74 protein-coding genes and 1 riboswitch are annotated in these 88119 nt (G+C 72.0%); of the genes, 29 read left to right on the top strand and 45 right to left on the bottom strand.

The genetic code is table 11. The features are described 5' to 3' along the window. Window positions 1-63: 63 nt before the first annotated feature. The 9 genes from VT50_RS25665 to cobC all read left to right on the top strand — a co-directional run bounded on the left by VT50_RS25665 (window position 64) and on the right by cobC (window position 10218). Window positions 64-315 (top strand): hypothetical protein, encoded by a 252-nt coding sequence (locus tag VT50_RS25665; protein WP_046090847.1) that lies wholly within the window; start codon window positions 64-66, stop codon window positions 313-315. A gap of 142 nt (window positions 316-457) precedes the next feature. Continuing rightward, window positions 458-675, top strand: a riboswitch (cobalamin riboswitch). A 146-nt stretch (window positions 676-821) separates the two neighbouring features. After that, the gene (locus tag VT50_RS25660) at window positions 822-1805 is read left to right on the top strand and encodes a cobalamin biosynthesis protein (RefSeq protein ID WP_046085723.1); all 984 of its coding nucleotides are present in this window, start codon (window positions 822-824) and stop codon (window positions 1803-1805) included. After that, a complete protein-coding gene (locus VT50_RS25655) occupies window positions 1802-3406 on the top strand; it encodes a cobyric acid synthase (RefSeq protein ID WP_046085722.1) in 1605 nt (534 codons plus the stop codon). Before VT50_RS25660 ends, VT50_RS25655 begins: the two co-directional genes overlap by 4 nt. A gap of 58 nt (window positions 3407-3464) precedes the next feature. Further along, window positions 3465-5594 carry a putative cobaltochelatase gene (locus VT50_RS25650; RefSeq protein ID WP_046085721.1) on the top strand — a complete coding sequence of 710 codons (2130 nt, stop codon included), beginning with the start codon at window positions 3465-3467 and terminating at the stop codon, window positions 5592-5594. Continuing rightward, entirely contained in the window at window positions 5594-6190 is a 597-nt protein-coding gene (gene cobO / locus VT50_RS25645) for a cob(I)yrinic acid a,c-diamide adenosyltransferase (RefSeq protein ID WP_046085720.1), read from the top strand. The genes VT50_RS25650 and cobO overlap by 1 nt, the downstream gene beginning before the upstream one ends. Then, window positions 6184-7635 carry a cobyrinic acid a,c-diamide synthase CobB gene (locus VT50_RS25640; protein ID WP_046085719.1) on the top strand — a complete coding sequence of 484 codons (1452 nt, stop codon included), beginning with the start codon at window positions 6184-6186 and terminating at the stop codon, window positions 7633-7635. Before cobO ends, VT50_RS25640 begins: the two co-directional genes overlap by 7 nt. Window positions 7636-7654: 19 nt before the next feature. Beyond that, window positions 7655-8155, top strand: coding sequence for a cobalamin biosynthesis protein (locus tag VT50_RS25635; RefSeq protein ID WP_046085718.1), 501 nt, complete (start codon window positions 7655-7657; stop codon window positions 8153-8155). Window positions 8156-8204: 49 nt separating this feature from the next. Beyond that, on the top strand, window positions 8205-9059 hold the full coding sequence (locus tag VT50_RS25630) for a sirohydrochlorin chelatase (RefSeq protein WP_046085717.1): 855 nt from the start codon (window positions 8205-8207) through the stop codon (window positions 9057-9059). A gap of 52 nt (window positions 9060-9111) precedes the next feature. Further along, on the top strand, window positions 9112-10218 hold the full coding sequence (gene cobC / locus VT50_RS25625) for an Rv2231c family histidinol phosphate aminotransferase CobC (protein WP_046085716.1): 1107 nt from the start codon (window positions 9112-9114) through the stop codon (window positions 10216-10218). A gap of 828 nt (window positions 10219-11046) precedes the next feature. On the opposite strand, the gene VT50_RS25620 is transcribed toward cobC, so the two are convergent. Together VT50_RS25620 and VT50_RS25615 are read right to left on the bottom strand one after the other, a co-directional pair. After that, window positions 11047-11946, bottom strand: coding sequence for an SCO1860 family LAETG-anchored protein (locus VT50_RS25620; protein WP_046085740.1), 900 nt, complete (start codon window positions 11944-11946; stop codon window positions 11047-11049). A 274-nt stretch (window positions 11947-12220) separates the two neighbouring features. Then, window positions 12221-13330 (bottom strand): amidohydrolase family protein, encoded by a 1110-nt coding sequence (locus VT50_RS25615; protein ID WP_206269482.1) that lies wholly within the window; start codon window positions 13328-13330, stop codon window positions 12221-12223. Between the two features lie 442 nt (window positions 13331-13772). Here VT50_RS25615 and ectA point away from each other — a divergent pair, with 442 nt between their 5' ends. The 4 genes from ectA to thpD all read left to right on the top strand — a co-directional run bounded on the left by ectA (window position 13773) and on the right by thpD (window position 17051). Beyond that, complete coding sequence (gene ectA / locus VT50_RS25610; RefSeq protein WP_046085714.1) at window positions 13773-14342, top strand: diaminobutyrate acetyltransferase; 570 nt, start codon at window positions 13773-13775, stop codon at window positions 14340-14342. 109 nt (window positions 14343-14451) lie between these two features. Further along, window positions 14452-15714, top strand: a complete 1263-nt coding sequence (gene ectB / locus VT50_RS25605; RefSeq protein WP_046085713.1) for a diaminobutyrate--2-oxoglutarate transaminase — start codon at window positions 14452-14454, stop codon at window positions 15712-15714. A gap of 40 nt (window positions 15715-15754) precedes the next feature. Continuing rightward, window positions 15755-16159, top strand: a complete 405-nt coding sequence (locus VT50_RS25600) for an ectoine synthase (protein ID WP_020872270.1) — start codon at window positions 15755-15757, stop codon at window positions 16157-16159. A 4-nt stretch (window positions 16160-16163) separates the two neighbouring features. Continuing rightward, the gene (thpD, locus tag VT50_RS25595) at window positions 16164-17051 is read left to right on the top strand and encodes an ectoine hydroxylase (protein WP_046085712.1); all 888 of its coding nucleotides are present in this window, start codon (window positions 16164-16166) and stop codon (window positions 17049-17051) included. Between the two features lie 108 nt (window positions 17052-17159). Here the strand turns inward: thpD and VT50_RS25590 are convergent, their stop codons facing one another. Continuing rightward, window positions 17160-18206, bottom strand: coding sequence for an aminotransferase class V-fold PLP-dependent enzyme (locus VT50_RS25590; RefSeq protein WP_046085711.1), 1047 nt, complete (start codon window positions 18204-18206; stop codon window positions 17160-17162). A 202-nt stretch (window positions 18207-18408) separates the two neighbouring features. Beyond that, complete coding sequence (locus VT50_RS25585; protein WP_046085710.1) at window positions 18409-19992, bottom strand: aldehyde dehydrogenase (NADP(+)); 1584 nt, start codon at window positions 19990-19992, stop codon at window positions 18409-18411. 87 nt (window positions 19993-20079) lie between these two features. On the opposite strand from VT50_RS25585, the gene VT50_RS25580 reads away from it, so the two are divergent. Together VT50_RS25580 and VT50_RS25575 are read left to right on the top strand one after the other, a co-directional pair. Continuing rightward, the gene (locus tag VT50_RS25580; RefSeq protein WP_046085709.1) at window positions 20080-20850 is read left to right on the top strand and encodes an IclR family transcriptional regulator; all 771 of its coding nucleotides are present in this window, start codon (window positions 20080-20082) and stop codon (window positions 20848-20850) included. A gap of 106 nt (window positions 20851-20956) precedes the next feature. Then, complete coding sequence (locus tag VT50_RS25575) at window positions 20957-21937, top strand: aldo/keto reductase (protein WP_046085708.1); 981 nt, start codon at window positions 20957-20959, stop codon at window positions 21935-21937. A gap of 43 nt (window positions 21938-21980) precedes the next feature. On the opposite strand, the gene VT50_RS25570 is transcribed toward VT50_RS25575, so the two are convergent. Together VT50_RS25570 and VT50_RS25565 are read right to left on the bottom strand one after the other, a co-directional pair. Beyond that, on the bottom strand, window positions 21981-23426 hold the full coding sequence (locus VT50_RS25570) for an NCS2 family permease (RefSeq protein WP_046085707.1): 1446 nt from the start codon (window positions 23424-23426) through the stop codon (window positions 21981-21983). A gap of 94 nt (window positions 23427-23520) precedes the next feature. Next, window positions 23521-24741, bottom strand: coding sequence for a right-handed parallel beta-helix repeat-containing protein (locus VT50_RS25565; RefSeq protein WP_046085706.1), 1221 nt, complete (start codon window positions 24739-24741; stop codon window positions 23521-23523). A 304-nt stretch (window positions 24742-25045) separates the two neighbouring features. Here VT50_RS25565 and VT50_RS25560 point away from each other — a divergent pair, with 304 nt between their 5' ends. Then, window positions 25046-25447, top strand: coding sequence for an N-formylglutamate amidohydrolase (locus VT50_RS25560; protein ID WP_046085705.1), 402 nt, complete (start codon window positions 25046-25048; stop codon window positions 25445-25447). Between the two features lie 34 nt (window positions 25448-25481). On the opposite strand, the gene VT50_RS25555 is transcribed toward VT50_RS25560, so the two are convergent. The 4 genes from VT50_RS25555 to VT50_RS25540 form a co-directional block, all read right to left on the bottom strand. Next, complete coding sequence (locus VT50_RS25555; protein ID WP_046085704.1) at window positions 25482-26294, bottom strand: polysaccharide deacetylase family protein; 813 nt, start codon at window positions 26292-26294, stop codon at window positions 25482-25484. 119 nt (window positions 26295-26413) lie between these two features. Next, complete coding sequence (locus VT50_RS25550; RefSeq protein ID WP_046085739.1) at window positions 26414-27586, bottom strand: MFS transporter; 1173 nt, start codon at window positions 27584-27586, stop codon at window positions 26414-26416. Between the two features lie 152 nt (window positions 27587-27738). Continuing rightward, window positions 27739-28938, bottom strand: coding sequence for a hypothetical protein (locus VT50_RS25545; RefSeq protein WP_046085703.1), 1200 nt, complete (start codon window positions 28936-28938; stop codon window positions 27739-27741). After that, window positions 28935-29948: a 5-dehydro-4-deoxyglucarate dehydratase gene (locus tag VT50_RS25540; RefSeq protein WP_046085702.1), complete on the bottom strand. Its 1014-nt coding sequence runs from the start codon at window positions 29946-29948 to the stop codon at window positions 28935-28937. Before VT50_RS25540 ends, VT50_RS25545 begins: the two co-directional genes overlap by 4 nt. Window positions 29949-30269: 321 nt before the next feature. Here VT50_RS25540 and VT50_RS25535 point away from each other — a divergent pair, with 321 nt between their 5' ends. After that, window positions 30270-31079, top strand: a complete 810-nt coding sequence (locus VT50_RS25535; protein WP_046085701.1) for an NAD-dependent epimerase/dehydratase family protein — start codon at window positions 30270-30272, stop codon at window positions 31077-31079. 466 nt (window positions 31080-31545) lie between these two features. Here VT50_RS25535 and VT50_RS25530 read toward each other — a convergent pair whose 3' ends face one another. The 5 genes from VT50_RS25530 to VT50_RS25510 form a co-directional block, all read right to left on the bottom strand. Further along, complete coding sequence (locus VT50_RS25530) at window positions 31546-32127, bottom strand: cysteine hydrolase family protein (protein WP_276207324.1); 582 nt, start codon at window positions 32125-32127, stop codon at window positions 31546-31548. Window positions 32128-32180: 53 nt separating this feature from the next. Then, window positions 32181-33614 carry an MFS transporter gene (locus VT50_RS25525; RefSeq protein WP_046085700.1) on the bottom strand — a complete coding sequence of 478 codons (1434 nt, stop codon included), beginning with the start codon at window positions 33612-33614 and terminating at the stop codon, window positions 32181-32183. Then, window positions 33611-34060 (bottom strand): MarR family winged helix-turn-helix transcriptional regulator, encoded by a 450-nt coding sequence (locus VT50_RS25520; RefSeq protein WP_046085699.1) that lies wholly within the window; start codon window positions 34058-34060, stop codon window positions 33611-33613. The genes VT50_RS25525 and VT50_RS25520 overlap by 4 nt, the downstream gene beginning before the upstream one ends. A 65-nt stretch (window positions 34061-34125) precedes the next feature. After that, a complete protein-coding gene (locus VT50_RS25515) occupies window positions 34126-35091 on the bottom strand; it encodes an SDR family NAD(P)-dependent oxidoreductase (RefSeq protein WP_046085698.1) in 966 nt (321 codons plus the stop codon). 84 nt (window positions 35092-35175) lie between these two features. Next, window positions 35176-35742, bottom strand: a complete 567-nt coding sequence (locus VT50_RS25510; protein ID WP_046085697.1) for a TetR/AcrR family transcriptional regulator — start codon at window positions 35740-35742, stop codon at window positions 35176-35178. A 115-nt stretch (window positions 35743-35857) separates the two neighbouring features. Between VT50_RS25510 and VT50_RS25505 the strand changes: the two genes are divergently transcribed. Together VT50_RS25505 and VT50_RS25500 are read left to right on the top strand one after the other, a co-directional pair. Further along, the gene (locus VT50_RS25505) at window positions 35858-36877 is read left to right on the top strand and encodes a DMT family transporter (protein WP_078840665.1); all 1020 of its coding nucleotides are present in this window, start codon (window positions 35858-35860) and stop codon (window positions 36875-36877) included. A 34-nt stretch (window positions 36878-36911) separates the two neighbouring features. Further along, complete coding sequence (locus VT50_RS25500) at window positions 36912-38126, top strand: TerD family protein (protein ID WP_046085696.1); 1215 nt, start codon at window positions 36912-36914, stop codon at window positions 38124-38126. A gap of 43 nt (window positions 38127-38169) precedes the next feature. On the opposite strand, the gene VT50_RS25495 is transcribed toward VT50_RS25500, so the two are convergent. The 3 genes from VT50_RS25495 to VT50_RS25485 form a co-directional block, all read right to left on the bottom strand. Next, complete coding sequence (locus tag VT50_RS25495) at window positions 38170-39207, bottom strand: LLM class flavin-dependent oxidoreductase (protein WP_046085736.1); 1038 nt, start codon at window positions 39205-39207, stop codon at window positions 38170-38172. Between the two features lie 84 nt (window positions 39208-39291). Further along, on the bottom strand, window positions 39292-40752 hold the full coding sequence (locus VT50_RS25490) for an alkaline phosphatase PhoX (protein ID WP_046085695.1): 1461 nt from the start codon (window positions 40750-40752) through the stop codon (window positions 39292-39294). A gap of 592 nt (window positions 40753-41344) precedes the next feature. Beyond that, window positions 41345-42895, bottom strand: coding sequence for a hypothetical protein (locus VT50_RS25485; RefSeq protein ID WP_046085694.1), 1551 nt, complete (start codon window positions 42893-42895; stop codon window positions 41345-41347). A gap of 410 nt (window positions 42896-43305) precedes the next feature. Here VT50_RS25485 and VT50_RS25480 point away from each other — a divergent pair, with 410 nt between their 5' ends. Together VT50_RS25480 and VT50_RS25475 are read left to right on the top strand one after the other, a co-directional pair. Beyond that, window positions 43306-45135: an endonuclease/exonuclease/phosphatase family protein gene (locus VT50_RS25480; protein WP_046085693.1), complete on the top strand. Its 1830-nt coding sequence runs from the start codon at window positions 43306-43308 to the stop codon at window positions 45133-45135. Between the two features lie 70 nt (window positions 45136-45205). Continuing rightward, window positions 45206-50065, top strand: a complete 4860-nt coding sequence (locus VT50_RS25475; RefSeq protein WP_046085692.1) for a DUF4132 domain-containing protein — start codon at window positions 45206-45208, stop codon at window positions 50063-50065. A gap of 53 nt (window positions 50066-50118) precedes the next feature. Here VT50_RS25475 and dapD read toward each other — a convergent pair whose 3' ends face one another. From dapD to VT50_RS25420, 11 genes are all read right to left on the bottom strand, one after another. Then, the gene (gene dapD / locus VT50_RS25470; protein WP_046085691.1) at window positions 50119-51108 is read right to left on the bottom strand and encodes a 2,3,4,5-tetrahydropyridine-2,6-dicarboxylate N-succinyltransferase; all 990 of its coding nucleotides are present in this window, start codon (window positions 51106-51108) and stop codon (window positions 50119-50121) included. A gap of 79 nt (window positions 51109-51187) precedes the next feature. Next, complete coding sequence (locus tag VT50_RS25465; protein ID WP_046085690.1) at window positions 51188-51757, bottom strand: TetR/AcrR family transcriptional regulator; 570 nt, start codon at window positions 51755-51757, stop codon at window positions 51188-51190. Continuing rightward, window positions 51757-52077 carry a DMT family transporter gene (locus tag VT50_RS25460; RefSeq protein WP_046085689.1) on the bottom strand — a complete coding sequence of 107 codons (321 nt, stop codon included), beginning with the start codon at window positions 52075-52077 and terminating at the stop codon, window positions 51757-51759. Before VT50_RS25460 ends, VT50_RS25465 begins: the two co-directional genes overlap by 1 nt. 123 nt (window positions 52078-52200) lie before the next feature. Further along, window positions 52201-52539 (bottom strand): metal-sulfur cluster assembly factor, encoded by a 339-nt coding sequence (locus VT50_RS25455; RefSeq protein WP_046085688.1) that lies wholly within the window; start codon window positions 52537-52539, stop codon window positions 52201-52203. After that, window positions 52536-53000: a Fe-S cluster assembly sulfur transfer protein SufU gene (gene sufU / locus VT50_RS25450; RefSeq protein ID WP_046085687.1), complete on the bottom strand. Its 465-nt coding sequence runs from the start codon at window positions 52998-53000 to the stop codon at window positions 52536-52538. The genes VT50_RS25455 and sufU overlap by 4 nt, the downstream gene beginning before the upstream one ends. Window positions 53001-53011: 11 nt before the next feature. Further along, window positions 53012-54268 (bottom strand): cysteine desulfurase, encoded by a 1257-nt coding sequence (locus tag VT50_RS25445; RefSeq protein WP_046085686.1) that lies wholly within the window; start codon window positions 54266-54268, stop codon window positions 53012-53014. Continuing rightward, window positions 54265-55029: a Fe-S cluster assembly ATPase SufC gene (gene sufC, locus VT50_RS25440; protein ID WP_037949644.1), complete on the bottom strand. Its 765-nt coding sequence runs from the start codon at window positions 55027-55029 to the stop codon at window positions 54265-54267. The genes VT50_RS25445 and sufC overlap by 4 nt, the downstream gene beginning before the upstream one ends. A gap of 7 nt (window positions 55030-55036) precedes the next feature. Next, the gene (locus VT50_RS25435) at window positions 55037-55360 is read right to left on the bottom strand and encodes a bifunctional 3-phenylpropionate/cinnamic acid dioxygenase ferredoxin subunit (RefSeq protein WP_046085685.1); all 324 of its coding nucleotides are present in this window, start codon (window positions 55358-55360) and stop codon (window positions 55037-55039) included. Further along, complete coding sequence (sufD, locus tag VT50_RS25430; protein WP_046085684.1) at window positions 55357-56526, bottom strand: Fe-S cluster assembly protein SufD; 1170 nt, start codon at window positions 56524-56526, stop codon at window positions 55357-55359. The genes VT50_RS25435 and sufD overlap by 4 nt, the downstream gene beginning before the upstream one ends. 92 nt (window positions 56527-56618) lie before the next feature. Next, window positions 56619-58040, bottom strand: a complete 1422-nt coding sequence (gene sufB, locus VT50_RS25425; protein WP_046085683.1) for a Fe-S cluster assembly protein SufB — start codon at window positions 58038-58040, stop codon at window positions 56619-56621. Beyond that, window positions 58037-58837, bottom strand: a complete 801-nt coding sequence (locus tag VT50_RS25420; RefSeq protein WP_046085682.1) for a helix-turn-helix transcriptional regulator — start codon at window positions 58835-58837, stop codon at window positions 58037-58039. Before VT50_RS25420 ends, sufB begins: the two co-directional genes overlap by 4 nt. 240 nt (window positions 58838-59077) lie before the next feature. Between VT50_RS25420 and VT50_RS25415 the strand changes: the two genes are divergently transcribed. The 3 genes from VT50_RS25415 (at window position 59078) to VT50_RS25405 (ending at window position 61900) form a co-directional block, all read left to right on the top strand. Continuing rightward, a complete protein-coding gene (locus VT50_RS25415) occupies window positions 59078-60004 on the top strand; it encodes an ABC transporter ATP-binding protein (RefSeq protein ID WP_046085681.1) in 927 nt (308 codons plus the stop codon). Then, complete coding sequence (locus VT50_RS25410; protein WP_046085680.1) at window positions 60001-60774, top strand: ABC transporter permease; 774 nt, start codon at window positions 60001-60003, stop codon at window positions 60772-60774. The genes VT50_RS25415 and VT50_RS25410 overlap by 4 nt, the downstream gene beginning before the upstream one ends. A 127-nt stretch (window positions 60775-60901) precedes the next feature. Next, window positions 60902-61900 (top strand): COX15/CtaA family protein, encoded by a 999-nt coding sequence (locus VT50_RS25405; protein ID WP_046085679.1) that lies wholly within the window; start codon window positions 60902-60904, stop codon window positions 61898-61900. On the opposite strand, the gene VT50_RS25400 is transcribed toward VT50_RS25405, so the two are convergent. From VT50_RS25400 to VT50_RS25390, 3 genes are all read right to left on the bottom strand, one after another. Beyond that, window positions 61864-63006 carry an amidohydrolase gene (locus VT50_RS25400; RefSeq protein ID WP_240529307.1) on the bottom strand — a complete coding sequence of 381 codons (1143 nt, stop codon included), beginning with the start codon at window positions 63004-63006 and terminating at the stop codon, window positions 61864-61866. The two genes, VT50_RS25405 and VT50_RS25400, sit on opposite strands and share 37 nt — an antisense overlap. A 189-nt stretch (window positions 63007-63195) precedes the next feature. After that, complete coding sequence (locus tag VT50_RS25395) at window positions 63196-63639, bottom strand: hypothetical protein (RefSeq protein WP_046085678.1); 444 nt, start codon at window positions 63637-63639, stop codon at window positions 63196-63198. A gap of 24 nt (window positions 63640-63663) precedes the next feature. After that, on the bottom strand, window positions 63664-64614 hold the full coding sequence (locus VT50_RS25390) for a heme o synthase (protein WP_075200320.1): 951 nt from the start codon (window positions 64612-64614) through the stop codon (window positions 63664-63666). Window positions 64615-64997: 383 nt separating this feature from the next. On the opposite strand from VT50_RS25390, the gene tkt reads away from it, so the two are divergent. Genes tkt through pgl form a run of 5 tightly spaced genes read left to right on the top strand, consistent with a single transcriptional unit; the run spans window position 64998 to window position 71694 of the window. After that, window positions 64998-67076, top strand: coding sequence for a transketolase (gene tkt / locus VT50_RS25385; protein ID WP_046085677.1), 2079 nt, complete (start codon window positions 64998-65000; stop codon window positions 67074-67076). Between the two features lie 44 nt (window positions 67077-67120). Continuing rightward, window positions 67121-68239 carry a transaldolase gene (tal, locus tag VT50_RS25380; RefSeq protein WP_046085676.1) on the top strand — a complete coding sequence of 373 codons (1119 nt, stop codon included), beginning with the start codon at window positions 67121-67123 and terminating at the stop codon, window positions 68237-68239. A gap of 4 nt (window positions 68240-68243) precedes the next feature. Beyond that, entirely contained in the window at window positions 68244-69767 is a 1524-nt protein-coding gene (gene zwf / locus VT50_RS25375) for a glucose-6-phosphate dehydrogenase (RefSeq protein ID WP_046085675.1), read from the top strand. Then, window positions 69764-70915, top strand: a complete 1152-nt coding sequence (opcA, locus tag VT50_RS25370; RefSeq protein WP_078840664.1) for a glucose-6-phosphate dehydrogenase assembly protein OpcA — start codon at window positions 69764-69766, stop codon at window positions 70913-70915. Before zwf ends, opcA begins: the two co-directional genes overlap by 4 nt. Further along, window positions 70912-71694 (top strand): 6-phosphogluconolactonase, encoded by a 783-nt coding sequence (pgl, locus tag VT50_RS25365; protein ID WP_046085674.1) that lies wholly within the window; start codon window positions 70912-70914, stop codon window positions 71692-71694. The genes opcA and pgl overlap by 4 nt, the downstream gene beginning before the upstream one ends. Before the next feature lie 71 nt (window positions 71695-71765). Here the strand turns inward: pgl and pgi are convergent, their stop codons facing one another. The 13 genes from pgi to VT50_RS25300 all read right to left on the bottom strand — a co-directional run bounded on the left by pgi (window position 71766) and on the right by VT50_RS25300 (window position 87925). Then, the gene (gene pgi, locus VT50_RS25360) at window positions 71766-73418 is read right to left on the bottom strand and encodes a glucose-6-phosphate isomerase (RefSeq protein ID WP_046085732.1); all 1653 of its coding nucleotides are present in this window, start codon (window positions 73416-73418) and stop codon (window positions 71766-71768) included. 51 nt (window positions 73419-73469) lie between these two features. Beyond that, window positions 73470-74708 (bottom strand): MFS transporter, encoded by a 1239-nt coding sequence (locus tag VT50_RS25355; protein ID WP_046085673.1) that lies wholly within the window; start codon window positions 74706-74708, stop codon window positions 73470-73472. Window positions 74709-74865: 157 nt separating this feature from the next. Beyond that, window positions 74866-75201 (bottom strand): RNA polymerase-binding protein RbpA, encoded by a 336-nt coding sequence (locus VT50_RS25350; protein ID WP_009718803.1) that lies wholly within the window; start codon window positions 75199-75201, stop codon window positions 74866-74868. A 219-nt stretch (window positions 75202-75420) separates the two neighbouring features. Further along, a complete protein-coding gene (gene secG / locus VT50_RS25345; RefSeq protein WP_046085731.1) occupies window positions 75421-75648 on the bottom strand; it encodes a preprotein translocase subunit SecG in 228 nt (75 codons plus the stop codon). A 113-nt stretch (window positions 75649-75761) separates the two neighbouring features. Continuing rightward, complete coding sequence (gene tpiA / locus VT50_RS25340; protein WP_046085672.1) at window positions 75762-76538, bottom strand: triose-phosphate isomerase; 777 nt, start codon at window positions 76536-76538, stop codon at window positions 75762-75764. Between the two features lie 5 nt (window positions 76539-76543). After that, entirely contained in the window at window positions 76544-77746 is a 1203-nt protein-coding gene (locus tag VT50_RS25335; RefSeq protein WP_046085671.1) for a phosphoglycerate kinase, read from the bottom strand. Between the two features lie 83 nt (window positions 77747-77829). Continuing rightward, window positions 77830-78834, bottom strand: a complete 1005-nt coding sequence (gene gap, locus VT50_RS25330; protein ID WP_046085670.1) for a type I glyceraldehyde-3-phosphate dehydrogenase — start codon at window positions 78832-78834, stop codon at window positions 77830-77832. A gap of 176 nt (window positions 78835-79010) precedes the next feature. Further along, window positions 79011-82013 carry a M14 family metallopeptidase gene (locus VT50_RS25325; protein WP_046085669.1) on the bottom strand — a complete coding sequence of 1001 codons (3003 nt, stop codon included), beginning with the start codon at window positions 82011-82013 and terminating at the stop codon, window positions 79011-79013. Between the two features lie 187 nt (window positions 82014-82200). Continuing rightward, window positions 82201-83190 carry a DNA-binding protein WhiA gene (whiA, locus tag VT50_RS25320; RefSeq protein ID WP_046085668.1) on the bottom strand — a complete coding sequence of 330 codons (990 nt, stop codon included), beginning with the start codon at window positions 83188-83190 and terminating at the stop codon, window positions 82201-82203. Further along, a complete protein-coding gene (locus tag VT50_RS25315; RefSeq protein WP_046085667.1) occupies window positions 83181-84200 on the bottom strand; it encodes a gluconeogenesis factor YvcK family protein in 1020 nt (339 codons plus the stop codon). Before VT50_RS25315 ends, whiA begins: the two co-directional genes overlap by 10 nt. Beyond that, window positions 84197-85132: an RNase adapter RapZ gene (rapZ, locus tag VT50_RS25310; RefSeq protein WP_053048520.1), complete on the bottom strand. Its 936-nt coding sequence runs from the start codon at window positions 85130-85132 to the stop codon at window positions 84197-84199. The genes VT50_RS25315 and rapZ overlap by 4 nt, the downstream gene beginning before the upstream one ends. Continuing rightward, window positions 85129-87342: an excinuclease ABC subunit UvrC gene (uvrC, locus tag VT50_RS25305; protein WP_046085666.1), complete on the bottom strand. Its 2214-nt coding sequence runs from the start codon at window positions 87340-87342 to the stop codon at window positions 85129-85131. The genes rapZ and uvrC overlap by 4 nt, the downstream gene beginning before the upstream one ends. Window positions 87343-87487: 145 nt before the next feature. Beyond that, window positions 87488-87925, bottom strand: coding sequence for a Rieske (2Fe-2S) protein (locus VT50_RS25300; RefSeq protein ID WP_046085665.1), 438 nt, complete (start codon window positions 87923-87925; stop codon window positions 87488-87490). Window positions 87926-88119 lie beyond the last annotated feature (194 nt).

The raw sequence follows: 88119 nt of genomic DNA, 5'->3' as shown, positions 1-88119 counted from the left end.
GCCCCCAGCAGACCCCCACCCCCGCCGCCGCGAGCAGCACCACCCGCTAAGGAGCCAGGAAACATGAGCATCGACTGGGCGGCACTCGGCCAGGTCTTCGGCATCAGCCTCGCGGTGACGGTCGCCATGGTGGGCGTCTTCACCCTGGGCATCGTCGGCACCTCCCGTAAGGGGGCGCCGGAACAGGGCGGCACGGCCGCCGTCGTGCCCGGGGGCGCGGTGGGCGCCTCCCCGCTCGCGCGCACCGGCGCGTACGCCTGCTTCGCGGTGTGCGCCGCGGTGGTGGCGTACGGCATCTATCTGATCGTCGCCTGAGGGCCCCGCTTCACCGAACGCCCCACAAGCCGCCGGATGATGGCGCTGACCAGCGCCGACCATCCGGCGGCCGTCCTGTGGGTGACGGTTGGCTGTGGGGCTCGGCACACTCGGGCGTCCCGGGTCATATGCGAGTTGACGGCCATTCGCGGCCCATGGTGGACTTCCCGAGCCAAACGGCGGCAGGAGAGGAAGCCGGTGAGAATCCGGCGCGGTCCCGCCACTGTCACCGGGGAGCAGCCTCCCATCGCCTGTATGGGGTCACGGCCCGTCCGTACGGTTCGTCGCGTACGCGGGGCTGGAAGACCGGGAGGGCCGCGGATCCGGGAGCCAGGAGACTCTCACCGCCGGTCACGTCGAACCAGGGCGAGGACCCTGAGTGAGGACATACCGCCATGCCCGGCACCGCCACGCCGCCAGCCCTCCCTGTCCGCCTCGGCTCCTCCGGCCCCTGCGGCCCGTCCGGTCCCGTATCGCCGCGCCGAGGCGTGACGGCGGCCTGACGGATGCGTGCCGACCACGCCTCGTTCGCGTGCGGTGCGGCCCTCGGCTTCCTCGGCGACCTCGCCACGGGTGATCCGCGCCGCGGCCATCCGGTGGCCGCGTTCGGGCGCGCCGCCGCGGCCGTCGAGCGCCGCGTGTGGCGCGACCACCGGGGTTACGGGGCCCTGCACACCGCGTTGTGCGCGGGCGGCGTGGCCGCCGGTGCCGCGCTGCTGACCCGCGCCGTACGGGGCCTTGACGGCCGCCGTGGCGCGGAGGCCGCGCTGACCGCCGCCGCCACCTGGGCGGTGCTGGGCGGCACGAGCCTGGGCCGTGAGGCACGGGCCGTCAGCGGGGCACTGGCCGCAGGGGACCTCGAGGTCGCCCGGGAGCGGCTGCCGCATCTGTGCGGCCGCGATCCGCAGGCGCTGGACGGGCCGCGGATCGCCCGCGCGGTGGTCGAGTCGGTCGCCGAGAACACCTCCGACGCCGTCGTGGGCGCGCTGGTGTGGGGCGCCGTGGGCGGTGTGCCGGGGCTCATGGGGTTCCGCGCCGTCAACACCCTGGACGCCATGGTGGGCCACACGTCGCCGTGCTACCGGCGGTTCGGCTGGGCGGCGGCCCGGCTGGACGATGTGGCCGGCTGGCCCGGTGCGCGCCTTACGGCGGTCCTGGCGACGCTGGCGGGTCCGGATCCGCGCGGTGCGTGGCGTGCCTGGCGGCGGGACGGCCGGCGTCATCCGAGCCCCAACGCGGGCCCCGTGGAGGCGTCCTTCGCGGGCGCGCTCGGCGTCCGGCTGGGCGGCACCCTCGCGTACGGCGGCCGGGTCGAGCACCGGCCGGTGCTCAACTCCGGCGGGCGGCCGGTGGAGTCGGCAGACATCGAGCGGGCGGTACGGCTGTCGCGGCGCGTCGGCGTCCTGGCGCTCGGGGTGTCCATAGCGGCCCGCCCTGCGCTGAGCGCGTTGACGGGGCGGCCCCGGGCCCTGGGGAGGGGCGGCGGATGAGCGGGATACGCGGTAAGGGCGGCACGGACGGTTCGGGGGCGCGCGGTGGAGGGCTGCTCGTCGCGGGCACGACCTCCGACGCGGGCAAGAGCGTGGTGACGGCCGGGATCTGCCGCTGGCTCGCCCGTAAGGGCGTCAGCGTGGTGCCCTTCAAGGCGCAGAACATGTCGCTCAACTCCTTCGTCACCCGGGAGGGTGCGGAGATCGGGCGGGCCCAGGCCATGCAGGCCGCCGCCGCACGCGTCGAGCCCAGCGCGCTGATGAACCCGGTCCTGCTGAAGCCGGGCGGCGACCGCAGCAGCCAAGTGGTGCTGCTGGGCAAGCCGGTGGGCGAGCTGAGCGCGCGCGGGTACTTCGGCGGGCCCGGAGTCCCCTCGCCCGGCGAAAGGCCCGCTGCGGGGCGGGAGGGGCTGCTGGGGACCGTCACGGAGTGCCTGGAGGAGCTGCGGCGCAACCACGACGCGGTGATCTGCGAGGGCGCGGGCAGCCCGGCCGAGATCAATCTGCGCCGCACCGACATCGTCAACATGGGGCTGGCGCGGGCCGCCGGGCTTCCGGTCGTGGTGGTCGGGGACATCGACCGCGGCGGCGTCTTCGCGTCCTTCTTCGGCACGACCGCGCTGCTGTCGGCGGCGGACCAACGCCATGTGGCCGCCTACGTGGTGAACAAGTTCCGCGGCGATGTCAGCCTTCTGGAGCCCGGTCTCGAGATGCTGCGCGACCTCACCGGGCGCCCGACCGTGGGGGTGCTCCCGTTCGCCCACGGCCTGGGCATCGACGAGGAGGACGGGCTGCGGGTGTCGCTGCGCGGCACGGTGCGGGAGAGCGTCGTGGCGCCTCCTTACGGCGCGGATGTCCTGCGGATCGCGGTGGCCGCCGTGCCGCTGATGTCCAACTTCACGGACGTGGACGCGCTGGCGGCGGAGCCGGGCGTGATCGTGCGGTTCGTGGACCGGCCCGAGGAGCTGGCCGACGCCGATCTGGTGGTGCTGCCGGGCACCCGGGGCACCGTAAGGGCGCTGCAGTGGCTGCGTGAGCGCGGGCTGGCCGACGCCATCGCCCGGAGGGCCGCCGAGGGCCGTCCGGTGCTGGGCCTCTGCGGCGGCTTCCAGGCGCTAGGGGAGCGCATCGAGGACGAGGTCGAGTCGAGGGCCGGGACGGTCACCGGGCTCGGGCTGCTGCCGGTGCGGGTGCGGTTCGCGGCCGAGAAGACCCTGGCCCGGCCGGTGGGCGAGGCGCTCGGCGAGCCGGTGGCGGGCTACGAGATCCACCACGGGGTCGCCGAGCTGCTGGACGGGGCCGAGGAGCCCTTCCTGGACGGCTGCCGGGTGGGCTCGGTGTGGGGCACCCACTGGCACGGCTCGCTGGAGAGCGACGGCTTCCGGCGGGCGTTTCTGCGGCGGGTGGCCGCCACGGCGGGCCGGGCGTTCGTACCGGCGCCCGACACCCGCTTCGGCGAGCTGCGCGAGGAACAGCTCGACCGCCTCGGTGACCTGATCGAGGAGCACGCCGACACGGACGCGCTGCTGCGGCTCATCGAGGAGGGCGTCCCGGACGGGCTGCCGTTCGTCCCTCCGGGGGTGCCAGGGGGGACGACTTGAGAAGCCCCCGCCCCCACACCGGACCGCCGTACCCACGCACCCCAGGAGGTATCGCCGCGTGACCACCACCTATCCCTTCAGCGCGATCGTCGGCATGGACGGCCTGCGGCTCGCCCTGCTCCTCAACGCCGTCTCGCCCGCCGTGGGCGGCGTCCTGGTGCGCGGCGAGAAGGGCACGGCCAAGAGCACCGCCGTAAGGGCGATCGCCTCGCTGCTGCCCGAGGTGGACGTGGTGGCCGGGTGCCGGTTCTCCTGCGATCCGGCCGCGCCCGACCCGTCCTGCCCGGACGGGCCCCATGAGGCGGGCACGGGCGAGGCGCGCCCCGCGCGGATGGTCGAACTGCCCGTGGGCGCCTCCGAGGACCGGCTGGTGGGCGCGCTCGACATCGAGCGTGCGCTGTCGGACGGGGTGAAGGCGTTCGAACCCGGGCTGCTCGCGGACGCCCACCGCGGGGTGCTCTACGTCGACGAGGTCAATCTGCTGCACGACCATCTGATCGACCTGCTGCTCGACGCGGCCGCCATGGGCGCCTCCTACGTGGAGCGCGAGGGGGTGTCCGTACGGCATGCGGCGCGCTTCCTCCTGGTGGGCACGATGAACCCCGAAGAGGGCGAGCTGCGGCCGCAGTTGCTGGACCGCTTCGGCCTCACGGTGGAGGTCGCGGCGTCCCGGGACACCGGGGAGCGCGTCGAGGTGGTGCGGCGTCGGCTGGCGTACGACGAGGACCCCGAGGGGTTCGCGGCGCGCTGGGCGGCGGACGAGGAGGCCCTGCGGGAGCGCATCGCGGCGGCCCGCGCCCTGCTGCCGCGGGTGGGTCTCGGCGACCGTGCGCTGCGGCAGATCGCGGCGGTGTGCGCCGGGTTCGAGGTGGACGGGATGCGCGCGGACATCGTGACGGCCCGTACGGCGACCGCCCTGGCCGCCTGGGCGGGGCGCACCGATGTACGGACCGAGGACGTACGGGGGGCGGCGCTGCTGTCGCTCCCCCACCGGCGGCGGCGGGCGCCGTTCGACGCGCCGGGGCTCGACGAGGACAAACTCGACGAGATCCTGCGGCGGTTCGAGGAGGACGACCCGGAGCCGGATCCGGACCCCGGCCCCGGCGACGGGCCGGGGCACGAGGACGGGCCGGGCGGCTCCGGGCCGGATGACCCAGGCGGCCCCGAGGGCGGACCCCAGGAGGGCGCGGGCGACGGGGCGCGGGAGCAGGCGCCGCCCGCCGAACCCGAGCCATCCGTACCCGACCAGCGCACGGGTGAGCACGAGACGGCCGACCGCGAGGGCGGGCCGGACGAAGCGGACGGCGGTGCGGGCGGGGCCGGTGGTGAGCGGGCGGCCGTGGGCGCCGCAGAACCGTTCCGGACCCGGCGGCTCGACGTCCCCGGGCTGGGCGAGGGCGCGGCGGGCCGCCGCTCGCGCGCCCGCAGCGCGCACGGCCGCACCACCGGGGCGCGCCGCCCGCGGGGGGCGCTCTCCGCGCTGCATCTGTCGGCGACCGTCCGGGCGGCGGCCCCGCATCAGCTGGCGCGCGGCCGGCGCGGGCCCGGGCTGCTGGTGCGCCGGGACGATCTGCGCGAGGCGGTGCGCGAGGGCCGGGAGGGCAATCTCGTGCTGTTCGTGGTGGACGCGTCGGGCTCGATGGCCGCGCGCAAGCGGATGAGCGCGATCAAGGGCGCGGTGCTGTCGCTGCTGCTCGACGCCTACCAGCGGCGGGACAAGGTCGGGCTGATCACCTTCCGGGGCGCGGACGCCGAGCTGGCGCTGCCGCCCACCTCGTCGGTGGACACGGCCGCCGCACGGCTGGAGCGGCTGTCGACGGGCGGCCGTACGCCACTTGCGGCCGGGCTGTTGAAGGCCCGGGAGGTGCTGCGGGTGGAGCGGCTGCGGGACCCCGCACGCCGTCCGCTGCTGGTCGTGGTGACCGACGGGCGGGCCACCGGGGCGCGGCGGTCCGGCGGTCCCACGCCGGTGGAGCGGGCCGGGCTCGCGGCACGGACGCTCGCGGGCGACGGGGTCGCCTCGGTGGTCGTGGACTGCGAGTCGGGGCCGGTGCGGCTGGGGCTCGCGGGCGCGCTCGCGCGCGAACTGCGGGGCACGCCGGTGACACTCGACGAGTTGCGCGCGGACAGCGTGGCCGCGCTGGTGCGCGATGTACGAACCGTTTCGAACCCTCGGAGGGCCGCCTGATGCCGCAAGGACAACCGGCCGTGGTGCCGGACGACGGACTGACCACCCGACAGCGCCGCAACCGGCCGCTGGTACTCGTCCACACAGGTCAGGGCAAGGGCAAGTCGACCGCGGCGTTCGGGCTGGCGCTGCGGGCGTGGAACCAAAACTGGCCGGTCGGTGTATTCCAATTTGTAAAGTCCGCGAAATGGCGGGTCGGTGAGGAGCGTGCGCTGCGCGTCCTCGGCGACTCGGGAGAAGGGGGGACCGTCGCATGGCACAAGATGGGCGAGGGCTGGTCGTGGGTCCAGCGCGACATGGCTTCCAGCGAGGAGGCCGCACGCGAGGGCTGGGAGCAGGTCAAGCGCGATCTCGCGGCGGAGACATACCGGCTCTATGTGCTGGACGAATTCGCGTATCCGATGCACTGGGGCTGGGTGGACCCCGACGAGGTGGTGGCGGTGCTGCGGGACCGGCCCGGGGCGCAGCACGTGGTCATCACGGGGCGTAACGCACCGGCGCAGCTGGTGGACTTCGCCGATCTGGTCACCGACATGTCCAAGGTCAAGCATCCGATGGACGCCGGTCAGAAGGGCCAGCGGGGCATCGAGTGGTGAGTGTCCCGCGCCTGGTGATCGCGGCGCCCGCATCCGGCAGCGGGAAGACGACGGTCACGGCGGGGCTGATGGCCGCCTTCGCGGAGCGCGGTCTGGATGTGTCCCCGCACAAGGTCGGCCCGGACTACATCGACCCTGGCTATCACGCGCTGGCCATCTCCTCGGCCGCCTCTTCGGGCGTCTCAGGGGCCGGCCGGTCGCGGGTGGGGAGCGCACGCCCGGGCCGGAATCTGGACGCCTATCTCTGCGGTCCGGACCGGATCGCGCCGCTGTTCCTGCATGGGGCGGCGGGCTGCGATCTGGCCCTGGTCGAGGGGGTGATGGGCCTGTTCGACGGGGCGACCGGGCAGGGCGAGCTGGCCTCGACGGCGCATGTGGCCAAGCTGCTGCGGGCGCCGGTGGTGCTGGTGGTGGACGCCTCGTCGCAGTCGCGGTCGGTGGCCGCGCTGGTGCACGGCTTCGCCTCCTGGGACCCCGAGGTGCGGGTCGCGGGGGTGATCCTCAACAAGGTCGCCTCGGACCGTCACGAGGCGATGCTGCGCGAGGCGTTGGAGGGGTGCGGGGTGCCGGTGTTCGGCGCGCTGCGCCGGACGCGGGCGGTGCGGGCCCCGAGCCGTCATCTGGGTCTGGTGCCGGTGGCCGAGCGCCATGCGGAGGCGGTCGATTCGGCCACCGCGCTGGCGGCGCGGGTGCGGGAGGGCTGCGACCTCGACGGGCTGCTGGCGCTGGCGCGCGGCGCACCGCCGCTGTTCGGACGGGCCTGGGATCCGGAGGAGGAGATACACCGGGCGATGGAGGCAGCCTCCGGTGCCGGGGCCCGGGGCGGCCGGGCGGCGCGGCCGGTGGTCGCCGTGGCGGGCGGCGCCGCGTTCACCTTCTCGTACGCGGAGCACACCGAGTTGCTGACGGCGGCCGGAGCGCGGGTCGTCCCCTTCGACCCGCTGCGGGACGAGCACCTCCCCGAGGGCACCGGCGGTCTGGTGATCGGCGGTGGCTTCCCGGAGGTCTACGCCCCCGAGCTCTCCGCGAACGAGCGGCTGCGCACCGCCGTCGCCGGGCTCGCCGCGTCCGGCGCGCCCATCGCCGCCGAATGTGCCGGGCTGCTGTATCTGGCGCATTCGCTGGACGGGGAGCCGATGTGCGGGGTGCTGGCCGCGAAGGCGCGGATGTCGGAACGTCTGACGCTGGGCTACCGTGAGGCCGTGGCCGTCTCCGACACCTCACTCGCCGCCACGGGGACACGGGTGCGCGGCCATGAGTTCCACCGCACGACCGTCGTACCCGGAGCGGGGCCGGAGCCCGCCTGGGGGCTCGTCCACCCGGAGCGTCGTACCGAAGGGTTCGCACAGGGAGATGTGCACGCCTCCTATCTGCATGTGCACTGGGCCTCGGCCCCAGGGGCGGCGGCCCGGTTCGTCGACAGATGTGCGCTCCCTGCCGGTTGAACCGAGGCGGTGAGCTGGCGTGGAGGTCATCGGCCGGGGCGCGGGGTCTCCCCCGCCCGCGGCACCGCTTGTCATCGGGGTCGGGGCGGGCCGGGGGGTTTCCGCCGGCGAGGTGCTTGGGCTGGTCGAGGCCACCCTGACGGAGGCGGGGCTCTCCCCGCGCGGTGTGGCCGAGTTGGCCACGGTGGAGGCCAGGGCCGGGGAGGCCGGACTCCTGACCGCGGCGGAACGGCTGGGCGTGCCGCTGTGCGGATACGCCGCGGAGGCGCTGGCCGCGGTGGAGGTGCCGAACCCGTCCGCGGCACCGCTCACCGCCGTGGGCACGGCCGGGGTCGCCGAGGCGGCCGCGCTGCTCGCCGCCGGCCCGGGGGGCCAACTGCTGGTCCCCAAGCGGAAGTCCACGCCGCCCGGCCGCCCCGGGAAGGCCACCTGCGCCGTCGCCCGCCGCCCGGCGGCGGTCAAATCCGGGCAGGGCGGGCAGCGAAGACCTGCCGTGGACCGCCCCGACGCAGGTCAGTAACGTCTCGGGGCGGAACAGCCCGCCCCTCGCCCACCGTGACACTCGCACCATGCACCAAGGAGACCTCGTGACGACCCCGCCCGCCCTGCTCATCGCAGGCATCGGCACGCGAGACGAACGGCATGCCGCCGCCTTCCAGGCATTCGTCAGGGAGTTGGCCGCACGCCACCCGGACCTGCCCGTGGCGGGTGGCCTCACCGGAGCGGGCAGCCACCCGCTGTCCGACGCGATCGCCCGGCTCGTCGGAGAGGGGGTGACCCGCTTCGCGGTCGTCCCGATGTCCCTGGTCCCGGCGGCTCCCCCGAGAGACGGCATCGCCGCCGCGCTGGCCCAGGAGGCCGAGCGGCACGCCGACGCCTCGTTCGCGTCCGCCCGGCCGCTCGGTCCGCACCGCACACTGCTGAGCCTGCTGGAGCGGCGGCTCGACGAGGCGCTGGGCAATCGGCCCCGGCTGCCCTCGGACCGCGCGGAGACGACCGTGCTGCTGGTGGGCGACGGTTCGCCGCTCCCCGAGGCCAACGCCGAGGTGCACCGCGCGGCCCGGCTGCTGTGGGAGGGCCGTGGCTTCGCGGGCGTCGAGGTCGCCTTCGCCTCGCTCGCCGCCCCGGATGTGGCCTCCGGCCTGGACCGCTGCGCCAAGCTGGGGGCGCGGCGGGTCGTGGTGCTGCCGTACTTCCTGTTCGAGGGTGACGCCCTGGAGCGGGTGCGGCAGCAGGCGGAGGGCTGGGGGCTCGCCCACCCCGAGGTCGAGGTGGTCCCGGCCGATGTCATCGGCCCGGCGCGGGAGTTGGCCGACCTGGTCATGGATCGCTATGAGGAGGTGGCCGACACCAGCGAGCACGCCGGGTTCAGCGATGAGGCCCACGCGTTCGCGCATCCGGACGCCCATGTCGATGTCCGCTGAGCCGTCCGCGACGTCCACTGAACCATCCGCGACGTCCGCTGAACCGTTGGTGATGTCCGCTGGCGCATCGGCGGATCCGCTCGCGGACGGGTCCGCCGGGTTCGATCTGCGGCATCACGGGGACGCGGAGGTGCGGGGTGCCGATGCCGCACTGACGGACCTCGCGGTCAATGTCCGGGCCGGTACGCCGCCGGACTGGCTCAAGGCCCATATCGCCGCGTCCCTCGACGGACTGGCCGCCTATCCGGACGGGCGGGCGGCACGGGAGGCGGTCGCCGGGCGCCATGGGCTTCCGGTCGGACGGGTGCTGCTGACGGCGGGCGCCGCGGAGGCGTTCGTCCTGCTCGCCCGCGCCCTGCCGGCCCGACGGCCGGTGGTGGTGCATCCGCAGTTCACCGAGCCGGAGGCAGCGCTGCGGGACGCGGGGCACACGGTGGGGCGTGTGGTCCTCGAGGAGCGGGACGGCTTCCGGCTGACCCCGGCGGCCGTGCCGGAGGACGCCGATCTTGTGGTGATCGGCAACCCCACCAACCCCACATCCGTACTGCACCCGGCCGCCGTCGTGGCCGGGCTGGCCCGGCCGGGGCGGACGCTGATGGTGGACGAGGCGTTCATGGACGCCGTCCCGGGTGAGTCGGAGTCGCTGGCGGCCCGCACCGATGTGCCGGGGCTGGTGGTGCTGCGCAGCCTCACCAAGACCTGGGGCCTGGCCGGGCTGCGGATCGGCTACGTACTGGCGGATCCTGACACCGTCACAGCGCTGGAGCGGGTCCAGCCGCTGTGGCCGGTGTCCAGCCCGGCCCTGGCCGCGGCCGAGGCGTGCTGCACCCCGTCCGCCCTCGCCGAGGCGGCCCGGGCCGCGCACCGTACGGCCGCCGACCGGGCCCATCTCGCCGACCGGCTGGCCGAGTTGGCTGAGCTGGCGGAGTCGGCCGAGGTGCGGGTGTGTGGCCCGGCGGCCGGGCCGTTTCTGCTGATCCGGGTGGCGGGCGCGGCGGCGATCCGCACCCGGCTGCGGGAGCTTGGCTTCGCCGTCCGCCGCGGTGACACGTTCCCAGGCCTCGGCCCGGAATGGCTCCGGCTCGCCGTGCGCGACCGGGCCACGACGGATCGGTTCGTCATCGCCATGACGAAGGCGATTGCGGACACGGCCGCCTAGCCGACGCGGCGCGCACGGCACGGCGCGGGCAGCGCGGCACGGCGCGGGCAGGGCGGCACGGCGCGGGCAGGGCGGGCAACTATCGCTCGCCCGAGCCCCCTTGACCGGGCCTTGCGCCCGCGTGCCTGGTGCGACCGCCCGGGCCCTGCGCCCTGCCCGGGCCCCGGCGCCGACATCCGGCCCGGCGTACACGTCCCGGCCCGGCATCCACGTCCGGGGCGGAAGTCCGTCCCCCGGTTCGGCGCCCCCGGGCCCCGGCGCCAACGCCCAGGGCCACGGCCGGAGCATGGAATCCGCCCCCGGCCCCGGCACCCGCACCCGCACCCGCACCCGCACCCGCACCCGCACCCAACGTCCACGCCCGTGTGCGCATCCGCAGCGAGCCCACGCCACGTGGCGCAGCCACCCCCAGCACCGGCACCCCCACCAGGTGGCGCAGGCGCCCCAGCACCCACACCCGGTGTGTAGCCACCCCAGCAATCACACCCGCACCAGGCGGCGGCGCAGCCACCTCAACCCCACACCCCCACCACGTGACACAGCCACCCCAACACCAGCACCCGCACCACGAAGCGCAGCCACCCGGACCCCAGCGGCCGTGCGCGAGGCGCAGCCACCCCAACCCCAACACGCGCACCACGTGACACAGCCACCCCAACACCAGCACCCGCACCACGAAGCGCAGCCACCGGCCCCGACACCCCCACCACGTAGCGCAGCCCCCCAACCCCAGCACCCCCACCACGAAGCGCAGCCACCCCGGCCCCGGCGGCCGTGCCGCGTGGCACGGTCGCCGGGGCCAGTGGGGCAGGCGTCAGGCGTCAGGCGTCAGCTGGCGTCGGTGTCGGTGGCGGCGGCCCGGCGGCGGCGGGCCAGGACCACGGCGCCGCCGCCCACGGCGAGCAGCAGGGCGCCACCGGCCACCAGGTACGGCGTGGCCGAGCTGCCGCCGGTCTCGGCCAAGTGCTCCGGCTTGGGCTGGGGCTTGGTCTGGGAGCCCACGCTCGGGCTGGGTTCGACCGCCGCCGCCACGGGTGACTCACAGGTCGCCCGGGCGAGGGTGACCTGCCCCTCGACCTCGGAGACGTTCAGCTTGAGCGGGTTCACCGAGACCCTCAGGTTGAGAGCCGTGGCCGCCGCCGTGCGCGAGGTGGTGGCCGTCCGCGACAGGTCGAGCCGGACCTGGCCGAGCGACGGCACATCGACCGTGGTGGTGCCGCTCGTGCGCAGGGTGACCTTCTGGCCGAGCACGCTGACGCTGCCGAGCAGGTTGGAGTGGGCGGTCGGCCGCTTCCCGACGGCACACACCGCCTTCGAGGTCACCTGCTCGACCGTGATCAGCGGCACCGCGGCCAGGCCCGGCACATGGACCTGGGCGTTGACGAGGTTGGAGTACCCCTCGGCGCGCTGCTTGTCCGCGGCGGCCCGGGCAGTGGCCACATCGGCCCGCAGGACACTGAACGGCCGGCCCCCGTCCACGCCGTCCACGGTCGCGCTGAGCGCCGTCTTGCTGGCCGTCGCGGGCGCGCGCACATCGTTCAGCACGACCGAGAGCGGAGCCGTGACGGTCTTGTTGAGCAGGGAGACATCGAGATCGGTGCGGAGCACGACCGCACCCGCCTTGCCGGTGGTACCACCGGTGTCGGCCTGCGCGGTCGCCGCGGGCAGCAGGCCCAGGACGGAGACCGCGGCAGCGGCAGTGGCGGCCGCCAGACGGCGGGTGGGCATGCCGAAGTAGGTGTTGCTGGAACAGGACACGTGAGTTGACCCCCACAGGAGACATGGAGCCGCCGGCGCCTGCCGCGGGGGACTCCACGGGCGCCGACGGCCTCGACCACGCCATATTTGCGCACCGAGGGTAAACAGGCAGACACATGCCGGCCGTTCATCCCAAAGGGTGTGGTTCGCCGCCCAGTTCGAACCGCGTTCCCTTCCGGCCCCCCTCGCCCCACCCGTCTCGCTCCCCCGTCTCGCTCCCCCGTCCCGCGTCAGCCGTCCCGCGTCAGCCGACCACCCGTCCCCGCAGCACCACCCGCCGCGGCGTCGTCAGCACCCGCACATCGGCGCGCGGATCCGCGTCGTAGACGACGAGATCGGCGGAGGCACCCTCGGTCAGCCCCGGCCGCCCGAGCCAGTCCCGCGCCCCCCAGGTCGCCGCCGAGAGCGCGTCCCGCACCGGGATGCCCGCCTTCACCAGCTCGGCGACCTCCTGCCCGACCAGCCCATGGGCCAGACCGCCGCCCGCGTCGGTGCCGGTGTAGACCGGGATGCCCGCGTCGTAGGCCGCCCGCACCGTCTCGTAGCGGCGCGCGTGCAGCCGCCGCATATGGTCGGCCCAGCGCGGGAACCTCGCCTCGCCGCCCAGCGCGAGCCGGGGGAAGGTGGCGATGTTGACCAGGGTCGGGACGATCGCCACGCCCCGCTCCGCGAACAGCGGGATGGTCTCCTCGGTGAGCCCGGTGGCATGCTCGACGCAGTCGATCCCCGCCTCGACCAGCGGGGCCAGGCTCTCCTCTGCGAAACAGTGCGCCGTGACCCGCGCGCCCAGCCGGTGCGCCTCCGCGATGGCCTCCTCGACCGCGCCACGCGGCCAGCAGAACCCCAGGTCACCGGTCTCCCGGTCGATCCAGTCGCCGACCAGCTTGACCCAGCCGTCGCCGCGCCGGGCCTCCGCGGCCACATACGCGACCAGGTCCTCGGGCTCGACCTCATGCGCGTAGTTGCGGATGTAGCGCTTGGTGCGGGCGATATGGCGGCCCGCCCGGATGATGCGGGGCAGGTCCTCGCGGCCGTCGATCCAGCGGGTGTCGGCGGGCGATCCGGCGTCCCGCAGCAGCAGCGCCCCGGCCTCCCGGTCGGTCAGCGCCTGCTTCTCGCTCGTGGAGTCGTCGACCGCCCCATGGGCGTCGAGTCCGACATGGCAGTGGGCGTCGACGAGGCCGGGCAGCACCCAGCCCTCGATCAGCCGGATGTCCCTGGCCCCGGGCGGCCGCTCGAAGGTGATCCTGCCGTCCACCACCCACAGCTCGTCCCGTACGTCCCCGGCAGCGTCGCCGGTGTCCGGTCCGACCAGGACCCGGCCCTTGATGTGGAGCACCGCGCTATCCCTCATGCAACGCACTGTACGAGACCTGAACAGGGCGTTGACCGGCCGATTCCGGCGCCCCCGCGGTGCGGGGCGACCTTTCGTCAGTTCACCGTGTAGCTCCCAGGTAGCTCACCGTGAGAGATTGAATTCATTGCAGCTTGGCCCGGAATTCCCCGCGTTTTTCCGCTACTGCTTCCACATTCGTCTGCCCGCTTTTATGATTCCTAAACGCAAAATTTTTCACGAGATCCTGGCCCCCAAAATTCAAGCGGGTCACCGGCCAGTTACGCACATGTGACAGACTCCACATGCGATCCGCTATGACCAGGTAACTTCCCCGCAAATCACCGCTTTTCGACGACCCGACGCGCGCGCACGCGCGCCCGCGTGATAACATAACCACACCCCTTTGCGTAACCCCTCCTCGCGATGCATTTTCTGATTCTGCTAGGTAAATTGAATTTGCATGACCGCCGCACAAGCAGACCTAGTCCGTAGCGAATTGGATTTGCCGGAGGGCCTGTCCCTCGACACCCCGCGCGTCGAGGACGGAGCCGCGATCTGGCGAATCGCTCGCGACTCCAAAGCCCTGGACCTCAACTCCTCCTACAGCTATCTCCTGTGGTGCCGCGACTTCGCCGCCACATCCGTCGTGGCGCGCGGCGCCGACGGCGGACCGGTCGGCTTCATCACCGGCTACGTCCGCCCGGAGCGCCCCGAGACCCTGGTCGTCTGGCAGGTCGCCGTCGACGACGCCTGGCGCGGCCGCGGACTGGCCGCCACCCTGCTGGACGGGCTGGCCGCGCGGGTCGCCGCGACGGGCGTCCGCGGCATCGAGACCACGATCACCCCGGACAACACCGCCTCGAACCGGCTGTTCACCTCGTTCGCGGAGCGGCACAGCGCCCCGCTCGAGCGTGAGGTGCTCTTCCACGGCGGTCTGTTCCCCGACGGTGCGCATGAGCCCGAGGTGCTCTACCGCATCGGTCCGCTCGGCCCGCGCGCTCCGCACGGTCCGCGCACCGACCGGACCTGACCCCGACCTCGCCGACGACCTGCTGACGACTTCGCTGAAGACTTCGCTGAAGATCTCGTTTCACCCCCGATCTCTCACCCCCCTCACATCCCTCTCCCAGGAGAACGCTGTGACCATCACCCCGCCCGCCCTGAGCGTCTTCGAGGCCCTGGAGTCGGAGGTGCGCAGCTACTGCCGTGGCTGGCCCGCCGTCTTCGACCGTGCCCAGGGCAGCCACATGTACGACGAGGACGGACACACCTACCTCGACTTCTTCGCCGGGGCCGGGTCGCTCAACTACGGCCACAACAACCCGGTGCTCAAACGGGCACTGATCGACTACATCGAGCGTGATGGCGTCACCCACGGCCTGGACATGTCCACCACGGCCAAGCGCGCGTTCCTCGAGTCGTTCCAGAACAACATCCTGCGCCCGCGCGACCTGCCCTACAAGGTCATGTTCCCGGGCCCGACCGGCACCAACGCCGTCGAGGCCGCGCTGAAGCTCGCCCGTAAGGTCAAGGGCCGCGAGTCGATCGTCTCCTTCACCAACGCCTTCCACGGCATGTCGCTGGGCTCGCTGGCCGTGACCGGCAACGCCTTCAAGCGCGCCGGTGCGGGCATCCCGCTGGTCCACGGCACCCCGATGCCGTTCGACAACTACTTCGACGGCACGGTCCCGGACTTCCTGTGGTTCGAGCGGCTGCTGGAGGACCAGGGTTCCGGCCTCAACCAGCCCGCGGCCGTGATCGTCGAGACCGTGCAGGGCGAGGGCGGTATCAACGTAGCGCGGCCCGAGTGGCTGCGCGCCCTGGCCGAGCTGTGCGAGCGCCAGGACATGCTGCTGATCGTTGACGACATCCAGATGGGCTGTGGCCGTACCGGCGCCTTCTTCTCCTTCGAGGAGGCGGGCATCACTCCGGACATCGTGACCGTCTCCAAGTCCATCAGCGGCTACGGCCTGCCGATGTCGCTCACCCTCTTCAAGCCCGAGCTGGACGTCTGGGAGCCCGGCGAGCACAACGGCACGTTCCGCGGCAACAACCCCGCGTTCGTCACCGCCGCCGCCACCCTGGACACCTACTGGGCGGACGGCCAGATGGAGAAGCAGACCCTGGCCCGCGGTGAGCAGGTCGAGCAGGCGCTGCGCGCCATCTGCGAGGAGCAGTCCGGGGTCGACTTCCGCGGCCGTGGCCTGGTGTGGGGCATGGAGTTCGAGGACAAGCCGCGCGCCTCGGCCGTCTGCAAGCGCGCCTTCGAACTGGGCCTGCTGGTCGAGACCTCCGGCCCGGAGAGCGAGGTCGTCAAGCTGCTGCCCGCGCTGACGATCTCCCCCGAAGACCTGGACGAGGGGCTGCGTACCCTCGCCCGCGCGGTCCGCGAGACCGCATAACCCTCCCGCACCGCAGAGAAGAGAGAGGCAAGAACTCACCGTGATCGTCCGATCCTTCAAGGACATCGAGGACACCGAGAGGCACATCAAGTCCAAGTCCGGCACCTGGGAGAGCAAGCGCATCGTGCTCGCCCGGGAGGGCGTCGGCTTCTCGCTCCACGAGACCATCCTCTACGCGGGCACCGAGACGTCGATGTGGTACGCCAACCACATCGAGGCGGTGCTGTGCGTCGAGGGCGAGGCCGAGCTCACCAATGACGAGACCGGTGAGAAGCACTGGATCACGCCCGGCACCATGTACTTGCTGAACGGGCACGAGAAGCACACAATGCGCCCCAAGACCGACTTCCGGTGTGTCTGCGTCTTCAACCCGCCGATCACCGGACGGGAGGACCACGATGAGAACGGCGTATATCCGCTGATCACCGAGACCGAGGAGGCATGATCCGATGACCACGGTCACTGACCTGTACCCGACCCGTGGTGCCGTGGAGGTCGCCACACCACGCGTGGACCCGGTGGTGTGGTCCGAGCCCGGGGCTCCGGGGCCGCTGCAACCGTCCGAGCTGAGCGATTTCGATCGCGACGGCTTCCTGGCGATCGACCAACTGATCACTCCGGATGAGGTCGCGGTCTACCGCGCCGAACTGGACCGGCTGGTCACCGACCCGGACGTGCGCGCCGACGAACGCTCGATCATCGAGCCGAAGTCCAGGGACGTACGGTCGGTGTTCGAGGTGCATCGGATCAGCGAGGTCTTCGCGAACCTGGTGCGGGACCCGCGGGTGGTGGGTCGCGCGCGGCAGATCCTGGGCTCGGACGTCTATGTCCACCAGAGCCGGATCAACGTCAAGCCGGGCTTCGGGGCCTCGGGCTTCTACTGGCACTCGGACTTCGAGACCTGGCACGCCGAGGACGGGCTGCCGAACATGCGGACCGTGTCGGTCTCGATCGCCCTGACCGAGAACTTCGACACCAACGGCGGCCTGATGATCATGCCGGGCTCGCACCGCACCTTCCTCGGCTGTGAAGGGGCCACGCCGAAGGACAACTACAAGCGGTCGCTGCAGATGCAGGACGCCGGCATCCCGTCGAACGAGGCCCTGAGCGGCTTCGCCGACAAGCACGGCATCAAGCTGTTCACCGGCAAGGCCGGGTCGGCGACGTGGTTCGACTGCAACTGCATGCACGGGTCCGGCGACAACATCACGCCGTACTCCCGCAGCAATGTGTTCATCGTGTTCAACAGCGTGGAGAACGCGGCGGTCGAGCCGTTCGCCGCGCCGGTCCACCGGCCGGAGTTCATCGGCGCGAGGGACTTCACGCCCGTACGGTGATGACGGCCGTGCGCTGATGTGACGTCCGTGATCTGAGGGAAGCCGGGGTGCCCCGGCTTCCCTCAGATTTTTTCCGCCGCGAACCCCCGTTGCCGGGAGCGGATCCGCTCAGCCGGACAGCCGCTCCAGCAGCCGGTCCACATCGGCCACGGTGTTGTACAGGTGGAAGGAGGCGCGGAGGTTGCCTGCCCGCGCCGAGACCTGCACCTCGGCCTCCGCCAGCCGGGGCGCGGCGTCGCCCAGGCCCGGTACGGAGACGATGGCCGACCCGGGGGCGGCCACGGGCCGGTGGCCGAGCGCGATGACCCCGTCCCGGAAGCGGTCGGCGAGCGCGCGGTCATGCGCGGCGATGGCCTCGGTGCCCAGCTCCTCGACCAGCCCGAGCGAGTGCCGGGCCGCGACGTAGGCGTACACGCTCGGGCTCTCGTCGAAGCGCCGTGCGGAGTGGGCGAGTTCGGCCACCGGGCCGTAGCAGCTGTCCCAGGGCTGCTCGCCCGCGACCCAGCCCGCGAAGACGGGGGTGAGTTCGCCGAGGTCATCGGGCACGGTCAGAAAGGCGGCCCCGCGCGGGCACATCAGCCACTTGTAGGCCACGCAGACCGTGTAGTCGTCCTCGGCCGCGTTCGCCGGGAACCAGCCCGCCGCCTGGCTGAGGTCCACCAGCGTACGGGCCCCGTGGGCGCGGGCGGCCTCCCGGATGGCGGGGAGGTCGGCGATCCGCCCGTCCGCCGACTGGACCGCGCTCACGGCCACCAGCGCCGTACCGGGGCGCACCGCCTCCGCGATCTCCTCCAGCGGCACGATGCGCAGCTTGAGGTCGCGACGGACGGCGAAGGGGTTGACCAGGGAGCTGAAGTCGCCGTCGGCGACCAGGACTTCGGCCCCGGACGGCAGCGAGGTCGCGATCATCCCCGCGTATACGGCGACCGAGCTGCCGGCCGCGACGCGCCGGGCCGGTACGCCGACGATCCGGGCGTAGGCGGCGCGGCTCGCCTCGACCGCCTCGAAGGACACGTCCGCGATGGGCTGTCCGGCGGCCGAGCTGTCGAGGACCGCCTTCACGGCGGCGGCGGAGCGTGCGGGGATCAGACCGCTGGACGCGGTGGTGAGATACGTCGTATGTGGCGCGAATTCGGCGCCCGCCAGGCTCTCCATGTGCATCCACTATGGGACGGGCGCTCCCCGGCGTCCATCGCATTTCCGCGTCGGATGCCTTCAAGCGATCCTTATACATACCCGCTGACCAGCGGCGATACTTATGGCTTACGCGGCGCGCGGGTGAAGCGCCGACGCGAATCGGCCGCCGGACGCGCGGGTCAGGTCCGCGGGTCCGGCGGCCGGGCCGTCGTTCCGGGAGTCAGCCGCGCTGCTCCCGGACGCCGTTGATCCGCCGCGGCAGCTCCAGCGGGTTCTCGTCGCGCAGCTCCGGCGGCAGCAGCGCGGCCGGGGTGTCCTGGTACGCGACCGGTCGCAGCCAGCGCTCTAGGGCGGTGCCGCCGACCGAGGTGGAGGTGGAGGTGGTGGCCGGGTAGGGGCCGCCGTGGTGCTGGGCGGGGGCGACCGCGACACCGGTCGGCCAGCCGTTGACCAGGACCCGGCCCGCCAGCGGGGTGAGCTCGGCGATCAGTTCACCGGCCCGGCCCTCGGTGCCCTCGCCCTCGGCGGCGGAGAGGTGGACGGTGGCGGTGAGGTTGCCGGGGAGCCGTCCGAGCACCGCGCTGATCTCATCGTCGCTCTCGTAGCGCGCCACGACGGTCACCGGGCCGAAGCACTCCTCCAGCAGCACATCGTGGGGGCCGTCCTCGGCGAGCCGCCGCGCCGGGACGGTCAGAAAGCCCGCGCTGACCGTGTGCTCACCGCCGGAGCCGGGGGTGACCGGGGCCACCACGTCCGCCAGCTCGATGCGCTCCTTGATCCCGGCGACGAAGTTGTCCCGCATCCGGTGGTCGAGCAGGACCCCGGCCTCGGTGTTGCTGACCGCGTCGGTGAGGGACTTCAGCAGGCCGTCGCCCGCCGGACCAGCCGGGGCCAGCACGAAGCCGGGCTTGGTGCAGAACTGGCCGACGCCCAGCGTCATGGAGCCCGCGAGCCCGGCGCCGATCTGGTCACCGCGCTCGGCGGCCGCGGCCTCGGTGACCACGACCGGGTTGAGGCTGCCCAGTTCGCCGTGGAAGGGGATCGGCACCGGCCGGGAGGCCGCCGCGTCGTGCAGGGCACGGCCGCCGCGGACCGAGCCGGTGAAACCGGCGGCGGCGATCAGCGGATGCCTGACCAGCTCAAGACCCGCGTCGAAGCCGTGCACCACCGCGATCACCTCGGCGGGCACCCCGACCCGCTCGGCGGCGCGGCGCAGCGCGGAGGCGGCCACCTCGGAGGTGGCGGGGTGGTCGGGGTGGGCCTTGACGATCACCGGGCAGCCCGCGGCGAGGGCGCTCGCGGTGTCCCCGCCGGGCACGGAGAAGGCGAGCGGGAAGTTGCTGGCGGCGTAGACGGCGACGACGCCGAGCGGCAGCTTGTAGCGGCGCAGATCGGGCCAGGGCGGGGTCTGGGTGGCGTCGGCGTGGTCGACGCGGACGTCGAGGAAGGCGCCCTCGTCCACGATGGCCGCGAACGACCGCAGCTGGTAGGTGGTGCGGGCGAGTTCGCCGGTGAGCCGGGCGGGGCCGAGGGCGGTCTCCGCGTCGGCGGCCTCGACCAGCTGGTCACGGGCCTCGTCGAGCAGATCGGCGGCGGTGCGCAGCAGGGCGGCGCGCACCGTACGGTCGGCCAGGGAGCCGCGGGCGGCGTGGGCCGCGCGCACCACGCGGTCGACCTCCTCCACGGTGGCTTCGACCGCTACCTGTTCGCGCTGCTTTCCGGTTCGGGGGTCGACGCTCCACACTGGTGCTGACACCGCGGATTCCTCCTGCTGTGGTGTTACCGCTGCTTGCGTGTCACACATCGACGGTGTTCGATATGCTGAACGCTGTCCCGGGTGATGAATATCCCCCTGGGACTCTATGGCTGGTCGAACAGAGGGGTCAAGGCGATGTCAGCTGCTGAGACGGGCGGGGCCCAGGTCAAATCGGCGGTCCGCACGGTCGAACTGCTGGAGTTCTTCGCCGGGCGGCCCGGGATGCACAGCCTCGCCGCGGTCCAGGAGGCCGTGGGCTACCCCAAGTCGAGCCTCTACATGCTGCTGCGCACCCTGGTGGAGCTCGGCTGGGTGGAGACGGACGCCACCGGCACCCGCTACGGGATCGGGGTGCGCGCCCTGCTCGTCGGCACCTCCTACATCGACGGCGACGAAGTCGTGGCCGCCGCCCGCCCCACCCTGGACCGGCTCTCGGACGACACCACCGAGACCATCCACCTCGCCCGGCTCGACGGCACCAATGTCGTCTATCTCGCCACCCGGCAGTCGCAGCACTATCTGCGCCCCTTCACCCGCGTCGGCCGCCGGCTGCCCGCCCACTCCACCTCGCTGGGCAAGGCGCTGCTGGCCACGTACTCCGACGAGCAGGTGCGCAAGCTGCTGCCGGAGACGCTGAGCCAGCTGACCGAGCACACCATCACCGACCGCGAGAAGCTGATCGAGGAGCTGCACCTCATCCGGGAGCAGGGGTACGCGGTGGACCGCGAGGAGAACACCCTGGGCCTGCGCTGCTTCGGCATCGCCATCCCGTACCGCACCCCCTCGCGCGACGCCATCAGCTGCTCGGTGCCGGTGGCCCGGCTGACCCCCGCCCATGAGCAGATGATCAAGGACGCCCTGTTCGACGCCCGGGACCGGCTCACCCTCGCGACCCGCCGCCTCTGACCTCCGCCGTGCGGTTTCGTCACACCGGGCTGACAATCCGGCGGCCGGGGTGATCTGCTGTGACGGGTCGGCCGAACGGGCGGACGAGCAGGAGGAGAGCAGACGCATGGAGTACGTACGGCTGGGCGCGTCGGGCGTCAAGGTATCGCGGATCTGCCTGGGCATGATGAGCTACGGCAACCCCGAGCACCGGCCCTGGCAGCTGGACATCGATGACGCGCGGCCGATCGTGCGGCGCGCGGCCGAGGAGGGGGTGACCTTCTTCGACACCGCCGACATGTACTCGGTGGGCCGCAGCGAGGAGATCACCGGCGAGCTGCTGCGGGAGCTCTTCCCCAGCCGCGACGACTACGTCCTGGCCACCAAGGTCTACAACCCGATGGGCGAGGGCCCCAACGACCGCGGGCTGTCCCGCAAGCACATCATGGCGGGCATCGACGCCTCGCTGCGGCGGCTGGGCACCGACCATGTGGACCTCTACCAGATCCACCGCTTCGACCATGAGACGCCGCTCGAGGAGACGATGGAGGCGCTGCACGATGTGGTGCGGGCCGGGAAGGCCCGGTACATCGGCGCGTCCTCCATGTACGCCTGGCAGTTCGCCAAGGCCCAGCACATAGCCGAGGCGCACGGCTGGACCCGGTTCGTCTCGATGCAGAACCACTACAACCTGCTCTACCGCGAGGAGGAGCGGGAGATGAACCCGCTCTGCCTGGACCAGGGCGTGGGCGTCATCCCGTGGAGCCCGCTGGCGCGCGGGCTGCTGGCGGGCACCCGCGACCGGGACCGCACCGGGCAGACGGTCAGGGCGGGTAGCGATCCGCTGGTGGAGCGGTGGTACGCGGACGCGGACTTCTCCATCGTGGACGCCACCCGCGCGATCGCCGAGGAGCGCGGGGTGTCTCCGGCCCAGATCGCGCTGGCATGGCTGCTCGGCAGGCCCGGGGTCACCGCGCCGATCGTCGGGGCGACGAAGACCCGCCATCTGGAGGACGCGGTCGCGGCGGCCGGGCTGACGCTGGACGAGCAGGAGGTGGCCCGCCTGGAGGCCCCCTACCGCCCGCGCCCCATCATGGGCCACAGCTGACGGGGCGGTTCCCGGGGGCCTTCCGCGGCGGAGGGCCCGCGGCTCAGGTGAGCAGCCGCTCCAGGGGGTCGATCGCGAAGTAGACCACGAACAGCGCGGCCGTCCCCCACAGCAGCCAGTGCACCTCCCGCGCCTTGCCCAGCACCGTCTTGATCACCACATAGGAGATGAACCCGGCGCCGATCCCATGGGAGATGGAGTAGCTGAACGGCATCAGGGCGATGGTGAGGAACGCCGGGACGGCGATGTCGATCCGCTCCCAGTCGATCGACCGCACCTGGCTCATCAGCAGGAAGCCCACCGCGATCAGCGCCGGGGCCGCGGCCTGGGCGGGCACCACCGTGGCCAGCGGGGTCAGGAAGAGCGCGAGCCCGAACAGCGCCCCGGTGACCACGCTGGCGAAACCGGTGCGCGCGCCCTCGCCGACCCCGGCCGCGGACTCGATGTAGCTGGTGTTGGACGAGGCGGACGCGGCGCCGCCGAGTGCCGCCGCCGCACCGTCGATCAGCAGCACCCGCCCCAGCCCCGGCACCCTGCCCTCGGCGTCCAGCAGCCCGGCCTCATTGCTCACCCCGACGACCGTGCCCATGGTGTCGAAGAAGTCGGACAGGATGAGGGTGAAGATCAGCAGGACGATGGTGACCACGCCGACCTGCTGGAACGCCCCGAAGACGCTGAAGGAGCCGAGCAGTCCGAAGTCCGGGGTGTCGACGACGCTGTCGGGGAGGGTGGGCACGGTCAGCCCCCATGCCTCCGGCCGGATGTCGGCGATCTCGTTGATGACGATCGCGAGCACGGTCGAGACGACGATGCTGATCAGCAGGGCGCCCTTGGCCTTGCGCGCCATCAGCGCGATGGTCAGCAGCACCCCCACGCAGAAGACCAGCACCGGCCAGCCGCTGAGCCGCCCGTCCGCGCCGAGCTGTACGGGGGTGGAGCCGGTGGGGCCAGGGATGCGGGAGACGAACCCGGCGTCGATGAAGCCGATGAAGGCGATGAACAGTCCGATCCCCACGCTGATGGCCTGCTTCAGCGGCTGCGGGATGGCGTGCATGACCGCCTCGCGCAGCCCGGTCATCACCAGCGCGCAGATGATCAGGCCCTCCAGGACCACCAGGCCCATGGCGTCGGGCCAGCTCATCTGCGGGGCGATCTGGAAGGCGACGACCGCGTTGAGCCCGAGGCCCGCGGCGAGGGCGAGCGGCAGATTGCCGCCGATGCCCATGGCTACGGTCATCACGGCGGCCACCAGGGCGGTGGCGGTGGCGAGTTGGGTGCCGGAGAGCTGCTCGCCGAACTTGTCCTTGGCCCCGCCCAGGATGATCGGGTTCAGGACGAGGATGTACGCCATCGTGAAGAAGGTGGCGAAGCCGCCCCGGACCTCCCGGCCGAGGGTCGAACCCCGCTCGGATATCCGGAAGTAGCGGTCGAGCAGGGGGAGTCCCGGCCCCGGCGGGGCCGGTGCCTTGTCCGTGGTCTGTCTCGCCATGGTCGCGCTCCTCGGGGGACGGCGGGCGGGTCGGCGGCGTGCCGGATCAGGGGATTGTGCCCGCCAGGAGCGCGATACAGGTTTTCCCGAGGTTTCAGTTCATCGGCGAACCGATCTCGGTGCGGTCCATCACCATGAGGAAGCCGGTGAGCGGCAGCGAGCCGTTCGTCCTCCGGGGGTTGACGGCCGTGGTGGGGTCGGTGGTGACCAGCGGCGGGGCGGCCCGGCCGCCCGGCGCCCAGTTGTTGTCCCGCGAGACGGCGAGGAGGCCGGTGTCGGCGCTGCCGCGCCCGTTGGAGAGCGCGAGGTTGCGGATCAGCTGGGCGCGGGAGCCGGCGACGGCGTAGCCCTTGCCCCAGTTGTCGAAGGAGGTGGTGCGCTGGAGCCGGAGCGGTCCGGTGTTGCCGCCCGCGTCAAAGCCGCTCTTGGTGTTGGCCCAGGCGGCGGAGGACCGTACGACATGGGCGGGCGAGGGCGCGCCGCGGCGGTCGGCGCCGAGCTGGAAGCCGCTGCCGTCGCCCTTGAAGTAGGGGATGTGCCAGCGGTTCCGGCCGTTCCCGAAGGCCCAGGAGTGCTCGATGGTGACGGGGCTGCCCCACATCCACAGGTCGAGGCCGTCGTCGCTGTTGTGGAACAGCCGGGATCCGGTGACCACATTGCCGGTGCCGGAGCCGTGGGTGATGGCTATGCCGTCGGCCCGCTGGCCGCCGGTGGCGTCGTCGTGGTTGGCGTAGGAGTCCAGGTTGCGGATGAGGTTGTCGTTGGTGCCGTCGCCGCGGAGGGTGAGGCCGGTGTCACCGTTGCCGTGGGTGCTGAGGTCCTGGAAGACGTTGCGCGCGCAGGAGGTGCAGACCAGGCCGCCGCCCGGGGCGTTGCGCAGTTCGATCCCCGAGACCGTCCAGTAGTCGGCGCTGAGGGAGACCAGGGAGGAGCCCCGGCCCAGCCGGGAGCCGTCGAGCCGGACCTTCTCCGCCCGGTAGGACCGCAGTTGGACCCGCTCGCGGGGGGTGCCGCTGATGGAGCTGCGCAGGGTCCTGGAGGGGTAGTACGTACCGCCGCGGACCTCGATGGTGGTGCCCGCCTTGGCGCTGGCGAAGGCCTTCTCCACGCTACGGTAGGGGGAGTTGAGGGTGCCGGTGTTGCCGTCGCTGCCGTTGGTGGCGACATACAGGGTGGTGGGCACGGCGCTCGCGCCCTCCGGCGAAGCCGTCAGATACACCCCGGCCACGGCCGACGCCACGATCACGGCGCTGCCCAACGGCAGCGTGCGGTCCTTGCGACGGCGGTGACGGCCCCGTTTGCGTCTCAGCCCCATGGCAACTCCTGTTCCGCGTCGAGAGAACGGGCCGGAGGATCCGAACCGGCCCACTCCATGTCGTAGTTGCCGCCAGTCCAGTCTAGGTTGCCGGGACCCCGAGGATTCTTAGATTACGAAATCCCGATCGCATAGCGATAGCTTGCGACAACTCTTGATCACTTTGTGGCCGAGAGTTCGGGTGACCGATCGGAACCAATCAGCTTGTGTCCGTCGCGCGGAGCGTGCGCGATCAGCTCCCGGGCGGGGCCGTGGGCTTGTCCTTCTTCAGGCCCGTCAGCATCTCGTCGCGGAAGTACGTCAGATGGCCCCGCCACACCGCGGCGGCCTCCTCCGCCTCGCCCGCCTCGATGTGGGCGATGACGCGGCCGACGTGGAACGGCGGATCTCCAGCTACTACGCCCCCTACCACGCCGCGCTCGCGGATCTCCTGGCGGAGCGGCGCCGCACCTTCGGCCGGGCCTTCCAGCTGAGCTGCCACAGCATGTCCTCCGTTGGCCCGCGGGACGGTGTGCGGCGGCCGGAGATCTGCCTCGGCGACCTGGACGGGACCACCGCCTCGCCGGGGACCGGGATCGACAGCGTCCAGGTCGAGCTGCGGCGGGATCTGTACCTGGACGAGGTGACCTGGACCCCGCACGGGGGCCTGGCCCGGCTCCAGGAGTGCTTCGCGGCGGTGGCGGCGGCCGTACGGTCGCTGGGATAGCGGCTCGGTCCCTAGGTCCCTAGGTCCCTGCCGGTCAGGGGCGGTAGACCTGACCCGGCTCCGGGGTGGCCGGGGCCATCAGCTGGGAGACCGTCACCACCGTGTAGCCGTCCTCCTTCAGCTTCGCCAGGATCCCCGGCACCGCGGGCACCGTGCCCTTGTAGATGTCGTGCAGCAGGATGATCCCGTCGCGCTTGGTCTGCTCCAGCACCCGCTTCTGGATCAGCGCGGAGTCGTTCGTCTGGTAGTCCTTCGCGGTCACGCTCCACAGCACCTGCGCCACGCCCAGCTCACGGCAGATCTTGGAGACCCGCTCGTCCGTACGCCCCTGCGGCGGCCGCATCAGCAGGGGCGTACGGCCGGTGAGCTTCTTGACGGCGCTCTGGACACGGGTGATCTCCGTGCGGACCTCGTCGGAGTCGGTCTTGGTCAGGATCTTGTGCGACCAGGTGTGGTTGGCCAGTTCATGCCCCTCGTCCGCGATGCGGCGCACCAGGTCCGGATGGCGTTCGATGTGCTTCCTGCCGAGCATGAAGAAGGTCGCGTGGGCCTTCTCGCGCTTGAGGATCTTGAGCAGCCGGGGCGTGTTGCCGCTGGGACCCGCGTCAAAGGTGAGGGCGACGCATTTGGCGACCGCGCAGTCAACCGGGCCGGTCTTCCCGCCGTCCTTCTCCTTGAGCACGTTCGGCTTCGCGGCGGCCGGTGTCGCGTGCTTGGCGTCCGACGCCGCGTGCTCCCGGGCGCTGCGCGGTGAGGTGGTGTCGTAGGACGCCCCGCAGCCGCCGAGGCCCAGCGTCAGACAGGCGGTGCCGATGAGCAACCCGGATATTCGGCCTTTTCGCCTCATTGATATCCCCCAAGTCCCCTTGTGGTCAATAGCGATCACAATGCCGCCAACATCCGTCTAAATACGTAAAGTTGGAGACACGAACTGTGAGCACTATACACATCGAGTATACATGGGGTTCATAGAGAGCCCGAGGGACCCGAAGGCAGGCCGGGGAGTTGGGCGATGGCTTCGGGGAGGGCGGGTTCTTCGAGCGGGCGGAGGAGGAGGCAGCCGAGGGCGGGGAGGGCTATCAGGGGGGCCAGGGCGGTCTGGAGGGTGGTGGCGTCGGCCAGGGCGCCGACGAGGGGGCTCGCGAGACCGCCGACGCTGACGGTCAGGCCCAGGGTGACCCCGCTGGCGGTGCCCACACGGCGGGGCAGATAGTCCTGGCCGAGGGTGACGTGCAGGGAGAACGGCACATAGAGCCCGGCCGAGGCGAGGGCCACGCAGAGGTAGAGCGCCGGGCCGGGAACGAGGACGACGCCCGCGACGGCGAGGACGGTCAGGGCGTACGACCACTGGACGACCGGGACGCGGCCGTGGCGGGCGGCCAGTCGGCCCCCGGCCACCGTGCCCACCGCACCGCCCGCGTAGAGCACGAACAGGGCGGCGGTACCGGCCAGTTCGCCTCCGCCCGCGCGCTGGCGCACATACAGCGAGATGAACGCGCTCAGCCCGACGAAGACGATCGAGCGGCACATGATGGCGCCGGACAGCCGGAGGAACGAGGGCCAGTCGTCCCGCCCCGCTCCCCCGCGGCTCGCCCGCGCGGCCCCGGCCGCCGCGCCCGGGGCCCTGAGCGCCCGCAGCGCGGCCGCGCACAAAGCGGCCCCGGCGACGGCGGGGAGCGCCAGCAGCGGGGAGGCGCGCAGACCGCCGGTGGCGATGACGGCCGCGACCGCGAGCGGCGCGGTGGCGAAGCCGAGGTTGCCGCCGAGCGAGAACCAGCTCATCGCGGTGTGGCTGCCCCGGCTGGCGAGCCGGGCCACCCGGGCGGACTCGGGGTGGTACGCGGCGACGCCGATCCCGGAGACGGCGACCACCGCCAGGGTGGCCGCGTAGGAGCCGGTGACCCCGCTCAGCGCCACCCCCGCGCCGCCCACCAGCGTGCTCACCGGCAGCAGCCACGGCATGGCCCACCGGTCGGTGAGCGCCCCGAACAGCGGCTGTACGACGGACGACAGCAGCGAGGCCGCCAGGACCACGCCGGAGGCGGCGGCGTAGCCGTAGTCCCGTTCCGAGACGAAGAACGGCACCAGCGCGGCCACCGCTCCCTGGTAGATGTCCACGCAGGCGTGTCCCAGGGACATCAGCGCGATGGGCCCGCGGTGCGAGGTGGTCCGTGTGGTCCGTTTCGTCGGCACCCTTCGATCGTGGCGGTGCCACCGGGTGTCGCGCTTCCGATAATCCGCCGGGCCGTCCCGGAAACCCGCCAAGGGCGGACTCCCGGGGCAGCCTCAGCTCAACTCAGCTCGGCCAGGGCGGTGCGGACGGCGGCCAGGTCCTGGTCGGAGGCCAGACCGGCGTGGTACAGACGGAGCTCGTCCGCGCCCAGCTCCACCGCGTGGGCCGCGTCCCGTGCCAGCGTCGCCGGGCTGCCGCCCATCCCCGCCACCACCGTGAAGTTGGCGGCCAGCACGGTCCGTTCGGTCCGGTGCGGGACGAACGGCGACAGGACCCCGGAACGCGCCGCCTCGCCCCCGGTGCACGGCAGGACGACCCCGTCGGCCTCGGCCAGCGCATCGGCCGGGTCCACGCCCACGTTGGCGCCGAGGCGGTGCGGGGCCGGGTCGGCGTGCAGCAGCACCTGGAAGTCCTTGTCCGCCGCTGCCCTTACGGCGGCCACGGCCTCGCCCCGCAGACCGCTCGCGACCCGGTCGCGCCAGTCCGCGAACAGCGCGGCGTGGTCGGCTCCGAGCGCCTTCTCGACCTCGGCCCACTCCCCCGCGCGGTCACCGCCGTCCGCGGTCGTCCCGCCCGCCCACACCGGCCGCAGGGCGCGCAGGACGAGCCCGCGCAGCTCCTCGGGGTCCGCGCCCAGCCCGGCGTAGCCCGCCTCGCAGCTCTCGCAGAAGCACAGCGACATCAGATACTGGGCGGCGCCGCCCAGCGGCACCCCGCCGATCTTGTCGTGGGCGTGCAGATGGGCGAGCCCGTACCAGCCGCAGGACTCCAGCTCGGTGCCGCGGGCACCGGGCCGTACGGCGGCCTCGGCCGCCAGGTCCACCAGATAGGCGCGCACCTCGGGGCGGGCGATGCACGGCGCCCATGGGTAGCGGTCGCCATAGGCGTTGCGCACGGCGATCCGCGGATGCTCCTCGCCCAGCCGGGAGTTGTGCGCGAGCACCACCCAGGTGTGGACCTCGAGACCGGCGGCGGCCAGTGCGGCGGCGGCCTCGCCGTACGGATCGTCGCCCGGCACCCACGACTGCTCGTACGGCCGCAACTCGCGCCCCTGCCAGCGCTCGGCGCCCGGCGGGTAGAGCACGGCCGCGTGGCGGGCGGTGACGATGCGGTGGCCGGGGTGGCGCGGGGTCAGTGCCCGGGTGGAGTGGTAGGCCGAGGCCAGCGTCACCTGCTGGACGCCGAGGTCGGCGATGCGGCGCGCGGCGTCCGGGTCCCCGACGACGTCCCAGGGGTAGACGAAGGCGGAAGCCTTCACCGCGCCTCCCCGTCCCGGCGTCCGTTCCCGTCCCCGTCCCCGTCCGCATCCCCGTCCGCGACTCCGTCTCCGTCCGCGTCTCCCTCTCTGACCAGCGTCATGCCGCGCTCGATCAGCTCGGCCAGCTCCTTGACGTGGGCGGGGCTGGGCTCGCTCAGCGGCGGCCGCACCTCTCCGACGTCCAGCCCGCGCAGCCGCACCCCCGCCTTGACCAGCGACACCGCATAGCCGCGACCCTGGTTGCGGAGCTCGACCAGCGGCCGGTAGAAGCCGTCGAGCAGCCTGTTGACGGTCGCGTCGTCGCCCGTCATGAGCGCCTTGTGGAAGGCGAGGGCGACCTCGGGAACGAAGCAGAAGACGGCGGAGGAGTAGAGCGTGACGCCGATGCCGCGGTAGGCGAGGCCGGTCAGCTCGGCGGTCGGCAGCCCGTTGAAGTAACGGAAACCCTCGTCGGGGGCGTTCGCCCGCACCGCGCTCACGACGCGCTGCATCAGGTCGAGGTCGCCGATGCCGTCCTTGAGGCCGATGATGCCGGGCACCTTGGCGAGCCGGGCCACCGAGTCCGGGCTCAGGACGGCGTTGTCCCGCTGGTAGACGATGATGTCGAGGTCGGTCGCGCCCGCGAGGGCGCTGTAGTGGCGGATCAGCCCCTCCTGGTCGGCCACGACCAGATACGGCGGCATGGCGAGCAGCCCGTCCGCACCCGCGCGCTCGGCCAGCTTGGCGAACTGGATGGCCAGCGCGGTCCCGTACCCGGCGCCCGCGACCACCGGCACCCGCCCCGCGGCCTCCTCCACGGCGACCGCGACGCAGTCGTGGAACTCCTCGGGCGTCAGGGCGTGGAACTCGCCCGTGCCGCAGCACGCGAAGACGGCGCCCGCACCCGCGTCGATCCCGGCGCGGATGTGCGCACGGTAGATCTCCAGGTCCAGGGCGCCATCAGGACCGTAGGCGGTCACGGGGAAGAACAGCAGTCCGTCAAGGCGCTCGGCGAGTGAAGCTGAGGTCACGGGGCTTCTCCCTGTCGTGTACACCGACCCGCCGTCACCCACCGACGCCGTGTGCACGTTTCTGATCGTCATCTACATTCGTGAACAGCTTTACCGTAAGGCAGCCATTGGCCGCCGGTCAAGGGCGCCAGCGCGGCGACACCACCACTCACCCGAATTCTCCCACCGATGAATTGATGGGCGTCACACCGCCCTTGACGCCTCATGCGTCGATCCTTACGGTGTCCATGAATCTGAACCACATACATGAATAAAAACCACATATGTAAGAGCGCTTCGCGCGAGAACCCCATAACGCGACCCTTTACGGAGGATCCGCCCATGCCCGCTCCCCGCACCGTCCTCCTCACCGGCGCCGCCGGCGGCATGGGCACCTTGATGCGCGAGCTGCTACCGCCGTACGGATACCGGCTGCGGCTGCTCGACCAGCTCCCCATCGAGGGCGAGCCGGAGGCGATCACCGCGGATCTGTCCGACCGGGACGCCCTGCGCGAGGCCGTGCGGGGCGTTGACGCGATCATCCATCTCGCGGGTATCTCCCTGGAAGCCCCGTTCGAGAAGATCCTGCGCGCCAATATCGAGGGCACGTACAACGTGTACGAGGCGGCCCGTGAGGCGGGGGTCCGCCGGATCGTCTTCGCCTCCAGCAACCACGCGGTGGGCTTCACCCCGCGTCCGGTGGGGGATGACCCGCTCATCCCGGTCCACACCCCGCGCCGCCCCGACACCTACTACGGGCTGTCCAAGGCGTTCGGCGAGGACCTGGCCGCGCTCTACTGGGACAAGCACGGCATCGAGACGGTCGCCATCCGCATCGGCTCCTGCTTCCCCGAGCCGACGACGGTCCGCATGCTGTCCATCTGGCTGAGCCCGGCGGACGGCGCCCGGCTCCTCCACGCCGCCCTTACGGCGGAGAACGTGGGCTATACGACGGTCTACGGCAGCTCGGCCAACAGCCGCCCGTGGTGCGACCTCTCCTCGGCCCGCGCCCTGGGGTACGAACCGAGGGACGACTCCGAGCCGTACGCCGCGAAGCTGATCGCCGAACAGGGCGAACTGGAGCCGGACAACCCCGACCACGAACACCTGGGCGGCGCGTTCTGCACCAACCCACCGATCTGGCCGCGCTGAGGTTTCCGGGCGGGCACCTGCGTATAAGGGCGCCGCTTACCGAGGCGCGGTGGTTTTGAGCATGGGTCCGGAGGTGGGGAGGGCGCCGCCGCCGACCGCCGGGCCGGTCGGATGTCGGGCCGTGGCGGCTCGGCGATGGAGGGGATGCGGTCCGATCCGGAGTGCGAGTCCGGTGGCGCCCGGGGCGGCCGCTCCGGGTACCCATCGAAAAAGCGCTTGATCTAACGCAACTAATGTGTCAAGTGTTTTCGAGACGGGGTACCCCGGCCCATCCGGGAAACGGTCCGGCCCCGGGCCCCGAGCGATCCGCCGGACCGGCAAACGACCTTGCCCCCGAGCACGGACGCCGCCGCCGGGCCCCGCCCCCACCGGCCCGGCACCCGGCGACGAGGGCCGGGGCCCCACTCGCCGCCCCTTGCTCAAACGCGCCGAAGGCGCGAAACGGCGCCGCGCCCAACCGAGCCGCTCAGCCCGCCGCTGCCGTCTTGACCCACTCCTCGACCGTCTCGACTTCCGCCTGCCCGCGGAAGACCTTCTCGGTGAGGACGCGGTGGACCTCCGGGTCCGGGTCGTAGCAGGCGTCCGACAGGACCGTCAGCCGGTAGTCCAGATCGGCGGCCTGGCGCAGTGTCGACAACACCACACCACTGGTCGCGATGCCGGTCAGCACCAGGTGTGTGATGCCCTGCGCCCGCAGTACTACCTCCAGGTCGCTCCCGGTGAAGGCGCTGACCCGCCGCTTGGTGACCACCACCTCCCCCTCCCGCGGTGTGACATCGGGGTGCAGGGCCACGTTCGGGTCGTCCTCCGTGAAGGCTCCCGGCGGCAGCGCGCCGAATACCTTGTTGCGGGCCGACGCCTCGGGGCGGCCCGGGCGGAAGCCGACGACGACGTACACCACCGGGATCCCCGCGCCCCGCGCGGCGTCGATCGCGCGGCCCAGCCGCGGCAGGTAGTCGTCATCCTGGACGCGGGCCACGATGCCCTTCTGGACGTCCATCACGAGCAGGGCCGACTTGTTCGCGGTCAGGTTCGTGTTCGTGTTCACGCTCTCGTTCTCCTTCGCATTCACGTTCATGGGGTCTTTCGCCGCCGCGGTTGTCACGCGGGAGAGGAATCCTCGGAGCCGATACGGGCCAGCGAGCGGTCCATGAGCGTCAGGGCCAGGCACAGGCCGGTGATGGCGAGCATGAACCAGGCCAGGCCGTGCAGCCCGGCGGTGTCGGCGCGGGCGCCGAAGAAGGCGCCGTTGGCGCTGGAGGCGACGATCGCGCCGAGGTAGAAGAAGGTGCGGAGCAGCCCCGCCGAGGAGCCCATCCGCTCCGGATCGGCCTGGTGGTACACCGCGTTCTGCAGGGCGAGGTTGATCAGCCCCTGCGGTACGCCGAAGACGAGCCCGACGACGATCAGCAGCCAGATCGCGCTGTGCGGCTGCAGCGGGAGCAGCAGGGCGCAGCCGACGATCTGCCCCACGGCCCCCACCAGCAGCTTGCCGCGCACGGCGGCGCGGCGGCCGGTGGCCGTGGACACCGCGATCCCGGTCAGGAACAGGGGCAGTTGGGCGAGCCCCGCCTGGGAGGCCGTCAGCCCCCGGCCGTCCTGGAGCCACTGGGTGTAGCCGTACAGGAAGACGTACGAGACGACGGAGACGAGGAGCGCGCGGGCGTAGGTGAGCAGCAGGGGCAGATTGCCGCCGAACACCCGCAGATCGATGAACGGCTCCGCCGCGCGCAGCTCCCGCACCGCGAATCCGGCCGCCGCCACCGCCATCAGCACGGGCAGGTACCACCGGTCGGCGCGCGGCTCCATCAGGAACAGCAGCAGCGAGACGAGCATCGCGGCGAACAGCCCCATGCCGGTCAGGTCCAGCCGGACGCGTTCGTCGGGGCGTTCCGCCAGGGGCCGCTCCTTCGGCAGCCGCCGTACGCCGAGGAGCAGACCGGCCGCCGCCAGCGGGATGTTGACGGCGAACGTCGTACGCCAGCCGCCCAGCCCGATCAGCAGTCCGCCCAGGGGCGGCCCGATGACCGCGATGGTCTGGCTGGCGACCGCGAGGGTGGCGAGGATCCCGGCGGGGCTCTCCTGGCCGGTCCGCCGGGCCTCCCCGCGGATGAGGTACATCGAGGCGGGATAGCCCGCGCAGGTGCCGAACCCGAGCACCACCCGCGCGACGATCAGCGTCCCCAGGTTCGGGGCGAGGAGGCCGATCAGTCCCGCGATCCCGGTCAGCGCCGCCCCGGCGAGGAAGAGGAGGCGCGGCCCGTAGAGGTCGATCAGCCGGCCCATCACCGGCTGGCCTATCGAGGTGGCCAGATAGAGCGCGGCGACCAGCCAGGCCGTCTGCGAGGGCGGCGCCCCGAACGCGGCGCCGATCGGCACCAGCGACACGGAGATGATGGAGGAGTTGACGGGGTTCAGTACCGAACCCAGCATCATCGGCGCGAGCAGCCTCCGGTCGAAGGCGCTCCCCGCGTCCGCCCCGCCCCTTCCCTTTCCCTTGCGCCTTCCCTTGCGTCGCGTCAGCCGCTCGATCATGCGCGGCTGAGCCGGTCAAGCAGGGCCAGCGCCTCGAGGATGGTCTCCCGCTCCGCCTCCGTATAGCCGCTCTCCAGCGCCCGGGCGAGCCATTCCTCGCCCGCCCGCCGCTTGTCGTCCAGGAACGCGCCGCCGGTTTCGCTCACCGAGACCAACTGCCGCCGCCCGTCGCCGGGATCGGGACGCCGCTGGATCAGCCCGCGCTCGTCCAGCGCGGCGAGCGTGGCCGCCATCGACTGCGGCCGTACGCGCTCGGCCGCCGCCAGCGCGCTGGCCGAGGCGGGGCCCTCCTTGCTGAGCCTGCTGAGCGCGGACGTCTGCGAGGGGGTGAGCTCCTCGAGGTCGTACGACTCCTTGATCCGCCGCCGCAGCCGGCCGATCACCACACGGATCTCATGCGCGGCGCGCACGGCGGACGCGGACATGCCGCCGGGGGTCTCTGCCATGCCCCGTACGGTATTTCCTTCAGCCCAGGCTGTCCAGTTCCAACTGAACAGCCTGGGCTGTCAATCTATGCGAAGGCGTCGACCCCCGTGAGCTCGGCCGACAGCGCCCACAGCCGCGCCGCCCGCTCCGGGTCGATGGCCCAGGCGCTCACCCCGCTGCCCAGTTCGGCGCCCTCCGGCGCGGGCTCGGCGATGTCGCAGTCCTCGCAGTACACCCCGCCCAGGCCAGCGAGCCGGGGCGAGGTCGCCGCCCAGACCTGGGTGGCCGCGCCCTCCTCGGGCGTCTTCCAGCCGGCGTTGGTGGGGCTGGTGTCGATCGACTTCTTCAGCTCCGCCATTTCCTCCGGGGGCACATGGCGGCCCAGCTCCGTGTCGGCGATCGCCCCGGGGTGGAGGGCGAACGCCCGCACCCCGGCGTCCCGCCCCAGCGCGTCAAGCTGCACCGCGAACAGCACGTTCGCGGTCTTGGCCTGCCCGTACGCCTGCCACTTGTCGTAGGCGTGCCGCTCGAAGTGCGGGTCGTCCCAGTGGATGTCCGAGAGCTGGTGCCCATTGGAGGAGACCGACACCACGCGTGCGCCACCACCGCGCGCGACGGCGGGCCACAGCCGGTTGGTCAGGGCGTAGTGGCCCAGGTGGTTGATGGCGAACTGGGCTTCCCAGCCGGGGCCGACCCGGGTTTCGGGCGCGGCCATGATCCCGGCGTTGTTGATCAGGATGTCGATATCGCGACCGGACGCCAGGAACTCCTCCGCGAAGGCCCGAACGCCGTCCAGGTCCGCGAGGTCCATCTCGGCGACCTCCACGCCCTCGATCCCGCCGAGCGCTTCGACGGCCGCCGAGCGCCGCCGCGCGGGCACGACGACATGGGCGCCCACACCGGCGAGAACCCGCGTCGTCTCCAGCCCGATCCCCGAATAACCGCCGGTCACGAGCGCGAGCTTCCCGGATAGGTCGATGCCCTCGATGACGTCACTCGTCGTACTCCGCACCCCGAAACCGGTGCCGATCGCATGCTGTTTGGTCGTCATGCGGGGAACGTACGGTTTCGAGCGCACTCGAGGTCAAATAACGCGCCCGAGCCAGCCGCCCGGGACCGGCCGCCCGGGACCGGCTCAGGCCGCCCCGGCCCGCTCCAGCGCCCGTTGGGCCAGCTCACGTGCGATGCCGACCGGATCGGCCACCACCGAAAGACCGTTCAGCACCGTGGCCCCCTCGTGGAGCAGCAACAGCTCGTCCGCCACCTCGTCGGGGGCGGCCACGTCCGCCTCCGCGCACAGCTGCCGCAGATAGCCGCGCAGCCAGCACTTCTGGTCGGCGATCACCTGGCGGGCCGGATGCGCGGCGTCCGGCAGTTCGGCCGCCGCGTTGACGAAGCCGCAGCCGCGCGGGTTCTCGCGGCGCACCCACTCGGCGAGCGCGTCGAACGTGGCGAGGGCGCGATCCGCCGGGGGCGACTTCTCGACCTCGGCGGTGAGCCACGCCCGCCACCGCTCATCGCGCTCCCGCAGATACGCGGCGACCAGCGTCTCCTTCGAGCCGAAGCGGTCGTACAGCGTCTTCTTGGTGACTCCGGCGCGCTTGGCGATCAGATCCACGCCGACCGCGTGGATCCCCCGCCCGTAGAAGAGCTCGGCGGCGGTGTCGAGGATGCGGCGCGCGGCGGGGGTGAGCGCTTCCATGCCGTGATCACCTCCGGGTGACGGGTTGACGTGTAGACCGATCTGTTTAGTCTAGTGGATGAGGGAGTAAACAGATCGGTCTACCTGGCCGACCCCAATCCAGAACGAGGACCCCATGCCCATCAGCGCCGCCGTCACCGCCATCGGCCTCGTCGTGATGTGGAGTTCCGGCTTCATCGGAGCCGAGCTCGGCACCCGGGAGGCCGCCGCCGACACCCTGCTGATGTGGCGCTTCCTCGCGGCGGCGGCGGTCCTGGGCGGCGTCTGGGCGCTGCTGGGGCGCCGCAGACCGCGCCCGCGCGCGATCGCCGAGCAGGCGGTGATCGGAGCGCTCTCGCAGGGCGGCTATCTCGGCGGGATCGTCTGGTCGGTCGGGCTCGGCGTGCCGTCCGGCACCGCAGCGCTGATCGCCGCGCTGCAGCCGCTCGCGGCGGGCGCGCTGGCCGGGCGGCTGCTCGGCGAGACGGTCAGCCCGCGCCAGTGGGCGGGGCTGGCCATCGGCCTCGGCGGGGTCGCGCTCGTCGTCCAGGGCGACGTGTCGGCGGGCCCGGCCGCCCCGGCGTGGGCGTACGGGCTGCCCTTCGCCGCCATGGCGGCGCTGCTGGCCGCGAGCTTCCTCGAACGCAGGGTGCGGGCGCCGCTCGAGCCCGTGGACGCCATACCGCTGCACTGCCTCGTCAGCGCCGTCCTGTTCACCGGGGTCGCCGTGGCCGGAGGCCATGCCGCGCCCCCGGCGGGCGGGGGCTTCTGGGCCGCCGTGGCCTGGACGGTGCTGCTCTCCACGGTCGGCGGCTACGGCTTCTACTGGCTGAGCCTGCGCCGCAACGGGGTCACCCGCACCAGCGCGCTGATCTACCTCACGCCCCCGACCACGCTGGTGTGGGCGTACGCGATGTTCGGGGACGCGCCCGGGTGGACGGCCCTCGCGGGCATGGCGGTGTGCGTGATCGGGGTGACGGCGGCCACCGTGCGCCACCGCCCCGACGCGCGCCGGGCCCGCACCGGGCCGCGTCTGGCCGACCCCGAACCGGACCGCACCTGGCGGACCCCGAACCCGGCCGAACCGCGCCGAACCGGGCCGACCGCGCGGGGACAGCGCCCAACAGAAGTCACTCCGCAGGTCAAGGAACCGTAAAGCGGGGACGTTCGTTACCCCGGGCATGACCGCTATGACACCCGGCTCGAACCTCCCCCTCCCCGTCGCGCGCGTGGCGGTTGACGTCACCGCTCCGGTGCGGCTCGACGTATCGGGCCTGCTGCTCACCGCCAACGGCAAGGTGCGTTCCGACGACGACTTCGTCTTCTACAACCAGCCCGCCGGACCGGGCGTGACCCACCGCGCCGGGACGGCGGGCGCGGGCGACACCATCACGGTGGACACCGCCGCCGTCCCCGCCGACATCGAGAAGATCGTGGTGACCGCGAGCCTGGACGCGCCCGGGGCGACGTTCGCGGGCACCGAGCCGACCGCCACGGTGCGCGGCGCGGACGACGGCGCGGTGATCGCCGCGTTCACCCCGCCGCGGCTGGGCAATGAGACCGCGCTGGTGGTCGTGGAGGTGTACCGGCGCAATGGGGCGTGGAAGGTGCGCGCGGTCGGGCAGGGGTATGCCAACGGTCTGGCGGGCATCGCCACCGACTTCGGCGTATCGGTCGAGGAGCCAGCCGCCCCGGCCGCCACCACCACCGCCGCCCAGGCGCCGCCGCCCCCGCCGAGCGGCCCGCCCGCGGGTTTCCAGCCCCCGCCGCCCATGCCGACCGCTCCCCCGGCCGCACCGCCCGCCGCCGCGGCGGCCCCGGCCACCGGGAAGGTCAACCTGGACAAGGGCCGGGTCAGCCTGCAGAAGAACCAGACGGTGTCCCTGGTCAAGGGCGGCCGCCCGGTGCTCAGTTCGGTGCGGATGGGCCTGGGCTGGGAGCCCGCCTTCCGGGGCAAGGACATCGACCTGGACGCGTCCGTGATCGCGTTCGGTGTCGACCGTAAGAAGATCGACGCCTGCTTCTTCGGCAAGCTGGCCATCCTCAACGGCGCCATCCAGCACTCCGGCGACAACCTCACCGGTGAGGGCGGAGGCGACGACGAGTCCATCACCGTCCACCTCGGCGGCCTCCCGACCGAGGTCACCGGGCTGGTCTTCACGGTCAACTCCTTCTCCGGCCAGAAGTTCACCGACGTCGCCAAGGCGTACTGCCGCCTGCTGGACGCCCAGACCGGCGAGGAGCTGGTCCGCTTCGACCTCACCCACGCCGAGCCGCGCACGGGCGTGATGATGGCCAAGATGATCAAGCAGTTCTCGGGTGAGTGGGAGATGACCGCGATGGGCGAGTACGTGGACTCGCGCACCGTCCGGGGCATGGCCAAGCCCGCGGGCAAGGCCCTGTGAACCAACCGGCGGCCGCCGCGGTCATCGAGGGACACCCGCGCGTTCAGGCCACTCGCGGGAATCTCGCCGGGCCGTCCGACAGCCCCGCCAGGCGGGCCAGGCGGCGGTAGGAGTCCAGGAGGGCGTCGCGGTCGTAGGTGCTCGTCGTGACCAGGACCTCGTCTGCGCCGCTGCGCTCGATCAGCTCCTCGAGCGCGGCGGCGACCTCGTCCTCCGTGCCGTAGAGCTGGCCGCGCAGACCGCGCTCGTAGAAGCCGCGCTCCTTCTCTGTCATCTCCCGGGCCTCGATCTCCGGGGCCGGGGCGAGCGGCGGGAAGACGCCGTGGGTGCGGGAGTGGGCCATCGACCACGCCTCGGGGAGCAGCAGTCGGCGGGCCTCCTGTGTGGTACCGGCGACCGCGACATTGCCCGAGACGACGACATACGGGGCGGCGGACCACGCCGAGGGACGGAAGCCCGCGCGGTAACGGTCGATCGCGCGCAGCATCTCGTCCCGGCCGCGCGGATCGCCGATCACCAGGGACAGTCCGGCCCGCGCCGCCAGGTCCGCGCCCGCGCCGGTGGCCAGGACGAAGACGGACGGCCGCAGCCCCTCCGCCGGATGGGCGTGGACCTGGGGGTGGGCGTCCTGCTCACCGGTGAACCAGCCGAGCAGTTCCTCCAGTTGGTCCCCGAAGTCCCGCGCGGCGTCCTTCTCTGCGCCCAGGGCGCGGCGGATGCCGTCGGTGAAGCCGACGGAGCGGCCCAGGCCCATGTCGATGCGGCCGGGGAAGAGGGATTCGAGCACCCCGAACTGCTCGGCCACGACCAGCGGGCGGTGGTTCGGCAGCATCACCCCGCCCGTGCCCACACGGATGCGGACCGTCGCCGCCGCGACGGCTGACGCCAGCACGGTGGGCGCCGAACCGGCGACGCCGGGCACGCTGTGGTGCTCGGAGACCCAGAAGCGGTGGTAGCCCAGCGCCTCAGCGGCCTGTGCGAACCGTACGGTGTCGCGCAGCGCCTGCGACCGCTCCCGCCCCTGGCGGGTCCGGGAGCGGTCAAGGACGGAGAAGGGGGTGGTGCGCAGGCGTGAGGTCACGTCCACGTCAACGCCGGTCCCGGCCGGGACGATTCCCCGGCGGGACGCGAACCCTGGCCCCGGGCGAGACACGGACCACGGGCATCAGCGCTGGCGGCGCCACGGGCCGGTGATCGCGAGCATGATGCCGGGCGTCTGGATGTTGGCGTACAGCGTCGCGCCGTCGGGCGAGAAGACCACACCGGTGAACTCGCTGAACTCCGGCTCCTCCGTGCTGCCGATGTTCAGCTCATTGCGCGCGATCGGGTACGTCCGGCCGTCCTCGGTGGCGCCGAAGAGGTGCTGGACGCCCTCGCCGTCCTCGGCGATGACCAGACCGCCGTACGGCGAGACCGTGACGTTGTCCGGGCCGTCGAAGGCGCCGTCCTCCGACGGGTCGGGGTTGACGCCCAGCAGCACCTTGAGGGTGAGGGTGCGGCGCTTGGGGTCGTAGAACCAGACCTGGCCGTCGTGCTGGACCGGGCTCTCCTCACGGGCGAACGAGGAGACGATGTACGCGCCACCGTCCGCCCACCACATGCCCTCCAGCTTGCGGGCCCGGGTGATCTCGCCGTCCTTGAACTGCTTGCGCACCGACACCGAGGCCCCGTCGCGGTCCGGCACCGGCTCCCAGTCCACGCCGTAGACCGTGCCGGTCCTGGTGGCGCGGGACAGGTCGTCCACGAAGTTGCCGCCCGAGTCGTAGCACTTGGGCGCCTGGAGCACCCCCGCGTCGTCCTTGAGCGTGCCGAGCCTGCCGCGGCCGTGCTGGAAGCCGTGCGGCGGGACCCAGCGGTAGAGGAGGCCGTTCGGTCCGGCGGCGTCCTCGGTGAGGTAGAGGTGGCCGCGCTTGGGGTCCACGACGACGGCCTCGTGGGCGTACCGGCCCAGGGCCTTGACCGGCTTCGGGGCGCGGTTGGCCCCGCGGTCGTGCGGGTCGACCTCGAAGACATAGCCGTGGTCCTTGGTCATGCCGTTCTGACCGGCCTTGTCCTCGGTCTCCTCGCAGGTCAGCCAGGTGCCCCAGGGGGTGCGGCCACCGGCGCAGTTGGTGGAGGTGCCCGCGATGCCGACCCACTCGGTGACATGGTCGCCGTGCTTGGCGACCTCGACGACGGTGCAGCCGCCGGAGGCCGCGGGGTCGTAGACCAGGCCCTCGGTCAGCGGGACCGGATGCGGCCAGTCGCCGCGGGGACCGGCCAGCTCATGGTTGTTGACCAGCAGCGTCGCACCGCGCGAGCCCTCGAAGGTGGCGGTGCCGTCGTGGTTGGACGGGGTGGACTCGCCGGACTCCAGCGTGGTCTCACCGGTACGGGTGATGATCTTGTAGCGGAAGCCCTTGGGGAGGGCCAGGATGCCCTTGGGGTCCGCGATGAGCGGACCGTAGCCGAGCGAAGAGCCGCCGTGGCCGTGACCGTGGCCCTCGGTGCCCGCGACGCTCTCCTCGGTCGCCTCAGCGGCGAGTGCGCCGGGTGCGGTGGCGAGCACCCCCGCACTTCCGACCAGGGCGAACCCGGCCCCGGTGTACGCGGAACGCCTCGCGAAGTCTCTTCGGCTGAGCGACATGTCATCTCCCGAACGCAGGATGGTGTCCTCCGGACTGCGGCCATACGTTCCCGCCCCCGGCCGAACACCAGTTGAACGACACGCGACATCAAGACTCTGTCCCTGGCCCGGCGGCCGTCGCCTGGTGGCCTGCGGCGGCCAGTCCCCTCCCCACCCCTTCCCGAATCTGGGGCTCTGCCCCAGACCCCGACTTGAGGCTCCGCCCCTTGACCCCGACGCCCAGGGGCGTGGGGCCGTGCCCTGAGGTCCGGGCCCAGGGCTCTGCGGTCTGGGGCCTGGGCCCTGGGGTCTCTGGGCCCAGGAGTTCGGGGCGGTGCCCCCACGCGGCGGAGCCGCATATCGCCAGATCTCGGCCAGGGGCGGGGACGGGGAAGATCCGTCGGGCACGGCTAGGCCCGGGGTCTGGGGCGGAGCCGGGGGCCTGCGGCGGAGCCCCGAGGACCCGCGGCGAAACCCCGAGGTCTGCGGCGACGCCCCGAAGTCTAAAGCGGGCCCCGAGGGGGCTGGGGCGGAGCCCCAGTTTTGGGGAGGGGCGGGGTGGGGGCATCCCCGCCGTAGGCGTCGCCCGCCGCCGTTCCGCGGCGGGGCGCGGCTAGGCTCGGGAGCGGGCCTTGAAGGCCGCCTTGCGGGCCTCCTTCGCGGCCTTCTTGTCCGGGTGCAGACGCCCCATCGCCTCCAGCACCTCCGCCGTCGCCGGATGGTCCACCCGCCAGGCCGAGTCGAAGAAGCTCCCCGACTGGTCGACCAGGCCCCGCACCAGATCGCGGAGCTCCGCCGAGTCGCCCTCGGAGGCGAGCTGTGCCGCGAGGGTGTCCACGGTGAGCCAGAAGACCATCTCCTCCGACGGCTCCGGCACGCCCGTCACCCCGTTCTCGGCCAGCCAGACGCGGGCCAGCCCGCCCAGGTGGCGGTCGTCGAGCACCTCGCGCAGGGCGGGCTCGGCCTCGGGCCCGGCCAGCGAGAGGGTCTGCTGACAGGTGAGGCGGCGCAGCGGCGCGGCCTCGTCGTCGCCGCGGGCGGCGGCCAGCAGCTCGCGGGCGGCCTCCTCGGGCGTACGGCGGGCCAGCCACTGCTCGGCCTCGGCCTGCACGGCGGGCCCGGGGTGGCCGGGGAGGGCGTCCAGCAGGATGTCGGCGCCCTTGTCGGCCAGGTCGCCGACGGCCGGGGCGTCGATGCCCGCCTCGATCATCCGGGCCCGTACGGCGTAGACGCCGAGCGCGGTGAGCCGCACCATGCCGTAGCGGGAGACGTCCTCGTCCTCGAGGTCCTGGGCCGTCTCGGGCTCCTGGATCCGGCCCTCGCCGTCGACCTCCTCGATCAGCGCCTCGTCCACCGGCTGGTACTCGACCAGGCCGGTCGGGGCGAGCAGCCGGAACTGGTCGTCCAGCCGCACCATCGCCTCGGAGACCTCTTCGAGGATGTCATCGGTGGGCTCGTCCATGTCCTCGGGGACGATCATGGAGGCGGCGAGCGCGGGCAGCGGTACGGGGGCCGTGGCGGCCTCCTCGTCCAGGGCGGTCAGCAGATAGAGGTTGCCCAGCACCCCGTCCAGGAACTCGGCCTCCTCCTCCGGGTTCCAGTCGAGCGCGTCGAGGTCGAGCTCACCGCTCTCGCTGATCTGGGCGGCGATGTCGCTGAGGTCGGGGGCGGCGGCGTCGGCCAGCACCGTCTCGAAGCCGTCGAGCCAGATGTCCAGGATGTCGCGGGGGCCGCCCTCGGTGATCAGCCGCAGCTCCTCGCCGCTGGTCGCGACGGCGGAGAACTCGTCCTCGGCCGCCCCCTCATCGCCGTCACCGTCACCATCGGCGTCACCGCCCCCATCAGCGTCGCCATCGCCATCGGCGTCGGCGCCGTCGGCCCCCGCCGGCTCCTCGATCTCGACCAGCCCGGTGTCCACCGCCAGCTGCCACGCCTGCGCCGCGTACAGCTGCCCGTCCTCGTCCCCCGCGAGCTCCAGCAGCTCGGTCGCCTCCAGCAACTGGCCCTCCGGCAGCGCCCCGCCCGATGCCACCGGCTTCCCCCGCTCGGCCCAGCGGGCGAGCCGGACCGCGCGGGCGAGCAGCGGTGCGGCGAGTGCGTCCCGCGCGAGTTCCGCGTCGGTGCGAAGCCGCACGGGCGGCATGGTGGGGCGCTCTTCTGGCATGGGCGGACGTCACTCCTCGAGGGCACGGAAGTCGCGGGCGCGGGGATCGCGGGCGCGAATGCGGGGCTATGGGGCTGTGGGGCCATGGGTCCACGGGACCGTGAAGCCATGGGGGTACGGCGATACGGGGTGTACCGGCGCGGGTGCGCGGATACGGCCCGGCCCCCAGCGTAGACGGAACGGGACGGTACTTTCGTCCCGATGTGGACTGCGCCCCGTCCCGCGCCCCCTCCGCGCCACTCCCGCACCGCGTCCCGCACCACGCCCCGCGGTCCTCGTTCATGTTTCCGCCCCGCCGCCGCCATGTCCGGGCCATCCGTCCTCCCTTGACAACTTCCGTGGCGAGGACAGAGATTGACGCGCGTAGAGGCACCTTCCTCGCCGTTCACTCCTTTCCGGAGGCCACCGTCATGTCCCCTCGCGCCCCGCGCGGACCCGCCGCCCTCACCGCCGTCGCCGCCTCCGCCCTCGCGGCCGGGCTGCTCGCGGTCCCCTCACCGGCCTCCGCCGCCGAGGTCCGCGTCCATGACATCCAGGGCAGCACCCGGATATCCCCGCTCGCCGGACAGCGGGTGAGCGACGTCCCGGGCACGGTCACGGCGCTGCGCGCCTTCGGCTCCTCGCGCGGCTTCTGGATCCAGGACACCCGGCCCGACGAGGACACGGCCACCAGCGAGGCGATCTTCGTCTTCACCGGGTCGACCACGCCCTCGGTCGCCGTGGGCGACTCGGTACTGGTCTCCGGGACGGTGTCCGAGTACTACCCGGGCGGCGAGGACGCGGGTGGGCAGTCGCTCACCGAGCTCTCCAAGGCGACCTGGACGGTCCGGTCCTCCGGCAACCCACTGCCCGCCGCCTACCGGCTCAACCCCTCCACGGTCCCCGGCCGCTACACCCCGCACGCCGGTGGTGGCGGCTCCATCGAGGGGCTGCCCCTGCGGCCCCGCTCGTACGCCCTGGACCGCTATGAGTCGCTGGAGGGCATGCGGGTCTCGGTCGAGAACGCCCCCGTGGTCGGCGCGACCAACACCTACAAGGAGCTGTGGGTCACCGCCGAGCCCCGCCACCAGCGCACCGCGCGCGGCGGCGCGCTCTACGGCTCGTACCGCGATCCGAACGCGGGCCGGGTGAAGGTGGTCTCGCTCCTCCCCTACGCCCAGCACCCCTTCCCGGTGGCGGACGTCGGCGACGCGCTGACCGGCACAACCGCTGGGCCGATGGACTACGACAACTTCGGCGGCTACACGATCGCGGCCACCGCGATGGGCGAACTGACCGACCACGGCCCCGAGCGGGAGACCACCCGCGAGCAGAAGGCGGACGAACTCTCCATCGCCACCTACAACGTGGAGAACCTCTCGCCCAAGACCGCCCGGTCGAAGTTCGACCGGCTGGCCACCGGTCTGGTGGAACACCTCGCCTCGCCGGACATCGTCGCCCTGGAGGAGGTCCAGGACGACAACGGCGCGACGAACGACTCGGTGGTCAGCGCAGACGCCACGCTGAAGAAGCTCACCGACGCGATCGAAGCGGCGGGCGGCCCCGCGTACGAGTGGCGCCAGATCAACCCGGTGGACGACCAGGACGGCGGCGAGCCGGGCGGCAACATCCGCGTGGCGTTCCTCTACAACCCCGAGCGGGTCTCCTTCACCGATGTCCCCGGCGGCGACTCCACCACCCCCGTACGGGTCGAGAAGAAGGGCGGCAAGGCCGCGCTGTCGGCCTCCCCCGGCCGCATCGACCCGGCGAACGACGTCTGGAAGGACAGCCGCAAGCCGCTGGCCGGGCAGTTCTCCTTCAGGGGCCGCCCGGTGTTCGTGGTCGCGAACCACTTCAACTCCAAGGGCGGCGACCAGGGCCTGGACAGCCGCTTCCAGCCCCCGGCCCGCTCCTCGGAGAGCCAGCGCACCGGGCAGGCCACGGCGGTCAACACCTTTGTCAAGGCGCTGCTGAACGCCGACCCGAAGGCGTCGGTGGTCGTCGCGGGCGACCTCAACGACTACCAGTTCTCGCCCGCGCTGGCCGGCCTCACCAAGGGCGGTGTGCTGACGGACCTGGTGACCCGGCTGCCGAAGGACGAGCGCTACGGCTATGTCTACAACGGCAATTCACAGGCGCTTGACCACATCCTGACCAGCCGCGCGCTGCGCCGTGCCGACTACGACATCGTGCACATCAACGCCGAGTTCGCGGACCAGTCCAGCGACCACGACCCCCAGGTGGTGCGGGTCCGCCCCTGACCCCCGGCACTGCGGGTACGTCATCCGTTTGCCCGCCGAATGTCCTAGGGGTGATCAATAATGGCGCGCCATGGGATGGACAGGGATCGCGACGGGCCATGAGCTGACCGTCGAGGGGACGCGGCACCCGGTGCTCGCCTGCCGGACGGCCGCGGGCCGCGTGCTGGCCAAGGTGCCCGCCAACGTCAGAAAGGATCCGGTCGCGGTACGGCTCGCCGCCCTCTGCGGCCGGCTCGGCGAGCACACGCGGGCGGTGCACGAGCGGGTCGAGTCCTGGATGGTGCGGTCGCTGCCCGTCCCGGCCGCGGTGTTCGCGGCCGTGTGGGACGACCCGGTGTGGCGCGAGACGCTCACCGACCTGGTGATCGCCCCGATCGTCGACGGCGCGCCCGACCTCGGCCGCTGCGCGCTCCTGCGCGAGGGCGCGTGGACGGAGGCGGACGCCTTCGCGATCCCGCACCCGCTGCTGCTCGGCGCCGAGCTGCCCCTCTGGCGGAGGCGGAACCTCACGCAGGTCGTCGAGCAGGTACACCGCGAGGTGTGGACGCGTCCCGCGAGCATGGACCGTACGTTCGGCGTGGTCGACACCTTCGGATACGTGGACGCCTGGTACGAGAGCGGCGCCGCGTTCGAGCGCCGCGTACACGAGCTGGGCGGGCGCATCAAGGGGAACAGAGCGCGGTTCACCGTGCACGCGCCCGAGCCGCTCGGCGTCGAGATCGACCTGGACTACAACGGGCCGATGAGCCCGGCCTACATGGCGTGGCTGAGCTTCACGGCGGGCGGCCGGGAGATCGGCGACATCGCCTGGTCCGAGGGCGTCCGCATTCTCATGGCCCTGTACGCGCACCGCACCGTGGACGGGACGCAGCCGCTGGTGGAGGCCGCCGAGGCGTACTCCCTCTACTGCGACGCCTACCAGGGCGAGCCCGGCACCGTGGTGCCCTCCGGTATCACCGGCCCGACGCGCGACGTGCTGCTGCGCGCCGGGGCGGTGCTGCCGGGCGCGCCCGCCGGCTCCGACGAGGACACGTGTGTCGCCGTCCGGTACGGGCACTCCGTCCTGGACGAGCCGGTCGTCGAACTCGTCCGGCGTGCGGCCGTCGCCGCCGACAAGGCCGAGAAGTCGCTGTACGACCTGGCCCCGGTGGCGGAGGCCGGCGTCGGCACCGTGCTCGCGGGCCCGCTCGGCTTCCTCGCGTCCGCCCTGCGCCAGCATCCGGCGCACCGCGCCCGCATCCTGGCCGCGCACACCGACCTGCGGGCCGCCCGCGGCCTGGCCGCCCGCAAGCCCGGGCTCGCGCGGACCGCGCTCACCCGTACCGGAGACGACCTGGAGACGCACGCGCCCGAACTGCTGCCGGCGTTCTACGAGGAGTGCACGCGGATCCTGGCCGCCGCGGGCAGCGCCCGCTTCGCCGCCGCCTTCTTCGAGAAGGCCCGTGACGCCGAGGACGCGCACGCGCTGCCGGTCGACGAGGCCGCGCTCGTCGCGGCGCACCTCGCCGCGGGACCGGACGCCGCCGCAGCGGCCACACTCAAGAAGCACGGCAAGCGGCTCGCCGCCCGCCATCCCGCCCCCGGCGCGTACCACTGGCACCGCAGCCTGCTCACCGCGTGGTGCGAGGACGTCCCGGACGGGGAAGGCGGCGCGCTGGCCCTGGCCGACGGCTGGGCGGCACTGGCGAAGGACGCCGGGCACCCGCTCGGCGGGCCCGAGGACGAACGCGCCGTACTGGCCCTGCTGAAGAGCGGCTGCATGGAATCGGCACCGCAGGCCCTCTGGAAGTTCGTCCTTCCGCTGCTCGGCCCGATGGCACGGGCGGACGGGGACATCGGCCGCGCGCTCCTCGGCATCCTGCCGCTGCCCGCCAAGGACACCCCCAAGGCGAAGGGCGCGGCGGTGTCGCTCCTCCTCGGCAACCTCGCGGACACGGGCCTGATCGCCCCGTTCACCACGTTCCCCGGGCTTGCGGGGGCGGCGACGAAGGACTGGCTCGGCCGTTTCCTGAAGCGGTACGCGGGGCTCGCCCTCCCCGTCGCCCCTCTCGGCGACCTCCTGCACGACGCCGGGACGCGGCTGCGCGCGGAGGGCCTCACCTGCGACGACCACGAGGCGGTACTGGGAGCGGACCAGGACGGGATCGACCACTGGGAGGAGACCGCCGCCGACCTCCCGCTCCTCGATCTCCTCGTGGACCGCGGCGTCCCGCTCGCCCGGCCCCGGCTGCTGCACACGTTCAAGCTGTACGACCGGCTCGCCTCCGGAGCGGGCACCGACTTGGCCGCCGTCGCCGCCGACCCCGACTGGGCCCCGCTGCTGCGCGACGCGATCGTGGGCAACGTGACCAACCAGCTCAACGTCACCGAGCCCGCCGTCCCGAAGCAGACCGCCCCCGACACCGTACGGGCCCTGACCACGACACCGGGAACGGCGCGGATCGTCGCCGCCATCCTGGCCGAGCACGCCGAGCGGGTCCCGGACCAGGGGCTTCCGGACGCGCACGCCGCCCTGTGCGACGCCGAACGGTTCACCGTCGCCGACGTCCCCGGCCCCCTCCTGGACAGCGTCCGGGCGATCGCGACCGGGACGGACCCGGCCCGAGCCCTCGCCGCCACGCTGAGCGGCGGCGTCCTCGACGAACTGGAGTCGCCCGCCTTCGTCCCCGGCCACGTCCACACCATCACCGACTACCTGGAGGAGAGCGGCACCGACCTGCTCCTGATCGAGTCCGGCCGGCTCTGGGGGCACCAGTTCCGTGCCTCCGTCGTCACACCGGACGGAGTCGGCCCGTCCCACGGCTTCGGCACGTACGAGGACCTCTCCAGCCTGTCCCACGAACGGACCGAGGCGCGCGACCTCCACGACCGCTGCCTGATCGCCGTGAACGGCCGGGTGACCGTGCTGGACCACGGCGGCCCGCACTGCCCGCACGGCAGCACCCACCCCGCCGCCCGCCGCGTCGTACCGGACGACGGCGAACGGGTCGCCTTCCCCGGCGGCGCCGAGGCCACCGTGTGGCGCGGCCGGGGCCGGATCATCGAGCTGCGGGACCCGGCCGGGCGGACCATCGGCCGCTACGTCCGCGGCTGGGGAAGGGCGCCCGAACACGACGGCGCCGAGAACATCGGCACGGTCGCATACTGCCGCTACGCTTCCGGGACCGGCCTGGTCGCGCCTCCCGGCCGGTGGTCGGCGATGCGGCCGCGCGACCCCGAAGGCTCCAGGGCACTGCGCGCCGTCGACGAGAAGAAGGCGCAGGCCCTGATCGACGTCGCGGACGCCGCTCTCACCGCCGATCTCATGCGGGTGCTGGTCCCCGACAGCAGGTATGCGGAAAAGGACGCCGCCCGCGACGAGTTGGCGGGACGGCTCCGCCCGCTCCTGCCGGAGATCACCGACGAGTCGCTCCGGAGGGGCGTCACGTTCCTGGTGTGGACGGCCGTCGAATGCCGCGAGCGCGCGTTCGCCCTACTGGAACGCCTGGCGCTGACCCCGCCGCCCCACCTGCGCCCGGCGCCCGCCTCGGCGGCGCCCGCCGTCCGGTCCGAGAAGGCCCCCGAGCCGGACGATCCGGGGCCCGAGTCCGCGTACGAGCGGATCGTCCACTTCACCCGTGCCGCCGCCGGGATGCCGTACGACAGGAAGATCGCGACATTCGACACCGCCGTCGTTGCGGGGGTCGAGAACACGCTGGGCCGCCTCGGCGCCGCCGTCCTGGCGGCCGCGTGGGGCCACGGCGGGCGCGCACGACTTCTGAGACTGGCCGCCGTCCCCGAACTCCTCCGTACCGACGGCACCTGGCACGTCACCCGGCTGCGCACGACGTACGACCTCGGGCAGATCAGCTCGGGCCTCGGCCCCATCGCGGCCGCCGCCGTCGCCGATCACGAGCGGGTGGAGTACCACGGGTACGCCGTCACGGCGCTCCTCCGCACCCCGGGCGGCCCCGACCCGCTCCTGTTCACCCGCAACCGCGCCGTCGAGCTGCGGACCTGCCGCGGCTGGGGCGACCCGGACCGGCTCCGGCGGGCACTCGACCTGATCGCCGAGAACGGTCCGCCGCCCGTGGGCCGGGAGGCGACCGTACGGGCGTTCGCCGAGGCCACCGGCCTGTCACCGGCCCAGTGCCTGATCCTGCTGTCCACCTCGGCCCGCACGCTCTCCTGGCCGGACGGCTGGGCGCGGGGCCGCGTCGCCGCCTTCAGCAAGGACGACGCCGTCCGCGCCCGCGAACTCCACCTGACCGAGAGCGAACTGCGCATCGCCGCGCTCTCCCTCGAGGCGCTCACCACCATCGACGAGGCCATCGAAGTCGCCGAGCTGCTCATGCCCGACGACCCCGCCGACCTCTGGCGTACGGGCCCCGACCTGGACCGGGCGGTCGCGTACTGGACACAACGCCACCCGAGGCTCACCCCGCTCACCACCGAGCAGTGGGTCACCCTCGCCTCCGGCGCCGAGGACGCCCTGGAGGCGCTGATCGCCCTGCTCGGCGAGCGCCCGTCCGTACCGCCGCTGGGTCACATCGCCCGCGCTGCGAGGCTCTTGGACGACCGCCTGCCCAAGGACCACCCCGCCCGTACGATCGCTGCCGCCCGCCTGCGTGACCTGCACGAACACATCACCAGCCCGGACACGACCCTGCCCATCACCACCGGAGTCACCTCGGTCACCGCCCTGGAAGGAGCCGCCGGAGCGACCGCGGCCCACCTCCCGGAGGGCAGGCTCGCCATCGGCGAAGCCCTCACCCTGGAGCCCGCCGGCGACGGCTACCGCGTCCACCTCCGCCCGTCCCGCTGGTCCGGGCTGGACTCCCTGGCCCCATCCCTCCGCCGCGGCGGCGCCACCGATGTCGCTCTGGTCATGGACGACCTGCGCTTCCTCCGGTCGGCCGAGCCACTGGAGGTCGTGGACCGGCCGGAGTGACGGTGCCCCGGCCAAGTCCGCTGCCCCGGGCGGTCGCTGTGCGCCCCGAATGATCAGTCGTTGCTGTGCAGCGCCGCGTTCAGCCCGCCCCACGAGCCGCTGCGGGGCAGCGCCTCGACCGCGCCGGTGATGGAGTTGCGGCGGAAGAGGAGGTTGTTGACGCCGGAGAGCTCCAGCGCCTTGGCGATCTTGCCGTCCGGGAGCGAGACGCGGGTGCCCGCCGTCACATACAGCCCCGCCTCGACGATGGAGTCATCGCCGAGCGAGATCCCCAGGCCCGCCTCCGCGCCGAGCAGGCAGCGCTCGCCGATGGTGATCGTCTGCTTGCCGCCGCCGGAGAGGGTGCCCATGATCGAGGCGCCGCCGCCGATGTCGGAGCCGTCGCCCACCACGACGCCCGCGCTGATCCGGCCCTCGACCATGGAGGTGCCGAGCGTTCCGGCGTTGAAGTTGACGAAGCCCTCGTGCATGACCGTGGTCCCGGGGGCGAGGTGGGCGCCGAGCCGGACCCGGTCGGCGTCTCCGATGCGGACGCCGCCGGGGACGACGTAGTCGGTCATACGGGGGAACTTGTCGACACTGGTCACCGACAGCTGCAGCCCCTCGGCACGGGCGGCGAGCCGGGCCCGCTCCACCTGGTCGGCGGCGACGGGGCCGAGCGAGGTCCAGGCGACGTTGGCCAGCAGGCCGAACTGGCCGTCCAGGCTCAGGCCGTGCGGCTTGACCAGCCGGTGGCTGAGCAGATGCAGCCGCAGATAGACGTCGTGGGCGTCCTGCGGCTTCTCGTCCAGCGAGGCGACGACCGTGCGGACGGCGACGACCTCGACGCCGCGCCGCGGGTCCGGTCCGACCGCCTTGAGGGCGGTCTCGCCCAGCAGCCGCGCGGTGCGCTCGGCGTCGAGCCGCTCGGTCCCGGCCGGGCCGGGCTCGGCGGTCAACTCGGGGGCCGGGAACCAGGTGTCCAGGACGGTGCCGTCCTCGGTGAGGGTGGCGAGACCGGCGGCGACGGCGCCGGTGGGGGCGGTGGTGGATGCATCGGTCATGGTCAGAACGCTAACCGGAGCCGGGCCCGGGAGGCGAACCGGTCTCAGCGAGCGGGCCCGGGCGGGCCGCCGCGCGGGCTCAACCGGCGGTCGAGCCGTTCGCGCCGTTCCCGCCCATGATCCGCGCCAGCGCCGCGCGGATGTCCTCCCGGTCGTACGGGCGGTCCGCCAGCAGCACTTGCAGGGTCAGCCCGTCCATCAGGGCCACCACGGCGCGCGCCGTGGCCGCGTCGGGCACCAGCCGCGTCAGCAGCCGGGCCGTCTCGTCCAGGCACTCTGCGGCGAGCGGCCGCAGCCCCTCGTGGCGCAGCGCGGCGAAGTACAGCTCGTACTCCAGCTCCATCCGCGCCCGGTCGCCCGTGAGCTGCTCCTCGAGCCACCGGGCCAGCTCGTCCGCGGGGGGTGCGGCCGGGTCGACGCCCTCCGCCCACCGCTTCACCTCCGCCAGCCACTCCGCGTTGATCTGGCGGAGCGCCGCGATCAGCAGGTCGTCGAGGGTCGCGAAGTGGTACGTCGTGGAGCCCAGCGGCACATCGGCGGCGGCGGCCACGGCCCGGTGGCCGAGCCCCACGATGCCGCGCTCGCGGACCACGGCGGTCGCGGCGTCGATGATCCGCTGCCGCCGCTCGGGGTCGTAGCGGCGGCCCATCAGTGGGCGCCGTTCAGATTGAGCACCACCACTCCGGCGATGACCAGCAGCACCCCGAGCACCTTGGCGGCGGTCATCGCCTCCCCCAGGAAGAGCATGCCGATCGCGGCGATGACGGCGGTCCCCGCCCCGGCCCATATGGCGTAGGCGGTGCTGACGGAGATGGTCTTGAGCGTGTGCGCGAGCAGCACGAAGGACAGCAGATAGCCCGCGCCGGTGACCAGCGAGGGCCAGAGCCTGCTGAACCCTTCGCTGTACTTCATCGAGGTGGTCGCCAGGATCTCGGCCAGGATGGCCCCGGAGAGCGTCACATATCCCATGCGTACGAGTGTACACAACGATGCGTACGGGCGTACACAACCATGCCACCCGGGGCCATGGACACGCGAGCGGCCCCCGTGCCGAAGCACGGGGGCCGCTCAGGAGGCCCGGGGGGGGAGCCGTCAGACGTTGAAGCCGAGCGCGCGCAGCTGCTCACGCCCATCGTCGGTGATCTTGTCCGGGCCCCACGGCGGCATCCAGACCCAGTTGATCCGCAGCTCGTTGACGATGCCGTCGGTCGCGGACTTGGCCTGGTCCTCGATGACATCGGTCAGCGGACAGGCCGCCGAGGTGAGCGTCATGTCGATGGTGGCGATATTGGCGTCGTCGACATGGATGCCGTAGACCAGGCCGAGGTTGACCACGTCGATGCCCAGCTCGGGGTCCACGACGTCGTACAGGGCCTCGCGGACCTCTTCCTCGCTGGCGGGCTTGGTGGTGGTGGCGGTGTTCTCAGTCATGCGGTCTTCCCTCCGGCGGTCTCGCCCAGCGCCTGCGACGTGGCGTCCTTCCAGGCCATCCAGCTCAGCAGGGCGCATTTCACCCGGGCCGGATACTTGGAGACACCGGCGAACGCGATCGCGTCCTCCAGCACCTCCTCCATGGCGTCGTCCGGCTCGGCCTTGCCCTTGGACTGCATCAGCTCCAGGAAGGTCTCCTGGATCCGGTGGGCCTCGGCCAGCTCCTTGCCCACCAGCAGCTCGTTGAGCACCGAGGCGCTGGCCTGGCTGATGGAACAGCCCTGACCCTCGTAGCTCACGTCCTCGATGGTGTCGCCGTCAAGCCGCACCCGGAGCGTGATCTCGTCACCGCAGGTCGGATTGACGTGGTGTACCTCTGCGTCGCCGTTCCTCAGCCCCCGGCCATGGGGGTTCTTGTAGTGGTCCAGGATCACGTCCTGGTACATCGAATCCAGCTTCACGCGGCACGCCCCTACCCGAAGAAGTTCCGTACGTGCTCCAGGCCCTCCACCAAGGCATCGACCTCGGCCGGCGTGGAGTACAGATAGAACGACGCCCGGGTGGTCGCCGGAATTCCATAGCGCAGGCATACGGGGCGGGCGCAGTGGTGGCCGACCCGGACCGCGATCCCCTGCTCGTCCAGCACCTGGCCCACATCGTGGGGGTGGATGTCACCGAGCGTGAAGGAGATCGTGGCGCCGCGCTCCTCGGCCGTGGTGGGGCCGATGATGCGCAGGTCCGGCACCTCGAGGAGCCTGCCGACCGCGTAGTGCGTCAGGGCGTGCTCATGGCGGGTGATGTTGTCCATGCCGATCGAGGTGAGGTAGTCCACGGCCGCGCCGAGGCCGACGGCCTGGGCGATCGGGGGCGTACCGGCCTCGAACTTGTGCGGCGCCGGGGCATAGGTGGACGAGTGCATCGAGACGGTCTCGATCATCTCGCCGCCGCCGAGGAACGGCGGCAGGTCCTCCAGCAGCTCCTGGCGGCCCCACAGCACCCCGATACCGGTCGGACCGCACATCTTGTGGCCGGTGAAGGCCACGAAGTCGGCCTGGAGCGCCTGCACGTCCAGCAGCATGTGCGGGGCGGCCTGGGAGGCGTCGATCACCACGAGTGCGCCGACGTCCTGGGCGCGGCGGACGATCGCCTCGACCGGGTTGACCGTGCCGAGGATGTTGGAGACCAGCACGAACGAGACGACCTTGGTCTTCTCGGTGATGGTCTGCTCGATCTCCGACAGATCGAGGCGGCCGTCCTCGGTGAGGCCGAACCACTTCAGCTTCGCGCCGGTGCGCTGCGAGAGCAGCTGCCACGGAACGATGTTGGAGTGGTGCTCCATCTCGGTGATGACGATCTCGGTGTCCTGGTCCACCCGGTAGGGCTCATCGGCCCAGCCGAGCATGTTGGCGACCAGGTTGAGGGACTCCGACGCGTTCTTGGTGAAGATCACCTCATCGCGGCTGGGAGCGTTGATGAAGGCGGCGACCTTGTCGCGGGCGCCCTCGTACAGCGCCGTGGCCTCCTCCGCGAGCACATGGACGCCCCGGTGCACATTGGCGTTGGAGCGCTCGTAGTAGTCGTTCAGCACGTCCAGCACCTGGCGCGGCTTCTGCGAGGTCGCCGCGTTGTCCAGGTAGACGAGCCGCTGGCCGTCGTGGACGACCCGGTCCAGGATCGGGAAGTCCTTGCGGATCGCCTCGGTGTCGAGGAGGCCCGGCAACCGTGTCACTCGGACGCGCCTCCCTTCACGTACTCCTCGTAGCCCTCTTCCTCCAGCTTGTCGGCGAGCTCGGGACCGCCGGACTCGGCGATCCGCCCCGCCGCGAAGACATGGACGTGGTCGGGCTTGATGTACCGCAGGATACGGGTGTAGTGGGTGATCAGCAGGGTGCCGACCTGGCCGGACTCCCGGACCCGGTTGACGCCCTCGGAGACCACCCGCAGCGCGTCCACGTCGAGGCCGGAGTCGGTCTCGTCGAGGATCGCGATCGCCGGCTTCAGCAGCTCCAGCTGGAGGATCTCGTGGCGCTTCTTCTCACCGCCGGAGAAGCCCTCGTTCACGTTCCGCTCGGCGAAGGAGGGGTCGATGTGGAGGCGCTCCATGGCCTCCTTGACCTCCTTCACCCAGGTGCGGAGCTTGGGCGCCTCGCCGCGGATCGCGGTCGCGGAGGTGCGCAGGAAGTTGGAGACCGAGACGCCGGGGACCTCGACCGGGTACTGCATGGCGAGGAAGACACCGGCGCGGGCGCGCTCGTCGACGGACATCGCGAGCACGTCCTCGCCGTCCAGCGTCACGGTGCCGCCGGTGACCGTGTACTTCGGGTGACCGGCGAGCGAGTAGGCCAGGGTGGACTTGCCGGAGCCGTTGGGGCCCATGATGGCGTGCGTCTCGCCCTGCTTGACGGTCAGGTCGACACCGCGCAGGATCTCGCGGGGGCCGCCCTCGGCGTCGACGGAAACGTGCAGGTCGTGGATCTCAAGCGTGGCCATGGGTGCCTCAGGACTCCTGGGTGACGGAGACGAGCACATCGTCCCCTTCGATCTTTACGGGGTATACGGGGATCGGGCGCGTCGCGGGGAGGCCGGACGGCTTTCCGGTGCGCAGGTCGAAGCTGGAGCCGTGCAGCCAGCACTCGATCTGGCAGTCCTCCACCTCGCCCTCGGACAGCGAGACGTTCGCGTGCGAGCAGATGTCGTTGACCGCGAACACCTCACCCTCGGTGCGCACGACGGCGACCGGCACGCCCTCGAGCTCGACCCGCTTGGGGGTGTCTTCGTCGAGTTCGTCCAGCGCGCAGACGCGTACGAAGGTCGGGGTCATCCTACGGACGCCTCCAGCTCGGCCTCGATCTTGTCGATGAGCCGCTCCTCGAGCTCGGGGAGCCCGATCTGCTGGACGAGCTCGGCGAAGAAGCCGCGGACCACCAGACGGCGGGCCTCGTCGGCCGGGATACCGCGCGCCATCAGGTAGAACAGCTGCTCGTCCTCGAAGCGGCCGGTCGCGCTCGCGTGACCGGCGCCGACGATCTCACCGGTCTCGATCTCCAGGTTCGGCACCGAGTCGACGCGGGCGCCGTCGGTGAGGACCAGGTTGCGGTTGAGCTCGTAGGTGTCGGTGCCCTCCGCGGCGGCCCGGATCAGCACATCGCCGATCCACACCGCATGCGCCTCCGCGCCCTGCAGCGCGCCCTTGTAGGCCACGTTGCTGCGGCAGTGCGGGGTGTCGTGGTCGATGAAGAGCCGGTGCTCCTGGTGCTGGCCGTTGTCGGTGAAGTACAGGCCGTAGAGCTCGGCCTCACCGCCGGGGGCGCCGTAGACGACCCGCGGGTGGAGCCGCACCAGATCGCCGCCGAAGGTGACGACCACGGACTTGAAGGTGGCGTCCCGGCCGACCGACGCGGTGTGCTGACCGGCGTGGACCGCGGTGTCGTCCCAGTCCTGGACCGAGACCACGGTGAGCTTGGCGCCGTCGCCGATCAGGTACTCCACATTGGCGGCGAGCGTGGCGTCACCGGTGTGGTCGATGACCACGACCGCCTCGGCGAAGGCGCCGAGCTCGATCACCTGGTGGCCGAAGGCGGTGCCGCCCTCGCCGTGCACGGCGATCCGCACCGGCTCGGTGAGCACCGTCTCCTTGGGCACCGAGACGACCGACGCCTTCTCGAAGGAGCTGTACGCCTGGGCCGCCACCCGGTCCACCGGTTTGCCGGCCCTCCCCAGGCGCGCGTCGTCGCGGCCCACGGTCTCGACCGTGACCCCCTCGGGGGCGCTGACCTCGACCTTGACGCCGCCGTCGGCGACGGCCGTGCCGTCGTGGAGACCGCGCAGCCGCTCCAGGGGGGTGAACCGCCAGTCCTCCTCGCGGCCATGGGGCACCGGGAAGTCGGCCACGTCGTACGACGCGGGCGCGCTCACCCGGGCATCGGTGGGCTGGCCCACCTGGATGACGCCGTCCGTGGTGGATCCGGCCGGGATGGTTTCAGCCATGGCTGTCGTACTGCTCGCTTTCTGCCTGATGGGCCTGAAGGGGGTGCCCGGGCGGAGGCTTCGGCCCCCGCCGGGCGGGGAGGGGGGTGGCGTCAGCCGACCGCGCCCTCCATCTGCAGCTCGATCAGCCGGTTGAGCTCCAGCGCGTACTCCATGGGCAGCTCCCGCGCGATCGGCTCGACGAAGCCGCGCACGATCATCGCCATGGCCTCGTCCTCGGACAGACCCCGGCTCATCAGGTAGAAGAGCTGGTCGTCGCTGACCTTGGAGACGGTCGCCTCATGGCCCATGGACACGTCGTCCTCGCGGACGTCCACATAGGGGTAGGTGTCCGAGCGGGAGATCGTGTCCACGAGCAGGGCGTCGCACAGCACATTGGACTTGGAGCCCTCTGCGCCCTCGCCGATCTCGATCAGACCGCGGTAGGAGGTGCGGCCACCGCCGCGCGCCACCGACTTGGAGACGATGTTCGACGAGGTGTGGGGGGCCATGTGGACCATCTTGGCGCCGGCGTCCTGGTGCTGGCCCTCGCCCGCGAAGGCGATGGACAGGGTCTCGCCCTTGGCGTGCTCGCCCATCAGGTAGACGGCGGGGTACTTCATGGTCACCTTGGAGCCGATGTTGCCGTCGACCCACTCCATGGTCGCGCCCTCGTAGGCCACGGCGCGCTTGGTGACCAGGTTGTAGACGTTGTTCGACCAGTTCTGGATGGTCGTGTAGCGGCAGCGGGCGCCCTTCTTGACGACGATCTCGACGACCGCGGAGTGCAGCGAGTCCGACTTGTAGATCGGCGCGGTGCAGCCCTCGACGTAGTGGACGTAGGCGTCCTCGTCGACGATGATCAGGGTCCGCTCGAACTGGCCCATGTTCTCGGTGTTGATGCGGAAGTACGCCTGCAGCGGGATCTCCACGTGCACGCCCTTCGGCACGTAGATGAACGAGCCGCCGGACCAGACCGCCGTGTTCAGCGAGGCGAACTTGTTGTCGCCCGCCGGGATCACCGAGCCGAAGTACTCCTTGAAGAGCTCGGGGTGCTCCCGCAGACCGGTGTCGGTGTCGAGGAAGATGACGCCCTGCTCCTCGAGGTCCTCACGGATCTTGTGGTAGACGACCTCGGACTCGTACTGGGCGGCGACACCCGCGACCAGGCGCTGCTTCTCGGCCTCCGGGATGCCCAGCTTGTCGTAGGTGTTCTTGATGTCCTCGGGCAGCTCCTCCCAGGAGGCGGCCTGCTGCTCGGTGGAGCGGACGAAGTACTTGATGTTGTCGAAGTCGATGCCCGACAGGTCCGAGCCCCAGGTGGGCATGGGCTTCTTGCCGAACAGCCTCAGGCCCTTGAGGCGGAGCTTGAGCATCCACTCCGGCTCGGACTTCTTCGCCGAGATGTCGCGTACGACCTCCTCGGAGAGGCCGCGCTTGGCGGAGGCGCCGGCCACGTCGGAGTCGGCCCAGCCGTACTCGTAGTTGCCCAGGCCCTCGAGCTCGGGGTGAGCGGTCTCCGTGGGGAGAGTCATTCGGGGTTCCTCCCGGCCGTGCTGGCAGATGCGGTGGTGGTCTTGGTGGTGCTGGTGTCGGTCTTCTCGACCTTGCCGGTCTTCGGAACGAACGTCGTGCACACCCCGTCGCCGTGGGCGATGGTGGCCAGACGCTGCACATGGGTCCCGAGCAGCTGGGAGAAGACCTCGGTCTCCGCCTCACACAGCTGCGGATATCGCTCGGCTGCGTGGGCGACCGGGCAGTGGTGCTGGCAGAGCTGTTCGCCGACCGGTGCGCTGCGCGCCGTAGCAGCGTACCCGTCCGCGGAGAGTGCTCCGGCGAGCGCTTCGGTGCGGGCGCCGGGCGGGGCGGCCTCGACGGCGCCGCGGTACCCCTCCGCCTGGGCGGCGAGCCTGGCGCGGGCGAACGCCGCGACCGCGGCACGCCCCGCCTCGCCGCCCCCGGCGCTCTGCTCGATCCAGCGGAGGGCGTCGACGGCGAGCTTGTCGTAGGCCTGGTCGAAGGCGTCGCGACCGCAGTCGGTGAGCGCGAAGACCTTGGCCGGACGGCCGCGCCCGCGCGCCCCGTACACCCTCTTCTCCCGGGGCTCTACGACGCCGTCGGCGACGAGGGTGTCCAGATGGCGGCGGACGGCCGCCTGGGTCAGCTCCAGCCGCTGGGCGAGCTCCGCCGCGGTGGAGGGACCGTGGTCGAGGATGGAGCGCGCCACCCGGTTGCGGGTGCCGTGCTGCTCTTCCGGCGCGGACGCGGGCGCGCCGGACCGCGCGGCCGCCTCGGCCGCGCGTTCCTTCGGAGCCTCGCTCGCGTATTTCACAACGCCATTGTTGCGTAATTCTCCGGCGATCCACAAGCGGAGAGATCACCGGGTCCGGTGTGGTACGTCACTTAGGTCTGCCTAACTCCGAGACCGGGGCTCACCTGCGGCAACGCGTCCGGGCCCGGTCGGCGGGCGTCCGCGGCACCGGTTGGTGAAGGTCGCGCGCACCGGGACCACCGGCCACGGCTTTCGGCCCTGCCGCCCACGGACGGCCCGGCGATTCGTAGACTGCCGGGCATGCGAGATGAGCCCGCGGTCGACATCGTCGGCCTGGTCAAGCGGTACGGCCCGAAGACCGCGGTCGACGGGCTCGATCTGTCCGTCGGCCGGGGCACCGTGACCGCCGTTCTGGGCCCCAATGGAGCCGGTAAGACCACCACCGTCGAGACCTGCGAGGGGTACCGCCGCCCCGACGCGGGGACGGTCCGGATATTCGGGCTCGACCCGGTGGGGGACGCCCCGGCGCTGCGCCCCCGGGTCGGGGTGATGCTGCAGTCCGGAGGCGTTTATTCCGGCGCGCGCGCAGAAGAGATGCTGCGCCACACCGCCTCCCTGCACGCGCATCCGGTGGACGTGGACCTGCTGATCGAGCGGCTCGGCCTCGGCTCCTGCGGCCGGACCACCTACCGGCGGCTCTCCGGAGGCCAGCAGCAGCGGCTCGCGCTCGCCATGGCCGTCGTCGGCCGCCCCGAACTGGTCTTCCTCGACGAGCCCACCGCCGGGCTCGATCCGCAGGCCCGCCGCGCCACCTGGGACCTCATCCGCGAGCTGCGCAACGACGGGGTCACCGTGATGCTGACGACCCACTACATGGACGAGGCCGAGCAGCTCGCCGACGATGTGGCGATCATCGACGGTGGCAGGGTGATCGCCCGGGGCACCCCGGAGCAGCTGTGCCGGGGCGGCGCCGAGAACACCCTGCGCTTCATCGGCCGCCCCGCGCTCGACCTGGCCTCGCTGCTCAAGGCGCTGCCCGCCGACTCCACGGCCGCCGAGCTCACGCCCGGCTCGTACCGCGTCACCGGCAAGGTCAACCCCCAGATGCTGGCCACCGTGACCTCCTGGTGCGCACAGAACGGGGTGATGCCCGACCGGATCTCGGTCGAGCGGCACACCCTCGAGGACGTCTTCCTGGAGCTCACCGGTAAGGAGCTGCGAGCGTGACCGCCACGGGCACTTTCCTCCCCAGGCCGGGGGCGGCCCCGCTGCCGCGGATGATCCGGGCGCAGGCGGCGCTGGAGACCCGGATGCTGCTGCGCAACGGCGAGCAGCTGCTGCTGACCGTCGTCATCCCGTCCCTGGTGCTGGTGCTCTTCAGCACCGTCGACATCGTCGACACCGGCTCGGACGGCAGCACCGTGGACTTCCTGGCGCCCGGTGTGCTGGCGCTCGCCGTACTGTCCACGGCGTTCACCGGGCAGGCCATCGCCACCGGCTTCGAGCGGCGCTACGGCGTGCTCAAGCGGCTCGCGGTCTCACCGCTGCCGCGGTGGGGGCTGATGGCCGCCAAGACCTGCGCGGTGCTGGTCACCGAGGCGATGCAGATCGTGCTGCTGACCGCGATCGCGCTGGCGCTCGGCTGGTCGCCGCACGGCGACCCGCTCTCCGTGGCGCTGCTGCTGATCCTCGGCACGGCGGCGTTCTCCGGCCTCGGGCTGCTGATGGCGGGCACCCTGAAGGCCGAGGCGACCCTGGCCGCCGCCAATCTGGTCTTCCTGCTGCTGCTCGTGGCCGGTGGCGTCATCGTGTCGCTGGACAAGTTCCCGGGCGCCGTAAGGAGCGCACTGGAGCTGCTGCCGATCTCGGCGCTCTCGGGCGGGCTGCGGGACGTCCTCCAGGACGGGGCCGGGGTGCCGTGGCGGGATCTGGGGATCCTGGCGGTCTGGGCGGTGCTGGGGCTGGGCGCGGCGGCCCGCTTCTTCCGCTGGGAGTAGTCCGCGCCACTGTCCAGAGCCGCCCGCCCCTCCGCGACCTGCGGCTTCACCGGAGCACAACCCCTGGTGTTCACCGGCGCACAGCCCCTCGTGAAAAGCTGCACAAGCGGCGGCCTACGATGGGCGGGTGCCGAATTCGCTGAATCCGTTCGAGCTGATCGCCCGGCGCTGGCAGCCCTCCGCGCGCTTCGTGGAGCGGGCCGCGCTGGCCACCGTGGTGATGGCCGTGGTCATCGTGGTGACCGGGGGCGCGGTCCGGCTCACCCAGTCCGGCCTGGGCTGTGACACCTGGCCCAAGTGCACCTCCGGGAGCCTCACCCCGACCTCCGACATGGGCATCCACGGCGCCATCGAGTTCGGCAACCGCACGCTGACGTACGTCCTGTGTGCCGTCGTCGGCCTGGTGATCATCGCCGCCCGTGCCCGGACGCCGGTGCGCCGCCCCCTCACCCGGCTCGGCTGGGCCCAGTTCTGGATCGTCATGGGCAACGCCGTGGTCGGTGGCATCACGGTGCTCACCGGCCTCAACCCGTACATCGTCAGCTCGCACTTCCTGCTGTCCTCCGCGCTGCTCACGGTCGCCGTGCTCACCTGGTGGCGGGCGCGCGAGGGCGACGCCGGGCCACGGGAGCTCGTGGCCGTGCCGGTGCGCCAGCTGACCTGGCTGCTGATCGCCGCGACCGGTGCGCTCATCGTCATCGGCACGGTGGTCACCGGCGCGGGGCCGCACGCCGGTGACGCCCGTGAGGTGCACCGCATCCCGCTGAACTGGCAGGAGATCACCCAGCTGCACGTGGACTTCGTCTACGTCGTGCTGGGCCTCACCGTCGCCCTGTGGTTCACGCTGCGGGCCGTGCGGGCCCCCGCCGCCCAGCGCCGTACCGTCCTCGAGCTCCTTGTCGTGCTGCTCGCGCAGGGTGTGATCGGGTACGTGCAGTACTTCACCCACCTCCCGGAGGCCATCGTCGGCGTTCATATGCTCGGCTCCTGCCTGGTGTGGATCGCGGTGCTGCGGGTGCTGCTCGCCCAGCGGGAGCGCGCCGCGCTTCCGGCGGCCGTGCCCGCTCCCTCCGGCGGCCACGGGACGGCTCAGCCGGAGCCCGAGCCCGCCGCGTCCAGCCGGTAGACCCGGCGCGCGGTGCCGGCCGCGATCAGCCCGCCGATCCGCTGGGCCTCGGCCCGGGTGCAGATCCCCTCGCCGACCCACTCCTCCGCCAGCCGGGCCATGGCCTGACCGAACAGCCGGGAGGCGGTCACATACAGCTCGGGCAGCGCCCGCGCGCCCGTCGAGAACAGCAGCTTGCCGAACGGGGCCTCGCCCAGGGTCTCCCCGGGCCGCGGCCCGGCGTCCGCGTAGACGTGCGGGAAGGCCGCGGCGAGCTGGGCCGCCCGCCGGTGGTGCGGCCGGTCCGGCAGCAGCACCAGATCGGTGCCGAAGCCCGCCGTGGCGCGCAGGAAGCCGATGAGCGACTGCGGATCGGCACAGTGCAGCTGCACCGGAAGGCCGGTCGCCACGGCGCTCCACAGCAGATGCTGGGCGAGCGCGGGGTCGGGGGCGCGGTCGCGGGCCGGGCGTACGGAGAGCGCGAGCCAGCGGGCGGCGGCGCGCCGCACCTCGCGCGGGTCGGGCGGGATCTCGTCGCAGAAGGCGATCCCCATGGCGAAGGCGGTCGCGTGCTGGGCCGCCGCGTACAGCGCCTCGGCGGTGTTGCCGATGAAGGCGTCGACCGTGCCTGAGGTGTCGGCGACCTGCTCGGCCAGCGGCTCCAGGCGGACCACCTCGAGGACCGTGCCACCGGCCGTCGCGGCCAGTTCGTCCGGGGTGCTGAGGCCGTCCCTGGCGCCGGACTCCAGCAGGAAGGTGCCGATGCCCGCGCCGCGCAGCAGCAGCCGCGCGGCGCGGTAGGCGCCCAGCTCACGGCGGCGGGCGAGATAGCTGACGGGTGCGCAGTGGGGCTCCATGCCCAGCAGCGGTGGGCACCAGCGGCGCACCGCGAGACCGGTCCAGCTGTCGAAGAAGGTGGTGCCCGCCGGGGCCGCGCCCGATCCGGCGGCGGCCGCCAGATGGGTTTCGAACGAGCCGACTCCGAGCTCGCCGTCCACCGTGCCGTGGCTGTGCTGGTCGACCAGCGGTGGCAGGGTGATCGCAACCGCCGACGGGCCCGGCCCGTCGCGCGGGACCGGGCCGGTCGGCGGGACCACGGTGTCCGGGGATTCCGTCGCCTCGTGCATCGCCGCCCGCCCCTTCCCTCCGCTGAAGCCCTCCGGCATCGAAGGGCTTAACGGACGGAAGGGGCACGAGGTGTCGCCGGACCCGTTCTCAGGCGTTCCGCGAGGCGGCTGCCCAGGCGTTCTACGGGGCGCCTACGAGGTGGCTGCCGGGGCGTTCTACGAGGCGTACGACGCGGCCGCCTGGGCGTTCTACGAGGCGGCCGCCGGAGGATTGCCGGGTCCGCCGAGCTGGATGCCCGCCATCCGCGCCCACTCGTACGGGCCGGTGCGGACCTTGGCGGCGAGTTCGCCGTCGAAGTCGTCCCTGACGGTCAGTCCGGCGATCTCGGCGGCGCGCCGCGCGCCGTCCTGGGAGGGGGCCACGAGGACGCCCCATTCGCCGTCGGCGCCGACGAGGGCGATCCGGACGGCGCCGCGCCCGATGTGGGCGATCTGCCCTTCGGCGCCGCCGTGGCTCCCGGCGAAGGCCGTGATCTGGCGGGCGAGCCGTGCGGCCCGCTTCTCGTCCTTGGAGGGCTTGGCGGGCTTGGACGGGTTGGCGGGCCCGGGCGGCTCGGCCGGTGCTTCCGGCGCGGCGGGCTGGGCGGACGGCTCGCCGCCCTCGGGCGTCTCCGGCTGGGTGGTGTCTGCCATACAGCCGATGCTACCCGTCGGTAATCACCGCAGGAAAGGGTCCACGGCCACGGCGACGAACAGCAGCGACACATAGGTGATCGACCAGTGGAACAGCCGCATCTCCTTGAGCTTCGCGCCCGTGATCCCGGCCCTGGCGCGCGCCTGGAGGCCGTGCGCCTCCTTGAGCCAGAACCCGCCCAGCACAGCCGCGACGGCCGGGTAGAACCAGCCGGTGTACCCCAGCGGCCACAGCAGCAGCGAGACGCCGACCATGGCCCAGCTGTAGAGGACGATCTGGCGCGCGACGGCCCTGTTGCCCGCGATCACCGGCAGCATCGGCACACTGGCCCGCTCGTAGTCGTCCTTGACCTTCATCGACAGCGGCCAGTAGTGCGGCGGCGTCCAGAAGAAGATGACGAGGAAGAGGATGACGGCGGCCCAGGAGACCTCGTTGGTCACCGAGGACCAGCCGATGAGCACCGGCATGCAGCCCGCGATGCCGCCCCAGACGATGTTCTGCGAGGTACGGCGCTTGAGCCACATCGTGTAGACGACGACGTAGAAGACCAGCGCACCGAGCGACAGCATCGCCGACAGCGGGTTGACCAGCGCCCAGAACCAGGCCGTCGACCCCGCCGCGAGCGCGAAGGCGAAGACGAGGCATTCCCGGGGCGAGACCATGCCGGTCACCAGCGGGCGCTGCACGGTGCGCTCCATCAGCGCGTCGATGTCCCGGTCGTAGTACATGTTGAACGCGGCGGCGCCGCCGGCCGACAGATAGCCGCCCACACAGGTGGCGACCACCAGCCACAGGTCCGGAACGCCCTGGGCGGCCAGGAACATGACCGGCACCGTCGTCATCAGCAGCAGTTCGATGACGCGCGGCTTCGTCAGCGCCACGAACGCCCCGACACGGGCCCCGAACGGCCGGTGACCGGAGCTCGTTTCGCTCGTCTCGAGCACCCCCGCAGGACGGGATTCGACGGCCGTCACGCACACCCCTGGTGGAAGCAAGAACCAGCAAGCACCGGACATGAAGAGCCGGTAAAGACTTGCGCGTACCACGCCACTCTAGACGTAGCGGATGCACCGTCCGCCGCCGGGGTCCCTCGTGTTGGAGGGGTGCGAAAAGGCGCCCGTAAGGCTGCCACGCCCGGGGGACGACGGACTCCGCCGCGACCGGAATGGTGCCTTCCGCAGCACTCGGGACGCCCTTCGGACGGGCCCCGGAGGGAATGCGGCAACCCCTGAATTCGTTCCTTATCCCGTTGGGTGGAACTCGAAAAGATGACCGTTGATCCAGGGGTAGGCTCGACATCGCCGGTGTACATACGGTCACCGGATTTCGACATTGTGGAGAGGAGCCCTGACTCAGGGTGAGCACCAAGCCGACTACCACAGACCTCGAGTGGACCGATCTTGACCAGCGGGCCGTCGACACGGCCCGGGTTCTGGCCATGGACTCCGTACAGAAGGTCGGTAACGGCCACCCTGGCACGGCCATGAGCCTCGCGCCCGCCGCGTACCTGCTCTTCCAGAAGCTGATGCGGCACGACCCCTCCGACGCGGGCTGGGCGGGCCGGGACCGGTTCGTCCTCTCCCCCGGCCACACCAGCCTGACCCTCTACGTCCAGCTGTACCTGGCGGGCTTCGGTCTCGAGCTCGACGATCTGCGGTCGTTCCGCACCTGGGGCAGCAAGACCCCGGGGCACCCCGAGTTCGGCCACACCACCGGTGTCGAGACCACCACCGGCCCGCTGGGCCAGGGCATCGCCAACGCGGTGGGCATGGCGATGGCCGCCCGCTACGAGCGCGGCCTGTTCGACCCGGAGGCGCCCGAGGGCGCCTCTCCGTTCGACCACACCATCTGGGCGATCGTCTCCGACGGCGACCTGGAGGAGGGCATCTCCGCCGAGGCGTCCTCGCTGGCCGGCCACCAGCAGCTGGGCAACATCGTCGCCCTGTACGACGACAACCACATCTCCATCGAGGGCGACACCGCGACCGCGCTCTCCGAGGACGTGCTGAAGCGCTACGAGGCGTACGGCTGGCACGTCCAGCGCGTCGAGCAGGCCGGGAGCGGCGACTTCGACGTCCACGCGCTGCACGCGGCGCTCAAGGCGGCGCAGGCCGAGACCGAGCGCCCCTCGATCATCGCGGCCCGTACGATCATCGCCTGGCCCGCCCCGAACGCGCAGAACACCGAGGCGGCCCACGGCTCCGCGCTGGGCGCCGACGAGGTGGCGGCCACCAAGCGGGTCCTCGGCTTCGACCCCGAGCAGCACTTCTCGGTCGACGGGGACGTCATCAACCACACCCGCGCCCTGGTCGAGCGTGGCCGCGAGGCGCACGCCGCCTGGGACAAGAAGCTCCAGGAGTGGCGGAACGCCAACTCCGGGCGGGCCGCCCTGTTCGACCGGATCACCGCGGGCGAGCTGCCCGAGGGCTGGGAGAGCGTGCTGCCGGTCTTCGAGCCGGGCAAGGATGTCGCCACCCGTAAGGCGTCCGGCCAGGTGCTCAAGGCGCTCGGCGGGGTGCTCCCCGAGCTGTGGGGCGGCTCCGCCGACCTCGCGGGCTCCAACAACACCACGATCGACGCGTCCTCGTCCTTCCTCCCCAAGGGCAACCCGCTGCCGGAGGCCGACCCGTACGGCCGCACGGTCCACTTCGGCATCCGCGAGCACGCCATGGGCTCGGCCATGAACGGCATCGCACTGCACGGCAACACCCGTGTCTACGGCGGCACCTTCCTGGTCTTCTCCGACTACATGCGCCCGGCCGTCCGGCTCGCCGCGCTGATGAAGCTGCCGGTCACCTATGTGTGGACGCACGACTCCATCGGCCTCGGCGAGGACGGCCCGACCCACCAGCCGGTGGAGCACCTGTCCGCGCTGCGGGCCATCCCGGGGCTGAACGTGGTCCGCCCGGCCGACGCCAACGAGACGGCCATCGCCTGGCGGGAGATCACCCGCCGCCACACCGCGAACCCGGCTCCGCACGGCCTGGCCCTGACCCGACAGAACGTGCCGACCTACGAGGCCGACGAGAACGCCGCCAAGGGCGGCTATGTCCTCTTCGAGGCCGAGGGGGGCCAGCCGCGGGTCATCCTCATCGGCACCGGTTCCGAGGTGCAGCTGGCGGTGGAGGCCCGCGAGCAGCTCCAGGCCGCCGGAATTCCCACCCGCGTCGTGTCGATGCCCTCGGTCGAGTGGTTCGAGGAGCAGGACAAGGGGTACCGGGAGACAGTGCTGCCGCCGTCCGTCACGGCCCGTGTGGCCGTCGAGGCGGGTATCGGCCTCACCTGGTACCGCTACATCGGCGAGGCCGGCCGCATCGTCTCGCTGGAGCACTTCGGCGCCTCCGCCGACTACAAGGTGCTCTTCCGGGAGTTCGGCCTCACCGCCGAGGCCGTGGTCACCGCCGCCCGCGAGTCCCTCGACGCCGCCGGGCGCTGACCCCCACAGACGACGTAAGTGCGACGAGTAGGAGAACACACCCCATGACAGACGCACTCAAGCGGCTGGCCGACGAAGGCGTCGCGATCTGGCTCGACGACCTCTCCCGCAAGAGGATCACCTCCGGCAATCTGGCCGAGCTGATCGACCAGCAGCATGTCGTAGGCGTCACCACCAACCCGTCGATCTTCCAGAAGGCGATCTCCGGCGGCGACGGCTACCAGCAGCAGGTGGCCGACCTCGCGGTCCGCCGGCTCACCGTCGAGGAAGCCGTCCGCATGATCACCACGGCGGACGTCCGCGACGCGGCCGACATCCTCCGGCCGGTGTACGAAGCGACAGGCGGCCAGGACGGCCGGGTCTCCATCGAGGTGGACCCGCGCCTGGCCCACAACACGGCGGCCACCGTCGCCGAGGCCAAGCAGCTGGCCTGGCTGGTGGACCGGCCCAACACCTTCATCAAGATCCCGGCGACCGAGGCGGGGCTGCCCGCGATCACCGAGGCGATCGGCCTGGGCATCAGCGTCAATGTCACGCTGATCTTCTCCCTGGAGCGGTACCGCGCGGTCATGGACGCCTACCTGGCCGGTCTGGAGAAGGCCAAGGCCGCGGGCCTCGACCTGCAGAAGATCCACTCGGTGGCGTCCTTCTTCGTCTCCCGCGTGGACACCGAGATCGACAAGCGCATCGACAAGCTCGGCACCGATGAGGCCAAGGCGCTGCGCGGCAAGGCCGCCGTCGCCAACGCCCGCCTCGCCTACCAGGCGTACGAGGAGGTCTTCAGCTCCGACCGCTGGGACGTCCTGGACCGGGCGAACGCCAACCGGCAGCGTCCGCTGTGGGCCTCCACCGGCGTCAAGGACCCGGCGTACAAGGACACCATGTACGTCGTGGACCTGGTCGCCCCCGGCACCGTCAACACCATGCCGGAGGCCACCCTGGAGGCGGTCGCCGACCACGGCGAGATCTCCGGTGACGCCGTGCGCGGCACGTACGAGCAGGCCAAGGCCGACCTCGACGCGCTGGCCGGGATCGGGATCTCCTACGACGACGTCGTCCAGGTGCTGGAGGACGAGGGCGTCGAGAAGTTCGCGTCCTCGTGGAACGACCTGCTGAAGTCCACCGAGGCGGAGCTCAAGCGCCTCGCACCCTCGGAGGCGTGACAACGTGAGCAGCAGCAATCCGCTGCGTGACCCACGAGACCGGCGGCTCCCGCGCATCGCGGGGCCGTCCGGCCTGGTGATCTTCGGCGTCACGGGCGATCTGTCCCGTAAGAAGCTGATGCCCGCCATCTACGACCTGGCCAACCGCGGGCTGCTGCCGCCGGGCTTCTCCCTCGTCGGCTTCGCCCGCCGCGACTGGGAGAACGAGGACTTCGCCCAGGTCGTGCACGACGCGGTCAAGGAACACGCGCGGACCCCGTTCCGCGAGGAGGTCTGGCAGCAGCTGGCCGAGGGGTTCCGCTTCGTCCCCGGCGTGTTCGACGACGACGAGGCGTTCACCAGGCTGCGCTCGACCATAGAGGAGTTGGACAAGGCGCGCGGCACCGGCGGCAACTTCGCCTTCTACCTGTCGGTCCCGCCGAAGTTCTTCCCCACCGTCGTCCAGCAGCTCAAGAAGCACGGACTGTCACACGGCCAGGGCGACTCCTGGCGGCGCGCGGTCATCGAGAAGCCCTTCGGCCACGACCTGAAGAGCGCCCAGGAGCTCAACCAGGTCGTCCATGAGGTCTTCCGGCCCAGCGATGTCTTCCGGATCGACCACTACCTGGGCAAGGAGACGGTCCAGAACATCCTGGCGCTGCGCTTCGCCAACACGATGTTCGAGCCGATCTGGAACCGGTCGTACGTCGACCACGTCCAGATCACCATGGCCGAGGACATCGGCATCGGCGGGCGCGCGGGCTACTACGACGGCATCGGCGCGGCCCGCGACGTCATCCAGAACCACCTGCTGCAGCTGCTCGCGCTGACCGCCATGGAAGAGCCCGCGTCCTTCGACGCGTCCTCCCTGGTCACCGAGAAGCTGAAGGCCCTCAGGGCGGTCAAGCTGCCCAAGGACCTGGGCAAGCACACGGTGCGCGCCCAGTACGCCCCCGGCTGGCAGGGCGGCGAGGAGGTGCACGGCTACCTCGAGGAGGAGGGCATCGACCCCCACTCGAAGACCGACACCTACGCCGCGATCAAGCTGGAGATCGACAACCGCCGCTGGGCGGGCGTCCCCTTCTACCTGCGTACCGGCAAGCGTCTTGGACGGCGGGTCACCGAGATCGCGGTGGTCTTCCAGCGCGCCCCGCACTCCCCGTTCGACGCCACCGACACCCAGGAGCTCGGGCAGAACGCCCTGGTCATCCGGGTGCAGCCGGACGAGGGCGTCACCATCAGGTTCGGCTCCAAGGTGCCCGGCACCTCCATGGAGATCCGGGACGTGACGATGGACTTCCAGTACGGCGAGTCCTTCACCGAGTCCAGCCCCGAGGCGTACGAGCGGCTGCTGCTCGACGTCCTTCTCGGCGAGGCGAACCTCTTCCCCCGCCACGAGGAGGTCGAGCAGTCCTGGCGGATCCTCGACCCGATCGAGGAGTACTGGGACACCCACGGCAGGCCCGAGCAGTACACCTCCGGGACCTGGGGGCCGAGAGCCGCGGACGAGATGCTCGCACGAGACGGACGGAGCTGGCGGCGGCCATGAACATCGATCTCACGGACACCACGTCCAGCCGGATCAACTCCGCTCTGGTCCAGGCGCGCCGGGCCACCGGCACCCCGGCCGTGGGCATGGTGCTCACCCTCGTCATCGTCACCGACGAGGGCAATCACTACGACGCGCTGCGGGCGGCCAGCGAGGCGTCCAAGGAGCACCCCTCGCGCACCCTGGTCGTCATCAAGCGGCCGGGCCGGTCGCCGCGCGACCGCAAGATGGCCCGGATGGACGCCGAGGTGCGGGTCGGCGGCGAGACCGGCACCGGCGAGACGGTGCTGCTGCGGCTGCACGGCGAACTCGCCAACCACGCCTACTCGGTGGTCCTGCCGCTGCTGCTGCCGGACGCCCCGGTGGTGGTGTGGTGGCCGGAGGACGCCCCGGAGCACCCCGCCGACGACCTGCTCGGGCAGCTGGCCCAGCGCCGGATCACCGACGCCCAGGCCACCGAGGACCCGGTCGCTGCCCTCGGGCTGCGGGCCGCCACCTACACCCCGGGCGACACCGATCTGGCGTGGACCCGGATCACCCCGTGGCGCAGCGTGCTGGCCGCGGCCCTGGACCAGCGGCACTCCCCGATCACCTCCGCGGTCGTCGAGGGCGAGGCGTACAACCCGAGCAGCGAGCTGCTCGCGCTGTGGCTCGCCCTGCGGCTGGAGGTGCCGGTGGACCGGCAGGTCTCGGAGGGGCCCGGGCTGACCGCGGTCCGGCTGGAGACGGCCGACGGGGTGATCTGCCTGGACCGGGCGAACGGCTCGCTGGCCGAGCTGGCCATGCCGGGTCAGCCCGACCGGCATGTGGCGCTGCAGCGGCGCGAGATGTCCGAGCTGATCGCCGAGGAGCTGCGCCGGCTGGACCCCGACGAGAGCTATGAGTCATCGGTGAAGTTCGGCGTGGGCAAGCTCGGCAACGGCGGTGTGGGAACGCTGGAGCGGGACGCCAAGGCCGCCCCGGCGACCCAGGTGGCGCCGGCCGGGGCGGATCTGCCGCCGCTGCCGACCCGGGACCCGGACGCGCCGTCGGAGCACGCTCCGGACTCGCCGAAGAACCCGCCGCAGGCACCGGCACAGCCGCCGGTTCCCAAGCCCCACCCCCCGAAGTCCCAGGATCGGAAGGCGGACGGGAAGGCGGACACATGACCGCACCCCAGGTGGTCGTCCACCGCGACAAGGAGCTGATGGCCCAGGCCGCGGCGGCCCGGCTGATCACGAAGATCGTGGACGCCCAGGCCGCCCGCGGCTCGGCCTCGGTCGTCCTGACCGGTGGGCGCAACGGCAACGGCCTGCTGGCCGCGCTCGGCGCCTCCCCGGCGCGCGAGGCGGTCGACTGGTCGCGGCTGGACCTGTGGTGGGGCGATGAGCGATTCCTGCCCGAGGGCCATGCGGACCGCAATGTCACACAGGCCCGCGAGGCGCTGCTGGACGCGGTGGAGCTGGACCCGGCGCGGGTGCACGCGATGCCCGCGTCCGACGGGTCCCACGGCGGCGATGTGGACGCCGCGGCCGAGGCGTACGCGGCCGAGCTGGCCCGGGCGGCGCGGCCCGAGAACCACGGTGCGGTGCCGTCGTTCGATGTGCTGCTGCTCGGCGTCGGCCCGGACACCCATGTGGCCTCGCTCTTCCCCGAGCTGCCCGCCGTCCGGGAGACCGAGCGGATGGTGGTCGGGGTGCGCGGTGCGCCCAAGCCGCCGCCGGTACGGCTGTCCTTGACCCTGCCGGCGATCCGCGCGGCACGGGAGGTGTGGCTGCTGGCGGCCGGTGAGGACAAGGCGCGGGCGGTCACGATGGCGCTGTCGGGCGCCGGGGAGCTGCAGGCTCCGGCGGCGGGCGCGCGCGGTCGCCGCCGGACGCTGTGGCTGCTGGACCGGGCCGCGGCGGCGGGGCTGCCGCGCGAGCTGTACCCCCCGGCGTCGCCGTAACCCCTGTACGGAAACGGTCCCCCGGGCGCGTCGCGGCGCCCGGGGGACCGTTCCTGTGTGCCGTAAGGCCCTCAGCGGCCGCGCAGCGTGCGGTAGGTGGCCACCAGGTCCTTGGTGGAGGTGTCCAGGCCGGGCACCTCGGCGCCCTCGGTCAGGGCGGGCTCCACCCGCTTGGCGAGCACCTTGCCCAGCTCGACTCCCCACTGGTCGAAGGAGTCGATGTTCCACACCGCGCCCTGGACGAAGACCTTGTGCTCGTAGAGGGCGACCAGCTGGCCCAGCACCGACGGGGTCAGCTCGGGGGCGAGGATCGTGGTGGTGGGGCGGTTGCCGTCGAAGGTCTTGTGCGGCACCAGCTCCTCGGGCACCCCCTCGGCGGCGACCTCCTCGGCGGTCTTGCCGAAGGCCAGCGCCTGGCCCTGGGCGAAGAGGTTGGCCATCAGCAGGTCGTGGTGGGGCCCCAGCCCGGGCGGCAGGTCCCTCACGGGCCGCGCGAAGCCGATCAGATCGGCCGGGACCAGCTTGGTGCCCTGGTGGAGCAGCTGGTAGTAGGCGTGCTGACCGTTGGTGCCGGGGGTGCCCCAGACGATGGGGCCGGTCTGCCAGCCGACGCGTTCGCCGTCCCGGTCCACATGCTTGCCGTTGGACTCCATGTCCAGCTGCTGCAGATAGTCGGTGAACCGCGACAGATAGTGGCTGTAGGGCAGGACGGCATGCGCCTGGGCGCCGTGGAAGTTGTCGTACCAGATGCCCAGCAGGCCCATCAGCAGCGGGACGTTACGCTCCGGCGGGGCGCTGGCGAAGTGCTCGTCGACCAGGTGGAAACCGGCCAGCATCTCGCGGAAGCAGTCCGGGCCGATGGCGACCATCAGGGAGAGGCCGATGGCCGAGTCGTAGGAGTAGCGCCCGCCGACCCAGTCCCAGAAGCCGAACATGTTGTCCGTGTCGATGCCGAACTCGGCGACCTTCTCGGCGTTGGTCGACACCGCCACGAAGTGCTTGGCGACGGCCTCCTGACCGGCCCGGAGCCCGGTCAGCAGCCAGTCGCGGGCGGAGACGGCGTTGGTGATGGTCTCGATGGTGGTGAAGGTCTTGGAGGCGACGATGAACAGCGTCTCGGCCGGGTCCAGGTCGCGCACCGCCTCGTGCAGGTCCGCGCCGTCCACATTGGAGACGAACCGGAACGTCATCGAGCGGTCGCTGTAGGAGCGCAGCGCCTCGTAGGCCATCTTCGGGCCCAGATCGGAGCCTCCGATGCCGATGTTGACGACGTTCTTGATCCGCTTGCCGGTGTGGCCGGTCCAGTCGCCGGACCTGACGCGGTCGGCGAAGACGGCCATCTTGGCGAGCACGGCGTGCACTTCGCCGACGACGTCCTGCCCGTCCGCCTTGATCTCCGCGGAGTGCGGTGCGCGCAGCGCGATGTGCAGCACCGAGCGGTCCTCGGTGGTGTTGATCCGCTCACCGCGGAACATGGCGTCGCGCAGCTCGGCCACCTCGGTGGCGCTCGCCAGTTCGCGCAGCAGCCGCAGGGTCTCGTCGGTCACCAGGTGTTTGGAGTAGTCGACGTGGAGATCGCCGACCTGAAGGGTGAGACGGCTCCCGCGCTCCGGGTCGCCCGCGAACAGGTCGCGCAGGTGTGCGTCGCCCAGCTCCTTGCGGTGTGCGGCCAGCGCCTGCCATTCCGGCAGCTGGTCCAGCCTGGTGCGGCCTTCCATGGTCATCTCGGACATCAGCCCACTTCTCGTCGGTACCTGGCCCCCGTGGCCACCAACCTAATTGATGGCGGACCGCATTCCCGGAACGAGGGCCGCCACCCCGCAGACGAAGAGCGCGGCGGCCCCCAGCGCGGGGGTGTTGAGCCCCCACGCCTGGGCCATCACCCCGCCCAGCAGCGCGCCGAGCGGGGTGCCCGCGATCGACAGGGTGCGGAAGCCGGAGCTCACCCGACCGAGTGCCCCGTCGGGGCTGCGCTGCTGCATCATCGTCACCTCGGTGACGTTCCAGACGATCCCCGCGAAGCCGAACAGGCCCATGGCGGCGACCGCGACCGGCAGGCTCCGTATCGCCCCGAGGGCCACGAGGGCGCCGATCTGCGCGGCGCCGCACACCACGAGGGCCCGGACGCGCCCCAGCTTCTCGGTGAGCCGGGCGGCCACCAGACCCCCGGCCACGCTGCCGATCCCGTAGACGGTGATGACGGCCGCGTAGCCGCTGTTCCCTGCGTCCAGCCAGCCGGTGATGTGCAGTACCAGGGTGGCGATGAGCGCCCCGATGCCGATGTTGCACAGCGTGGTGGAGGCGCACAGCGCCCGCAGGGTGCGGTCCCGCCACAGCACGGCCAGGCCCTCGGCGATATCGCGCCGCAGCGACCCGCCCGGCGGGCGCGGGGCCCGCTCGGGGGGTGCCGCCCCCAGCGAGGCGACCAGCGCGGCGGCGGCGAGATAGGTGACCGCGTCCGCCGCGTACGGCATCGCGGCGCCGAGGGCGAGCAGCACCGGCACCAGCGGGGCGCCCACGAAGCGGCCCATGACCTCCTGCCCGGTCATCAGCCGGGCATTGGCCCGGCCCAGCGCCCGCTGCCCCACCACGGACGGCAGCAGGGCCGTGGCCGCGTTGTCGAACAGGGTCTGCAGCGTGGTGAGGACGAAGGCGAGGACGAGCAGCAGCCCGATGGAGGCCCGGTCCAGCCACACCGCGACGGCGAACCCCGCCATCAGGACGGCCCGCAGACCGTCCACCGCCCACATCGCCCGCCGCTGGTCCACCCGGTCCGCGATCGCCCCGCCGATCAGCCCGAACAGCAGCCAGGGCAGAAAGCCGCAGGCGGTCACGAGCGAGACCAGCACCGGCGAATCGGTCAGCGAGACGGCGAGCAGCGGCAGCGCCGCGCCCCGCAGCGCGTCCCCGAACCGGGAGACGACCGCGGCCGCCCACAGCCGCCCGAACCCCCCGCGCCACGCGGGCCCCGCCGGTTTCCCGGCATCCAGCTCACCGGCGTCCACCACGGCCATGACGATCCCCCTCCGCCCCCTGCGCGGACCCCCATCCGGCGGGACGGCTCCCCCGGTGTTCCAGCACCCCACAACCCTAGCCCGCACCACTGACGACGGCCCGGCCGAGCACCCCTGCGAGGGGTGCCCGGCCGGGCCGTCGTACCGCGTGGTGCGTCTAGATCTCGCCCCGGAGCTTGGCGAGTGCCTCGGCGAGGATCGCCTCGCCGTCGGCGTCGCTGCGCCGCTCCCGTACATACGCCAGGTGCGTCTTGTACGGCTCGGTGCGCGGCGGGTCCGGCGGGTTGTCCCGGTCCTTGCCGGCCGGGAAGCCGCAGCGGGGACAGTCCCACGTGTCAGGGATCTGCGCGTCGCTGGCGAAGCTCGGCACGGTCTCATGCCCGTTCGAGCACCAGAAGGAGATGCGCAGGCGCGGCGCCGATTCGCCTCGCTCGGCTTCTCCCATCGGCCCCGCCCCGACCCGACTTCCACGGATCGCGTTGCCACTTGCCACGGTCGTAACTCCCTGCGTGATGGTGCCGCGAAGCCTCGATTGGCAGCTCCGCCGCCCGGCGCCCCAGTCTACGTAAGGCCCAACGCGCGTCCAGTGAGAGGAGTTACACCCGTCACCGAAGACGCCATGCCATCATAGGCCGCATATGGGCCCCGCTGACGACGGTACGTCAGTTATCGGGCGTCAGCCGGGCCCCGGACGGACCCCGCCGGCGGGCCCTCAGTCGAGCTTCATCAGCAGCCCGAGCACGACGATGCAGACGAACCACAGCAGCCCGACCACCACGGTGATGCGGTCCAGGTTGCGCTCGGCGACCGAGGAGCCGCCCACCGAGGACTGCATGCCGCCGCCGAACATGTCGGACAGGCCGCCGCCCTTCCCCTTGTGCATGAGCACCAACATCATCAGCAGCAGGCTGAAGACGATGAGGGCGATCGAGAACCCCATGATCACAGCTGGACCAACCTTCTCGGGCTTGTACGGACGTCGGGGGCCGGACGGTGCGTCTTCCGCCGCCTCGACCCCCGACAGGGTACGACGACGCGCGCGCTAGGGCCTACTCACTGGTCACGGAAACGAACGATCTTGACGAATTCGTCCGCGTCCAGCGACGCCCCGCCGATCAGGGCGCCGTCCACATCCGGCTTGGCCATGATCGCGGCGACGTTCCCGGACTTCACCGAGCCGCCGTACTGGATCCTGACCTTGTCGGCGACCTCCTGGCCGTAGAGCTCGGCGAGCCGGCCGCGGATGGCCCCGCAGACCTCCTGGGCGTCCTCGGGGGTCGCGACCTCGCCGGTCCCGATCGCCCAGACCGGCTCATAGGCGATCACGATGGTCTCGGCCTGCTCGGCCGGGACGTTCCTGAGGCCGCCGTCCACCTGGGCGAGGGTGTGCGCGACCTGGTTGCCCGCCTTACGGACGTCGAGGCCCTCGCCGACGCACAGGATCGGGGTGAGGTCATTGCGGAAGGCCGCCTTGACCTTGGCGTTGCACAGCTCGTCGGTCTCGTCGTGGTACTGGCGCCGCTCCGAGTGCCCGACGACGGCGAAGGCGCACCTGAGCTTGGCCAGCATCGGGCCGGAGATCTCGCCGGTGTAGGCGCCGGAGTCATGCGCCGAGATGTCCTGGGCGCCGTACTTGATCTTCAGCTTGTCGCCGTCGACCAGGGTCTGCACGGACCGCAGATCGATGAAGGGCGGCAGCACCGCGACCTCCACGGCCTCGTAGTCCTTGTCGGTGAGTCCGAAGGCGAGCTTCTGGACGTGGGCGATGGCCTCGAGGTGGTTGAGGTTCATCTTCCAGTTGCCCGCCATCAGCGGAATTCGGTCACTCACGGTGTTCAGTCCTCCAGTGCGGCGAGGCCGGGGAGCGTCTTGCCCTCGAGGTATTCGAGGCTCGCTCCACCGCCGGTCGAGATGTGGCCGAAAGCGTTCTCGTCGAAGCCCAGGATGCGTACGGCCGCGGCGGAGTCGCCGCCGCCGACCACGGTGAAGGCCGGGCTGTCCACGAGCGCCTGGGCCACGGCCCGGGTGCCCTCGGCGTAGTCGGGGTGCTCGAAGACGCCCATGGGGCCGTTCCAGAAGACGGTGGCCGCGTCGGCCAGCTTCGAGGCGTAGAGCTTGCGGGTCTCCGGGCCGATGTCCAGGCCCTGGAGGTCGGCCGGGATCGCGTCCGCGGCGACGAGCCGCGGGTTCGCGGGGGCCTTGGTCTTCAGGTCCGGGAATTCGGTCGCGGCCGTGACATCGACCGGGAGCACGAACTCCACCCCGCGCTCCTTGGCCCGGCGCAGATAGTCCTGGACCGCCGGAACCTGGTCCTCCTGCAGCAGCGAGCCGCCGACCTCGTGGCCCTGGGCCTTGAGGAAGGTGTACGCCATGCCGCCGCCGATCAGGATGCGGTCGGCCTTCTCCAGGAGGTGGTCGATCACGCCGAGCTTGTCGGAGACCTTGGCACCGCCGAGGACCACCGCATAGGGCCGCTTGACGTCCTCGGTGAGCTTCTTCAGGACCGTGAGCTCGGCGTCGATCAGGTCGCCGGCGGCGTGCGGCAGCCGCGCGGGGAGGTCGTACACCGAGGCGTGCTTGCGGTGGACCGCGCCGAAGCCGTCGCCCACGTAGAGGTCGGCGAGGGCGGCGAGCCGGTCGGCGAAGGCACCGCGCTCGGCGTCGTCCTTACTGGTCTCACCGGCGTTGAAGCGCAGGTTCTCCAGCAGCGCGACATCGCCGTCGCCGAGCCCCGCCACGGTGGCGCGGGCGCTCTCGTCCACGGTGTCGGTCGCGAAGGCGACCTGCCTGCCGAGGAGTTCGCCGAGCCGCCGGGCGACCGGGGCGAGCGAGTACTGGGGGTCCGGGGCGCCCTTGGGGCGGCCCAGGTGCGAGGCGACGATCACCTTGGCGCCCCGGTCCAGGAGCTTGGTGATCGTCGGGACGGCGGCGCGGATCCGGCCGTCGTCGGTGATCGTCTCGCCGTCGAGCGGGACGTTCAGATCGGCACGGACGAAGACCCGCTGCCCGGCGACCTGAAGATCGTCAATCGTCTTCACAGGGATGACTCCTTGATCATGGATCGGGGCCCGTTACGACGGCGTCGTAGCGGGCCCCGTTTCCTAGCTCATCGGGACGGCGGTCAGAGCCGGGCGCCGACGAAGACGGTCAGGTCGACGAGGCGGTTGGAGTAGCCCCACTCGTTGTCGTACCAGCCGACGATCTTGACCTGCTTGCCCTGGACCATGGTCAGGGAGGAGTCGAAGGTGCAGGACGCGGGCCAGTTGACGATGTCCGAGGAGACGATCGGGTCCTCGGTGTACTCGAGGATGCCCTTGAGCTGACCCTCGGCGGCCTTCTGGAAGGCGGTGTTGATCTCGTCCTTGGTGACCTCGCGGTCGAGCTCCAGAACGAGGTCGGTGACCGAGCCGGTCGGGACCGGGACGCGCATCGCGATGCCGTCCAGCTTGCCCTTGAGCTGCGGGAGGACCAGCGCGGTGGCCTTGGCGGCACCGGTGGAGGTCGGGATGATGTTCTCGGCCGCCGCGCGGGCGCGACGCAGGTCCTTGTGCGGGAAGTCCAGGATGCGCTGGTCGTTGGTGTACGCGTGGACCGTCGTCATCATGCCCTTGACGATGCCGAAGTTCTCGTCGAGGACCTTGGCCATCGGCGCCACACAGTTGGTGGTGCAGGAGGCGTTGGAGATGACGTGCTGGTTCGCCGGGTCGTACTTGTCCTGGTTGACGCCCATCACGATGGTGATGTCCTCGTCCTTGGCGGGCGCGGAGATCAGGACCTTCTTGGCGCCGGCGGCCAGGTGCTTGGCGGCGTCCTCACGCTTGGTGAAGATGCCGGTGGACTCCACCACGATGTCGGCGCCGAGCTCGCCCCACGGAAGGGCGGCCGGGTCGCGCTCGGCCATCGTCTTGAAGGTCTGGTTGCCCACCGTGATGGTGTCCTCGGTGTGGCTGACCTCGTGCTTCAGCCGACCGAGGATGGAGTCGTACTTGAGCAGGTGGACCAGGGTGGCGTTGTCGGTCAGGTCGTTGACACCGACGATCTCGATGTCCGCGCCCTGCTCAAGGAGCGCGCGGAAGTAGTTGCGACCGATGCGGCCAAAGCCGTTGATGCCTACGCGGATCGTCACGAACCGATCTCCTCGTTGGTGTGCCGGTCTGGACGCCGGCGAACGTGTAATGGGATGTCCCCGACCGCCTCCGACCCTACCGCTATCACGGGACGTACGTGACATTGGCATCGGCGGCCCATGACCACCGGAAAGTGGTACGGACCGCCGATTCAGTCACGAGGTGTCACGCGCTGTCAACGACGCAGCGCACGTAGCGCGTCGCCCACCAGCCGGGCCCGCTGGGCGGCGGCGGGGACGTGCTCCAGTCCGAATCCCAGCAGCACGGTGTCCCGCGTGGTGACGCCCGCGACGGTGTGGAAGAGCTCCTGGGACCTGGTCCAGTCCCCGGCGTTCGCCGGGCTGCCCTCCGGCGCCCCCGGCACCGTCCACGGGCCGAGCGCGGTCTCGAAGCCCTCGGAGTCCGAGGCGGTGCCGCCGGTGGTGAGCTCGGTGGCGTCCGCGAAGGCGCCCAGGCCGCCGGTGCCCGGGTCGGTGACGTAGGAGATGGCCAGTTCGGCCTTCTTGCCCGCGTAGCCGCTCAGGTCCAGCGAGACCGGCCGCCACCCCTCGGAGGAGCCCGTGAGGCTGTTCCAGGAACCCGTGCTGCCCTTCGCGGTGCAGCCGTCGTCGCCCGGCGTCAGATAGTGCTTGAGGAACGGGTGCAGATTGAGCAGGAAGCCCGCCTCGCACTCGGTGGGCACCTCGGTGGAGGAGCCGCCGCCCGCGTCGGGGAGCGTGGTCCAGTCGTCCTGGCCCGCGGTGTGCGCCTCGATGATCACGTGGTCGTAGCCGGGCTCGGTGTCATAGCTGAGTTGGAGGTCCAGGGTGGGTTTGTCGGCGGCGGACACGGCGGTGAGGTCCACCGTGCGGGACAGCCGCGTCCAGGAGTTGTCACGGTGCGCCGCGGCGGCCATCCAGTCACCCTCATAAGGCTGGTACGGGGTGCGGGTGTTCGGGTACTCCCCCGCGCCCTCGCTGCGGAACTGGGGGAAGTCCCCGGGCGGCAGCACATCGGAGGTGACGGTGTAGGCGCCCGCGGCGTCCAAGGGGTTGCCGGGGGCGTCGCCGAGGTTCGCGCCGGCGCCCGCGAGCGCGCCGGCACCCCGGAAGGCGGTGGGCGACTTCAGGGTGAGCCGGCTCGCGGCACCCAGGTAGTACTGGCTGAAGTCGTCGGTGTCGGCCGGCCCCACCTCGGAGCTGCCGCCCGCCCGTTCACCGGTGGTGATCAGCTTTCCGCCCTCGTTGAGGAAGTCGCGCACAGCGAGCAGGGTCGGGCCGCCGGGCCGCTCGGCGCCGGTGTACCAGAGCACGGTCTTGAAGTGGCTCAGCACTCCGAGCGCGGATGGCGCCCCCTGGGTGGCCACGTCCCAGACGGCCGCCTTACGGTCGTTGTCGGCCAGCGCCCGGGTGTACGCGGCGGTGTGCCGGGCCGGGGTGTTGCCGCCCTCCTCGGCGATCACCAGCGTGTCGGCGCGGGGCCGCTTCGCCACGGTGTAGGTGAACGGCTCGCCGGCGGTCCGCTTGCCGTCCTTCGTACGGCCGGTGAACCAGACCTTGACCCTCTGCCCGGGGTCCGCGCCCTTGACGGCGGCGCGGTACTGGTCGAAGCGGAGGTTGTCCTCGCCGCCGTAGGTCTCGCCGCCCCGCCAGGCCCTCAGCGGGGCGGTGTGGGTACGGCCGCCGTCCACGCGGTAGTTGAGCCTCTTGTCGCGGACGCTTTTGCGCACGGTCACCGAGACGTCCTGGGCCGCGCCGCGCGCGTACGACGTGCCGAAGGTGTCCGGGGTGAAGTCCCGCGCGCTCAGACCCACCGATGACGAGGGCCGGTCGGGATGTGCCGCGGTCTCGGCGACGGAGAGCGCGAACGGGATGTTCTTGGTGAACTCCTGTGCGATCAGCTTCTCGTCGTCAGGGAAGGTGAAGACGGACGCGCAGTCGCGCGGCTGCCAGGCGTCGTCCGGGTCGACGTTGGAGGCGGTCTGACACGTCGACATCTCCGGGGTGAACATCATCATCCCGTTGACGTTCGCCGCGTGGCCGTCGGCCTCGCCGTTGGTGGTGTACAGCTCGGAGGAGACCTGCGGGTGGTAGCCGGGGATCGCGGAGTGCTCCGGGGTGCCGGCGAGCGACTTATAGAGGACGTCGTCGGGGGTCGGGGTGGCGACCTGCCAGCCGACGCCGTAGAGCAGCAGTTCGGCGGCCGAGTGGTAGTTGATGCCGTAGGTGAAGCCGACGCGCTTCTCGAAGCCGTCCAGTGCCCTGGTCTCCGGCTCGGAGGCGGGGGCCGGGCCGCGGTAGGTCTCATCGGCCGGGTCGGCCGACGAACCCTCGTTGTCGTAGCCCCACTTGTAGCCGAAGTTGCGGTTGAGGTCGACGCCGTCGGCCGGGGTGACCTTGCCGTCGCCGTCGTTGTCGCGCAGGTTCTTGCGCCACTGGCGGTTGGCCGGGCTCTGGTGGGTGTAGTCGTAGCCGTCGGGGTTGGCGGACAGCACGAACCACAGCTCCGTACGGTCCACGATCCTGGTGACGCGGTCGTCCTTGCCGTAGTTGTCGAGGTAGTAGTGCATCAGCCGGCGGGTCATCTCCGGCGTGATCCACTCGCGGGCGTGCTGGTTGGACACGTACAGCACCGACGGCTTGCTGCCGTCGCGGGTCTTCGCGGCGCCCTTGCTCAGCTTGAGGGCGAGGATGTCCTTGCCCCGGCCGGTCTTGCCGATACTGACGACCTTGGTGAGGCCGGGGTGCGCCCGGCCGGTCTCGACGATCTCCTGCTTCAGCCCGCCCTCGCCGCTGTAGGGGCGGAAGACGCCGTCGCCCGCGGCCTTCAGCCGGTCGCGGCTCCGTGCGGAGACCTTCTTCTCGGCGAGCCGCACGCCCTTGCCGCGCAGTGCGGAGGCCTGCTCGGCGGTGAGGTAGAGCTCGACCGGGCCGGTGCCCTTCTCGGGCACCTGCCGCCCCAGCTCGGTGCCGTCCGCCCCGGCGCGGAGCAGCAGCGGAATCTGGTCCTTGCTGACCCGGGCGGTCCAGACGAACAGCCCGTCAGCGGCGGAATCCGCCGGTGGTGGTGCCGGGGCCGCGGGTGCCGCGGCCAGTCCCCCCAGGAGCAGCGCGGCCAGTGCCACCACCGCTCCGCTCGATCTGACCCTGCGTCTGAATCTCGCCGTGCGTCTGAATTCCACCGTGCGTCTGAGCTTCATGAGCCCCCCTGGCTGTCGTGTGGAGACACGTGGGTGCGCGGCGCTCAGACTTGCCATGGCGCATGATCATGTCAACAGCGGCGCGCGGAGCGGCGGTCACATGCGCCTGGACGCACCACGCCCCCGGACCGCTCATGTGGCCCGGGGGCGTGGGGGTGGCTCTCGTACGGTCTTGCGCGGGAACCGGTCAGCCGACCATGCCCTCGGCCATCTCCTCGGTCAGGCTGGACTCGGTGCCGGGGATGCCCAGGTCCTGGGCGCGCTTGTCGGCCATGGCCAGCAGCCGCCGGATACGGCCCGCGACGGCGTCCTTGGTCAGCGGCGGGTCGGCGAGGGCGCCCAGCTCCTCCAGGGACGCCTGCTTGTGCTCCATCCGCAGCCGCCCGGCCGCGGCGAGGTGCTCGGGCACCTCGTCGCCCAGGATCTCCAGGGCGCGCTGCACCCGGGCCCCCGCGGCGACGGCGGCGCGGGCCGAGCGGCGGAGATTGGCGTCGTCGAAGTTGGCGAGCCGGTTGGCGGTGGCCCGCACCTCGCGGCGCATCCGCCGCTCCTCCCACGCGAGGACCGACTCATGCGCCCCCAGCCGCGTCAACAGCGCGCCGATGGCATCACCGTCCCGGACGACCACCCGGTCCACCCCCCGCACCTCGCGCGCCTTGGCGGCGATCTGCAGCCGGCGGGCGGCGCCGACCAGGGCGAGCGCGGCCTCCGGGCCGGGGCAGGTCACCTCCAAGGAGGACGAGCGGCCGGGCTCGGTGAGCGAGCCATGGGCGAGGAAGGCCCCGCGCCAGGCGGCCTCGGCGTCGCAGGTGGCGCCGGAGACGACCTGCGGCGGCAGCCCGCGGATCGGCCGGCCGCGGCCGTCGACCAGGCCGGTCTGCCGCGCCAGCTGGTCACCACCCGCCACCACCCGCACCACGTACCGGCTGCCGCGGCGCAGCCCGCCGGGGGCCATCACCACCAGGTCCGAGGAGTGGCCGAAGATCTCCAGGATGTCCTTGCGCACCCTGCGGGCCGCGATCCCGGTGTCCAGCTCCGCCTCGATCACGATGCGCCCGCTGACCAGGTGCAGCCCGCCCGCGAACCGCAGGATCGCCGAGACCTCCGCTTTCCGGCAGCAGGTCCGGGTGACGGGGAGCCGGGAGATTTCGTCCTTCACCGCTGCCGTCATCGCCATGGGCCGATCCTTCCATGCATCCGAAAAATACGGTCGTACGCGGCCGCCAGAAGCTCCGGGTCATGCTTCGGGGCACCGTCGGTCGCGGCCACCGGAGCCAGCTCGACTGTGCCGCCCAGCCGCTTGGCGGCGTCGCACAGACTGCTCTGGTCGGGGACGGCGGCCTCGTCGGCCAGCACCACGTCGAAGGCGAGTTTAGGGGCGTGTCGGGCCAAAACCTCCAAATGACGCTGCGGGGAGAAGCCGTCGGTTTCCCCCGGTTGGGGGGCGAGGTTCAGTGAGAGCACCCGCCGGGCCTTGGTCTCGGTGAGCGCCGTAAGCAGCTCGGGGACCAGCAGGTGCGGGATCACGGAGGAGAACCAGGAGCCGGGCCCCAGCACCACCCAGTCGGCGTCCATGACCGCCTCGACGGCCTCGGGAACGGCCGGCGGGTCGTGCGGCACCAGATGGACCGACTGCACCTCGCCCCGGGTGAGCGCCACGGTGGCCTGCCCGGCGACGGTGGAGATCTCCTCCGGGCGCGCCGGGTCATGGCCCCGGACGTACGCCTGGAGCTCCAGGGGGACGGCCGACATGGGCAGCACCCGGCCGTGGGCGCCCAGCAGCTTGCCGACCAGGTCGAGCGCCTTCACATGGTCGCCCAGCTGCTCCCACAGGGCGACGATCAGCACATTGCCGACCGCGTGGCCGTGCAGCTCGCCCTCGCTGGCGAAGCGGTGCTGGATGACCCGCGCCCAGGTCTGGCCCCAGTCGTCGTCGCCGCACAGCGCGGCCAGGGCCTTGCGCAGATCGCCGGGCGGCAGCACGCCCAGCTCGTCGCGGAGGCGTCCGCTGGAGCCCCCGTCGTCGGCCACGGTGACGACGGCGGTCAGATCGCCGGTGATCCGGCGCAGCGCGGCGAGCGACGCCGACAGGCCCATGCCGCCGCCCAGGGCGACGACCTTGGGCTGGGCGCCCCGGTTCGCCCGCGCCCCGACCAGTCGTCGCAGCCGATTGGTACGAATGGTCACTCGCGCCCCATGTCCCGGTGAACGACGACGGTCTCCACTCCCTCGGCGGCCAGCCGCGGGGCGAGCCGTTCGGACATCGCGACGCTGCGGTGCTTACCGCCGGTACAGCCGATGGCGATGGTCACATAGCGCTTGCCCTCGCGCCGGTAGCCCGCGGCGATGAGCTGAAGCAGCTCCGCGTAGCGGTCCAGGAACTCCTTGGCGCCGGGCTGGTTGAAGACATAGCTGGAGACCTCCTCGTTGAGCCCGGTGAAGGGGCGCAGCTCGGGGACCCAGTGCGGATTGGGCAGGAAGCGGCAGTCCACCACCAGGTCGGCGTCGACCGGCAGGCCGTACTTATAGCCGAACGACATCACGGTGGCCCGCAGCTCGGGCTCCTCCTCGCCCGCGAACTGGGCGTCCATCTTGGCGCGCAGCTCATGGACGTTGAGGCTGGAGGTGTCGATCACCAGATCGGCGTCCCCGCGCAGCTCGCGCAGCAGGTCGCGCTCGGCGGCGATGCCGTCCACGATCCGGCCGTCGCCCTGGAGCGGGTGCGGGCGGCGCACGGATTCGAAACGGCGCACCAGGGCCTCGTCGGACGCCTCCAGGAAAAGCACGCGCCGCTTGACGTTCTTGGCGGCGAGGTCGGCCAGGGACTCGCGGAGGTTGTCGAAGAAGCGGCGGCCGCGGACGTCCACCACCACGGCGATCCGGGCCACATTGCCCTGGGAGCGGGCGCCGAGGTCGACCATGGTGGGGATCAGCGCGGGCGGCAGGTTGTCCACGACGAACCAGCCGAGGTCCTCCAGACACTTGGCGGCGGTGCTGCGGCCCGCGCCCGACATTCCAGAGATGATCACCAGCTCGGGGATGGCCGCCGCCTCGGCGGACTCGGCCGACGTGCCCGTATTCACCTGCGCTCCGTCTCCATGGTTCGCGTGCTCGGTCATGGTCTGGTCCCCCCGTTCGACGACGACGCCCCGGCGGACTCGTCCTCAATGATCTCTCCTGTGGCGGTGTTCACGGCGGGCCCGGCCGGGGCGGCCCCGGCGAGCGCCGCGGCGACCGTCTCGGCCGTCTTGCGGCCGACGCCGGGCACTTCGCAGATCTGCTCGACGGTGGCGGCGCGCAGCCGCTTGACCGAGCCGAAGTGCTTCAGCAGGGCCTGCTTACGGCTGTCACCGAGGCCCGGAACGGTGTCCAGCGGCCCCGCCTTCAGGGACTTGGCGCGCTTGCTGCGCTGGTAGGTGATGGCGAAGCGGTGGGCCTCGTCGCGGACCCGCTGGAGGAGGTAGAGCCCCTCGCTGCTGCGGGGCAGCACCACCGGGTCCTCCTCGTCCGGCAGCCACACCTCCTCGAGCCGCTTGGCGAGGCCGCAGACGGCGACATCGTCCACGCCGAGCTCGTCCAGGGCCCGCTGGGCGGCGGCCACCTGCGGCTTGCCACCGTCGACCACGACGAGCTGGGGCGGGTAGGCGAACCGCTTCGGCCTGCCCTCCTCGTCGATCGGGCCGGAGGGCCCCTGATCGGAGCCGTCGGAGCCGTCGGAGCCGTCGGGGCCGTCGGGTCCTTCGGGTCCTTCGGGTCCTTCGGGTCCTTCGGGACGATGGGATGCGTGCGGTTCGTCGGGGCCATGGGGCCCGCCGAGGGGCTGCCCGGCGGTCCCGGTGGCACCGGGTGTCCCGGCGGCCCCAGGTGCCTCGGCGGCACCGGGAACCCCGGAAGCCCCGGTGACCTCCTCCTGCCACTCCCCCGTCCTCTGCTTCTCCTGCAGATAGCGGCGGAAGCGGCGGCTCACGACCTCGTGCATGGAGCGGACATCGTCCTGCCCGGCGAAGCCCTTGATCTGGAAGCGGCGGTACTCACTCTTCCGGGGGAGTCCGTCCTCGAAGACCACCATGGAGGCCACCACGTCATCGCCCTGGAGATGGGAGATGTCGAAGCACTCCACGCGCAGCGGAGCGGAGTCCAGCCCCAGGGCCTCGGCGATCTCCTCCAGCGCCCGGGAGCGGGTGGTGAGGTCGGAGGCGCGCTTGGTCTTGTGCAGCGCGAGCGCCTGCTGGGCGTTGCGCTGGACGGTCTCCATGAGGTCCTTCTTGTCGCCGCGCTGCGGGATCCGCAGATCGACCCGGGAGCCCCGGCGCCCTGCGAGCCACTGGATGACCGGCTCGGACGGCTCCGGCACGGCGGGCACCAGGACCTCCTTGGGGACCGCGTCGCCGCTCTCCTCCCCGTACAGCTGCTGGAGGGCGTGCTCGACCAGCCCGGCGGTGTCGACGGCCTCGACCTTGTCGGTGACCCAGCCGCGCTGACCGCGCACCCGGCCGCCGCGCACATGGAAGATCTGGACGGCCGCCTCCAGCTCGTCCTCGGCGACCGCTATCAGGTCGGCATCGGTGGCGTCGGCGAGCACCACCGCGTTCTTCTCCATGGCGCGCTTGAGCGCTCCTATGTCGTCCCGGAGCCGGGCCGCCCTCTCGTACTCCATCTCCTCGGCGGCCTCGTGCATCCGCTGCTCCAGGCGGCGCAGATAGGTGCCGGTGCGACCGGCCATGAAGTCGCAGAACTCCTCGGCCAGTTGGCGGTGCTCCTCGGCGGTGACACGGCCGACGCAGGGGGCCGAGCACTTGCCGATGTAGCCGAGCAGACAGGGGCGGCCGATCTGGGCGGAGCGCTTGAACACCCCGGCGGAGCAGGTCCGTACGGGGAACACGCGCAGCATCAGGTCGACGGTCTCGCGGATGGCCCAGGCGTGGGCGTACGGGCCGAAGTAGCGCACGCCCTTCCGCTTGGCACCGCGCATCACCTGGACCCGGGGGAACTCCTCGTTGAGGGTCACGGCGAGCGAGGGGTAGCTCTTGTCGTCGCGGTACTTGACGTTGAACCGGGGGTCGAACTCCTTGATCCAGGAGTACTCGAGCTGCAGGGCCTCGACCTCGGTGGAGACCACGGTCCACTCCACGGCGGCGGCCGTGGTGACCATGGTGCGGGTCCGCGGGTGGAGGTTCGCCAGGTCCTGGAAGTACGACGAGAGCCGCTGGCGCAGGCTCTTCGCCTTTCCGACGTAGATCACCCGGCGGTGCTCGTCACGGAACTTGTAGACCCCCGGCGAGTCGGGGATCTGTCCCGGCTTGGGGCGGTAGCTGCTCGGGTCGGCCATGGTCACCACCCTACTTGCGGGGAGTGACACATCCGGTGCCGTCGGGACGCGGTTCGGTGAGGTCCAGGGGATTTGAGGTTCCGCGGCCCGCCCGGGGCGCGCGCCGGGGCGGGCGTCGTCCGCCAGGGTGTCGCCGACCTCGCCCTCAGGCGTCCGGGCCCGCGACGAGCCGTCCGCCCTTCGCGGTGACCGGGATCGGCGGCAGGGGCCTCTCGGCGGGCCCCTGGACGACCTTGCCGGTGCGGGCGTCGAACTGGCTGCCGTGACAGGGACAGTTGATCTTGCCGTCCTCGACGGTGTCGACGACACATCCGGCGTGGGTGCACACCGCGCTGAACGCCGTGAACTCGCCCTTGGCGGGCTGGGCGACCACCACCCGCTGCTCGCGGTAGATCGTGGCGCCGCCCACCGGCACGCCACTGGCCGGGCCGAGCTCGACGGGGCCCGTGGGCATCGCGGATGCCTTCCTGCCCGCTCCGTCCGGGGAGCAGGCCGCCGCCCCGAGCCCGGCGGCCCCGGCGGCCCCGGCCGCGAGCGCGGCGCGGCACAGCACGGTTCGACGGGAGGCGGGCTGGCTGGACATCTGCGGCTCCTGGGGGTGTGAGGGCCCTCCGACCATACCGGCACAGATCCTTCCGCTCGCCGCCACCCCCGGGAGTACGTAAGCGTTTGCGTAAACGTTTACGTCGGACGCCCGATGCGATACGTTACGTGCCCCCAGCAGGGCTCGGCAGCCGCCCCGACGGCCTCGGCTCCCGTGGACCGGCCCCCACGGAC

This window comes from Streptomyces antioxidans (assembly GCF_000968685.2).
GTDB lineage: Bacteria > Actinomycetota > Actinomycetes > Streptomycetales > Streptomycetaceae > Streptomyces > Streptomyces antioxidans.
This window is presented reverse-complemented; position numbering and strand designations above follow the sequence as displayed.

What these genes read in the sequence shown, in the direction of transcription:
- VT50_RS25510 (WP_046085697.1), bottom strand. Translation starts at nt 35,742, where the DNA reads ATGGAAGCGCTCACCCCCGCCGCGCGCCGCATCCTCGACACCGCCGCC.
- rapZ (WP_053048520.1), bottom strand. Translation starts at nt 85,132, where the DNA reads ATGACCGAGCACGCGAACCATGGAGACGGAGCGCAGGTGAATACGGGC.
- dapD (WP_046085691.1), bottom strand. Translation starts at nt 51,108, where the DNA reads ATGACCGATGCATCCACCACCGCCCCCACCGGCGCCGTCGCCGCCGGT.
- VT50_RS25570 (WP_046085707.1), bottom strand. Translation starts at nt 23,426, where the DNA reads ATGGCGAGACAGACCACGGACAAGGCACCGGCCCCGCCGGGGCCGGGA.
- cobO (WP_046085720.1), top strand. Translation starts at nt 5,594, where the DNA reads ATGCCGCAAGGACAACCGGCCGTGGTGCCGGACGACGGACTGACCACC.
- uvrC (WP_046085666.1), bottom strand. Translation starts at nt 87,342, where the DNA reads ATGGCCGACCCGAGCAGCTACCGCCCCAAGCCGGGACAGATCCCCGAC.
- VT50_RS25575 (WP_046085708.1), top strand. Translation starts at nt 20,957, where the DNA reads ATGGAGTACGTACGGCTGGGCGCGTCGGGCGTCAAGGTATCGCGGATC.
- VT50_RS25565 (WP_046085706.1), bottom strand. Translation starts at nt 24,741, where the DNA reads ATGGGGCTGAGACGCAAACGGGGCCGTCACCGCCGTCGCAAGGACCGC.
- pgi (WP_046085732.1), bottom strand. Translation starts at nt 73,418, where the DNA reads ATGACCATGGAAGGCCGCACCAGGCTGGACCAGCTGCCGGAATGGCAG.
- VT50_RS25630 (WP_046085717.1), top strand. Translation starts at nt 8,205, where the DNA reads ATGCACCAAGGAGACCTCGTGACGACCCCGCCCGCCCTGCTCATCGCA.
- whiA (WP_046085668.1), bottom strand. Translation starts at nt 83,190, where the DNA reads ATGGCGATGACGGCAGCGGTGAAGGACGAAATCTCCCGGCTCCCCGTC.
- VT50_RS25490 (WP_046085695.1), bottom strand. Translation starts at nt 40,752, where the DNA reads ATGTCGCTCAGCCGAAGAGACTTCGCGAGGCGTTCCGCGTACACCGGG.
- VT50_RS25415 (WP_046085681.1), top strand. Translation starts at nt 59,078, where the DNA reads ATGCGAGATGAGCCCGCGGTCGACATCGTCGGCCTGGTCAAGCGGTAC.
- VT50_RS25300 (WP_046085665.1), bottom strand. Translation starts at nt 87,925, where the DNA reads ATGTCCAGCCAGCCCGCCTCCCGTCGAACCGTGCTGTGCCGCGCCGCG.
- cobC (WP_046085716.1), top strand. Translation starts at nt 9,112, where the DNA reads ATGTCCGCTGGCGCATCGGCGGATCCGCTCGCGGACGGGTCCGCCGGG.
- thpD (WP_046085712.1), top strand. Translation starts at nt 16,164, where the DNA reads ATGACCACGGTCACTGACCTGTACCCGACCCGTGGTGCCGTGGAGGTC.
- sufC (WP_037949644.1), bottom strand. Translation starts at nt 55,029, where the DNA reads ATGGCCACGCTTGAGATCCACGACCTGCACGTTTCCGTCGACGCCGAG.
- tal (WP_046085676.1), top strand. Translation starts at nt 67,121, where the DNA reads ATGACAGACGCACTCAAGCGGCTGGCCGACGAAGGCGTCGCGATCTGG.
- sufD (WP_046085684.1), bottom strand. Translation starts at nt 56,526, where the DNA reads ATGGCTGAAACCATCCCGGCCGGATCCACCACGGACGGCGTCATCCAG.
- VT50_RS25485 (WP_046085694.1), bottom strand. Translation starts at nt 42,895, where the DNA reads ATGCCAGAAGAGCGCCCCACCATGCCGCCCGTGCGGCTTCGCACCGAC.
- VT50_RS25355 (WP_046085673.1), bottom strand. Translation starts at nt 74,708, where the DNA reads ATGGCCGTGGTGGACGCCGGTGAGCTGGATGCCGGGAAACCGGCGGGG.
- VT50_RS25585 (WP_046085710.1), bottom strand. Translation starts at nt 19,992, where the DNA reads ATGTGTGACACGCAAGCAGCGGTAACACCACAGCAGGAGGAATCCGCG.
- pgl (WP_046085674.1), top strand. Translation starts at nt 70,912, where the DNA reads ATGACCGCACCCCAGGTGGTCGTCCACCGCGACAAGGAGCTGATGGCC.
- VT50_RS25475 (WP_046085692.1), top strand. Translation starts at nt 45,206, where the DNA reads ATGGGATGGACAGGGATCGCGACGGGCCATGAGCTGACCGTCGAGGGG.
- VT50_RS25590 (WP_046085711.1), bottom strand. Translation starts at nt 18,206, where the DNA reads ATGGAGAGCCTGGCGGGCGCCGAATTCGCGCCACATACGACGTATCTC.
- VT50_RS25480 (WP_046085693.1), top strand. Translation starts at nt 43,306, where the DNA reads ATGTCCCCTCGCGCCCCGCGCGGACCCGCCGCCCTCACCGCCGTCGCC.
- VT50_RS25520 (WP_046085699.1), bottom strand. Translation starts at nt 34,060, where the DNA reads ATGGCAGAGACCCCCGGCGGCATGTCCGCGTCCGCCGTGCGCGCCGCG.
- ectA (WP_046085714.1), top strand. Translation starts at nt 13,773, where the DNA reads ATGACCGCCGCACAAGCAGACCTAGTCCGTAGCGAATTGGATTTGCCG.
- VT50_RS25465 (WP_046085690.1), bottom strand. Translation starts at nt 51,757, where the DNA reads ATGGGCCGCCGCTACGACCCCGAGCGGCGGCAGCGGATCATCGACGCC.
- VT50_RS25505 (WP_078840665.1), top strand. Translation starts at nt 35,858, where the DNA reads ATGCCCATCAGCGCCGCCGTCACCGCCATCGGCCTCGTCGTGATGTGG.
- VT50_RS25535 (WP_046085701.1), top strand. Translation starts at nt 30,270, where the DNA reads ATGCCCGCTCCCCGCACCGTCCTCCTCACCGGCGCCGCCGGCGGCATG.
- VT50_RS25580 (WP_046085709.1), top strand. Translation starts at nt 20,080, where the DNA reads ATGTCAGCTGCTGAGACGGGCGGGGCCCAGGTCAAATCGGCGGTCCGC.
- VT50_RS25325 (WP_046085669.1), bottom strand. Translation starts at nt 82,013, where the DNA reads ATGAAGCTCAGACGCACGGTGGAATTCAGACGCACGGCGAGATTCAGA.
- VT50_RS25665 (WP_046090847.1), top strand. Translation starts at nt 64, where the DNA reads ATGAGCATCGACTGGGCGGCACTCGGCCAGGTCTTCGGCATCAGCCTC.
- secG (WP_046085731.1), bottom strand. Translation starts at nt 75,648, where the DNA reads ATGGGGTTCTCGATCGCCCTCATCGTCTTCAGCCTGCTGCTGATGATG.
- VT50_RS25525 (WP_046085700.1), bottom strand. Translation starts at nt 33,614, where the DNA reads ATGATCGAGCGGCTGACGCGACGCAAGGGAAGGCGCAAGGGAAAGGGA.
- VT50_RS25560 (WP_046085705.1), top strand. Translation starts at nt 25,046, where the DNA reads ATGGCCCCGCCACACCGCGGCGGCCTCCTCCGCCTCGCCCGCCTCGAT.
- VT50_RS25395 (WP_046085678.1), bottom strand. Translation starts at nt 63,639, where the DNA reads ATGGCAGACACCACCCAGCCGGAGACGCCCGAGGGCGGCGAGCCGTCC.
- VT50_RS25620 (WP_046085740.1), bottom strand. Translation starts at nt 11,946, where the DNA reads ATGCCCACCCGCCGTCTGGCGGCCGCCACTGCCGCTGCCGCGGTCTCC.
- opcA (WP_078840664.1), top strand. Translation starts at nt 69,764, where the DNA reads ATGAACATCGATCTCACGGACACCACGTCCAGCCGGATCAACTCCGCT.
- VT50_RS25660 (WP_046085723.1), top strand. Translation starts at nt 822, where the DNA reads ATGCGTGCCGACCACGCCTCGTTCGCGTGCGGTGCGGCCCTCGGCTTC.
- VT50_RS25435 (WP_046085685.1), bottom strand. Translation starts at nt 55,360, where the DNA reads ATGACCCCGACCTTCGTACGCGTCTGCGCGCTGGACGAACTCGACGAA.
- VT50_RS25615 (WP_206269482.1), bottom strand. Translation starts at nt 13,330, where the DNA reads ATGAGGGATAGCGCGGTGCTCCACATCAAGGGCCGGGTCCTGGTCGGA.
- VT50_RS25400 (WP_240529307.1), bottom strand. Translation starts at nt 63,006, where the DNA reads ATGCACGAGGCGACGGAATCCCCGGACACCGTGGTCCCGCCGACCGGC.
- VT50_RS25555 (WP_046085704.1), bottom strand. Translation starts at nt 26,294, where the DNA reads ATGAGGCGAAAAGGCCGAATATCCGGGTTGCTCATCGGCACCGCCTGT.
- sufB (WP_046085683.1), bottom strand. Translation starts at nt 58,040, where the DNA reads ATGACTCTCCCCACGGAGACCGCTCACCCCGAGCTCGAGGGCCTGGGC.
- VT50_RS25460 (WP_046085689.1), bottom strand. Translation starts at nt 52,077, where the DNA reads ATGGGATATGTGACGCTCTCCGGGGCCATCCTGGCCGAGATCCTGGCG.
- VT50_RS25515 (WP_046085698.1), bottom strand. Translation starts at nt 35,091, where the DNA reads ATGACGACCAAACAGCATGCGATCGGCACCGGTTTCGGGGTGCGGAGT.
- VT50_RS25655 (WP_046085722.1), top strand. Translation starts at nt 1,802, where the DNA reads ATGAGCGGGATACGCGGTAAGGGCGGCACGGACGGTTCGGGGGCGCGC.
- VT50_RS25550 (WP_046085739.1), bottom strand. Translation starts at nt 27,586, where the DNA reads ATGTCCCTGGGACACGCCTGCGTGGACATCTACCAGGGAGCGGTGGCC.
- VT50_RS25500 (WP_046085696.1), top strand. Translation starts at nt 36,912, where the DNA reads ATGACACCCGGCTCGAACCTCCCCCTCCCCGTCGCGCGCGTGGCGGTT.
- VT50_RS25455 (WP_046085688.1), bottom strand. Translation starts at nt 52,539, where the DNA reads ATGACTGAGAACACCGCCACCACCACCAAGCCCGCCAGCGAGGAAGAG.